The following is a 111,920-nucleotide window of genomic DNA, read 5'->3' on the forward strand; positions in this document are numbered from 1 at the left end:
GCTGCACGCCGACCACCGCGCCGATCTGGTTGCGGTTGACGTAGCAGTTGCCGACGCGCGCGTGGCGGGCGATGTAGTCGACGGTGTCGTCGATGCGACTGTGGATGCCGAGGGTGAGGCCGTAGCCGGTGGCGTTGATCTGCTCGACCACCTTGGCCAGCTCGCTGCCCTTCCAGCGGACGATGTGCAGCACCGGGCCGAACACTTCGCGGGTCAGCGTGGCCAGCGAGGGGATTTCGTAGGCGCGCGGGGCGAAGAACGTGCCGTGCGCGGTGGTCGCCAGGTCGAGCACGACCTCGCCGATTTTTTTGGTAGCGCCATTCTTCGCTTCGGTGTCCATCCGCGCGGCGTGGTCGACCAGGATCTTCAGCGCGTCCGCGTCGATCACCGGACCCACGTCGGTGGACAGCTGGCCCGGGTCGCCGACTTTCAGCTCGGCCATCGCGCCAGTGAGCATCGCGCAGACCTTGTCGGCAATGTCTTCCTGCACGAACAGCACGCGCGCGGCCGAGCAGCGCTGACCGGCGGACTGGAACGCCGAGGCGATCACGTCCTTCACGATCTGCTCGGGCAGGGCGGAGGAGTCGGCGATCATCGCGTTCTGCCCGCCGGTCTCGGCGATCAGTGCGGCGATCGGCGCGTTGCGCGCGGCGAGCGCGCGGTTGATCGCCCAGGCGGTGTCGGTGGAGCCGGTGAAGGCGACGCCGGCCACGCGCGGGTCCCGGGTCAGCGCGGCGCCCACGGTGGCACCGTCGCCGGGCAGGTACTGCAGCACGTCGAGCGGGATGCCGGCGTCGTGCAGCAGCTTCACCGCGGCATGGCCGATCAGCGAGGTCTGCTCGGCCGGCTTGGCGATCACGCTGTTGCCGGCAGCCAGTGCGGCGCTGACCTGGCCCAGGAAGATCGCCAGCGGGAAGTTCCACGGGCTGATGCAGACGAACACGCCGCGGCCGTTGAGGAACAGCTGGTTGCTTTCGCCGGTCGGGCCGGGCAACTGTTCGGGCTGGCCGAACAGGCGGCGCGACATGGCGGCGTAGTAGCGCAGGAAGTCGGCCGCTTCGCGGATCTCGGCGATCGCGTCGGGCAGGCTCTTGCCGGCTTCGCGCACACACAGCGCGATGAATTCGCCGCGGCGCGTTTCCAGCTGTTCGGCGGCATGTTCGAGGATCGCGGCGCGGCTGGCCGCGGGCAGACGGTCCCAGCCGGGCTGTGCGGCGACCGCGTTGCCCAGTGCCTTGTCGACGGTGGCGCTGTCGGCGCTGACGTAGCTGCCGACGACCTGGCGGCGGTCGGCCGGGTTGGTCACCTGCACGGTCGGGCCGCTGGCGGTCGCGCCCGGCACCAGCGGCGCGGCGGTCCATGGGCCGGCGTTGGCACCGACGGCGGCGGCCATCGCCTTCAGTTCGTTGTCGTTGGAGAAGTTGACGCCCATGGAGTTCTTCCTGGATACAAAATTCGAATGCTGCGCAAGCGCAGCATTCTCACCGTACAGATTCACCGGCAGCGGAATGCGCGGGTGCGGGATGGAAGCGAAACCGCGCACGGTTTCGCACGGGTCGGCAACCAGTTCGCGCACCGGCAGGGTTTCGTCCACCACGCGGTTGACGAAGCTGGTGTTGGCACCGTTCTCGAGCAGGCGACGCACCAGGTACGGCAGCAGGTCCTCGTGCGTGCCGACCGGCGCGTACACGCGGCACGGCACGTTGAGGTTCTGCGCGCCGATCACTTCGCTGTACAGGTCGGTGCCCATGCCGTGCAGGCGCTGGTATTCGAACGGACGGCCGCGCGCGATGTGGTGCACGGCGGCGATGGAGTGCGCGTTGTGGGTGGCGAACTGCGGATAGACCAGCTCGACGCCGGCGTCGAACAGTTTGCGCGCGCAGGCCAGGTAGGATACGTCGGTGTTCGGCTTGCGCGTGTACACCGGGTAGCCGGCCAGTCCATTCTCCTGCGCGCGCTTGATCTCGGCGTCCCAGTAGGCACCCTTCACCAGGCGCACGTACCAGCGACGATTTGCCGCACGCGCGGTCTCGATCAGCCAGTCGATCACGAACGGGGTGCGCTTGGAATATGCCTGCACCACGATGCCGAGGCCGTTCCAGCCTGCGAGCGAGGGGTGCGCGAAGACGTCGCCGATGATGTCCAGCGACAGTTCGAGGCGATCGGCTTCCTCCGCGTCGACCGACAGCGCGATGCCGTACTTCATCGCCAGCTGCGACAGTTCCAGCAGCTTGTCGCCGAGCTGGCGGCGCGCCAGTTCGCGCTTGGCCACTTCGTAGCGCGGGTGCAGCGCGGACAGTTTCACCGAGATCGACGGCGCGTCGGTGTGGTTGGCGAACGGGCCGCGTGCGCCGATCGCGGCGATCGCGTCGCGGTAGTCCTGCTGGTAGCGCTCGGCAGTCTCGCTGGTCAGCGCCGACTCGCCGAGCATGTCGTAGGAGTAGCGGTACACCGCGTATTCCTTCTTTGCGCAACGGTCCAGCGCCTCGTCGATGCTGCGGCCCATCACGAACTGATGGCCCATGATGCGCATCGCCTGGCGCACGGCCAGGCGAATCGCGGGCTCGCCAGCGCGGCCGATCAGCCGTTTCAGCGCACCGGTGACGTCATGGCGGGTGTCCTCGGCCAGGTTCACCAGGTGGCCGGTGAGCATCAGGCCCCAGGTCGAGGCGTTGACAAACAGCGATTCGCTCTGGCCCAGGTGCTTCTTCCAGTCCGCCTCGCCGAGCTTGTCGCGGATCAGCTTGTCGGCGGTGGCCTTGTCCGGGATGCGCAGCAGCGCCTCGGCCACGCACATCAGCAGCACGCCTTCCTCGGAAGACAGGTCGTACTGGCGCATGAAGGATTCGACCGCGCTCTGGTCCTTGGCGCGCGCACGCACGCGCGAAACCAGGCCCGCGGCGAGGTCGATCACCTGCTCGCGCTCGGTCGCGGGCAGCGTGGCCTGGGCGAGCAGGTCGTTGACGGCCTCGGTCTCGTCGCGCAGCCAGGCGGCGGTGATGCGCGCGCGCGCGGGCGTGCTGTCGATGGGGAGTTCGGGGCTGAGAATGGGCTGGGTCACGGGTCTATCGCAGAGATCCGCGGATGCGGAGGTAAACGCGGAATTGTACGCGTGCCGTGCGATTCGCGGGAGTCAGGGGCGCCGTTGGACGACGCCCCGGCGGCCTAGCCCGAACGCTTGATCCAGGTCAAGTCGGTGCGACATTGTTGCCCGCTGCGCCGCCGCGGCCTATCATTCCGGCGTTCCAGGCACGCCGGATCCCCATGATCGTGCTTCGACCAGCTACCGCCGGCTTGCCGCGCGTGACGATATGGCTCAAGCCGAATCGCACGCTCAGCCGACGCGGTTTGCGTCGACTGATCGTGGTTCTGGTAGCGCTGGTGCTGATGACGGCTGGACTGGGTGTGTGGCAGGGGAACGTGTTCGCTCCGCTGTTTGCCCTGGTGGAATCCGCCGCCGTGGCCATCGCCTTGAGCGTGGCCTGGCGGGCCGGCGACCGCAGTGAGCGCATCACCCTCGACGTTGTGTCGCTGGAGGTGCAATCGCTGCCTGGTCCGCGCCGCATGCGTTTCCAGTCGTACTGGGTACGCGTGCTGCTGGAGCCGGGCAACGGGCGCCAGCGGCTGCTGCTGTCGTCGCACGGACGCGAGCTGGAAATCGGTGCGTTCCTGGCGGACCAGGAGCGCATCGCGCTGTCGAAGAAACTCATGGTGTTGCTGGCCGACTTCAACCAGCTACGCAAGTAGGTTCAACAAAGGTGCAAGACATGACATCTGGCGGCATCAGGCGATCATTCACGGCAGCGGCGGCTCTCGCCCTTGCATCGTTCGGCAGCGTGGCCCTGGCCGCCCCCGGTCCGTGGCAGCTGAACATGGAACGCGGCGCGAGCACTTGGTCGCACGTGCCGTACCACCTCAACAACACCGCGCTGGCCGTATGCACGGTGATCGGCATGCTGGTGTTCGGCGCGATGTTCATCGCCATGTTCCGCTTCCGCAAGTCGCGCGGTGCGGTCGCCGAGAAGTGGTCGCACAACACCACGGTGGAAGTCGTCTGGACGACCATCCCGGTGCTGATCCTGATCACCCTGGCTTACATGGCCACTGGCGGACTCGCCAGCTGGGCCGACACCACCGGCTCGCAGATGACCGTCAAGGTCACCGGCTACCAGTGGAAATGGCGCTACGACTATGTCGACTACATGGGCAAGTCGATCGACAAGGTCGGCTTCATGTCCAAGCTGGACTCGCAGAGCGACCAGACCCGCCAGCTGGGTTCGGGCCTGGACCCGTTCGCGGTCAAGGTGGGCGCCGAGAATACCTATCTGCTGAATGTCGACAAGCCGTTGGTGGTGCCGGTCGACACCAAGATCCGCTTCGTGATCACCAGCGGCGACGTGATCCATTCTTGGTGGGTGCCGGCGACCGGCTGGAAGATCGACGCGATCCCCGGAATCATCAACGCGGCGTGGGCCAACTTCACCACGCCGGGCACCTATCGCGGCCAGTGCGCCGAATTGTGCGGCCAGGACCACGCCTTCATGCCGATCGTGGTGGTGGTGAAGTCCAAGGCCGATTTCGCCAAGTGGCTGGCCGAGCAGGAGACGCCATCCGCGGCACCTGCTCCGGCGCCGCAAACCGCACAGGTCGCCGCTCCGGTTGCCGGCAAGCAGGGCTGAGGCCGCTAGCCGCCGTTTCCGGCACACGTTTTTTTGCAGTCGCATTCCATATTCCAGGTTAGAGGTGCAAGGCCATGTCCTACGCAGCCACCCATGATCAGCACGACGATCACCACGGCGCGCCGAAAGGTTTCTTCCAGCGCTGGTGCATGTCCACCAACCACAAGGACATCGGCACGCTGTATCTGATTTTCTCGCTGACGATGCTGTTCATCGGCGGCAGCTTCGCCATGCTGATCCGTGCCGAGTTGTTCAAGCCGGGCATGCAGCTGATGCAGCCGTATTTCTTCAACGAAATGACGGCCATGCATGCGCTGGTGATGATCTTCGGCGCGATCATGCCGGCCTTCGTGGGCCTGGGTAACTGGATGATCCCGTTGATGGTCGGCGCGCCGGACATGGCGTTACCGCGCATGAACAACCTGTCGTTCTGGATCCTGCCGTTCGCGTTCGCGCTGCTGCTGTCCACGCTGTTCCTGCCCGGCGGCGCCCCGGCCGGCGGCTGGACGATGTACCCGCCGCTGTCGCTGCAGAGCAGCTCGCTGGCCTACGCGGTGTTCGCGATCCATCTGATGGGCATCAGCTCGATCATGGGCGCGATCAACATCATCGCCACCATTCTCAACATGCGCGCGCCCGGCATGGACCTGATGAAGATGCCGGTGTTCGTGTGGAGCTGGCTGATCACCGCGTTCCTGCTGATCGCGGTGATGCCGGCGCTGGCCGGTGCGGTGACCATGCTGCTCACCGACAAGTACTTCGGCACCAACTTCTTCAACCCGGGCGGCGGCGGCGACCCGGTGCTGTACCAGCACATCTTCTGGTTCTTCGGCCATCCCGAGGTCTACATCATGATCCTGCCGGCGTTCGGGATCATCTCGGAAATCGTGCCGACCTTCGCGCGCAAGCCGATCTTCGGCTACAAGGCGATGGTGTTCGCGATCGCCTGCATCGCGTTCCTGTCGTTCATCGTGTGGGCGCACCACATGTTCGCGGTGGGCCTGCCGCTGGGTGCGGAAATCTTCTTCATGTACGCCACCATGCTGATCTCGGTGCCGACCGGCGTGAAGGTGTTCAACTGGGTCGCCACCATGTGGGGCGGCTCGATGACGTTCGAGACGCCGATGCTGTTCGCGGTGGCGTTCATCATCCTGTTCACCATCGGCGGCTTCTCCGGCCTGATGATGGCGTTGGTGCCGGCCGACTTCCAGTATCACGACACCTACTTCATCGTGGCGCATTTCCACTACGTGCTGGTGACCGGTGCATTGTTCGCGATCATCGGCGCCGCGTATTACTGGATGCCGAAGTGGACCGGCAACATGTACAGCGAGTTCTGGGGCAAGGTGCATTTCTGGAACAGCGTGATCTGGGTCAACGTGCTGTTCTTCCCGCAGCACTTCCTGGGCCTGGCCGGCATGCCGCGCCGCATCCCCGACTACAACGTGGCATTCGCCAACTTCAACATGGTCAGTTCGATCGGCGGCTTCCTGTTCGGCGCCACCCAGCTGATCTTCGTGGGCGTAGTGATCCATTGCGCGTTCTTCTCGAAGCGGAAGGCCACCGATCGCGTGTGGGAAGGGGCCAAGGGCCTGGAGTGGACCATTCCGTCGCCGGCGCCGCACCATACATTCGAAGTGCCGCCGGTGATCAACGACGATGAACTGGCCCACGGCCACGTGAACGACTGATTGTCCATCCGTCACGCCGGTCGCGCGGCCGGCATGACCTCGGGAGCAAAGTGACATGGCGCAGCAGACGATTCATGCGGCAACGGTCCAGCCAGACGGGAAGTCCCGTCGGGGCGTGCGGCGCACGGTCACGATACTTGCCGTGGTCGCGCTGGCGGTCTACCTGTCGACGTTCCTGCAAATTCTGCTGATGAAATAGCGTTCCACGCGTTACACGTTTTCTTCAACCGGCCGGGTTCGACGACCGGCGTGCAGTTCCCCGGTCGCTGTGACGGGGCAAAAGTCATCAAGAGAAATCCACGGGGTTACACCATGGGTCAGCAACACGACGCTTACTTCGTTCCGGCCAAGAGCTACTGGCCGTTTGTGGCCGCAGTGGTCATGTTCACCACCGTGTTCGGTGCTGCGCACTGGTTGAACGCGGAGCCCGGCGAGACCGGCTTCGGCAAGTCCGTGCTGATCATCGGCGTGATCGGCGTGCTGGGCATGTTCTTTGGCTGGTTCCGCTCGGTGATCAACGAGTCGCTGGCCGGCAACTACAACAGCCAGGTGGACACCTCGTTCCGCATGGGCATGATGTGGTTCATCTTTTCCGAGGTGATGTTCTTCGGCGCCTTCTTCGGCGCGCTGTTCTACATCCGCATGTTCTCGGTGCCATGGCTCGGCGGTCACGGCCACGGCGTGCTGACCCACCAATTCCTGTGGAGCGACTACATTGCTGCCTGGGGTGCCAACGGCGGCAACGGCCCGGAACAGGCCGGCGGCGCGTTCCGCACCGTGCCGGCGTGGGGTCTGCCGTTGCTCAACACGGTGATCCTGCTCACCTCCAGCGTCACCGTGACGATCGCCCACCACGCGCTGCGTGCCGGGCATCGCGGCAAGATCCTGTTGTTCCTGGGGCTGACCGTGCTGCTGGGCGCGACCTTCCTGTACTTCCAGGCGCACGAATACATCGAGGCCTACAAGGAACTGAACCTGACCCTGCACAGCGGCGTCTACGGTTCGACCTTCTTCATGCTCACCGGCTTCCACGGCATGCACGTGACCCTGGGCACGATCATGCTGGCGGTGATCTGGCTGCGTGTACTGAAGGGGCATTTCGACAAGGATCACCACTTCGGCTTCGAGGCAGTGGCGTGGTACTGGCACTTCGTCGACGTGGTCTGGCTCGGCCTGTTCATGTTCGTCTACATCCTCTGACGCGAGACCCCTCTCGTCACGGCCGGATTCGTCACGAGCGCCGCGACATGCCCGCAACAAAAAGCCCGCCAATGGCGGGCTTTTTGTTGAAGAGGCTGGGGGCTCGTTAGCCACCCGGCTCGGGCGGTTCGCCACAGGCGGGACGCCGCGGCGGCACAACCGGTACAATCACTGGCCGACGTCGTGCGGGTGCAACCAGCCCATCCAGATACCGAACGCGACCATGGCAATGAACAGCAGCGACAGGCCGATGCGACGGGTCAGCGCCCAGACCGTGCGTTTGTCGTTGTCCTTGTCGGTCATCATGAAGTACAGCGCCTGGCCGAGGCTGAAGATCACCACCAGCAGCACCACGACCAGCGCAATTTTATAGATGGTTTCCACGTGATTGATCCGATCCAGTTCGACATGGCCAGTATAACGGCCGCTGGCAGGTGCCCGGCGTGACCGGATTTCGCCGTCCTTCGTGGTGGGCGTTGCTGCTGACCGTGGCTGGAGCGTTGCTGTTCATACGTCTGGGCGTCTGGCAGCTGCATCGCGCCGACTTCAAGGAAGCGCTTCTGCGACGGTATGCCGCGGCGGCCGCCGCGCCGCTGCAGGACTTTGCCAGGGTGGCCGACACGCCGCCGGCCGACGGCTTCCCGCGGGTAAAGGTCGACGGCCACTACCTGGCCGACCGCGTGTATCTGCTGGACAACCCGAAGCATGACCGGCGTGGCGGCATCCAGGTGTTTGCGCCGCTGGCGCTGGATGGCGACTCGTCGTTGCTGCTGGTCGATCTGGGCTTTCTGCCCGGCAACGGCAGCGACAAGGCGCCCCAGGTGCCGCCGTTGCCCACCGGCAAGGTGAGCTTGCAGGGGCTGTATGTGCCGCCGCCGCCGGTCGGGTTCGAGATGGGTGGCAATGCGCTGGCGCGGCAGGTCCAGTGGCCGAAGAGCGCGATCTTCCTGGACACGGCGCAGGTCGCTGCTGACCTTGGGCGTCCGTTGTATCCGCGAGTGCTTGCGCTGGATCCCGATCCGGCGGCGATCTACGAGCGCGAGCGCAGCCTCGATGTTTCCTCGATGCCGCCGGCGCGGCATCGCGCCTATGCGTTCCAGTGGTTCACGTTTGCGCTTGCCGCGGTGGTGATCCTGCTGGTCGTGCATCGCAAGCGCAAACCACGCAAATCCTGATTCCACGAAGGTTGATGACGTCCCATGAAAGCTGCTGATCCCGCCGCCGTGCGCAAGAGCCGAATCTTCCTGCTGCTGATCGTGCTGGCGTTTGTCGCGCCGATGATCGTCGCCGGTCTGCTCAGCTGGAGCGGCTGGCAACCCGGCACCAGAGGCAACGGCGAGCCGATCCTGCCGCAGCGCAATTTCGTCGACGAACAGTTGCGCGTGCAGCTGGCGAATGGCCAGCCCTACGCCTGGCGCGACAGCGAGCCGCGGCTGACCCTGGTGGCGCTGGCCGGTCCCGACTGCGCCACGCAATGCCTGGCCACGCTGACCAGCATGGCCGCCGCGCGGGTCACGCTGAACCGCAACCAGTCGCGCCTGCGCCTGCTCTACCTGGGCACGCCGCCGGCGGACGACGCGCGCGATGGCATGCGCAACTACTGGCAGCTCGGCGAGGATGTCGACGGCAAGCTGGCCAGCTTCCGGCCGAGTGCACCGGACAGCGTGAGTGCACTGCTGGTGGAATCCAACGGCACCGCGTTGTCGCTGTACCGGGCCGGGTTCGATCCGTCCGGGCTGCGCAAGGACCTGCAGAAGGTGATCAAGTGATGTCGTCGCGCTCCCTGCGGGCGCTGCGCTGGCTGGCGGTGTTCGCGGCGGTGTTCGCGTTCGGGCTGGTGATGTTCGGCGCCTTCGTGCGGCTGTCCAATGCCGGCCTGTCCTGCCCGGACTGGCCGACCTGCTATGGCCAGGTCACCTGGCCGCAGCATGCGCAGGCGGTGGCGCACGCCGACGCGACGTTCCCGGATCGCCCGTACGAGGCGCACAAGGCCTGGCGCGAGCAGGTGCATCGGTTTCTCGCCGGCACGCTCGGCGTGCTGGTGCTGCTGCTCGCGCTGATCGCCAGCTGGCGCCGGCGCGGCACGTTGCTGGCGGTGCTCGTCGGCGCGGTGTTCGCGGCACTCGGGGTGGGCCTGTACATGCGCGGCGAACACCTGTGGTCGTCCGCGCTGGCGGCCTGCGCGATTGCGCTGCCGCTGTTCGCCGCGATCCGGCTGCAGCGTCCCGGCGCGTGGAAGATCTGCGTGCTGGCGCTGGCGGTGATCATCTTCCAGGCGATGCTCGGCATGTGGACGGTGACGCTCCTGCTCAAGCCCGTGGTGGTGATGGGCCACCTGCTCGGCGGCATGGCCACGTTCGCGTTGCTGGCGTACGCCGCGCTGCGCTTCGCCGGCGTGGCGGCGGCGGACGAACGCCACGCCGACCTGCGCCGGCTGGTGACGATCGGCATCGTGCTGCTGCTGTGCCAGATCGCGCTGGGCGGCTGGACCTCGGCGAACTACGCGGCGCTGGCCTGCGGCTACGGCCCCGGCTCGTTCCCGCAGTGCCTGGGCCAGTGGGCGCCGCCGACGGACTTCCATGAAGGCTTCGTGCTGTGGCGCGGCATCGGCGTGAACTACGAAGGCGGCGTGCTCGACATGGCCGCGCGCAGCGCGATCCAGGTCGCGCACCGGCTCGGCGCGCTGGTGGTGTTCTGCTACCTCGGCTGGCTGTCGATCAAGGCGGCCCGGCGTGGCCTGCGCGTGTGCGGCCTGGCGATCGCGCTGGCGCTGGCGGGCCAGGTGCTGCTGGGCATCAGCAATGTGTACTTCGGCCTGCCGCTGGCCGTGGCGACCGCGCACAATGGCGTGGCGGCCCTGCTGCTGTTCACCTTGCTGGCCACGCTGGCGCGCACGCAGCGGCGGCATGACGAATCGATGTTCCTGTCGTTGGGGCGACACTGAAGATGAGCGTTTTTCACGAGTACCTGCTACTGACCAAGCCGCGCATCGTTGCGCTGCTGGTGTTTTGCGCGGTGATCGGCATGTTTCTCGCCGTGCCCGGGATGCCGCCGTGGCGCGCGCTGGTGTTCGGCACGCTGGGCATTTGGCTGGCGTCGTCGTCGGCCGCCGCGTTCAACCAGCTGATCGACCAGCGTATCGACAAGGTGATGGTGCGCACGGCACACCGGCCGCTGGCCACCGGGCATCTCAATGCGCGCCAGGCCTTCGTGTTCGCGCTGCTGCTGGGCATCGCCTCGATGCTGGTGTTGGTGCTGCTGGTCAACACGTTGACCGCGGTGCTGACGTTTGCCGGGCTGATCGGCTACGCGGTGATCTACACCGCGTTCCTCAAGCGCGCCTCGCCGCAGAACATCGTGATCGGCGGTCTCGCCGGGGCGATTCCGCCGGTGCTGGGCTGGACCGCGGTCACCGGTGCGTTGCACCCGTACGCGCTGCAGCTGTGCCTGATCATCTTCGTGTGGACGCCACCGCACTTCTGGGCGCTGGCGATCTTCCGCCGCGACGACTATTCGCGCGCGCAGGTGCCGATGCTGCCGGTGACCCACGGCGTGGTGTTCACCCGCTGGCACATCCTGTTCTACACCGTGCTGCTGGTGCTGGTGACATTGCTGCCGGCGCTGACCGGGATGAGTGGCCTGGTCTACCTGGGCGGCGCCGCGGTGCTGGGCGGGGCGTTCCTGTATTACGCGGTGCGCCTGCTGAATCCGCCGGACGAGCTGTACGCGATGAAGGTGTTCAGCTACTCCATCGTCTACCTGATGGCGCTGTTCGCCTTCCTGCTCGTCGACCACTGGCTGGTCGAGCCGATCGTGCAGCAGGGACTGGCGTTGCAGCCGGTCGTCTGACCGGTTCTGCCAACGCTACGTCGGTGCGGAAAAATTCAGCTTGAACGTTGACACTCCCGCGGCGCAGCACGACAATGCGCGCGCCCTCCGGCGCGCTGTGCCGGCCGGCTTCCTGTCCTGACTAACCAAGGCATATGGACGTTTACCCTAGTCGCAACGTCGACATCCGCTCGCTTCGGGTGCCGGCGCCGCATAACAAGTTGAACGCCTGCGGCGACCGCCTGCGGTCGGCTGGTGCTTTCCGCTAGGGAAAGTCCGGCCCACTCCTGAGGACGCCGACGGCGTCGTCATGAGGAGATGGGCTGATGAAGCTCCTTCACTATTTTCTCCGCCCGCGCCTTGCGGGCCTGCGCACCGCGTTCGTCCGCGGTGCCGCGGTGTCGCCCGAATTCAGCGTGACCGTACCTGCGCCGCTGGCCGAGCCGGCGGGTGGCGGCATCGAGCGCGTTACTGCCGCACCCGCGCGGCGTGAGCCGGCGTCGTTCCTGAAGGCACCGCGCCATCGGCGGCTGGGCTCCGGCCGCTGATGGGCGCCGTGATCCCGCGCAAGGGCTGGCCTCCGCCAGCGCTCTCCGGCACGGGCCGCGCCCGCGGCCGCACGGGCTAGCGTGATGGTGGCCTGACGCCGCCAGCGCTTCGCAGCATCGGCATTCCGCCTCACGGAAGCGAAGCATGAGCAAAATTTTTCAGGCACCCGCCGCCAGGCTGGTGGGCAAGGCTGCGCCGCGGCCGGTGATCGTGGCCGGGCAGGCGTTTTGCGCCGCCGAGGCACTGCTGGCCGGGCTGGATACGTCGGTGAACGGTCTCGACGCAGCGCAGATCAGCGCGCGGCTGCATCGCGACGGTGCCAACGAGGTGTCGCACGAGAAGCCGCCGCGCTGGTCGCTGCAGTTGCTGCGCGCATTCAGGAACCCGTTCATCGTGGTGCTGCTGGTGCTGGCCGGCGTGCAGCTATTCACCGATGGCAATGATCTGACCGGGCCGATCATCATCGCGGTGATGGTCGGCATCAGCGTGCTGCTGAGTTTCACCCAGGAATACCGCTCCACCCGCGCCGCCGAAAAGCTCAAGGCCATGGTGCGCAACACCGCCACGGTGACCCGCCGTGCGTCCGACGGCCACAGCGAGCGGATCGAGGTACCGGTGGCGGAGCTGGTCGCCGGCGACATCGTGCACCTGGGCGCCGGCGACATGGTGCCGGCCGATCTGCGCCTGCTCGGCGCGAAGGATCTGTTCATCAGCCAGGCGATCCTCACCGGCGAATCGTTGCCGGTGGAGAAATCCGCGCCCACGCGTGGATTCGACGATGACAGCCACGCCAGTCCGCTGGAGCTGTCCACCGTCTGCTACATGGGCACCAACGTGGTCAGCGGTACCGCCAGTGCCGTGGTGGTGGCGACCGGCGCGCGCAGCTACCTCGGTTCGCTGGCGCACAGCATGAGCGGCCAGCGCGTGCAGACCAGTTTCGATCGGGGCGTGAGCAGCGTGAGCTGGCTGCTGCTGCGCTTCATGGCGGTGATGGTGCCGGTGGTGTTCCTGATCAACGGGCTGGACAAGCACGACTGGACCGAGGCGTTCCTGTTCGCACTGTCGATCGCGGTCGGGCTGACCCCGGAGATGCTGCCGCTGATCGTCACTGCGAACCTGGCCAAGGGCGCGCTGGCGATGTCCCGGCGCAAGGTGGTGGTGAAGCGGCTCAATGCGATCCAGAACTTCGGCGCGATGGACGTGTTGTGCACCGACAAGACCGGCACGCTGACGCTGGACAGGATCGTGCTGGAACGTCACCTCGACCTCGACGGCGAGGAGTCGGACGAGGCGCTGGAATACGGCTATCTCAACAGCCGTTTCCAGACCGGCCTGAAGAATCTGATGGACAAGGCGGTGCTGGAACATCGCGATCTGGAAGCGGCGGCGCTGCGCTACCGGGTGGTGGACGAGATTCCGTTCGACTTCCAGCGTCGGCGCATGTCGGTGGTGGTGACCAGCGGCAACGGCGAACACCTGCTGATCTGCAAGGGCGCGGTCGAGGAGATGCTGTCGATCTGCGCGTTCGCGAAGACCGGCGACGCGATCGGGCCGATGACCGAGGCGCGTCGCCACGAGATCAAGGCGATGACGCACCGGCTCAACGAGGACGGCCTGCGCGTGCTGGTGGTGGCGGTGCGGCGCGAGGCCACACACGAGCATGCCTACGGCGTGGCCGACGAGAGCGAACTGGTCGCGGTCGGCTGCCTGGCCTTCCTCGACCCGCCGAAGGACTCGGCCGCCACCGCGATCCGCGCGCTGCACCAACATGGCGTCGAAGTGAAGGTGATCACCGGCGACAACGAGGCGGTGACCCGCAAGATCTGCCGCGAGGTCGGGCTGGACGTCAGCCATTCGGTGCAGGGCCGCGAGATCGAGGAACTGGATGACCCGGCACTGGATGCGCTGGTGGCGCGGGTCACCGTGTTCGCCAAGATGTCGCCGCTGCAGAAGGCGCGCGTGGTGCGCTCGCTGCAGCGGCTGGGCCACACGGTGGGCTTCCTCGGCGACGGCATCAACGATGCGCCGGCGCTGCACGACGCCGACGTCGGCATCTCGGTGGATACCGCCACCGACATCGCCAAGGAGTCGGCCGACATCATCCTGCTGGAGAAGAACCTGATGGTGCTGGAGGAGGGCGTGCTGGAAGGTCGCGTCACCTTCGGCAACATCATGAAGTACATCAAGATGACCGCCAGTTCCAATTTCGGCAACGTGTTCAGCGTGCTGGTGGCCAGCGCATTCCTGCCGTTCCTGCCGATGCTGCCGCTGCAGATCCTGGTGCAGAACCTGCTGTACGACATCTCGCAGCTGTCGATACCGTTCGACCGCATGGACGAGGAATACCTGAGCAAACCGCGTCGTTGGGACGCCGGCGACATCGGCCGTTTCATGGTGTGGGTGGGCCCGGTCAGCTCGATCTTCGACATCACCACGTTCTGGCTGATGTGGCACGTGTTCGGCGCGAACACGCCGGCGCGGCAGTCGCTGTTCCACTCCGGCTGGTTCATCGAAGGCCTGCTGTCGCAGACCCTGATCGTGCACATGATCCGCACCCGGCGCATCCCGTTCCTGCAGAGTGTGGCGTCCGCCCCGGTGCTGGGGCTGACCCTGGCGATCATCGTGATCGGCATGCTGATCCCGTTCAGCGCGCTGGGCGCGAAGATCGGCATGGTGCCGCTGCCGCCGCTGTACTTCGCCTGGCTGGCGCTGACCCTGGCGAGCTATTGCGTGCTGACCCAGCTGATGAAGATCATCTACATCCGCCGCTACGGCCGCTGGCTGTAGTCGGACCGACCTGTCTCAGTCGGCTTCGCGGTTGTCCTCGGCGACGGCGTGGTCGCCACGCAGCGCGTATCGGCGCGCCACCACCGCGCACACCATCAGCTGCAACTGGTGGAAGATCATCAGCGGCAGTACCAGCGCGCCGAGCCCGCCGAGCTGGCCGGCGAACAGGATCTTCGCCATCGGGATGCCGCTGGCCATGCTCTTCTTGGAACCGCAGAAGACAATCGTGATCTCGTCCTCGCGTGAAAAGCCGAGCCGGCGTGCGGCCCAGGTCAGCGTCGGCATCACCAGCGCGAGCAGCAGCGCACACATCGCCAGGGTGGACAGCAGAGCGGAGATCGGCGTGTCGCGCCACAAGCCGTCGACCACCGCGGCACTGAACGCGGTGTACACCACCAGCAGGATCGTGCCCTGGTCGGTGTAGCCGAGCAGCGGCTTGTGGTGGTCGACGAAGCCGCCGATCCAGCGCCGCGCCACGTGGCCCAGCGCGAATGGCAGCAGCAGCTGCAGCATGATGTCCAGCACGCCCTGCCACGAGGCACCACCGCCATGGCTGGCCAGCAGCAGGCCGACCAGCAGCGGGGTCAGCACGATGCCGATGAGGTTCGACGTCGAGGCGCTGACCACGGCGGCCGACACGTTGCCGCCGGCGATCGACGTGAACGCGATCGACGATTGCACGGTGGACGGCAGCGTGCACACGAACAGCACGCCGAGGTAGAGTTCGGGCGTCAGCAGCGCATGCCCGACCGGTTGCAACGCCAGCCCCAGCAGCGGAAACAGCACGAAGGTGCCGGCGAACACGGTCAGGTGCAGCCGCCAGTGGGTCAGGCCCTGCACGATCGCCGTGCGCGGCAGCTTGGCGCCGTGCAGGAAGAACAGCAGCGCGATCGCCGCGTCGGTGACGCCGTCGAATACCCGCGCGGTCTCGCCGCGACATGGCAGCAGCGAGGCCAGCAGCACGGTGGCGAGCAGGGCGAGGGTGAAGTTGTCGGGGCGAACGCGACGCAACGACATGCGGTCAGCTCAATCCAGTCCGCAACGCGTGCGGCGCCGGTGTCTCCACCACAGCACCAGCACGGTCAGCAGCAGGATCCCCACCAGCACCCACAGGCTGCTCTGGCCGCGATGCAGCCATTTCACCAGCCATTCGTGGTTGTCGGCGCCGAAGAAGCCCAGGTAGACCCAGAACGGCACGCTGATCAGCGCCGCCAGCGTGTCGATCAGCAGGAAACGCAGGAACGAGACCCGATGGGTGGTGCCGGCGGTGAGGTAGACGGTGGTGCGCATGCCGGGCAGGAAACGCGCGAAGAACAGCATGCGGTTGCCGTACTGGTCGAATTTTTCCTGCACCTTGAGGTAGCGCTCCGGGGTCAGCACGCGCGCCACGAAACGCCATTGCAGGATGCGCGCGCCGTAGTGGTGGCCAAGCAGGAAGATGGCCGAGTCGCCCAGCAGCACGCCGAACATCGCCAGCGCGACCATCGCATGCACGTTGGCGTAGCCGAGCCCGGCGATCACGCCGCCGGCGACCAGGGTGATGTCTTCCGGCAAGGGCAGGCCGGCGCCGCAGATCATCAGCGCGATGAACACGGCGGCGTAGCCGTTTTCGGCGAAGATCGTGATCAGTTGCTGCAGCAGGTCCATCTATGCCGATGCCTCTTTCGCGCAATTCCCTGTGCCGGTCGCAACGTGCAACGACCACTGGCTCGCCGTGGCGATGCAGGTCATGACTTGGTGCTCATCTGTTCGCGAAGCGGCAGCAACGTGCGCAATTCCGCCTTCTCGTCGTCACTGAGTTCGCCGCGTCGAGCGCTGAGGAAGTCGCGGCGCTGCATCAGTGACTGGTGTTCCATGCGTTCCAGTGCCGAGATGAATTCCATGCGCTGGCTTTCCGGCTCGCCCACCGACAGCGTCGCCATCAGTTTCTGCAGCGACGGATATTCCGGTCGCTCGGCAAAATGTTCGACCAGCATGGCGGAGTTGATACCCGGCCGCGCGCGCGCGATATCGAGCAATTCAGCGAGCAGTCCCACGCCAGGCTTGTCCAGGCGCAGGAAACGATAGGGCTTCTCGACCTGATCGGCCAGGCCCGGCTGCGCCAGCAGCAGCGAGATCGCGCTGCGCACCAGGCTGCGCTGCACGGCGGTGGGGCGCTGCACGGCACGATGCGCGGCCGGGTCGGCCTGCAGCAGCGCGCGGGCGCCGCTGCGTTTCTCCAGTTCCTGCGCCATCAGGTCGCGGAACGCGCCGTCGGGCAGTTTCGCGATCAGCGGGCGCGCGCGCTCGGCCAGCCGGGCACGGCCGTCGAGGCTGGTCATGTCGACGTCGTGCGACAGCTCGTTGAAGAAATAGTCGGACAGCGGCATCGCTTCCTTGATGCGCTTCTCGAAGCCCTCGCGACCTTCCTTGCGCACCAGCGAATCCGGATCCTCGCCGTCGGGCAGGAACAGGAAGTACGCCTGGCGGCCGTCGCGCAGGCGTGGCAGCGCCGACTCCAGCGCCTTCCACGCCGCGGCGCGGCCGGCGCGGTCGCCGTCGAAGCAGAACACAACGTCCGGCGCGGCGCGGAACAACACCTCGGTGTGCTCCGGCGTGGTCGCCGTGCCCAGCGTGGCCACCGCGATCGGCAGCCCAGCCTGGTGCAGTGCGATCACATCCATGTAACCCTCGACCACCACGATCCGCGCCAGGTTCGCGTTGGCCTGCTTCACCTGCCACAGCGCGAACAGCTCGCGGCCCTTGTGGAACAGCGGGGTTTCCGGCGAGTTGAGGTACTTGGGGGACTGCTCGGCGCTGAGCACTCTTCCGCCGAACGCGATCACCCGGCCGCGGCGGTCGAGGATCGGGAACATCAGCCGTTCGCGGAAGCGGTCGTACTTGCTGCCGCGCTCGTTGCTGGCGACCATGCCGGCCTCGTTCAGCAGCTCCATCCGCCGCGGCGTGTTGCCCAGCGCCTTGATCACCCCGTCGTAGCCGGCCGGCGCCCAGCCGAGGCGGAAGCGCTTGATCGTCTCCGCGTCCAGGCCGCGCTTCCTGCAATACGCCTGGGCATCGGTGTTGCGCGGCAGCTCGCCTTCGTACCAGAGCGCGGCGGCATCGAGCAGCGCGTACAGGTCGGTCTTGTCCTCGCGCGGCGCCGCGTCGCGGCCGCCTTCGCGCGGCACGGTGAGGCCGACCGTCTGCGCCAGCTCCTCCACCGCGTCCGGAAACTCCAGCCGCTCGTAGTCCATCAGGAACTTCACCGCGCTGCCGTGTGCGCCGCAGCCGAAGCAGTGGAAGAACTGCTTGGCCGGGCTGACGTAGAACGACGGCGTGCGCTCGTTGTGGAACGGGCAGCAGGCGGTCCATTCGCGCCCGGCCTTCTTCAGCGGCACGCGCCGCTCGATCACGTCGACGATGTCGACGCGGGCAAGCAGTTCATCGATGAAGCTGTCGGGAATCAGGCCACGCATAGACCCCGTAGTCTAGTCGGTCGCCGCCGGGGAGGCTCGGGCGGATTGTGCTGGTCTGAGACGAAATGCCACAGGGGAGGGGCGGTGAACCGCGCTGGAATGCGCTTTCGCGCCGCGGCGGCGGACGCGACGACCGCCGTGCAGCTGATCCACAGCTCCGGCCCGACCGCGTTCAGGCGGGCCGGTGATCCTCGATGTAGCGGCGATCAATCCGGATGCGCAGCGGCTATATCAGCGACCGGCTTCGCGGCGATCGGGGAGCGCCCTTCGAACTGGTCGGGACGCAGGGGCGGGCACCCGATCACCGGCGCATGCCATGGCAGGCGCCGGCCCGAGTCGTTGCTAGAACAGGTTGATCACGCCGATCACCGCCAGCACGGCCAGCAGGAACAGGATCACGAAGCATACGAACAGCACCTTGGCGATGGTGGCGGTGACTCCGGCAACTCCGCCGAAGCCGAGCCAGCCGGTGACCAGCGAGATGATGGCGAAGATGATGGCCCATTTCAGCATGTGCTTCTCCCGCAGCGATGATCGCCCGTACGGTGAATCTCGGGCGGGTCACGGCGTTTGTATCGGGGCGGGCGTGAACGCGATGCATCGTGCCGCTTGCCAGCGGCGGCGCGGGGCCTGCGCCGGCGCATCGCGCCGGGGATCGTTAGCGGGCCCGTTGGTACTGCTGTGAGGGTTCGCCCCTCATCCGGCCAGGCGCGCCTTGATCCGACCCGAAACCACGCCCATGTCGGCGCGGCCGGCGGCCTTTTCCTTCACCGCGGCCACCACCTTGCCCATGTCGCGCGGCGAGCTGGCGCCGGTGTCGGCGATCGCGGCGGTGATCAGGGCGTCGATCTCGTCGTCGCCGAGCTTGGCCGGCAGGTAGGTCTCGATCACCACCATCTCGGCGCGCTCGACGTCGGCCAGATCCTCGCGATGCGCGGCGGCGTACTGGCTTACCGAGTCCTTGCGCTGCTTCAGCATCTTCTCCAACACGCTCAGCACCTGCACGTCGTCCAGTTCGATCCGCTCGTCCACTTCGCGCTGCTTGATCGCCGCCAGCATCAGCCGGATCACGCCCAGCCGCTGCTTGTCGCCGCCGCGCATCGCGGTCTTCATGTCTTCGGTGAGCTGCTGCTTGAGAGTCATGGACGGAGCCTCTGGGGTGGGATGTCGATTCTACGGAAACGACAAGGCCGGCGTTGTCCTTGGGACAACACCGGCCAATGTCGAATCCGAGAGCTTGCGGTGGCTGCGAGAACCCGCGCCGACCGTGTTTCCTGCATGCGCAGCGTGAAGACGCTGGCGGGCCTGCCGACGAGCGGCGAGCGGAAACTCAGTACAGACGGACCTTGCGCGAGACGTCACGCGACAGACGGCGCAGGTGACGCTTCACCGCGGCGGCGCGCTTGCGCTTGCGTTCCTGGGTCGGCTTTTCGTAGAACTCACGCTTGCGCGTTTCGGCGAGGACGCCGGCCTTTTCGCAGGTACGCTTGAAACGACGCAGTGCGATCTCGAACGGCTCGTTCTCGCGAACTTTTACGTTGGGCATGGAAACTCCGAGTGGTAATCTGCCCGCTGGTACGGGACTGTCAAATAGGGCGAGCCGCGAATTATACCGTGGATATCACAGAATTTTCAAAGTCGGCGAACAAGCCGGTCACCGGCCCGGTACTGGGCATCGAATCCTCCTGCGACGAAACCGGCGTGGCCCTGCTGCGCTGGGAGCCGGAGGCGCCGGGCCGCGGCCTGCTGGCGCACACCTTGTACAGCCAGATCAAGCTGCACGCCGATTACGGCGGCGTGGTGCCGGAACTGGCCAGCCGCGACCATGTGCGCAAGCTGCTGCCGCTGATCCGCGAGGCGCTGGCCCAGGCCGGGCTGACCGTGCAGGACTTGGGCGGGGTGGCTTATACCGCCGGCCCCGGCCTGGTCGGTGCGCTGCTGGTCGGTGCCTCGGTCGGGCGTGCGCTGGCCTGGGCGCTGGGCGTGCCGGCGATCGGGGTGCATCACATGGAAGGCCACCTGCTGGCCCCGTTGCTGGAGGAAAACCCGCCGGAGCCGCCGTTCGTGGCGCTGCTGGTCTCCGGCGGGCATTCCATGCTGGTCGAGGTGAAGGCGATCGGCCAGTACACGATCCTGGGCGACACGCTGGACGATGCCGCCGGCGAGGCGTTCGACAAGACCGCCAAGATGATGGGCCTGCCGTACCCCGGCGGCCCGGCGCTGGCAAAACTGGCCGAGCAGGGCCGCGCTGGCGTGTTCCGCTTCTCCCGCCCGATGACCGACCGGCCGGGGCTGGATTTCAGTTTCTCCGGCCTGAAGACCCAGGTGCTGCTGGCCTGGCAGCATTCGGACCAGAGCGAGCAGACCCGCGCCGACGTCGCGCGCGCGTTCGAGGACGCGATCGTCGACACCTTGATCATCAAGTGCCGGCGTGCACTCGAGGCCAGCGGCGCCCAGCGGCTGGTGATCGCCGGCGGCGTCGGTGCGAACCGAAGATTGCGCAGTGAGCTGGCCAAGGCCGGCGAGAAAGACGGCTTCCAGGTGTATTTCCCGCGGCTGGACTTCTGCACCGACAACGGCGCGATGATCGCGCTGGCCGGTGCGATCCGTCTGGCCAGCGGCCAGCACCAGGACGGAACCGTGCAGGTGCGCCCGCGCTGGGATCTGCAGAGCTTGCCCGCCGCCTAACGCGCGCTCACCACTGCGTGCGTCCGGGCAGCAGCCCCTTCAATTCCGCTTCGGTGAGATTGCGCCACTGGCCGACCTTCAGGTGCGCCAGCTTCACGTTGTCGATGCGCACGCGGCGCAGCTGAGTCACGCGATAGCCGAACGCGGCGGCCATCAGGCGGATCTGCCGGTTCAGGCCCTGGGTCAGCACGATCGAGAAGCCAAACTTCGCGATGCGGCGGGTGCGGCAGAGTTTCGTCATCTGCCCGTGGATGCGCACGCCCTTGGCCATGCCGGCGAGGAATTCGTCGGTGACCGCCTTGTTCACGCCGACCAGGTATTCCTTCTCGTGGTTATTCTCGGCGCGCAGGATCTCGTTGACGATGTCGCCGTTGCTGGTCAGCAGGATCAGCCCTTCGGAATCCTTGTCCAGCCGGCCGATCGGGAAGATCCGCTGCGGGTGGTCGATGAAGTCCACGATGTTGCCGTCGACGCCATGGTCGGTGGTGCAGGTGACGCCGACCGGCTTGTTCAACGCGATGTAGATGGCCTTCTTCGCCGCGGGCGTGGCGGCCAGGATGCGCGCGCGCACGATCTCGCCATCCACGCGCACCTCGTCGCCGTCCAACGCCTTGGCGCCGGTGGTGACGACTTCGCCGTTGATGCTGACGCGCCCGGCGAGCAGCAGCTCGTCCGCCTCGCGGCGCGAGCACAGGCCGGCTTCGCTGATGTACTTGTTGACGCGCATGGCTTACGAGCGCAGGCCGACGCCGCGCTTGAGCAGCTGCAGCGCCACGATCGACAGCGCGATCACGAAGCCGATCATCACCACGAACGCCCAGCCCACGTGCACGTCGCTGATGCCGAGCACGCCGAAGCGGAATGCGTTGACCATGTACAGGATCGGGTTGGCGCGCGAGATCGCCTGCCACGGTTCGCCCAGCATGTTGATCGAATAGAACACGCCGCCGAGGTAGGTCAGCGGGGTCAGGATGAAGGTGGGCACCAGCGCGATGTCGTCGAATTTCTTCGCGTAGACCGCGTTGATGAAGCCAGCCAGCGAGAAGATCGTGGCGCCCAGCAGCACCGAGGTGAACGTGATCAGCGGGTGCATCACGTGCAGGTCGGTGAAGAACAGTGCGATCAGCAGCACCAGCACGCCCACGACGAGTCCGCGCACCACCGCCCCGGCAACATAGCCGAGCAGGATCACCCAGTTCGGCATCGGCGACACCAGCATCTCCTCCACCGCGCGGCTGAACTTGGCGCCGAAGAACGAGCTGGTGATGTTGCCGTAGCTGTTGGTGATGATGCTCATCATCACCAGGCCCGGCACGATGTATTGCATGTAGCTGAAGCCGCCCTCTATGCTGCCGATGCGGCTGCCGATCAACTTGCCGAAGATCACGAAGTACAGCGTCATGGTGATCGCCGGCGGAATCAGCGTCTGCGTCCAGATCCGCATGATGCGCACGATCTCGCGGCGGATGAGGGTGTTCAGTGCGACGAGGTTGGCGGCGGTGTTGCTCATGCGACCTGCTCCTTGTCGACGTGGGTCGCGCCGTTGCGACCCGGCTCTTGCCGACCGTTCTCGACCAGCCGCACGAACAGCTCCTCCAGCCGATTGGTCTTGTTGCGCATCGAGGTCACCATGATGCCGTTCGCGGACAGCTGCGCGAACAGCGAATTGAGGTCGTGCGAGCGGGCCAGTTCAGCCTCGAGCGTGCGTTCGTCGCGGCGGCGCAGCGTGACGTGGGGCAGGCTCGGCAGCTCATCCGGCATGCCGGCCACGTCCAGCACGAAGGTTTCCACGTCCAGCGTCGCCAGCAGGCGCTTCATGCTGGTGTTCTCGATGATCGTGCCGTGGTCGATGATCGCGATGTTGCGGCACAGCGATTCGGCTTCCTCCAGGTAATGCGTGGTCAGGATCACCGTGGTGCCGGCCGCGTTGATCCCGCTGACGAACTGCCACATCGAACGGCGGATCTCGATGTCGACGCCGGCGGTCGGCTCGTCCAGGATCAGCAGCCTCGGCTCGTTCATCATCGCGCGGGCGATCATCAGCCGCCGCTTCATGCCACCGGACAGCGTGCGCGCCTGCATCTGCGCCTTGTCCCACAGGCGCAGCTCGTTGAGGTATTTCTCTGCGCGTTCGGCGGCGATCTTCCGCGGGATGCCGTAGAAGCCCGCTTCGTTCACGCAGATGTCGAACGGTTTCTCGAACTGGTTGAAGTTGATTTCCTGCGGCACCAGGCCGATCAGCCGCATTGCTGCGCTGCGCTGCCGGTTTACCGACACGCCGAACACTCGCGCGTCGCCGCTGGTGGAGTTCACCAGCGAGGACAGGATGCCGATCAGGGTGGACTTGCCGGCGCCGTTCGGGCCGAGCAGGGCGAAGAAGTCGCCGGGCTGCACGGTGAGGCTGATGCCCTTCAGCGCTTCGACGCCGTTGCCGTAGGTTTTGCGCAGATTGTCGACGACAAGCGCGGGGGCTGTATCTGGATACTGCGAAGACATGGGCTGCACCGAGGGGGTTAGCCCTTATTATAACGGGCTACGCCCAGCCGTTCGGCCCTGCCCGACGGCACACACTGTTTCCGGAAACCTTTCATGGCCGACCACTTCCAGCTCCGTCTCGTCGACAGCCGCATGCTTGCGCCCGCGGTGCGCCACCTGGTGTTCGAGCGCGCCGACGGCCAGCCGCTGGCGTTCCAGCCCGGCCAGTTCCTGCAGGTGCACTTTCATTACGACGATGGCACGGCGACCAAGCGCAGCTACTCGGTGGCGACCATCGGCGACGGCAGCTCGCCGGTGCAACGCATCGAGATCGCGGTGAGCTACGTCGAAGGCGGTGCCGCCACCAAGCTGCTCGGCGAACTGCCCGTGGGCGGCGTCATCGACGCCAGCGGCCCGTACGGCCGCTTCTGCCTGCAGGACGCCGACAGCCATCCGCGTTACCTGCTGCTCGCCACCGGCACCGGCGTCACCCCGTACCGCGCAATGCTGCCGCAGATCGAAAAGCTGCTCGCCAGGGGCGATCGCGAAGTGGTGCTGTTGTACGGCGCCCGCAGCGAAGCCGAGCTGCTCTACGGCGAGGAGTTCGAGGCGTTCGCGCAAACCCACCCCGGCTTCATCTTCCACGGCTGCCTCAGCCGCGAAGCCCGCGCCACCCCGCGCCCCACCGACCGCAGCGGCCACGTGCAGCACGTGCTGGCCGAACTCGGCCCACGCGCCGACCGCGACATCGCCTACCTGTGCGGCAACCCGAACATGGTCGATGCCGCCTTCACCGCGTTGAAGGAATTCGGCCTGCCGGTGCCGCAGATCCGGCGCGAGAAGTACATTTCGTCGCGCTGATATCAAGGTTGCCGTTTTCACGCCGATAGGACACTTGGCTCGGCACCACGCCATTGGGACGAGCCAGGGCGGTTTTGTGCTTTCGCACGTGTCATCTCACGCGCGGCTCACGGCGGGAGGGGGTAAATCAATGGCTTGGACGGGTGGCTGCGGCGCAGTCCGGCCCCAATGCATCGCTTAGTGTGATGAACGTCACGTTTTGTGACATTGGTCGGCTCAAACCGGTAAAGCTCAGACGGAGCAAGCCGAAAGCCACTTAAGGAACCCCGTAATGGCCGGGGTCACCTAAAGAGGTGAGCGTATGAAACGGTCAATCAGCGTGTCGGCGGAACGTCCCCATTGCTGGGAAGCCATCCGTCGCGGATATGGTCACGGCGGACAGCGTGACAAGTCGGGAGCGCAAATCCTGATGAGGCGCCTATCCTCATTCATCGCATTTACTCTGGCCCTTATGCCCGCACTGGCCATCGCCAACGAAGCCACCGGCACCTTACGGATATCCTTGACCGTAGTGACCTCATGCAGCGTGCGAACCCAGCCGCTGACCTTCGCCACCCACACGGCCGGCGGCTCGACCACGGGTACCGCCACGCCGGGCGCCATTGACGTGAGTTGCACCCGAGGCATCCCGGTAGCCGTCTATCTCGACGGCGACCGCACGCTGGCTGGGCCGGCAGGCGCACGGGTGGCGTATACCGTGCAAGCAAACGGGCAGGCGTGGCCGGCCGGTGCATCGATTGCGGTACTCGGCCAAGGGGCGCAGCCGATTCGTCTACGGCTCTCCGGCAACGTGCCCGCAGGGCAGAACGTGATGCCCGGCGATTATGCTGACGCGGCCGTGGTGCGGGTCGTCTACTGAGCGTTGTTCAGTAGTTCACGTTGATCTGAATGGTGTCCGTGTACCTGTCCGGCGTGACATCGGTGCTGCTGGTGGTTTGGGCATAGACGGTCAGCAGCTGCGCGTTGCCGTTGCCGGTGCCATGCTTGCCATTGCCGGCGAAGGTGCGCGTGGCGGTGTTGCCCCAAACCGTGCTCAAGGCCGGATCTTGGTAGAGCTGGTACTGCACCGTGTCCGTACCGCTGCCGGTTCCCTGCATGATGCCGGCGCCACCGGTATCGCCGTCGGAAGGCAGCAGGCCCACGTTGTAGGGAGTCTTGTTCGGGCAAGTCACGGCGATGGTGTCGCTGCCGCTGACGGTTGGCGTGCCGGCCGCCACGCCGCCCGCGCTGCCGAAGATTAGACTAGATCCCGCGCTGACCACACAGGCATTGCCCAGTTTGGCCTTGACGCTGAGGGTGAAGCTGGGAAATCGATAACCCGGTTCTGCGCCGCAGCTGGAACCGACAAGATAACCGAGCGTGGTCTGGCTGAAGGTCGACAGGTAAGTACCCGCTGACGCGCTGGTCTGATTGCCGGGAATGCGACCGTAGTAGGAAATGGTGCCGGTCCGCGTGCCACCGGGCGCTAGCGATAGCGGTACCGACAACGGGTGACTGGCGTCCCAGACGTTTGCGGACAGTGGGTCCGCATAGAGATTGAAATCCAGCCTGTTGGCTCCGGTGCCCTTCAACAGGGGCTGGCTCGGCGTGCCCCAGTCAGGAGTGCCGATCGCCACGCAAAGCTTGAAGGTAACTGTGGTGGTACCGGAATTCTGGCAGTTGTAGTTGATGGAACCGTTGTCAGACGCGCCGGAGCTGGTATTGACCTTGACGGTGCCGAAGTTGAGCGTGGGGTGGGTGGCCGTACAACTCACCTGTGCATGCGCCGCTCCGGGCATGAGCAAGGCGCCAGCGAGTAGCAGCAACAACAGGATTGGCAGTCGGGAAAGGCTCACGCTGGCGGCTCAGTAGTTCACATTGATTTGGACAGTGTCCGTGTAGGTGTCGGGCGTGACGTCGGTACTGCTGGTGGTCTTGGCATAGACGCTCAGGTTTTGCGCTGAACCGGTGCCGCTTCCGGCCACGCCGTTGCCCGTGCTGCCCATCGTGGCGGTATTGCCCCAGACCTGGCTCAGGGTGGAATTCGAGTAGAGCTGGTACTGCACCGTATTCGTGTTGCCGCCGGTTCCTCCTTTCATCGTGCCTGCTCCGCTGGTACTGGCGACGTTCAGCGGTTGCAGGCCGACGGTGTAGGGCGTGTTGACCGTGCAGGCGATGCTCATCGTGGTGTTGCCAGGTGCGGTAGCCGCGCCGGCGGCGACGGCATTGAAGGTGAGGTTGTTGGCCGAGACCGTGCAGTTCTTCTGCACGGTGGCAGAGACCAGGAACGGGAAATACTCGTTGATCTGGCTGCCTCCACAGCTGCCCGGGGCAGTGCCGCTTTGCCTGTCGTTGATGGTGATCGCGGTGTCGCCGTTCTGGTAGTTGTCGGTGTAGCTGCCCGCCACCGCCGTGGTCTGTCCGTTGAGTATCTGGGCGTATAGCGTGGCGGACGCGCCGTTCGTGGATGCGCCCTTGGCAAGCGTGAGGTTCACCATCAGCGGGGTACGGAAGGTACCGAACATCTCGCTGCCCCATACTTGGGTATACCCGGGATCTTGGTAAAGTTGAAAATTCAGCTTGTTGCCGCCGCTGCTCATCTGGCGTGGGCTGGTCTGCGCGCCGCCTGGCTCGCCGATGCTGAAGCAGATCGTGGCCGAATGGGTCTTGTTGTCGGTGTTGCTGCACGAGTAGGTCAGGGTGGCCGTGGTCGTGGCCAGACTCGACAGCGGGCTCACCGTGCCGAAGCTCACCGCGGTCATGCTGGCCGAGGTGCAGGTGATGCCGGCGGCACGCGCAGGCGCAACGTGGAGCAGGCCACCGACTGCGAGCAACAAGACGGCGAGAAGGCGCAGCAGCGACTTGTTCATGGCATCACCTTGCGGCAGGTCAGCGGCCCGATCTGCGGGATGCCGCTGCCTTGCTTGCGGTAGTCGAAATTCGCATGGCAGACGCCGGTCGGCGTCGTCACGTCCAACACGTTGCGGGCATCCAGAGTGTCCAAATAAACCGCGCCGTCGAAACCGACCAGGGCGGGTTCGCCGGCGTGCCCGTGCAGCCGCACCGCGCTGCCCACCGGCAGCGGCTTGCCGGCCTCCTCCGTCAGGATGACAGAGGCGGCACGAACGGGCACGATGCCGAACTTCACCAGCGTCCCGGCGCGATCGGTGGGCGTAGCATCCGCGTTCACGCGATCGATGCGCATGTCGGCCGGCAGGCTCATCGGATCGATGCTGAGCTTGTTGTTCTGATAGGCGTTGAGCGGGGTCACCAGCAGCATGCCCTTGCGGTCGGTGACACCTATTGGGTTGTTCTGCAGACTCACCGGCACACCGGCCACACCTTCGGCGGAAACCACGGCGAAGCCCGTATTGATCTGCCGCGCCGCGAACACGTCACCGCCCATTAGCACCAGTGAGCCGGTGGCACCGCCATAGCCGTAACGGGTGCCGCCAATATCGTAGCCGCCCGCCTGCACTTGACCGTAGCGCCCCAGATAGTCCAGTTCGCCCTGGCCGCCGTTCTGACCGTCGCCCTGACTCAGCGATGCACGCCAGCCCAAGCCGCCTTGGCTGGGCAGCGATTGCGTGGCATTCAGCGCCAAGCCGGTGCGGCCGTTCTCGCGTTGCAGGCTACCGCTGACCGAGATGTTGTGATCCAGCGCCAGCGTGATGATGGCGAAAGCAGTGCGGTTGCGCGAGTTGTCCAAGTCCTGATTGACGCTGAAGTTCAACATGGCCCAGCGGCCCAGTGATTTGTACCAGTAGGCGCTGGCGTAGCGCTGCGCGGCCTGCTGCGGGACAGCCAGCTTGATGTAGCTGAAGCCGAGATTGCCGATGCGGTTGAAGTTGTAGCTGAGATAGCCCTGCGTGCTGACGCGTGGCATGACCGAGCCATACAACGTGCCCAGGTCGCGGTAATCGCCATGGGTGCGGGTGCTGTTGAAGCCGGCATTGAAGCGCTCGTTGCTCCAGTTGTAGCCCAGGCTGTACTGCTCGCCACTTTGGCCGTGGTATTCGCTGTGCGCCAGCGAGGTGGACAGCACGCCGCCGCGCTCGCCGAGCAGCCAGATGCCACCCACGCCGGCGTCACCCAGGCCGGAGGTGAGTTCGGCGTGCGCCTCGGCGGTGAAATGGTCGCTGATGCCATAGCGCCAAGTGCCGCTGCCCACCGCGTCGTTGCCGTAGTCGAACGAATCCACGCCGTAGTTCTCGCGCACCTTGCCGACTTCAACGGACCAGTCGGACAGGCCTTTGCGCAGTAGCTGGTTCTCGCCATACAGCGAGAAGTTGAGCGTGGTGGTCTGGCCCAGCGCGTTGGTCAGCACAACCTGGGCGTTGCCAGCGCCGTTGATGTTGGGAATGGTACTTAGCTGGAAGGGGCCGGTAGGCACCTGGCCGCTGTACTGGCGCAGGCCGTTTACGTAAAGATCGATGGACGATGGCATCGTCGCCGAGCCGATGAAGGCAGGCAGCGGCGCGGTGACCAGATAGGGTTGCAGGCCGAAGTTGGTGCCGAACTGCAAGCCACCGATGCGTGTGGAGCGCGACCAGCTCAGGCCGTCGGTAATGGTGTCGCCGAAACGCAAGGTCAGCAGGTGCTCGGGAAACGACATGCTCCAGCTGCTATCGAGGCGCACCGAACGGCTTTGTGAGTTGCCATCGTCGGCGTGATTGTCCTGCATGAGCGAAGTGGTGCTGAATACGCCGGCGGCATTGAACGCGCGCAGTTCGGCGAAGGCGTTGAGGCTGCGGGTGCCGTGCGTGCCGTAGGTGCCGTAGAGGTTGTAGTTCAGCAGCGCGCCGGGGGAGACGGTGGGTGCCGACCGCTGATTGGCAGTGGTGGAAAGGATCGTGGTGCCCAGCTTCAGCAACTGCAGCGGTGCTGCAAGGTTCAGGGTCTGCTGGCTGGCGTCGTAGCTCACCTTCAGGCCTTGCAGGCTGTCCAGTCGCACGGGGTCGGCGCTGCCTGCAGGCAGGGCGAAGCCCAGCTCATGTAGGGTCGCCTGACTGGCCCACAGCTGGCCGTCGCGATAACCGAAATGAGCGAGACCGACATGGGTGCCGTTGAGGGTCACGTCTAGATAGAGGTCACTGGCGCCCGGGATAGTCGCTTGGCTGTTGCCGTCGGCTAGTAGGGCGGCCGGGAGTGCGGCATCCGGGTTCATCGCGGCGTGACCGGCAGGGATGAGCAGACTCTGCAGCAGCAGTCCCTTAAGGAGATCCGACGGCCAGCGACAGGTCTTGCGTTGTCTTCTGACCATTGATCAGGACCTCGAGAGTGCCGCCTTGGGTGAACACGGCGGCGGACGGTTTCAATGCCCAGTGCATGGTTGATCCGGGCAGCACATAACCGAGCAGGCCGGAGTCGATCGTGGTACGACGACCGGCGGCATCGACGAAGGACAAGTCGGCCACCTGCGCATGGCCGTTGCCGTGGTTGCTCACTACCAGCACGGCATGCTGGCCCGTGCGCTGTAGCGTCCATTGCAGTTGCGGCGCCACGCTGGTTGCGCCGACCGGTTCGACGAACACCGGCACCGAGTAATGCACCACGAAGTGCAGTCCGGGGCTGTTGGGCGCATCGACCGGCAACTCGTCGATGGCAAGCCGATAGGCATCCTCGACCGCTCCGCTTCCGCTGGGCGGTGCCCCAACCCGAATCACCCGGATCAATTGCTGGCCGCCGGCCGGAATCTCCAGCATCGGCGGACTGATGACCAGGCCCTGCGACGGCGTGCGTTGGTCGCCGGATGCATCCTGCGTCCAGTGGTACACGCGCACCTGCGCATGCACCACGCCGTCACCGGTGTTGCTTAGCCACAGTCCGTCGGCGTTCTGGGTCGCCTTCAGGCCGAGGCTGGTGGGCGACACCTGAAGACCGGTGGCGGCCGCCCAACTGCTCGCCGCCACAAGGCAGGCGAGCAGGGCGATTCGCCAGCTATGTCGCAACAGTGCTTGGGTCATCGGAGCTTCAGAAGTTCACATTGATCGTGACGGTATCGGTGTACGTGTCCGGCTGCACATCGGTGGTGCCAGTGGCATTGGCATACGTCGTGAAGGACACGGCTTTGGCCGCCGCCATGCCACCACCCATGCCCGACTCGCCGTTGCCCACGGCGCTCGCGGTGGCGGTGTTACCCCAGGGCGTAGTGCCGCTGGCATCCTGGTAGAGCGCGTAGGCGATGGTGGCCAGGTTGCCACCGGTACCGGCAAGGTTGCCTGCGCCGGCGGTGTTGTTGTTGCTTGGAGCCAGACCGACATTGAACGGGGTCTTGTTCGAGCAGCTGACCGTGAAAGTGCCCGGCAAGGTGGCGGTCGTGGCACCCGCATTCACGGCAGCCAGGGTGATGTTGGAGGCGCCGGTGGTGTTCACCGCACAGGTCTTGTTGACCGTCAGTGAAACGTTGAAGGTGCCGGTGGTGACGTTGGCTGAGGCGGCGCTCATGGCGACACCGCCCAAAGCGAACACAGCGGCGGCAAGCAGAGTTTTCTTGGGCATCATGATGGTTCTCTCCGGGTAGGGTTTAAGGTCTTTCGCTGGGTCATAGGCAATCGGCGTGCCAACTCATGCACCTGGGCAATAACTCTAGGCGCCGGGCCATTCGCGGGCGGGCGAGATTTGAAGCGGGACGGGGATTCGCTTGATCCTTGTCGGCGATCCCTGACAAATTTCGACACCATTAAATGCGAACTGCGTCACTTAAATTAACAGGTATTTCACTTCTATTCGACATAAGTGCGACGCAGATCACAAAATTTGCCGGAAATGTAAAGCTTGCTTGACATGAATACGGACGCTCTCTATGCTGCCGAATGTCAAGTCTGCTTGACATATCTAAACAGGAGAGCGCCATGGACAAGTCGTCCTTCCGAAAGACCTTCCGCTTGCTGGGCTTGGCCCTCGCGCTGTTTGCCGGCGCGACCGCCTTGGCCCATGAAGCAGCCACCAGTACGGTTGGCACCCTCCATGTCGAGCGCCATGGCGACCACGGCCGGGCGGTGATCCTGATCCCCGGGCTGCAGGGCGGGCCGTGGGTGTGGCGGCAGACAATCGCGCAGCTGCAAAGGGACCACGTGGTGTATGCGTTGACGCTGGCCGGCTTCGACGGCATGCCGGCGCCGGCCGATGGCGGCAACCTGTTCGATCGCGCCAACGCGTCGCTGCTGCAATTGATCGAGCAGCAGCGGATCGACAAGCCGGTGCTGGTCGGGCATAGCCTCGGCGGCACGCTGGCGTTGCGCTTTGCCGGCGAGCATGCGCCGTTGATCTCGGGCGTGGTGGCGGTGGACGGGTTGCCGATCTTTCCCGGCATGGAGCGGATGGGCGCGGAGCAACGCGAGGCGATGGCGGCGCGGATGCAGCAGCAGCTGGCGGCGGCGACGCCGGCACAGTTCCAGGCGCAGGCGCTGGGTTACATGCAGAGTATCGGCGTGATTGATCCGCAGCTCGCCGCGCATTACGCGCCGATGAATGCACGCAGCGACATCAAGGCAAGTGCCCAGTACATGGCGGAGGATCTGGCGTTCGACGGACGCCCGGGGCTGAAGCATGCGAATGTGCCGATCCTGGAGATCTCGCCGTACCACGCGCCCGACTTCAGTCAGCCGCCGATGATCATGAGCGAGGCGCAGAAGACGGCGTACTACCAGAGCCTGCTGGCCGGTGCGCCGAACGCGAAGGTGGTATCGATCTCGCCGTCGCGGCACTTCGTGATGCTCGACCAGCCCGCGAAGTTCCAGCAGGTGATCGACAGCTTTTTGAAATCCCTCTGAGGTTCAGATCATGGCTCGTCTTGGGAACAAGCGATATCAGCGCAACCTGATGATCGCGATGGTGGTGTATGTGGGCCTGATGCTGCTGGTTTGGCCGATGGTGCGCACCGCGCAGTCGCTGCCGCTGAAATGGTTGATTTCGATGGCACCGGTAGTGCCGATGCTTTATGTGATCGGACTGATGGCGCGGCTTGTTCGCGACAGCGACGAGTTGGAACAACGCACCCATCTGCTGGCGCTGGGCGTGGCCACAGCCGTGGTGGGTGTGTTGAGCCTGGTCGGCGGCTTTCTGGCGGCGGGCAAGGTGCTGCCGATCGAGGGCGACATCCTGATCTGGGTGTTCCCGGTATTGATGTTCAGCTACAGCATCGCGCGAGGCTGGGTGGGACGGCGCTATGGCATGTCGCTCGCGTGCGAGGACGAGAAGGGCATGCCGATCTACCAGCGGTGCTTGTGGGTGGCGGTGTTGCTCGTTGTGGTGGCGGCTCTCCGCTGGTCGTCATTGGACGACATCCGCCGTGGTTTTCTTTGGGGAGCGACAGGCGCCATGGTGATCGCCAGCATTGGCCTGGGTGTCGCACGTCGATTGGCCCGCCCTGACGGGGAGGGTCGGAATTCATGACACTGCGCGCCGTGCACAAGCGCTACCTGCGCGAATTCATTCCCGCGATGTTCGCCTATGTCGCGCTGATCATTCTTTACGGCGCGTTCGTCCCCAGGACAGAAAGCGTGTTCCTGAAGGTCGTGCTGGCGTTGCTGCCGCTGATGCCCATCGCGCTGGTAATCCGCGCCATCGTGCGGGTCATCCGGGATCAGGATGAGCTGGAGCGTCGTATCGATCTGGAAGCCATCGCGATCGCTTCGACGACGACCGGATTTGGCTTCTTCAGTTTCGGTCTGCTGACGAGTGCAGTCGACTGGAAGATCGGGTCCGATGCTGTCGCGATCTGGGTGCTGCCCTGCCTGTTCGCTTCCTTTGGCCTGGCGAAGTGCTTCGTGGCATGGCGATACCGCGCTCATGAATAACCAAGTGCGCAAGCTGCGCGGCGAACACGGCTGGTCGCAGGCCGACTTGGCCGAGCGGTTGGACGTCTCGCGGCAGACTGTCAACGCGATCGAGACCGGCAAGTACGATCCCAGCCTGCCGCTGGCGTTCAAGGTCGCGAAACTGTTTGGCCATCCGATTGAATCGATTTTTATACCCGGTGAGGAGTAGGGCATGGCATTGAGTGGACGAACCGCGATCCGCATCGGTGCGGTGGTCGCAGGCTTGGGGTTTCTGGCGTGGAACCAGTTTCACGGCAAGCAACAGGCACCGGCCGCCGCGGCAACGGCAACGGCAACGGCTGCGCCGCAGCCGCCCGCGAAGCCGGCACGCTGGAAGCTGGGCACGCTCACGCTGACCGCGTGCGAATTGACCCAGCCGAACAGCGGGCTCAGCACGGCGGCATGGTGCGCCGACTTCCCGGTGCCGGAAAACCGCGCCGACTCGCACAGCCGCACGATCAAGCTGAAGCTGGCGGTGCTGCGTTCGCGTGCGCAGGTGGCGAATCCCGACATGCTGGCGTTCCTCGCCGGCGGCCCCAGCCAGGCGGCGACCGATTCCGCGGGCCTGGTGGCGTCGGTGCTGAAGCCGCTGCTGGCGCATCGTCATGTCGTGCTGCTGGACCAGCGCGGCACCGGCGGTTCGAATGCGCTCAGCTGCAAGGAGTCCGATGAGACGGTCACGCCGGCGGACGACAGCACGTTCGACGCCGACAAGTTGCGCGCCGCTGCCGCCGACTGCCTGCGGCAACTGGCCGGCCGCGCTGACCCGCGCTACTACACCACCACGATCGCGGCGCAGGACCTGGATGACGTGCGCAAGGCGCTCGGCTCGCCGCCGTTCGACCTGGTCGGCGTGTCGTACGGCACGCGGATGGCGCAGCAGTACCTGCGGCGTTTCCCGGATGCCGTGCGCAGCGTGGTGCTGGACAGCACGGTGCCGAATTCGCTGGCGCTGGGCGAGGATTTCGCGCGCAATCTGGACGACGCGTTGAAGGCGCAGTTCGCCCGCTGCACCGCCGAGCCGGCCTGCAAGAAGCAATTCGGCGATCCGGACCAGACCCTGTACCAGCTGCGCGACGCGCTGCGTGCGAACCCGCACGAGGTCAGCTTCCGCGACCCGCAGAGCTACCAGACGGTGAAGCGGATGCTGGACGAGGATGCGCTGGCCAGCGTGGTGCGCATGTTCGCCTACACGCCGGCCACCGCCGCGCTGCTGCCGCTGTCGATCGACGCGGCCGCGCATGGCGACGTCGGCCCGTTGCTTGGCCAGGCCAAATTGCTGTCCGGCGAGTTGTCCGAGCTGATGGGCAGTGGCATGCAGTACTCGGTGATTTGCAGCGAGGACGCCGACCTGCTTGCGGCGCGCCCGCAGGATGCACACACCATCCTCGGCACGCGCATGGTCGATGCGCTGAAGGCGGTTTGCTCGGTGTGGCCGAAAGGCACGCGTCCGGCCGATTTCCATGCGCCGCTGAAGACCGACAAGCCAATCCTGCTGCTGGCCGGCCAGTACGACCCGGTGACTCCGCCGCGCTACGCCGAGGAGGTGGCCAGGGGCTTGCCGAACGCGCGCGTACTCACCCTCAAGGGCCAGGCGCACAGCGTCATGGCAGCCGGCTGCACGCCGCAGCTGATCCAGCATTTCATCGAGAAACCCGATCCGAAGATGCTGGACGCCGGCTGTCTCGACCGCCTGCAGCCCACGCCGATCTTCATCGACTTCAACGGAGCTACGCCATGATCGAGGTAAGGGATTTGCACAAGGCGTTCGGCGCAGTGAAAGCCGTCGACGGTGCCAGCTTCATCGCCCGCGACGGCGAGATCACCGGCCTGCTCGGCCCCAACGGCGCCGGCAAGACCACCACGCTGCGCATGCTGTACACGCTGATGGCGCCGGACCGCGGCCAGGTGCTGGTCGACGGCATCGACGCGGCGGTCGACCCGCTCGGCGTGCGCCGCCAGCTCGGCGTGTTGCCGGACGCGCGCGGCCTGTACAAGCGGCTCAGCGCACGCGAGAACATCGACTACTTCGGTCGCCTGCACGGCTTGCCGGAGGACCTGCTGGCCAGTCGGCGCGAGGCGCTGGTGAAGGCGCTGGAGATGGACGACATCGCCGACCGGCGCACCGAGGGCTTCTCGCAGGGCCAGCGGGTGAAGACCGCGATCGCCCGCGCCCTGGTGCACGACCCGCGCAACGTGATCCTCGACGAGCCGACCAACGGCCTCGACGTGATGGCCACGCGCGCCTTGCGTCAGTTCATGTTGCGCCTGAAGGGCGAGGGCCGCTGCGTGCTGTTTTCCAGCCACATCATGCAGGAGGTCGCCGCGCTGTGTGATCGCATCGTGGTGATCGCAAATGGGCGCGTGGTCGCCGACGAGTCGCCCGACGCGCTGCGCGCGCAGACCGGCACGACCAACCTGGAGGATGCGTTCGTGAAGATCATCGGCAGCGAAGAGGGCCTGGCCGCATGAATACGGAAACATCGAAAATCCATCGCGGCCGCGCCATCCTCACCGTGTTCCTGAAGGAGGTGAAGGAGAACCTGCGCGACCGCCGCACCCTGATGAGTGCGTTCCTCACCGGCCCGTTGCTGGGGCCGTTGCTGTTCGTGATGCTGATCAATCTCACCCTCAGCCGCGAACTGGACAAGGCGGAGAAACCGTTGTCAGTGCCGGTGATCGGCGCCGAGTTCGCGCCGAACCTGCTCGACGCGCTGAAAGCCGGCGGTGTGGTACCGGGCGCGGCGGTGGCCGATCCCGCGCAGACCGTGCGCAAGAAGGACGCCGACGTGGTGCTGCGCATCGCCTCCGACTACGGCAAGGCCTGGCGCCAGGGCGAGCCGGTGCAGGTGGAGCTGTTCTACGACTCCTCGTTGCGCGAAGCCGGCAGCTCGGTGGAACGGGTGACCCGGCTGGTCGAAGGCTACGCCCGCCAGCAGGGTGCGATGCGACTGGTTGCGCGCGGCATGTCGCCGAGCACGGCGTGGCCGCTGCAGGTGGCCCAGCGTGACCAGGCCACGCCGCAGTCGCGCGGCGTGCTGATGTTCGCGATGCTGCCGTATTTCTTCGTGATCACCATCTTCATGGGTGGCATGTACCTGGCGATCGACCTCACCGCCGGCGAGCGTGAGCGGCAATCGCTGGAGCCGCTGTTCGCCAACCCTGTGCCGCGCTGGAAGATCCTGTGCGGCAAACTGGCGGCGATCTGCACGTTCTCCACCGCCAGCCTGCTGATCACCCTGCTGGCATTCGCCGTGGTGGGACAGTTCATTCCTGCCGAGAAGATCGGCATGGAACTGGACCTCGGCGTGCACTTCGCCACGCACGTGCTGCTGCTGATGCTGCCGCTGGTGCTGCTGCTGTCCGCGCTGCAGTCGATGGTGGCGGCGTTCGCCAAGAGCTACCGCGAGGCGCAGACCTACATCTCGCTGCTGATGCTGGTGCCGATCATCCCCAGCGCGGTGCTGTCGTTCATGCCGATCAAGGCGCAGGCGTGGATGTACGCGGTGCCGCTGCTGGGCCAGAACCTCGGCATCATGCAGCTGCTGCGCGGCGACGGCGTCACCGGCGAGCAACTCGGTCTGTGCCTGGCCGGCAGCCTCGCCGCGGCACTGCTCGCGGTGCTGGCGACGATCCAGCTGTACCGCTCCGAGAAGCTGGCGATTTCCACCTGAGACCCTGACCGTGTGCAGGCGCGCACAGGATGCGCCCCTGCACGTCTTCGGGGGTGTCAGCATGGCGGGGCGGTCAGTTCGCGTGCGTTGAGGTAGCCGTCGCGGTTGCGATCCAGCTTGTGGAATTGCCGGCGCAGGTTGGCCTGGTATTCCTGAAGCGTGATCGGCTGGCCACGACCGCCGGGCAGTTCGCTGACCTCGATGATGCCGTCGCCGTTGCTGTCCATGCTCCGGAAGCCGCGGCCCATGTACGCAAGGTACTCGGCTTCACCGACGCGGCCATCGCCGTTGCCGTCGAACCGTTGCAGGTACTGCGCCCGGGTGTCCTGCGCCGGCGTCGCCGGCGAGGCCAGCAGCAGCGCCAGCGCGATTCCGGCCAGTCGCGTGTTCAGCGGTTGCTGCCGTGGATGCCGATGAATTGCAGGAACTCGGCGCGGGTGCGTGCGTCGTCGCGGAAGGTGCCGAGCATCTGGCTGGTCACCATCGACACGCCGCGCTTGTGCACGCCACGGGTGGTCATGCATTCGTGGCTGGCGTCGACCACCACCGCCACGCCGGCCGGCTGCAGGGTTTCCTGGATGCACTGGGCGATCTGCGCGGTGAGCTTCTCCTGCACCTGGAAGCGGCGTGCGAAGCCTTCCACCACGCGAGCCAGCTTGCTGATGCCGACCACCCGGTTGGTCGGCAGGTAGCCGACGTGGGCGCGGCCGATGATCGGCGCCATGTGGTGCTCGCAATGGCTTTCGAATTCGATGTCGCGCAGCACCACCATCTCGTCATAGCCGTTCACCTCCTTGAAGGTGCGGCGCAGGTAGTCGGCCGGGTCGGATTCGTAGCCGGAGAACCAGTCGCGGTACGCCTTGACCACCCGCTTGGGCGTGTCCAGCAGGCCTTCGCGCGCCGGATCTTCGCCGGCCCAGCGCAGCAAGGTGCGCACGGCCTCTTCGGCCTGTTCGCGAGTGACGTCGTTCGGATGGGGCTGGTCGCTCATGCGGATGCCTTTGGGGTTGCGGGGCGGATCAGTTTAACGGCAGCGTCAAGCTCGCGCAGGCGCGGGCTTGGGGGATGCTCAGATCTCCGGGTCGTCGCTGTCGTCCAGCGCCGGCGCGTCGCCCAGCAGCTGCTGGGTGACTTCGCCCGGCGCGATTTCCACGCCGCGCAGTTTGCGTTCGATCGCGCGGGTGCGCTGGCCGGTCGCGTCGATTTGATTGCTGGCCTGGTCGAGATTCTTCTTGACCTTGTCCAGTACCACGCCGAACTTGCCGAACTCGGTCTTGACCGCGCCCAGCAGCTGCCATACCTCGCTGCTGCGTTTCTCGATCGCCAACGTGCGGAAGCCGGCCTTGAGGCTGGTCAGGATTGCTGCCAGTGTGGTCGGTCCAGCGACCGTGATGTGGTGGTCGCGCTGCAGTGATTCGAACAGGCCCGGCCGCCGCAGCACCTCGGCGAACAAACCCTCGGTGGGTAGGAACAGGATGGCGAAATCCACCGTGTGCGGAGGTGCCACGTACTTGCTGCGGATGCGCTTGGCCTCGTCGCGTACGCGCCGCTCCAGCGCATTGGCGGCGTCCGCTGCGGCGGTGGCGTTGGCGTTCTCCTGGGCCTCCTGCAGGCGCTGGTAGTCCTCGAGCGGAAACTTGGCGTCGATCGGCAACCACAACGCGGCACCATCGACGCCGTTAGGCATGTGAATGGCGTATTCAACCCGTGCGTCGGAGTTGGGCACCACGGCCACGTTGACTGCGTACTGGTCAGGCGTCAGGAGCTGTTCGAGCAGCGCTCCGAGCTGGGTTTCACCCAGTACACCGCGCGTCTTCACGTTGGTCAGCACGCGCTTCAGATCACCCACGCCGATCGCCAGGTTCTGCATCTCGCCAAGGCCGCGCTGCACCGCTTCCAGCCGGTCGGAAACGAGCTTGAACGATTCGCCCAGGCGGGTTTCGAGGGTGGCGTGCAACTTTTCATCGACGGTGGCACGCATCTGTTCGAGCTTGGCTGCGTTGTCCTGCTGGATCGCGCCGAGCTTGGCCTCCAGCGTGGCGCGCACTTCGCCCATGCGTTTCTCGTGCTCGGCGCTGAGCGCGGCGAAACGCTGTTGCTGCTGCTCGCCGAAATGGTTGAGGGCGAGCGTGGTTTCCGCGCGGCTCTTGCGCGCGTCCTCGGTGAGTTGCTGTGCCAGCGTCTGCAGGCCCTGGTTGGTGCCGTCGGTGAGCGCGGCAAGGCGCTGGCCGAAGCCATCGATGCGCTCGGCCTGCTGCTGCGACATGCCGTTGAGTTGTTCGCCGAGGTGGCCGCGGAAGCGGTCGAAGCCCTGTTGCAGTTCCTCGCGGCCGGCGCGCTGCTCCTCGCGCAAGGTGCGCTCGACGCGCGCACTGTCGTCCTTCAATGCGTCCAGCTTCGCGCCGAGGCCGGGGTCGCCGCGGCCGCGCAGCAGCGCCGCTATCTGCAACAGCAGCACCAGCGCGGCGAGGATGACGAGGGCGATCAGCAGGATTTCATTGAGTGGCATGGAACGTTTTCCCGGGTCGATGCATCCAGTGTACGTCGGGCGGTCTCATCGGCTGCGCCTGGATTTCACGTTGCCGCTGCCAGGGCGGTGCATCATGGGCCGATACGTCGGCCTGGGAGAGCGTCATGGAACATGTTCACGATTACCTGATCATCGGTGCCGGCATGGCTGCCGATGCGGCTGCCAAGGCGATTCGCGAGGTCGATGCCGCCGCGAACGTTGGTATGGTCGGCGCTGAGACACCGCCGCCGTATCAACGGCCGCCGCTGTCGAAGGCGCTGTGGAAGGGCGACAAGTCGGTGGCCGACATCGACCTGGCCACCGCGCAAAGCGGCGCGACCTTGCACCTGGGCCGCCGCATCGAATCGCTGCACCGGGTGGCGCGCACCGCGCGCGATGACCACGGCGATACCTATCGCTACCGCCGCCTGCTGCTGGCCACCGGCGCCACGCCGCGGCGGCTGCCGTTCGAAGGCGACGAGCGCATCATCCATTTCCGCACGCTGGACGATTACCAGGCCTTGCGGCGTTATGCGCAGCCCGGCGCCTTCATCGCGGTGATCGGCGGCGGCTTCATCGGCTGCGAGCTGGCGGCGTCGCTGTGCAGCCTCGGCTGCAAGGTGACCTTGCTGTTTCCTGGCGAGACGATCGGCGCGGGGCGCTACCCCGATGGCCTGGCGCACTATCTCGACGACTACTACCGCAGCCGCGGCGTGGACGTGCGCAGCGGTGTGCGCGTGCAGGGCAGCAACCCCACCGACGGCGGTGTGGAGTTGGTGCTGTCCGACGGCAGCCTGCTGCGCGTGGAGGCGGCGGTGGCCGGCCTCGGCGTGACGCCCGACACCGCCCTGGCCGAGCAGGCCGGGCTCACGGTCGACGACGGCATCGTGGTCGACGCCCACCTGCGCAGCAGCGATGCGGACATCTGGGCCGCCGGCGACGTGGCGAATTTCCGCAGCGCGGCGCTGGATCGACGCCTTCGCGTCGAGCATGAAGATGCGGCGGTCAGCATGGGCCGGCTCGCTGGCCGTGCGATGGCCGGGGTCGAGGAGGCTTACACCACGCTGCCGTTCTTCTATTCCGACTTGTTCGATCTCGGCTATGAAGCGGTCGGCCTGCTGGATACGCGACTGGAGGTGGTCGAGGACTGGCGCGAGCCGAACCGCGAAGGCGTGGTGTATTACCTCGAGGCCGGTCGCGTGCGCGGCGTGCTGTTGTGGAACACGTGGGATCAGGTGGATGCCGCGCGCGAGCTGATCGCGCAACCCGGCCCATTCGACGCCGCCTCACTGCGCGGGCGGCTGCCGCGCGGTGGCTGATCAATCCACCCGGCAGAACACCGCCTTCAGGTAACGCCCTTCCGGCACGTCGGTGCGGAACGGGTGGTCGGCGCCGGCGCCGCGCACTTCCAGCACCTGGATTTCGCGGCCGGCGTTGAGCGCCACCCGGCGCAGCATCTCCAGGAACTCGCCTTCGCCGACCAGGCCGGTGCACGAGCAGGTCAGCAACAGGCCGCCGGGCGGGATGATGTCCAGCGCCATGCGATTCATCGCGAAGTACTTCTTCAGCGCGTCCATCACCTTGCTGCGGTCGCGGGTGAGCTTGGCCGGGTCGAGGATCACTGCGTCGTAGCGTTCGCCACGTGCGACGGCAGCGCGTACCCAGTCGAAGATGTCGGATTGTTCGAACGTGACAGCGACGTTGTTGGCGGCGGCGTTGGCACGGGCGACTTCCAGGATGCCCGCATCCAGATCCACGCCAACCGCCTCGCGCGCGCCGGCTGCCATCGCGTGCACGGCGAAGCCGCCGGCGTTGCAGCACAGGTCGAGCACGCGGCGGCCCTTCGCCAGTTCGGCGAAACGTTTGCGGTTGTCGCGCTGGTCGGCGAAGAAGCCGGTCTTGTGGCCGGAGCCCGGCGCGGCGTGGAAGCGCAGGCCGTGTTCGTGCACCTCGAATGCTTCCGGCACATCGGGGCTGCGGCAGTCGAACGATTCCTGCTTCTGCACGTGCGACTCGGCGAACCAGTACAGCTGCGCGCCGGGGAAGTGCGTCAGCAGGGCGGCATGGATCGCCTCGCGGAAACGCCACATGCCGGCGGCGAAGTATTCGATGACGAGGATGTCGGCGTAGCGGTCGACGATCAGGCCCGAGAGGCCATCGCCCTCGCTGTGCACCACGCGCCAAGCGTCGCTGACGGCATCGAGCTGCAGCCAATCACGACGCAATTGCACGGCACGGGCGATGCGCGCGGCGATCCACTCGGCGTCGATGCTGGCGTCCGGATGCGTGTCGAGCAGGCGCAGCGCGATGCGCGCGTGGCCGTTCCAGAATGCGCGGCCGACGAAGCGGCCCTTCGCATCCTGCACCTCGACCACGCTGCCCGGCGGCAGCTTCGACTCCGGTTTATAGATCTGCGCCGACCACACCCATGGATGGCCGGGGTTGCGATCGGACTTCAGGCGGATGACGGGTAACGCAGCGGGACTATTCATCCACGCATGATAGCTGGTGCTTCGCTTATCCCCGGCAGGCAGTGCAAGGGCGAAGCGTTTTCAGCGCAGGCGCAGCACCAGCCACGACAGCAGCGCCAGCAGATTGATGCCCAGCCGCGACACGGCCGGGCCGGCGACGGCGAGCACGAAACCCTGGGTGCCGAAGTGCCAGTCGATGCCCAGCCGCGGCGCGGCCTGCAAGGTGGCGAACACGTTGACGAACGCGCCGCTGTGCAGCGCATAACTGAATACCGGCGTGGCGATCAGCGGCAGTTGCAGCAGCTGCGCCCAGCGCGATAGCCGCACGCCGCTCTCGCTGCCTTCCAGCAACAGTACGCCGGCAACCAGCACGAAGCCGAACAGGAGCAGGCCGATCAGCGCGACGATGCTGTCGTGGGTCGAGCCCAGCGGCAGCAGGCGGCGCAGCATCACGGTCACGCCATACAGGCCGCCGGCAACCTCGAAAATGCCGATCAAGCGGAACAGAAAGTTGCGCACGCGTGGTCCTTCGTTCGGAGAAGACGCAAGCTTAGCCGAGCCGTCAGGCCATCAGCACGCCGCGCGCTTCCTCGACGATCGCATGCGGCACGAAGCGGGCGCTGTCCTGGGTGACCAGCGAGCTGTCTTCGCGTATGCCGATGCCGCAGGCGCGGTCGCCGACCACCCAGCTGCCGATCAGCGGGTAGTGGCCGTCGAAAGCGGGCAGCGGGTGGCAGGCCTGGCGGATGCACGGGCCATCGCGGTACGGGCCGTCGGTGCGCAGTTCGCGACCGTCGTCCAAATGCATCGCGATGTTGGCGCCTTCGCGCGAATGCAGCGGCTTGCGCACCCAGCCGCGCGGCAACGCACCGCCGTTGTCGAACGCCGCCGGCAGGAGGTTCGGATGGCCGCGATGGGCGTCCCACAGCAGCGGCAGGATGCCCTTGTTGCTCAGCAGCGCCTTCCACGGCGGCTCGATCAGTTGCAGGCCGGAATGGGGCAGGTACGCGCCGAACGATTCGCGGAACATGTCCTCCAGCGGGTACAGCTTGAACAGGCAGCCGATCACCTGGTCGTCGAGATCGGTGAAGCGGCCATCTTCGGAAATGCCGATGTCCTCGATCGCCAGCGCGCCGCAGTCGATGCCCGCCTGCAGCGCGCAATCGCGCAGGTAGGCCACCGTGCCCTGGTCTTCCACCGAGTCGCGCACCGCGGCAAAATGAAACGGCCGCGCGATGCCGCGCGCGATCGTGCCGAACGCTTCCACCAGGGATTCGTAGATCGAATTGAACTGGTCGCTGCCGACCGGCAGCTGGCCGCGGGCGAGCTGGTCCTCCAGCCATTGCCACTGGAAGAACGCAGCCTCGAACAGCGAGGTCGGCGTGTCGTAGTTCAATTCGTAGAGCTTGGCCGGGCCGGTGCCGTCGTAGGCGAAATCCATGCGGCCGTACAGGTGCGGCTGGCGCGCGCGCCAGCTCTGCGCGATCCAGTCGCGGTACGGCTCCGGGATCGCCAGCTGCTGCATGTGCTGCTCGCTGCCGACGATGCGCTCGACCATGTCCAGCGCCATCGCGTGCAGTTCCTCGCTGGGCGCCTCGATGTCGTTCTCGATCTCGCGCAGGCTGAACGCGTAGTACGCCGACTCGTCCCAGTACGGCGCATCGTCGATGGTGTGGAAACCGAAGCCGCACGCGGCGGCCTTGGCGCGCCAGTCGGGGCGCTCGGCCGTGCTGACCCGGCGCATCAGCCGCCGATGCCGCGGCTGCTGCCGGACGTGCCGAAGCCGGAACGGCTGCTGGTGACCGCGCGGTTTGGCGTGGCGTTGACCGGCACCATCGCGGTACCGGCGCCGCCGCGATAGACGCCGCCGGCACCGGTGGCCGGGCGCTGCCAGCCGCCGTTGCTGTCGCGGAACGCCGGCGCGCTGTTGAAGCCGTTGGCGGCCACGCCGTTGCGCGACATCATCTGCGACAGGAAGAAGCCGGTCATCAGCGGGCCGAAGAACGAATGGCTGGCGCCGTCGTTGCGCTCGGCGCACTTTTCCTTGCCGTAGCTGGCTTCGCATTCCTCGCGGTTGGCGAAGCGCGGCGCGGTGGCCACCGCGTCCTGCTGCGCCTTGGCGAACGCCTGCTGGCAGGTGTTGCTGTCGTTGGTCTGCGCCACGCAGGCCTCGACCGAGGTGTACAGGCCTTCGCGCGACGCGCTTTCGCTGCGGTCGCAGGCGGTCAGCAACAACGGGGCCGTGCTCATCAGCAGCAGGGCGGCGGTGCGGGATCGTTTCATGGACACACTCGGCAAGATATCCGGCCAAGCATGCCTGCTTGCGCGCGAGGAGGGAAGTTCTTGCGATCGAATGCCGCAGCGCTCCCTCATTCCAGCTCGTCGGCCAGTTCGTGCAGGTCGGCGATGTGCTGTTCCCACCAGCGCGATTCGGCGGCGAACGGGAACGCGGCGGGAAACGCCGGGTCGTGCCAGCGCGCGGCGATCCAGCCGGCGTAGTGCAGCTGGCGCATCGCGCGCAATGCGGGAGTCAGCGCCAGCTCGGCGTGATCGAAATCGCGGAACTGCTGGTAGCCCTCGAGCACGGCTTCCATCGCGCGCGCGTCGTTCGCCAGCATCCACAGATCCTGCACCGCCGGGCCGGTGCGCGCGTCGTCGAAGTCGACGAAGTGCGGGCCGGCGTCGGTCCACAGCACGTTGCCCGGGTGGCAGTCGCCGTGCAGGCGCAGCTGGCGCACTGGGCCGATAGCCTCCAGGCGTGCGGCGATCGCCGCATCCAGCCGCGTCGCGGCGGCGCGGTAGTTGGTCTGCAGCGAGGCCGGCAGCAGCGACGAGCCGAGTACCGCCTGCATCGGCTGCAGCACCATCGTGTCGCGGTCGAGCTTGCCGCGATGGGCAAACGGCGCACGGGCACCGATCAGGTGCATGCGTGCGATCAGCCGGCCCAGCCATTGCAGTTGGTCGATCGCTTCCAGCTCCGGCGCGCGGCCGCCGCGGCGTGGCGTCAACGCGTAGCGGAAGCCGCTGTGATGCAGCAGGGTGCGGCCGCCAAAGACGAGCGGCGCCACCACCGGCAGTTCGGCATCGGCCAGCTCTTGGATGAACGCATGTTCCTCAATGATCGCCGAATCGCTCCAGCGGCCGGGCCGGTAGAACTTCGCGATTACCGGCGTAGCGTCTTCCAGGCCGACCTGCCAGACCCGGTTCTCGTAGCTGTTCAGCGCCAGCAGCCGGCCGTCCGGCCACAGGCCGCAGGCGCTCACCGCGTCGAGCACCAGGTCGGGGGTGAGGCTGGCGTACGGGGTGTCGTTCAACGCGTGCCCATGCCGCGCGCCGGGATCACCGCCATGGTGATGCGCGAGATGCACACCAGCGCGCCTTCCTCGTTCTCGATGCGGATCTCCCACACCTGGGTGGTGCGGCCGAGGTGCAGCGCCTTCGCGGTGCCGGTCACCGTGCCGCTGCGCACGCCGCGGACGTGGTTCGCGTTGATGTCCAGGCCTACCGCCAGTTCCTTCTCTGGGTCCAGCGTGAGCATCGCCGCGGTGCTGCCCAAGGTCTCGGCCAGCGCCACCGAAGCGCCGCCGTGCAGCAGGCCGTACGGCTGGTGGGTGCGTGAGTCGACCGGCATGCTGCCGGCGAGCCAGTCGTCGCCGACCGCGGTGATGCGGATGCCCAGCGCCTCCATCATGGTGTTGGCGCTCCAGCCGTTGAGGCGGGCGAGGTCGGTGGGTTGTTTCCAGAGGCTCATCGTTGATTCCCGTGATGCGAGCCCGCATTGTTGTCCGCTGCGATCGCCGCGACAATGCACCTGGTGTTTACCGTCACTCTCAAATCTACCGGCCGCCAGTTTCCGGTGGCGGCCGGCGAAACCGTGCTGGAAGCGGCGCAACGCGCGGGCGTGGCGTTGCCGTATTCCTGTCGCGCCGGCGTCTGCGGCAGCTGCAAGGCGACCCTGCTGGACGGGCGCTGCGAGTATCCGCGCAACCCGCCGCTGGCACTGAACGCCAGCGCGCTGGCCCAGCACGCGGTGCTGCTGTGCCAGGCGGTGGCGGCCAGCGACCTGCTGCTGGAGGCGCGTGAAGTCGCCTCGGTGGAAGACATCGCGCGGCGCCAGCTCGGCGTGGTGGTGGTCGACAAGTGGCGGCTGACGCCGGACGTGATCGGCCTGCGCCTGCGCCCGGATCGCGGCGAGCGCCGGCTGCGGCGGCTGCCGGGCCAGTACCTGGACGTGCTGCTGGAGAACGGCAGGCGCCGGCCGTTCTCGATTGCCAATCGCCCGCAGCCGGACGGCACGATCGAGCTGCACGTGCGTCATGTCGCCGGCGGCGGCTTCACCTCATGGGTCGACGACGTGCTCAAGGTCGGCGACCGCCTGCGCATCGAGGGGCCGCTGGGTACCTTCGTGCCGCGCGAGGATTCCGAGCGGCCGATGATCTTCATGGCTGGCGGCACCGGCTTCGCCCCGGTCAAGGCGATCGTCGAGCACTTCATCGCGCTGGGCACGCGCCGGCGGATGGAGTTGTACTGGGGCGCACGCAGCGCGGCGGACCTGTACCTGCGCGCGCTGGCCGAACATTGGGCACGCGACGTGCCGAACCTCGCGTTTCACGCCGTGGTGTCCGACCCGGAGCGCGCCGACGGCCTGCGCACGGGGCTGGTGCACGAAGCGGTGCTGGAAGACCAGCCCGACCTGTCCGGCCACGACCTGTACATGAGCGGCCCGCCGGCGATGATCGACGCCGGGCATCAGCTGTTCCTCGACGCCGGGCTGCCGGAAGAGCGGCTGTACTACGACTCGTTCGAATACGCGCCGGACGTGCTGGCGGCGATCATCGCCGGGCGTGCCGGCATCCACGATTTTTTGTAGGGCGAGGCTTTTGCCAGCGGTGGAGAAAGAGCATCGCGCACCGCGCCTGCCCCGGATTGATCCGGGGGTGTGCGCCTACCGGCCCTTGGCCACCGGCAACTGCGCCGCGTGCCACGCCAGCACGCCGCCACCCAGCGTATAGACCTTGCCGAAGCCGGCCTTGACCAGCCGCTGCGCGGCCTTCACCGAATTGCCGCGGCCGTCCTTGTCCATCACCACCACCGGCAGCTCCCTCGCCTTGGCCAGTTCCTTGTGTTCCGGGTCGAACTGGCTCATCGCCACGTGTTTCGCGCCGGGCACGTGCATCTTCTCGAACTCGGCGATCGCCGACAGGTCGATCAGCAGCGGGCTTTCGCGGTTGATCAGCTGGGTCAGGCCGGTCGGGCTGAGTTCCTTGATCTTGCTGAACAGGGTGCTGAGCTGCATGACGATCAACGCCACCAGCAGGACCGCGAACAGGGCCGACAAGGCCACATGGTTGCCGATAAATTCGGGCAGCTTGTGCAGGAAATCGTTCATCGTCAGTCCACTGTGCCCTGATGGCATCCGCTCGGGTGAACCGGCGATTATACGGGTATGCCGTGATCGGCGCGGGGCACCCGCCGATCCGGGGCCGGCGCTCAGTCCTGGGTGATGTCCGGCAAGCCGCTGGTCAGCCACCAGTGCTTGGTCTTCTCGTCGTAGTGCCAGGTCTGGTGGTCGACGACGCTGCGCTCGGACTGGGTGTGGATGTTGACCAGGCTGATCGTCGCGGTCTGCTGCACGTCGAAGTCGCCGGTCGGCACCGGGCCGGCGCCGTCGTCGTACTCGCTCACCCGTACCTGCTGGTAGCGCGCCAGCTCCAGCGGGCTCAGCGGGTGGGCGGCGCGCACCGTCGGGTCGATGAACTGCGCGGCGCTCTGGAAATCGCCCCAGCGCAGTGCACTGCCGTAGGCCTTGAGCGTGGTGGTCAGCGCGTCGCTGCGGGTCTTGGTGGCGCAGCCGGCGAGCAACAACACGGACAGCACGACAAGGATGCTCAGGATGCGGCGCATGGTGGTTCCTCCCCCGATGGATACCCGCCCATTCTGCCTCAAGCGGAAGCGGGCGACTCAGCCGCGGCGTTTGGCGACGAAACGCGCGCTCAGGGTGCAGGCGGGCTTGCCGTGCTCGCCGGGCACCACGCAGTCGACGCCGATGCGCGCCTTGCCGCGTGCGCCGAGCGTGTTGAAGAACGTGTCCCAGCCCGCGTCCACGGCCAGCCGCGCCTCGCTGCGGAAGTCCTGCCACAGCGGCGCCAGGTAGCGCACGCTGGATTCGGCCACGAACACGTCGCAGTCGTGGCCGCGCCGGCGCAGCGCCAGTTCCACCAGCGCCCAGCCGCTCAGGGTCATCAGGCTGACCAGGCTGCCGCCGAACGCGCAGCCCTTGTCGTTGACGTTCGGCGCCAGCGGTGCGCGCAGGCTCAGGCTGGCGTCGTCGCAGTCGGCCAGTTGCAGGTCCATCGCGTGGGCCAGCGGGATTTCGTCACGGATGAACTGGATCAGCTGCTGCGCGTGCGGTGTAGCGTCGTCGGTCGTGCTCACGTGGTCGGGGGTCCGCGGGGAAGGGGAGACCTCCCAGTGTAGGGCCACCGCTACACTGGGGCCATGACAGTGACCGGACGCGGTGCGCGGATGCAGCGACAATCCCCTCGGGACAAGCACGGCCTGCACGGCCGGACCGTGGTGATCACCCGTCCGGCCGGCACCGCGTCGGCGTTGGTGCGCCGGGTGCGCGCGCTCGGTGGTGTTCCGCTGCTGCTGCCGGGCCTGGCCTTGCGTGGCGTGGCCGATGCGGCGGCCACACGCGCCGGCCTGCGCTCAGCGCTGGCGGCCGAATTTATCCTGTTCACCAGCCCCGCCGCGGTGCGTTATGCCGCGGCCCTGTTGCCGCTGCAGACGGTGGCGACCGTGCTGGCGGTGGGCCAGGGCACGGCGCTGGCGTTGCGCCGGCATGGCATCGCCGCGCCGCTGGCGCCGCAGCAGCAGGACAGTGAAGGTCTGCTCGAACATCCCGCGCTGCACGCGCTGCGTGGTCGCCGGGTGGCGCTGATCGGCGCGCCTGGCGGCCGTGGCGTGCTGCGCGAACAGCTCGCCGCACGTGGCGCGCAACTGCACGAGTTGCATGTCTACCGGCGGGTGCCGCCGCGGCTGGACCGGCGCCATGTCGATGCGCTGCTGCAATTGCCAGCCTCGGCGCAGGTGCTGCTGTCCAGCGCCGAGGCGCTGCACAATCTGCAGCAGTTGCTGCCGCCGGCGGCGTGGACCCGACTGTGCGCGGCAACCGCGGTGGTCAGTAGCGAGCGGCTGGCCGCGGCGGCGCGTGCGGCGGGTTTCCGGCGCATCGCCCCGGCCGCCTCGGCGTTGTCGGCGGACTTGCTGGCCGCGGCCATGTCGGCGCACTGAGCGTCCTTCACATCCGCCTGCTACGAACGCGGCCGTATGGGCTGCTAGCATGCGTGCATGAGCAACGTAGACAAGCCGAACGCGTCCACCGCGCCCGAGGGCGCCCGTCCCGATCCCGCTGCGCCCGATGCGGTGCTGATCGAACCGTCGGTGCGCGCGACCCGCACCGCCGCCGCGCGGCCCGCGCCGCGTCCGCGCGGCGGCGGCAGCCTGGCGCTGGCGGTGCTGCTGGCGCTGATCGCGGTGGGTGCTTCCGGTTACATCGGCTGGCGCCAGTGGCAGCAGGAGCAGGGCAGCGCCGCCGACAACCGGAGTGTCGCCAGCCTGCAGCAGCGCGTGGCCACGCTGGAAACCACGCTGATCACCCTGGGCGACCAGCGCAGCAGCCTGAACCAGCGGCTGGACGATGCGGCCCAGGTCAACCGTTCGCTGCGCGAGGAACTGCTCGGCCAGGCCGAGCGCACGCGCCATCTTGAGGACGCGGTGGCCAAGCTCGCCGAGAAGAGCCGGAGCGGCCGCGACGGCATGTTGCTGGACGAGACCGAATCGCTGCTGCGCATGGCCGGCGAACGCTACACATTGTTCCATGATGCGCAGGGCGCGGCTGCCGCATATGCGCTGGCCGACCAGACCCTGGCCGCGGTCAACGACGGCGCCTTCAGCGGCCTGCGTCAAAGCGTCAACGCCGAGCGCGAAGCGCTGGTCAAGAGCCAGCCGGCCAGCCAGGCCGATGCGTTGCAGCAGCTGGTGGCGTTGCGCGGCGATCTGGCCGGCCTGCCGTTGAAGCCGCTCGACAGCCATACCGCCGCGGCCACCGATGCGTGGTCGCGCATTCGCCGCGCGCTGGCCGGCGTGGTCAGCGTGCAGCGCGACAACGGCGCGCCGCTGGCGGTCGCCGATGCACGTTTCGCACGCGAGCTGGCCGCGCTCGACCTGGCCCAGGCGCAGGCTGCGTTGCTGGCCTATGACAGCAAGGGCTATGCGGCCGCGCTGCAGCGAGTGGATGCAGCGCTGGCCAGCCAGTTCGATGGCAGTGCGCCGGCAGTGCAGCAGGTGCGCGCGGCCTTGAAGCAACTCGCCCGCCAGTTGCCGGCGAACGCGCCGGTGCAGCTGGGTGCCGCGCTGACCGAACTGCGCAACTTGCGCGCGGTGCATGCGTTTAGTCCCGCGCCGGCCGGTTCCGCGGTGACGGGCGAGGCCCGGCCATGAGGCTCTGGTACGGGATCGGGTTGCTGGTGGTCGCCGCCGCGCTGGCCGCGTTCGGCTGGCACTGGGTGGCTGAAGATCCCGGTTACGTGTTGCTGCGCCTGCGCGGCTGGCGGGTGGAAACCACGGTGGTCGCGGCGCTGGTCATCCTGCTGCTGGCGTGGGCGCTACTCGCCGTGTTGTGGCGGCTGGCGCGCTGGCCGTTCGGCGCGTTCTCGCGGCGGCACCGGCGGCTCAGTCAGCAGCGTCTTGGTGACGGCCTGATCGCCCTGATGGAAGGCCGCCACGGCGACGCCGAGCGCGACCTCAACCGCGCCTCGCGGCTGGACAGTCTGCGCGGCCCGGCCCTGCTGGCCGCGGCCGAGGCGGCTTCGCGCCGCGGCGAACATGGCCGTGCGCTGGAGGCGCTGGACCAGGCCGCGCAATCCGCACCGCAGGCGGCCCGCGTGCTGCGCGCCCGCGTGCTGCGCCGCGAAGGCAAGTCGGCCGAAGCGCTGGCGCTGCTGGTGCCGGAAGCCGACAAGGGCACGCTGACACCGGGCGGTTGGCGCGAACTGGTGCAGGCGGCCATGGCGAATGGCGATATCCGGCGCGCGCGCGAAGCCCTGGCGCCGTTGCAGAAAAGCGGCGCGCTGGGCAACCGCGCCTATGCCGCGCTGGAAGCACAAGTGCTGGCCGCCACCATTCATGCCGCCGCGGACGGCGCCAGCCTCAACGCGCTGTGGTCGCAGCTGCCGAAGACGCAACGTCGCGTGCCCGCAGTGATCGACGCCTACGCCCGCCGCGCAGCCGCGTTCGGACTGACCCTGCCGGCGATGGACGAAGTGGAATCCGCGCTGCGCCGCGAGTGGTCGCCATTGCTGATTGAAACCTACGGCACCCTGGCCGGCGACGACGTCGAGGCGCGCCTGCGCCGCGCCGAAGGCTGGCTCGATGCGCACCCGAACGACGCGAACCTGCTGCTCACGCTCGGGCGCATGTGCGTGCGGCTGAAACTGTGGGGCAAGGCGCGGCAGTATCTGCAGCGCTCGCTGGCGCTGGCGCCGGGCAGCGCCGCCTGGGAAGCCCTGGGCGATGCGTTCGCCGGCCAGGGCGATGCGGAACAGGCGCAGCGCTGCTATCGCAACGCGCTGGCATCCGCTCGCGGCGACGCGGTCACCCCGCTGGCGCAGACGGCCAGCCCCCTGCAACCCGACACGCAGCCGATCGCGATCGAGGAACGTGACGTGCACGGCGTGCCGCGCCTGCGCGAATAGGTTGCCTGCTACAGCGGGGTCAGGTTCGCGTACGCCGCGACCAGCCACTTGCTGCCGGCAGCTTCGAAGTTCACCTGCAGGCGGGTGTGCGCGCCGCTGCCTTCGGCGCTGATCACCACGCCTTCGCCGAAGCTGGGATGGCTGACACGCTGGCCGAGTTTCACCGGCAGCGATTCCTCCAGCGACGGCGAGATCTCGCGCGGCCGACCGGCGTACAGCGGACGGGTGACGTGGACGCGCGGACGCACTTCGTCGATCAGTTCGGCCGGCATCTCGCCGAGGAAGCGCGACGGCCGGGCCAGCATCTCGGCGCCGTGCATGCGGCGCGATTCGGCATGCGTGACGACGAGTTTCTCGCGGGCGCGTGTGATGCCGACGTAGGCGAGCCGGCGTTCCTCTTCCAGCCGGCCCTCGTCGTCGACCGAGCGCTGGCTGGGGAACAGGCCTTCCTCCATGCCGACCAGGAACACCACCGGAAACTCCAGCCCCTTGGCCGAGTGCAAGGTCATCAGCTGCACGCAGTCGTCCCACGCCTCGCCCTGGTTCTCGCCGGCTTCCAGGGTGGCGTGCGACAGGAACGCGGACAACTCATTGAGGCCAGCGTCGATGTCTTCGGCGGTACGCTCGAAGCGGCTGGCCACGTTGACCAGTTCGTCCAGGTTCTCCACCCGCGACTCGGCGTTGCCGCGCGAGTCTTTTTCGTAGAAGTCGCGCAGGCCGGTGTGGGTGATCGCGTGGTCGATCTGTTCGGCGAGGGTGAGCGCGCCCTTTTCGCCATCGGGTGTGGACGGCTGGAAGGTGTGGGCCATCGTGTCGATCATGCCGAGAAACGCCTTCACTGCATTCTTCGCGCGCCCGGCCAGCTCGCTGCCGCCGCTCAGTTCGGCGAGCACCGCTTCCCACATCGAGATGTTCTCGCCGCGCGCACGGCGGCGCAGCGCGTCCAGCGTGCGGTCGCCAATGCCGCGCGGCGGGGTGTTCACCGCGCGCTCGAACGCGGCGTCGTCGTGGCGGTTCGCGGTGAGCCGCAGGTAGGCCAGCGCGTCCTTGACTTCGGCGCGTTCGAAGAAGCGCTGGCCACCGTAGACGCGGTACTTGATGTTGCGCTGGGCCAGCTGTTCCTCGAAGTTGCGCGACTGCGCGTTCGAGCGATACAGGATCGCGCAATCCTTCGCCTGACCGTGCTCGTCGATGTATTCGCGGATGCGCTCGATCACGAAGCGCGCCTCGTCCTGCTCGTTGTAGGCGGCGTACAGCGCGATGCGTTCGCCGTCGTCGCCGGCCGTCCACAACTCTTTGCCGAGACGGCTGCCGTTGCGCTGGATCACGCTGTTGGCGGCTTTCAGGATGGTCGAGGTGGAGCGGTAGTTCTGTTCCAGCTTGATCGTGCGCGCGCCGGGGAAGTCGCGCAGGAACTGCGCCATGTTCTCCACCTTGGCGCCGCGCCAGCCGTAGATCGACTGGTCGTCATCGCCGACGGCGAAGACTTTCCCGGTGGCGCCGGCGAGCACGCGGATCCACGCGTACTGCAGCGTGTTGGTGTCCTGGAATTCGTCGATCAGCAGGTGCCGCCAGCGCTGCTGGTAGTGCTCCAGCACGGCCGGGTTCTTCAGCCACAGCTCGTGCGCGCGCAGCAGCAACTCACCGAAGTCGACCAGGCCGGCGCGGCGGCAGGCGTCTTCGTAGGCCTTGTAGATGTTCACGAAGGTGTGCGTGACCGGATGGTCGCGATGCTCGATGCCATCCGGCCGCTTGCCCTCGTCCTTCCAGCTGTTGATCTGCCAGCAGGCCTGGCGCGGCGGATACTTCGCGTCGTCCAGACCCAGCCCGGCGACCACACGCTTGACCAGCCGCAGCTGGTCGTCGGAGTCGAGGATCTGGAAGGTTTCCGGCAGCCCCGCTTCGCGCCAGTGCCGGCGCAGCAGGCGATGCGCGATGCCGTGGAAAGTACCGACGGTGAGGCCCTGGGTGCCGCCGGGAATCAGCGCCTCCAGCCGCGCGCGCATCTCGCCGGCGGCCTTGTTGGTGAAGGTGACGGCGAGGATCGCCCACGGCGGCACGCGCTCGGCCTGGGTCAGCCAGCCGATGCGGTGGGTCAGTACACGGGTTTTGCCCGAGCCGGCGCCGGCCAGCACCAGGTAGTGGCCGGGGGGAGCGCAAACGGCTTCGCGCTGGGCTTCGTTGAGCGGGTCGATCAGGTACGAGACATCCATCGCGCCCATTGTAGTGGGCGCAGACGAAAACCGCCGCGGAAGCGGCGGTTTTCGGAGCGGCGGATGCTGCTCAGCGTTTCTTGCTGGCGATGCCGCCGACGATCAGCAGGCCGCCGACCACGATGCCGGCGATGCCGATCCACTGGGGCACGGCCTTGGTGTGGGTGGCTTCGATCTTGGCCGAACCCAGCTGGGCCAGGGTCTCGGTCTGCTTGTAGCTGCCATTGCCTGCAATGACCCAGATGCCGGCGACCAGCAGGATGATGCCGGCGATGAAAAGTCCTGCGCGCATGGATGTTCCCCTCGGTGAATGTGGATCGAGTATGCCGGGTGCCGTCGTGCATGGAATGTACAGGCCGCGCGGATAGCGGGCAAAAAAAGCCCCGGAGGCTAGGGGGAGCCTCCGGGGCGGGGACAGACGCGAAGACCCAGGGGAGAGGTTCGCGCCTGTGGCGGCTCAGGGAGGTGAGCTCGCCGCGGATGCCGTTGCGTGCATCCGTACTGTTAGTGCGTGATTGGCGGAGAAAGTTGCACGATTTCCAAAGAAATTTAAAGACGATTCATTCTCATGAAAAGTTAACCAACAAGTCGTTGTTGCGCAGAGGGTATTCCCCCGACTTGCGTTCAATGCGCCTCGTCCCAGTTCGCGCCCACACCCACATCGACCAGCAGCGGCACCGCCAGTTCCGCGGCGCCGGACATCCGTTCGACCACCGCGGCGCGCACCGCGTCGACCGCGTCGGCGCGCACCTCGAACACCAGTTCGTCGTGCACCTGCATCAGCATGTGGGCGTCGTCGCGATCCTTCAGCCATGCCGCCACCGCGATCATCGCGCGCTTGATGATGTCGGCGGCGCTGCCTTGCATCGGCGCGTTCACCGCGGCGCGCTCGGCGCCCTGGCGCAGGCCCTGGTTGCGCGAGGTGAGGTTCTCGAGGTACAGCCGGCGACCGAAGATGGTCTCGACGTAGCCGTCGCGGTGGGCGCGTTCGCGGGTCGCTTCCATGAACGCATGCACGCCGGGATAGCGGGCGAAGTAGCGCGCCATGTAGTCGCTGGCTTCGCCGCGGTCGACGCCGAGCTGGCGCGCCAGGCCGAACGCGCTCATGCCGTACATCAGGCCGAAGTTGATCGCCTTGGCGGCGCGGCGCTGGTTGGCGCTGACCTCCTCGGGCTTCAGCCCGAATACCTCGGCGGCGGTGGCGCGGTGCACGTCGCCGCCTTCGTGGAATGCCTTGAGCAGGCCTTCGTCGCCGGACAGGTGCGCCATGATGCGCAACTCGATCTGCGAATAGTCCGCCGCCAGCACCTGCCAGCCCGGCGGCGCGATAAACGCCTGGCGGATGCGCCGGCCTTCCTCGGTGCGTACCGGGATGTTCTGCAGGTTCGGATCGGACGAGGAGATCCGCCCGGTGGCCACCGAGCCCTGGTGATAGCTGGTGTGCACGCGACCGGTGCGCGGGTTGACGATGCCGGACAGCTTGTCGGTGTAGGTGGAACGCAACTTGGCCAGGCCGCGGTAGTCGAGGATCAGCCGCGGTAGTTCGTGGCTGTCGGCGATCGCTTCCAGTGCCTCCTCGTTGGTCGATGGCTGGCCGGTCGGCGTCTTCAGTCTTGCCTGCAGGCCAAGCTCGTCGAACAGCACTGCCTGCAGCTGCTTGGGCGAATCGAGGTTGAACTCGCGCCCGGCCAGCGCATACGACTGCTGCTGCAGTTCCAGCATGCGCTTGCCCAGTTGCTGGCTTTGCCGGCGCAGCTCATCGCCGTCGATCAGCACGCCGCGCTGCTCCATCGCGGCCAGCACCGGCACCAGCGGAATCTCGATGTCCTCGTAGACCTTGCGTAGGGCCGGCACGCTCGCGAGCTTGGGCCACAGCGCCCGGTGCAGGCGCAGGGTGATGTCCGAATCCTCGGCGGCGTAGCGGCAGGCGGTGTCCAGATCCACCTGCGAAAAGGAAATCTGCTTCGCGCCCTTGCCGGCGACCTGCTCGTACCTGACCGTCTCGTAGCCGAGGTATTTCTTCGCCAGCGAGTCCATGTCGTGGCGCGTGGCGGTGGCGTTCCACACGTAGGATTCCAGCATCGAGTCGTGCTTCAGGCCCTGCACTACGATGCCGTAGTTGGACAGGATGTTGATGTCGTATTTCGCGTGCTGGCCGAGCTTGGGCCGGGTTGGATCCTCGAGGATGGGCTTCAGCGCGGCGAGCACGGCGTCACGGTCGAGCTGCTTCGGTGCGCCGGGATAATCATGGCCGAGCGGGATGTAGCAGGCCTTGCCCGCCTCCACCGCGAAGCTGATGCCGACGATGTCCGCGCGCATCGCGTCGATGCTGGTGGTCTCGGTGTCGAACGCGATCAGTTCGGCGCTGCGCAGTTTTTCCAGCCACGCGTCGAGCTGCGACTGGGTGGTGATCAGCTCGTATTCGCCGGGAGTCGACAGCGCCGCCGCAGGCGCATCGGCGGTAGCGACGCGCGCGGACGAAACAGCCGTGGCGGGCGGTGTTGCGGATCCCGCATCCCGGTTTCCCACAGCCGCAAGGCCGCTCATCCCGCATCCCGGCTCGGCGGCATCGAGGTCCTTCAGCGCGGCCTTGAACTCATAACGCGTATACAACTCGCGCAGCAGCGTGGTGTCGGCATCGCGCCGGGTCAGCTCGGTGGGGCGGAACTCCAGCGGGACGTCGGTCTTGATCGTCGCCAGCTGGCGCGACAGCGGCAGTTGCGCCAGCGTGGCGCGCAGGCTCTCGCCGATCTTGCCGCCGATCTTGTCGGCGTTCGCGATCACGCCGTCCAGCGTGGCGTATTCGGCCAGCCACTTGGCGGCGGTCTTCGGGCCGCACTTGGGTACGCCGGGAATGTTGTCGATGGCGTCGCCGGTGAGGGCGAGGAAGTCGATGATCTGCTGCGGCATCACGCCGAATTTTTCCTTCACGCCGTCCCGGTCCATCACCGTGCTGGTCATGGTGTTGACCAGGGTGACGTGCGAACCGACCAGCTGGGCCATGTCCTTGTCGCTGGTGGAAACCTCCACCTCGATGCCGAGCGCCTGCGCCTGCAGGGCGAGCGTGCCGATCACGTCGTCGGCCTCGACGCCGGGCACGCGCAGGATCGGGAAGCCCAAGGCGCCGACGATCGCCAGCATCGGTTCGACTTGGGAACGCAGGTCGTCCGGCATCGGCGGCCGGTTCGCCTTGTACTGGGCGTACAACGCGTCGCGGAAGGTAGGGCCGGGGGCGTCGCTGACGAAGGCCAGGTAATCCGGCCGGGCCTTCAGCGTGGCGCGCAGCATGTTGACCACGCCGAACAGCGCGCCGGTGGGTTCACCGCGGGCGTTGCTCAGCGGCGGCAGCGCGTGGAACGCGCGGTACAGGTAGGAGGAGCCGTCGATCAGGATGAGTTTGGCCATTCCTCATTCTCGCATGCACGGCGAAACGTCGCGCTTCACGAAAGCCCGGCAAAGGCGCTGTTATGCTGCCCTCCCCGAACGAGGTTGCTGCCATGAAAACCGCTGCCTTGCTGGTTGTCGCCAGCGTCCTGTTTACGTCGAGTGTGTTGGCGCAGTCCGTTCCGTCGACGAGCGTACCGCCGCCGCCCGGGATCAACGACCCGGGCGTGCAAGCGGTGGAACCGCCGGCCAAGCCGGCCACCAGGCCGGCGGCCACACATCGGTCGGCCCACGCCGCGCCGTCTTCATCCAGTCAACCGCTGAACCTGAAGCCGCAGACACTGCCGGCGATGCATGATGAAGGCAGCGTGCAGAGCGGTCGCAACCAGCCGCCACCGGAAGTGCGGATTCGCCAGGAGGGTGACAACAGCATCCAGGAATACAGCCGCAGCGGTCGCGTCTACATGGTGGTGATCACCCCGAAGAGCGGCATCGCGCAGACCTACATGGTCGATCCGCAGGGCCGGCTGGTCGACGAGCACGGCATGAAGCCGGTGGGACCGGTGATGTACAAGGTGCTGGAGTGGGGCAAGAGCCGGCCGCCGGCCGCGGGATCGAACGAGACGACTCCGGCGGCCGACGGCGGCCACTGAGTCGGGCACTGAACCGCGTTGCCGGCGCCGGCTGCGCTGACGACGCCAAGCCGGTATCCACGCGGAGGGCGGCGCGATGCAACTGCGTGAAAGCTGGCTGCTGTTTGCGTTGGGTTCGGCGCTGTTCGCGGCGCTGACCGCGTTGTTCGGCAAGCTCGGCGTGGTCGGCATCAATTCCAACCTCGCCACCTTCATCCGCACCGTCGTGATCCTGGTCGTCACCGCCGGCATCCTCAGCCTGCGCAACGAGTGGGCCAAGCCCACCGGGTTGCCGCTGCACAGCTGGCTGTTCCTGGTGTTGTCCGGCATCGCCACCGGGCTGTCGTGGCTGTGCTACTACCGCGCGCTGCAGCTGGGGCCGGTGAGCAAGGTGGCGCCGATCGACAAGCTCAGCGTGGCGCTGGCGATCGTGCTGGGTCTGCTGTTCCTGGGCGAACAGCCGAGCTGGCCGCTGCTGGTCGGCGGCGCGCTGATCGTGGCCGGCGCGATGGTGATCGCGCTGTTCTAGGCCGGGTCGTCCAGTTCCGGATAGTGGCGGAAGATGCCGCTCTCGTTGAACGGCAGGCGCCGCGGCGACGCGAGGTAGGCGGCGACGCGCGGTCGTTGCGCCACCCGTTGTTTCAGCGCATGCAGCAGTGGCAGCTTGTGCCCGAGGCGCTGCATGGCATGCGGAAACGCGTACTCCAGCCCACTCATCAGCTGGAACAGCGAAAGGTCGACGTAGGAGTGTCCGTGCAGGGCATGCTGGCCGCCGCCGCGCTCCAGCACCTGCTCGAAATAGTCCAGGTACTTCGGCAGCCGCGTCTCGCGCAGGTCGGCTGCACGACGCCGCGCCTCGACGCGTTGGTCCTCGTAGTACAGGCTGGCGGCGATCGGGTGGTGCGAGTCATGTACCTCGGCGACGAGATCGCCGAGGGTCAGCTGCAGCTGGTGCGCATACAAGCGCCGGCTCTCGCTCTCCGGCACCAGGCCGAGCGGCGGGCCGAGGTACTGCAGGATGTTCGCGGTTTGTGCGATCAGCAGCCGGCCGGCCTTGAGGAACGGTGGCGCGAACGGCAACGCGCCTTCGTGGACGCCATCGAGGTAACGCACGATGGCGTCGTCGCCCTGTATGCGCGCCACGTCGTCGTAGTCGGCGCCGGCATCTTCCAGCGCCAGCCGCACGAATTCGCCGCGGCCCTGGATGCCGGTCCAGTAATACAGCTCGTAATGCATGGCCGTTTCCCCGGACTCGACTTGATGCTGGCACGTGCGACTTCTACGGGACGTGTAGGAGCGCACCCAGTGCGCGACCGCTTTCCATCATGGGACGAAGAGCACTGCGCTACGTGGCGGGGCTCAATGCCGGAAGTGGCGCATCCCGGTGAACACCATCGCCATGTCGTGCTCGTCGGCGGCGGCGATCACTTCGGCGTCGCGCATCGAGCCGCCGGGCTGGATCACCGCGCTGATGCCTGCTTCGGCGGCCGCATCGATGCCGTCGCGGAACGGGAAGAACGCATCGCTGGCCATCACCGAGCCGCGCACCTCGAGCTTCTCGTCGGCCGCCTTGATGCCGGCGATCTTCGCGCTGTACACGCGGCTCATCTGGCCCGCGCCGATGCCGATGGTCTGGCGGTTGTGGGCGTAGACGATGGCGTTGGACTTGACGAACTTGGCCACCTTCCAGGCGAAGATCAGGTCGTGGATCTGCGCCTCGGTGGGCGCGCGGCGGGTGACCACCTTGAGGTCGTCGGCCGTGATCATGCCGGTATCGGCGCTCTGGATCAGCAGGCCCGAACCCACGCGCTTGGAACTGTTGCCGGGGTGCGCGGCCAGCAGGTTGCCGTCGGTCGGCAGCGGGATGACCAGCACGCGCACGTTGCCCTTCTTGTGGAACGCCTTCAGCGCGTCGTCCGCATAGCCCGGCGCCAGCACCACCTCGACGAACTGGCGCTCGACGATCGCGCGCGCGGTGGCGCCATCGACCTCGCGGTTGAACGCGATGATGCCGCCGAACGCGGAGGTGGGATCGGTCTGGAAGGCCAGGTCGTACGCCATGCCGATGCCGTCCAGGCTCACCGCCACGCCGCACGGGTTGGCGTGCTTGACGATCACGCAAGCCGGCTTCTTGAAGCTGCGCACGCACTCCCATGCCGCGTCGGCGTCGGCGATGTTGTTGAACGACAGCTCCTTGCCCTGCAACTGGCGGAAGGTGGCCAGCGTGCCCGGCGCCGGGTACAGGTCGCGGTAGAACGCCGCCTGCTGGTGCGGGTTCTCGCCGTAGCGCAGGTCCATCAGCTTCACGAAGCGGCCGTTGACCTGGCCCGGGAAGGTGGCGTGGCCGGCGATCGCATCCTGTGCATCGTTGAGTTGCAGCCCCGACAGGTAGTCGCTGATCGCGCCGTCGTAACTGGATACGTTGTTGAACGCGGCCACGGCGAGCTTGAAGCGCGTCGCACGGGTGAGGCCGCCGTGCTGTTCGATCTCGGCCAGCGCATCGGCGTATTGATCCGGCGAGGTGAGTACGCCGACGTCGCTCCAGTTCTTCGCCGCCGAGCGCAGCATCGCCGGGCCGCCGATGTCGATGTTCTCGATCGCCTGCTCCAGCGTGCAACCGGGTTTCGCCACGGTGGCTTCGAACGGATACAGATTCAGCACCAGCAGGTCGATCGGCGCGATGCCGAGTTCGGCCATCACCTTGTCGTCGATGCCGCGGCGGCCGAGCAGGCCGCCGTGCACTTTCGGATGCAGCGTCTTCACGCGGCCGTCCATGATCTCGGGAAAACCGGTGAGGTCGCTGACCTCGGTGACCGCGATGCCGGCCTCGCGCAGTGCCTTCGCGCTGCCGCCGGTGGAGAGCAGCTCGATGCCCCTGGCGGCGAGGCGCCGGCCCAGATCGATCAAGCCGGCCTTGTCGGAGACGCTGAGCAGGGCACGACGGACCGGGACGAGCTGGGGAGCGGACATGAGCGGGTTTCCAGAAGGGGAAAGCCGCTCATTATAGCCGCCCGGATGGTGAGCGGCTTTCGTACGGATGCGCGGGGGTGGGTTACAGCAGGCCGTGCGCAGCCAGCTTCTTGCGCAAGGTGGCGCGGTTAATGCCCAGCGCGCTGGCAGCGCGGCTCTGGTTGCCGTCATGGAACGCCAGCACCTCGCGCAGCAACGGCACTTCGACTTCGCGCAGCACCAGTGCATGCAGACCCTCGGCGCATTCGGTGTCGCCGATGTCGGCAAGGTAGCGGCGCACCGTGCGGGTGACGCATTCGCCCAGCGCGCTCTGGCCTTGGGAGCCGGCGCCAGGCGAACCCGCGCTCTGCGACGAGGTCTGTTTTGCGGCCTCGGCAGCAGGCAGTCTTACGGCATTCACGGACATTTTCCCTCACGTACGAAGCGACGACTGCATGGGCCGCTGCTCATGGTTATGACTGATCTTGCAGGTCGCGGCGTGTATCGCATGCCGTCCGGCATGTCAGCGCGAGGGGTCGAGTCTACCCGCGTGGACGGATAATTTTAAGTACCGGGGGCGTCGTTATTCGAAACCGATCTCGAACGCCACCGCCTTGTCGCCCGGGTCCTCCACTTCCAGCAGCAGCACGGCGCTGCCGCCAGGCGCCAGGCCATGGCGCAGGATCGCATCGTCGTCCAGGTACTCGGTCGGCTGCAGTCGGCGCATCGCGATGCGCTGGCCCTGTGCGTTCGACAAGGTGATCGTCAGCACCGGCCAGGGCTGCGCGAACGTGGCGTCGTTGCGCACGCTGGCGCTGATCATCAGCGCGCCGGCGACGCTGGGATGCGCCTGCACGTTGCTGGCCAGCAGGCGCAGTTGCTGCGGCGCGGCGACGCGCGGCAGCTCGCAGCCGAGCACGGCACAGCTGCCGCGCAGCCAGCCGCCCACGGCGGGATGGCGGATCAGGTCGTCGCGCTTGGCCCAGGCCAGCTGGACGACGAGCAGCAGCGCGAGCAGCAGGCACGCCACGACCCACGGCCAGCGCTGTTCGCCGGATGATTGCAGGTGCCGCCGCCGCTCGCGTCGGGTCGATCGTTTGTGCTGGCGTGTCTGTGGCTCGCGGGCAAAACGCGGCGCGAAGACCAGCTGCGAGAAGTCCTCGATGGCGGGCCTGGGAGTGGCCGCCGTCACCATCTCGTGGGCGACAACCACCGCCGGCGGATCGGGCCGCGGCCGATAGACCACCAGGTCGAGCAGTGGCGGTTCGAACGCGGGCTCGTTGATCGGCAGTTCGGCGAACGGTTCCGGCGGCAGCTGTTCGGCCAGCGTGGCGAGGCTGTCGAAGCTGGCCTCGCAATGTCCGCACACGACATGGCCGTGCGCTTTCGCTAGCGTCTGCGCATCCAGCGAAAACACGGACAGGCATTCGGGGCATTGTGTGTACATGCAGGCCGCTTTGAATCGGTGTCCGGCAAGCTTAGCAGGGTGATCGCGCCGGCAAACCGGCGGGCCGGTGGCCTCAGAGCTTGTGAATAAATCCACATCCTGTGGATTTATTCAGTCGCGAGTCCGGCGCATGTCCGTACTCGCTCCCGCGAAACAGACACTTGCGTGTCTGCTTCGCGCTCCGGCCATCCCTGGCCGGGCTGAGAGGCTGTTATGTCACAGCCTCTCAGCTGCGGCGACGCCCGCTGATGCGCACCCAGTCCTCGCGGCTGTCCACGCGCAACTCGTCGAACCATTCGGCGTAGCGCTGCAGCAGTTCGTCCTGCTGGCCGGCGAGGATGCCGGAGATCGCGAACGGCGCCCCGGGGTTCGCCGCCGCGGCGAAAGTGGGCGCCAGCTCGCCGAGCGGGCCAGCGAGGATGTTGGCGATGAATACGTCGGCTGCCGGGGCGTCGACGTCCTCCGGCAGGAACAGCGCGAGCCGGTCGGCCACGCCGTTGCGTTCGGCGTTGTCCGCCGACGCGGTCAGTGCCTGCGGGTCGTTGTCGACGCCGACCGCACTGGCGGCGCCAAGCTTCAGCGCGGCGATCGCCAGGATGCCCGAGCCGCAGCCGTAATCGGTGATGGTCTTGCCGGCAAGCTCGAGGCCGTCCAGCCATTCCAGGCACAGCGCGGTCGTGGGATGGGTGCCGCTGCCGAAGGCGAGACCGGGATCGAGGCGCACCACCACGAGGTCATCGTCGACGGGAGGCTCGATGTTCCACGGATAGATCCACAGCCGACGGCCGAACGGCATCGGCTTGAACTGGTCCATCCACGCGCGCTCCCAGTCCTGGTCGGCGATCTCGGCGAAGCTCAGCTGGTCGGGTTCCAGCCATGGCAACAGCTCGCCCAGCGCGGCGCTGAGGCCGCGCCGGTCGGCGTGCTCGTCGAACAGCGCGTGCAGCGTGATCGTCGGCCACAACGGCAGCTCGCCCACGCCCGGTTCGAAGATCGCCTGCTCGTCCGGCGTCTGTGCATTGGCGTCCTGCAAGGTGATCGACAGCGCGCCGAGATCGTCCAGCGCTTCCTCCGCCCCGGGCTGCTGCTCGGTGCGGACGATCAGGGAGAGTTCGAGAAAAGGCATGGGCGAGAAGTGAGTGATGAGGAGTGAGAAATACGGTGTGGGTGACGCGCTTGCTCGTTTCTCACTGCTCCCCACTCGTTGCCGCACTTTTTTCTTTCTGTTCGGCCATCCGCTTCTCGAGGTAGTGGATGTTCTGGCCGCCATGGTGGAAACCGGCATCGGCCATGATCCGCTGCTGCAGCGGGATGTTGCACTTGACGCCTTCGATCACCGTCTCGGCCAGCGCCAGGCGCATGCGCGCGATCGCGGTTTCGCGGTCGGGGCCGTGCACGATCAGCTTGCCGATCATCGAATCGTAGTTCGGCGGGATGCGGTAGCCATCGTACAGGTGCGTGTCCACGCGCACGCCGGGGCCGCCGGGCGCCTCGAAGCGCTTCACCGTACCGGGGCTGGGCATGAAGGTGTCCGGGTCCTCGGCGTTGATGCGGCACTCGATCGCGTGACCGTGGATGACGATGTCTTCCTGCCTGAGCGTGAGCTTCTCGCCGCCGGCGATCAGCAACTGCTCGCGCACCAGGTCGACGCCGGTGATCCACTCGGTCACCGGGTGCTCGACCTGGATGCGGGTGTTCATCTCGATGAAGTAGAAGCGGCCGTTCTCGTACAGGAACTCGAACGTGCCGGCGCCGCGGTAGTTGATGCGCAGGCAGGCGTCGACGCAGACCTTGCCGATTGCCGCGCGCTGCTCGGGTGTGATGCCCGGCGCCGGCGCTTCCTCGACCACTTTCTGGTGGCGGCGCTGCATCGAGCAGTCGCGTTCGCCGAGATGGATCGCGTTGCCCTGGCCGTCGGCGAGCACCTGGATTTCCACGTGGCGCGGATTCTCCAGGAACTTCTCCATGTACACCTGTTCGTTGCCGAACGCGGCCTTGGCCTCGGCCTTGGTCATGGTGATGGCATTGCCCAGGTGCGCTTCGGTGCGCACCACGCGCATGCCGCGGCCGCCGCCGCCGCCGGCGGCCTTGATGATCACCGGGTAGCCGATCTCGCGGGCGATCTTGATATTGGTGTCGACGTCCTCGCCCAGCGGGCCGCCGGAACCGGGCACGCACGGCACCCCCGCCGCCTTCATCGCGCGGATCGCCTCGACCTTGTCGCCCATCAGGCGGATCACATCGGCAGTGGGGCCGATGAAGACGAAGCCGGACTGCTCCACCTGCTCGGCGAAGTCGGCGCGCTCGGACAGGAAGCCGTAGCCGGGGTGGATCGCCTGGGCGTCGGTGATCTCGGCCGCCGCGATGATCCGCGGAATGTTGAGGTAGCTGTCGGTCGACGGCCCGGGGCCGATGCAGATCGACTCGTCGGCGAGGCCGACGTGCTTCAGGTTGCGATCCACGGTGGAGTGCACCGCCACGGTCTTGATGCCCAGACTGTGGCAGGCGCGCAAGACACGCAGCGCGATTTCGCCGCGGTTGGCGATAACGACTTTTTCTAGCATGGGAGCTCCAAGGAGCGGGGAACGGGGAACGGGGAACGGGGAGCGGAAAGATCAAAAGCGCGATACCGCAGCTCCTGGCTTTTTCGTTCCCCGTTCCCCGTTCCCCGTTCCCGCTCAATCATCAGGCAATCACGAACATGGGTTCGTCGAATTCCACCGGCTGGCCGTTCTCGACCAGGATGGCCTGCACGGTGCCGGCCACGTCGGCCTCGATCTGGTTGAACATCTTCATCGCCTCGATGATGCCCAGCGTCTCGCCAGCCTTGACCTGCTGGCCGACCTTGACGAAGGCCGGCGTGCCAGGGGTGGCCGAGGCGTAGAAGGTGCCGACCATCGGCGCCTTCACCACGTGGCCTGCCGGCAGCGCATTCGCGACGGGCGCCTCGACGACGGCCGCGGGCGCAGCAGCGACCGGGGCGGCGGCCACGGCGATCGGGGCCGCCGGTGCAGCGGCGACCGGCGCGGTGCTCTTCGGTACGCGCGACAGGCGGACGACTTCCTCGCCCTCCTTGATTTCCAGTTCGGCGAGGTTGGATTCCTCGAGCAAGTCGATCAGCTTCTTGATTTTGCGCAAATCCATCGGATCAGCCTTTGGTCAGTCGTGCCACCGCTTGGGTGGCCGGGGGTGAATGGGGTGGCCGCGCGGCCGGAGGCGTCAGGGCGCGGTGCTTGCCTGCAACCGTTGCAGCGCCGCGTCCAGCGCCAGCCGGTAACTGTCGCCGCCGAAGCCGCAGATCACGCCGAGCGCGATGTCGGACAGGTACGAGTGATGGCGGAACGGCTCGCGGGCGAACACGTTCGACAGGTGCACTTCGATAAACGGGATCGCCGTCGCGGCGAACGCGTCGCGCAGCGCGATGCTGGTGTGGGTGAACGCGCCGGCATTGCACAGGATCATCGCGGTGCGGTCGTCGCGGCCCTGATGGATGCGTCCGACCAGCTCGTGCTCGGCATTGGACTGGAACCAGACCAACTCGTGCCCCGCCGCCTGCGCCCGCTCGGCCAGCTGCTGGTTGATGTCGGCCAGCGTCTCGCGGCCGTAGATCTGCGGCTCGCGTGCACCCAGCAGGTTGAGGTTGGGTCCATGCAGGACCAGGATCTTCGCCACGAAACCGTCCAGCCAACGTCCGGAGGTCCCGGAACCCGGCGCAGTGTGCGCGCAGTCGGGAATCTTGTCCAGTTCGCCGCAGATCGGCGATGTTTGACGGAGAAGTGCCGGGTTTCCGTGCGTAAGCGTATGTCGACGCTGAGTTAGCGCTGCTCGTGCCCCGGCGCCAGCCACTGTTTCAGCTGCGCCGCAGACAGTGGACCGGCATGTGTCGCCAAAATGCGCCCATCGGCACCGATCAGCACGCTATAGGGGAGAACCTGATGGATATTGCCCAACTGCAACGACGTGCTTGGCGGGCTCATCTGGCCGATCAAGATCGGGTAATTCACTGGATGTGCGGCTAAAAATGCCCGAACGTGAGCGGGCTCGTCCATCGCAATACCGACCACGATCGGCGCATGTTCGCCGAACTTTTCCTGTGCCAAGGTCAGCGCCGGCATCTCGGCCAGGCAGGGTACGCACCAGCTGGCCCAGAAATTCATCAGCACCCGGCGGCCACGATAGTCGCTCAACAGGTGTGGCTTGCCGTCGAGGTCTGGCAGGCTGATTGCCGGCAGCGGCTGGCCGATCAGGGCCGGTTCCGCAGGTGCCGGTGACCGACCGTGATGTTGCGCATAGCCGCCGAGCGCAGCGGCCAGCACCGCCAGGCCGAGAATCAGCCAGTTGCTGCGGCTCAGCATCAGCGCGCCGCTTCCGTCAGCGCCTGCTCGACGATCGAGCGGGTCAGCACGGTGGACAATTGTTTGCCGGGGCCGCCGTTCCTCGGGAACACCACGTACAACGGCACGCCGGGCGAATGGTATTGCTGCAGGAACGCGCTGATGGCCGGGTTGACGTCGGTCCAGTCACCCTTCATGTAGACCGCGCCGGTGCGCTGCAGCAGGTCGCGGAACGCCTGCGTGTCCAGCACCGCGTGCTCGTTCGCCTTGCAGGTGACGCACCAGTCGGCGGTCATGTCGACAAAAACCGGCGTGCCAGCCGCGCGCAGTTCGGCGAGTTTTTCCGGGCTGTAGGCAACCACGCCTTCCTCGGCCACGGCCGTACTCGACGGCGGCGGCACGTGGGCGAGCAGGTACATCGGCACCAGGGTGGCGAGCGCCAGCACCATCACGGCAATCTTGCTGGACGTGCCGCGCGAGCGGCTGCGCTCGAACCACCACAGCGTCATCGCCAGCAGCACCATCGCCACCAGCACCAGGCCGACCGCGTCGGCGCCGCGCTGGTTCGCCAGCACCCACACCAGCCACGCCGCGGTGAGATACATCGGGAACGCCAGCACCTGCTTCAGCGTTTCCATCCAGCGCCCCGGTTTCGGCAGCAGGCGCGCCAGCGCCGGTACGAAGCCGATCAGCAGAAACGGCAGCGCCAGTCCGACGCCCAGCGCCAGGAACACCAGCAGCGCGGACAGCATCGGCGCGGCGAACGCATACGCCAGCGCGCTGCCCATGAACGGCGCCGTGCACGGGCTGGCCACCACCACCGCCAGCACGCCGGTGAAGAAGTCGCCGGCCGGACCGGAGCGTGCGGCGAGGCCGGCGCCGGTATTGCCCAGCGAGGCGCCAAACTGCACCACGCCGGACATCGACAGGCCGACCGCCAGCATCACGCAGGCCAGCGCGCCGACCAGCAACGGCTGCTGCAGCTGCGAACCCCAGCCCAGCGCATGCCCGGCCGCGCGCAGGGCGAGGATGCCCAGCCCCAGCGCGGTGAAGCTGCACAGCACGCCGGCGGTATAGAACAAGGCATGCCGACGCGCCGTGGCGCGGCTCTCGCCGCTCTCCAGCACGCTGACCGCCTTGATCGACAGCACCGGCAGCACGCATGGCATCAGGTTCAGCACCAGGCCACCGCCCAGCGCGAGCAGCAACGCGGCGATCAGGCTGACCCGCAGCGGACCGCCGGCGAGATCGGCCGGCGGCAGTTCCGGCGCCGCGGCGCCGGACGTCACGGCATCGCTGCCCAGGTCGATATCCACCGCGCGCGTCATCAGCGGATAGCACAGGCCGCCGTCCTGGCAACCCTGGAAGCTTGCCTGCAGGGTGAGCTGTCTGCGGCCGGCCAGATCGCCTTCCAGCGTCACCGGCAGCTCGACCTGGTCGAAGTACACGGTGACGTCGCCGTAGTGTTCGTCGTGATGCGCGGTGCCGGCCGGCCACGCGGGTTTCAGCGTGAGGCCGGCGGCATCCTTGAGCGTCAGCGTGGTCTGGTCGCGATACAGGTAGTAACCCTTCGGCATCGTCCAGCGCAGCAGCAACTGCTGCGGACCCTGCGCCAGCGCCTCGAAGCGGAATGCCTGCTCGGCCGGCAGCGGTGCGCCGATCGTGGCGGTGACCGTGTTGCTGCCGAGCCGGTTCAGCGCCGCGCCCAGTGCGTTGCCGGCCGCCGGCGTCACTGTGGCACCGGCGTTGGCCGGCAACGGCAGGTCCAGCTTCTCGGTATGTGGCGGGTAGCAGATCTTCGGGTCGACCTCGTGGCAACCCTGGTACTGCACGCTCAATTGCAGCCGCGTGGTGCCGGTGGCGACGGTGTACGGGATGCTGGCGTCGACGCCGTGGTGGTAGGTCTCCACGTCGCCGAGGTATTCGTCGTGGTGCTTCTCGCCGTCGGGCAGTTGCGCCTCGCCCAAGGTGACGCCGTCGCCGCCCTTGAACTTCATGCGGCCGCGGTAGAGGTAGTAGTCCGGCGCGATCGTCCAGTGCAGCTTCAGCACGCCCGGCGCGGAAGTGTCGGCACTCAGCTTGTACGCCTCGGTCACCGGCAGCAGGTCGGCGGTGTCCTGGGCGAACACCGGCAGCGCACCAAGCAGCAGGCTCAGCCAGACAAGCAGGCGAACGGCCATCCGGCCGGTAGACAACGGTCGCATCACGACTCCAGCGGCGAAAACCCGGGGGACAGGGAAGTTGGCATTATGGCCCAGTCTCGGCATCGGGGCCGCGGCCTTGCTTCATTACGCCGCGCCGGCGCCGCGGCGTTGCCGTCAGACGTGCGCGTTGGCGCGGACCCAGTCCAGGTAGGCTTCGTGGCCGCGTTCCACCGGTACCGCGATCAGCTCCGGCAGGTCGTAGGGGTGCAGTTCCAGCACTCGGGCCCTCAGCGTGTCGAAGCATGCGGCGGTGGTCTTGATCAGCAGCAGTTCCTCGCTGTCGGTGGTCACCGCGCCTTGCCAGCGATAGGTCGAGCTGATTCCCGCTACGCGATTGACGCAGGCGGCCATGTGCTCGCTCACCAGCGTTTCGGCGATGCGCCGGGCGCTGGCGGTGTCGGGGCAGCTGCAATAGCAGAGCAGAATGGTGTCGGGCATGCCGGCAAGCCTAACGCGCACGAGGCCCGCTTTTGCACGGCGGGCGCTTCCCGCTGCCGGGATCACCAGCCCTGTGTCGACCGAGCGGGCGGAAGCTGCAGTGTCCGCGGCCCTTGAAACAGGCGCTCGGCCACCCAATAAGCTGTTCGTTCCCGGTCCAAAGTTGTTGCAGCGGGGTTCTGTACCGCTAAAATTGGCACTCGTTTACCTTGAGTGCTAACAAGACGACCGATCGGGGTCTTGAAAGCCTTGTCCCACCTCAATAGTCAGCTGGAGTCATCCATGAGCACACTGCGTCCGTTGCACGATCGCGTCATCGTCAAGCGTCTCGAAGAAGAGCGCGTCTCCGCCGGCGGCATCGTCATCCCCGACAGCGCCACCGAAAAGCCGACCCGCGGCAAGGTCGTCGCCGCCGGCACCGGCCTGATCATGGCCGACGGCAAGGTGCGCCCGATGTCGTTGAAGGCCGGTGACACCGTGCTGTTCGGCAAGTACGCCGGCCAGGAAATCAAGATCGACGGCGAAGATCTGGTGTTTCTTAAGGAAGACGACATCGTTGCCGTGATTGAGGGCTGATGGGCTGGGGCTTGGGCAAACGAGCGCGAAAAGTAGAAACCGCGCACGCCAGTCGCCTTCGGCTCCCTCCCGCAGCACTTTCGCAACAACAAACCCCATTCTTGATTCAAAATTTTTGAGGCAAAAATTTTATGGCAGCTAAAGAAGTCCGATTCGGCGAAGACGCCCGCGCCCGCATGCTCAAGGGCGTGAACACCCTGGCCAATGCGGTCAAGGTCACTCTCGGCCCGAAGGGCCGCAACGTCGTGCTCGAGAAGAGCTTCGGCGCGCCGACGATCACCAAGGACGGCGTGTCCGTCGCAAAAGAGATCGAACTGGCCGACCGTTACGAGAACCTCGGCGCGCAGATCGTCAAGGAAGCCGCTTCCAAGACCTCCGACGTCGCCGGTGACGGCACCACCACTGCCACCGTGCTGGCGCAGGCCTTCATCCAGGAAGGCCTCAAGGCCGTGGCTGCCGGCATCAACCCGATGGACCTGAAGCGCGGCATCGACAAGGCCGTCGCGGCCGCCGTCGGTGAGCTGAAGAAGATGTCCAACCCGACCGCGAATGACAAGGAAATCGCGCAGGTCGGCACGATCTCGGCCAACGCCGACGCCAACATCGGCGACATCATCGCCACCGCGATGAAGAAAGTCGGCAAGGAAGGCGTGATCACGGTCGAGGAAGGTTCGGGTCTGGAGAACGAGCTGGACGTGGTCGAGGGCATGCAGTTCGATCGCGGCTACCTGTCGCCGTACTTCATCAACAACCAGCAGAGCCAGCAGGTCGAGCTGGATGACCCGTACATCCTGATCCACGACAAGAAAGTGTCGAACGTGCGCGAGCTGCTGCCGGTGCTGGAAGCCGTCGCCAAGGCGGGCAAGCCGCTGCTGATCGTCGCCGAGGAAGTCGAGGGCGAGGCGCTGGCCACCCTGGTGGTCAACACCATCCGCGGCATCGTCAAGGTCGCCGCCGTCAAGGCGCCGGGCTTCGGCGACCGTCGCAAGGCGATCCTGGAAGACATCGCGATCCTCACCAACGGTCAGGTCGTGTCCGAGGAAGTCGGCCTGTCGCTGGAGAAGACCACGATCGCCGATCTGGGTCGCGCCAAGCGCATCGTCATCACCAAGGAAAACACCACGATCATCGACGGTGCCGGTGAGGCGGAGAAGATCCAGTCGCGCATCGCGCAGGTCAAGGCGCAGATTGAGGAGACCTCGTCGGACTACGACAAGGAGAAGCTGCAGGAGCGCGTGGCCAAGCTGGCCGGCGGTGTTGCGGTGATCAAGGTCGGTGCCGGCACCGAGATCGAGATGAAGGAAAAGAAGGCCCGCGTCGAAGACGCCCTGCACGCCACGCGCGCAGCCGTCGAAGAGGGCGTGGTCCCGGGCGGCGGCGTCGCGCTGATCCGCGCGCTGAAGGCGGTCGAAGGCCTGAAGGGCGACAACACCGACCAGGACCTGGGCATCGCGATCACCCGCCGCGCGCTGGAAGCGCCGCTGCGCGCGATCGTCTCCAACGCCGGCGAAGAGCCGTCCGTGATCCTCAACAAGGTCAAGGAAGGCAAGGGCAACTTCGGCTACAACGCCGCCACCGGCGAGTTCGGTGACATGGTGGCGATGGGCATCCTGGATCCGACCAAGGTGACCCGCACCGCGTTGCAGCACGCCTCGTCGGTCGCCGGTCTGGCGATCACCACCGAAGCGATCATTGCCGAACTGCCGAAGAAGGACGAAGGCCACAGCCATGGCGGCGGTGGCATGGGCGGCGGCATGGGTGGCATGGGCGGCATGGATTTCTGATCCAGCCCAAGCCGTTCGCCCCCGGATCAAGTCCGGGGCAGGTTCTGAGCGTAGCCGCGTAGCGGCGAAGTCGAAGGGCCCGCGACACAAAAAACCCCGCCTTGGCGGGGTTTTTTGTTGCGGGCAACAAATACTGACTAAGGTAGCGTCGCTATGTAAGCCTTGAGCGATTTTCTGAGCAACTTGCGGTTCTTCCCCAGATGGAGTTCGCGATGGCAGTGAGGGCACATGGCCGCGGCGTTTGCCAATGTATCGTCGCCATTTTCCGCCAAGGGCACGATGTGGTGGACTTCCAAGTACGGAGCGCCGTTGTCACGGAAGAACAGGCTTCGACCACAGTCTGGCATCTCACACTTTCCGCCAGAGCGGTGCAGTGCAGCGACGACAACATAGGGATTCCGGACGAAATCATTCCGGGTGACCGATTTCCTGGCTGGTTTGCCTTTCGCTCGCTTCGCACGGTCAAGCACTGTCTGGGTGCTTGCTCTGCTCGCTACCTCGACAGTGATGTCGTCACCTGCAGCCGGTGCTGATGGGAGCTTGAATGCAAAAAGCTGACTGCCCACGTTACCGATGAGGATTTGATCGCCTTGGCTCAACCAGTCGCTGATGATGCCATGTCCCATTCTTGGTTCAGGGGCGCGCTTCTTGGCCTTGGCTGACCTTTTCGAGTGGTAGTAAGACGCCTTGATCACCCTGACGTCTGGGTCAAACAGGATAACAACGTCGAACTCAGGGGCTGGTCGTGTTGCCCCGGGAATGATGCCGGCGGCTTTGATGGCTGCTCGCTGACCCTTGTTCGGGAGGTATGCGCTCTTGCTCTTGTCCGTTTTTGTTACCCGCTTTGTGCCGAACACGTCAAAGATGTCTTTCCACGCGATAGTCATGGGCGTAAGCACCTCCCTGTTTGGTTGTTTCTGAACCACGGCAATGAGGATTGGGTGAAATCAATTCTGGTCGTCCGATCGGCGCGCAAATGGACAATCAGCTGGTCTCAGATCGTTGCTGCAGGTTGCAGCGTACAGTGCCGCTGAATTTGTGGGACGGAAAATTGCTGTTTGGTTAATGTCTGGGTGTCGGGTGTGACTCGCATCAAATCAAACTATTTCGGAGTTGAGGCCGCTTATCGGCAATTTCTTCATCGAAGAATTCACGAAAAGTAATGACGTTCGCCAGCTTGGCATAGCAGGTTTCCTTCGATGCCTTCAGCGACTCAGGCACCAACAGGTGAATGCCGTTGTCTGCCATGTCAGAAATGGCATCGGCGGTCACCCGGTCATCCACAGTGGCCAGAAACACCGCACCATTGATTCGCTCCAGCGACAGTTGCTTCCAGCGTTCTCGCAATGTCGTCTTCAATGAAACAATCATTGCGTCATCGAAAGGTCGCGTTTGAGATCTCAGTGTCATTACGTCTGGAAGCACGAAGTCCGGTCGGCGACTGCCGAGGATAACCTGCTCCTCGTAACGAACGTTGCCGTCCATGAACACCCGTGCCACATGGTGCTCAAAGGAGCGCCCGGCGCGACTCTTGCGCGTTTGGGCGGCGCTCAGAAATGTTGCGTCAAGTTCCGGAAAGCCTCGAACGACGGCGCTCGCCAAGTCTGTTCCCGCAGAGATGGTTCGCAGCACTTGCGCGGCGCGGAATCGCACCTCGGCACGTTTGAACAAGGTGTACTCGATGTCGCGACTGATGCGCATGATCACGTCGCCAGGGTTGGGTATGAGCCATGGGTCAATGGCTTCCTTGTGGTTCTCCACAAGCCACGATTCCTGAGCCTGCAGGGCGAAGTCCTCGGTAGCGGGCATCGCAGATGTGCGCCTGATGAACTGATCCAGCGTCCCTTCCCGGAGCGCGCGAGTGAGTTCTTCAATGAGTTGCTCGGTTTCGTCGAGCGGCTCGCCGGGCAGGGCGTCAGGGTCGAAGAGTGCGAAGTGAAAGTCCGAGTCCAGAGAAAACATGGACTCAAGCAGCTCAGCCTCCTCAGACTCGGAATCAATCACCATGAACCAGTGATGCGCTCCGCCGACGGGATGATCCAACGTGCCACCGAGAAGCCAGGACGCCGGTGTGAGTCCAGCGAATTCATCACGCGGTACGCGAGTGAACTGCATCTCCGTTCCCTTGTTCGTGTAGTGCTTCAACGACGACAATTTTGTTTCGCCTGTTGACGGCCAGAAGGTTTCAAAAAGCGTGTCGAGGATGTGCGGCTTGTCGGGATTTGTGTTTCGGACTTCCGGGAAAAATCCATCCTCCCTGATCTCGCGAGGGACGTATACGCCATTCTGATGACCGTTCTTGGCGTTGTCCGCCCATCCGCAGTCGTTGCGTGCCAGTTTCTTGATCAGGATGCGAGAGCTTTTCGCAACCCAACTCCGAATGTCAGTCCATGATGGCCGATTCGCCATTTGCATCACTCGCTAGATGTGCAGTTTGTGTATACGACTCCGACGGCTCGAAGAGATGCTGAATCGGCCGGGATGCTGTTGAGTTCGGATCAAACTGCCGCGGATTTGTCAGTGCCCTGGGCATGCTTCAGGCAGCGCCCCATGAATTGGTCGATACGGTCTTCACTCAAAACCTCGAATGCAACGCCTGCACCAAGGAGATTGAGTTGCTTCATGAACTGACGGAACAGGTGCTCACCGCTGAGCAGGTCGGCATTGTTTTCCATGATCAGAACAATACCCTTGGCCAGGGATGGACGTGCGGCCAGACCCGGCCGCTCCAGAAAATTCAGACGAATATCTGCCCTTGCGAGAATCATTTTCAAAGCTCGTGCCGGGTTGTCCGGCATGATCAGCTTGGCGATGTGATGGTTCCACCACAGGCGGGCAATTGCGTGATCATCACGGCAACCAGTCAAGGTTGGAGCGAAGAAGTGTTTGGTGACGGCTTTTGTCAGCGCATCATCATTCATCGCGGGTTGTAGCCAGCGTTTGCGCGCATATTCAAGGCACTCGACGTGGCTCAGGCGCACCCATATACGATTCTCACGCGCCAGTGTGGGCGTCAGTTTGTCGAGGGCATGGCCGACAATCAGAGAGTTCTGGATTTCGGCCGTGGCACCATCGATGAGTTCCAGTCGCACAAGGCTGGCAAGATCGGCATCGACGGACAGCGGAATGCGCCAGTCTCCCTTGTTCTCGATGTCACCGAAGTTGCCCTCGCGATAGCGATCGAGGTTATCCGTGATCTTGTTCTTCAGGTCGTCGGCGACCTGTTGTCCGACGTAAAGGAGTTTGCTCATCGATCCAGCCTCTCGATGATGCCCTGCAGTGAGTTCAGTGGTGCATCCAGCAGCTTCTGTGCGGACTCCGCAAGGTCTTGATTCTCGATGTCGATTCCTTCCGCCTTGCAGCGAGCTGTCATTACGCCATGCCAGCGTTTGTCCTGGAAATCGGACTCGCCCCGCATGATGTCGAGGACCGACATGACGGCGGGAAGAAATACAGACGAGAGCATGACGTCACACATGTCGGCACGTCCGCGCAAGAGGCCGAGAAAGGCGTGCAGATCAGGATGGACCATGATCTGGATGGCCTCTTCGTCGGGGTTGATTCTGAAGCTTCCTTTCGGGACGTCCTCGTGTTTCACGAGCGTGAAGATGGATTCCAGGGGCGCCAGCTTTTCCAAGCCAGCCTCGAAGCGCAGTTCGTCGCTTAGGGCCAGGAAATCGCCAGTGTTGACGATCCTCGCGCCGTCGGGAAACTCCTTGTCGATATGCTCGGAGTCCAGTTTGAGATCGTCCTGCGCAGCGATAACGACGGCTCGGACGTGCACGGTGCCGCGCACGATGCCGTTGCCAAGCAGGATGGATATGTCGCCGGGCGGGCGTTCCTCAAAGCGATCCAGGTAGGTTTCGCGGCACGTGACCATGAGGCCAGATTTGGCCTTGCCGGAATCCAGCAGTTCATGAATAGAGCATTCATCGAGCATCAAGTTGCCGCGAAGTGTGGCGTCGTTGCAATTTGCGCTTTCCTGGACGCTGAGAACAAGATCGAAGCTCCCATTGCTGTAGTCCTGTGTTTCCGCAGAAAGGATTGGGTGTGGAAAACTGATGCCTTGATCAATGCGCATCTGCCGCTCCTTCGCTTGGCGTGAGGACCACACGAATCGGACCCACGTAGGGGGCGTCGAATTCGATCCTGAAATTTGTGCGCACGCCCTGCTCAAGAGTAACTCTGGGAGCCTTTGCGCATGGTGTTCCGTCGATGGAGCGAATGCTCAGGGTCTCGTTGCTTGACACGCCTGTGGCCACGATCTCGAGAGTTGCCATGGCGGACTCATCGGGAGTGAGCGAGACCACTCGAATGGTGTCGGGGCCTGATCCGGAATTGCGAAGCGCGGAGTAGGAAACGCTTTTGCCACCTCGGCCGCCGGCCGCGCCCCGACCGCTCCCCGGGCGTTCCCCGGAAGTCTGGCCGCTCTTTGTCTTGCTCTGTATGACGCCACCGGATGAACCGGATTCGCCTGCGTCACCACCGCCTGTGCGAGGTTTGGGTGAGGTTGGCTTCAGGGTGATTTTCGGGTGTTCTGGATCATCGTTGATGTTGGTCGGGTCGGGCATGACCTTGCCCGCACTCGGGTTCGAGAAAAAGCGGTTCATCTCATCGAGCAGGATCACTGCTTCGGCCGGTTTGGTGGTACTTGCCTTGATGGTTTCCCTGACCCACGCCCCGACCGCCTTCATGGCTGACTTGTGCTGCCTGCGCTTGTGCAGGTCATCAATGCGTTCTGGCGAAATTTCGTCGTGTCTGGGGCTCTCCATGTCCCGAATCTGGCTGCTGGTGTCGCGATCGGCTGGTTCGAGCAGCGCGATAAAGTCCTTGGACATCGGGAAGCGAGCCATGCGATGACCGAAGTGCTTCAGGTTGTCCGCGATGTACATGCCGTTGCGAAGAATGCCCAAGCGTCGGGGGAATCCGTCCCTTTGCAGGAGTGTCATCCGGAATGTGCCAACGGGAGGAAAAGTTTGCTCGCTCCGTTCCGATTCCGAACTCATGAGTGCTTCCAGCATCGCTGCGCTGAAGTCCAGGTCGTCGGTCGTACCTGAGCTTTCCGCAGCTGCACGCACTTCCAGTTTATCGAAGAGCACCGTGACGGTGTCCTTGCTTATCTCGATGGGGCTGGCATCGGGTCGTTGGACGGTGAAACGGATCGAGCCTTCATGGATGGCCGAGAAGAAGTTTCGGATCAAGGATTCGGTCATCAGCCACTCCCAATCGGCTTCATTCGAGAAGCCGATGCTGGCGACCGTCGTGCCAACTTTGGCGCGGTGAAGCCATGCGGGAAGCGAGCTAGCATCATCAACCGGCATGTATCCCCCGTGGCCCCAGTATCCTGTGGAACGCTTCGGGCTGCCGCCGTCATTGTGGGATATGAGGATGCTCTTGCCTTGGGCAAGGAACGCGGGCCCGTGATCGCCAAGGTAGCGGGTGGAATAGAACACCGTGCGAAGGCTGGAGATGGTAAACGCGGCATTCTTGCCGATGCCGAACGAGCCACCTGCGTCGGTGTCTGATTTCTGGCTGATTCCCGAGGATTTGACCAGTGCATGGAAGGCTGTTCCTTCCACGGCAGGGCCGACAAGTCCAGTCGTGCCGTAGTCCTCCATCAATAGCACAGGGATGCTGGAGCTGTCGGCGATTCTGGCTGCGCGCTCGAAGAACTCCTTGTCCTTCTTCAGGTTACGCATCTTGGCCTGTTTCAGGCACGCGGCAAAGGTGCCTTTGAGCTCCTGCAATCCCGGCACTTCGGAAGCGGGAATTGAGAGCAACCGGAATACGAGATGTACTGGTTCGGATGTCCCGTCTGATCGGCGTGCCGCCGCGTCGAGGCTGTTCTGTGAACACTCGCGGGCGATGCCGGGATACGGCGAACCTTTGAACGTTTCGATACCGGCGTGGCCGAGACCTTCCTCTTCCTTGCCCGGGTTGGGCAGGAACTCCCAGTGCGCCATGTGATTCCCCTGATTCCACGCCGATACAAACGCCACGTTAAACCAGTACGGGAGGCGTGAGCAAATCGCGCCTGAGCCAGGAGGTGCTCAGGGTTGGTGTATCGAGCGAATCTCGCTGACAAGCCACTGAAGTCTTTCCGTGCTGACTTCGCACTCCCACACAATAAGAACCTTCCACCCGTGCTTCGCAAGTTGACTTCGAACCCGGATATCACGTGCCAGATTCTGTTTGAACTTGATTTGCCAGAAGTCTCTGTTGCTCGCGGGCGTGGCGGCGTACCTGCAACCGGGATGCCTGTGCCAGAAGCACCCATGCACAAAGACGACGGTGTGATATTTCGGCAGCACGATGTCCGGCTTGCCGGGAAGGTCCTTCGGCGCGATGCGATAGCGCAAACCCTGTGCGTGCAGATATTTCCGCACGATGATTTCCGGCTTCGTGTCGCGTCCGCGAATGCCGGACATCATCCGGCTTCGTGTGGCGCGATCGACGATATCGGTCATCAGGCAGCGAGGCGGATGCCTGCGGCTTTCATGAAGATCGGGTAGGCGGCTTCGCAAACGCCGTCGCCGAACAATTCGAACATCTCCGCCATGATGCCGTCGAGTTCGATGCACTCGTCAGGTGTGAAAGCGCGCTCGTTCGTCGCAATCGTGAAGATGCTGCTCGGCGTTTCTTCCGGGTGGAACAACATTCCGCGCAATGACATTTCAGCGAACCAGATCGACATGCCTTCGCGGCTCTTGTTGGCGAATTTGGGGATGCGCGATGTGTTCATGAGACTCTCCTTGCTCAAGCGTAGGCCACAAGCAGTGGCTGTTGATGGACACCTTCCTCTTCCTGCCGGATCAAATCGATCACGCGTGGCACCATGATGCGAGCCACTTCGCGCATGACCGGCATGACAACGCTGTTTCCGAATTGCTTGTACGCCTGCGTGTCGCTAACCGGGATCACGAATGAGTTTGGCAAACCCATCAGTCGCGCGCATTCGCGCGGCGTCAGTCGCCGCGGTCGCTTGCGCGGTCCCTGCGACACTAGGATTTCCGAGCCGTCTTTGTAGTAACGCGCGGACAAGGTGCGCGTCACGCTGTCGCCATCGACCAGTCCGAAGCCGAAGCCGTTGCCGGCGGCGCGATGCTTGGCGGCATAGTTCTGGAGGTAGGCCCACAAATTGGGTGTGAGGGTGTAACGCGGATCGATTTTTGCCTTTGCACCCGTCGTGTAGTGCGATTCGGGCGCTTCGCTGCCGTCTTGCGGATGCAGGATGGATTGCAACCTTGGACCGTCCTTGGGCATCTGAAGGTCTTCCCACGAAAAATCGGTGGCTTCGCGAAAGCCCACGATCAGGATGCGTTCGCGGTGCTGCGGCACGAAGTGCTGACCGTCGATGACCTTGCAGTGGATGTGGTAGCCGAGGTCTTGCTCCAGCACCTTCTTGATGACGCGGAAGGTGTTGCCCTTGTCGTGGCTGACGAGGTTCTTCACGTTTTCCAGCAGGAACGCCTTCGGCTGCTTTTCGTTGATGATGCGGGCCACATCGAAAAACAGCGTGCCTTGCGCTTCGTCGGCGAAGCCATGCTTGCGACCGAGTGAATTCTTCTTGGAGACGCCGGCGATGCTGAAAGGTTGGCAGGGGAAGCCTGCCAGCAACACGTCATGATCAGGGATGTCGCGTTCGTTCACGCTGGTGATGTCGCCGACAAAGGTGTGAACCGATTCCGGAAAATTGGCGAGGTAGGTTTTTTGCGCCCACGGGTTCCATTCGCTGGTGAACACGCAGCGCCCGCCTTGTGCCTCGAAGCCCATGCGGATACCGCCGATGCCGGCGAACAGGTCGATGAAGGTGAAGTCGGCAGGTCGCCCCTCATCGCTTCCGGCCAGCGGCAACAGGTATTGCCGGATGGCGCCGGCCAAGTATGGCGGTGGGTCGGTTTCCCCGGTTTCCCAGCGGCGCACGGTGCGTACATTGACCTCCAGAGCCTCGGCCAGTTCTCGCTGGTTGTAGCGCCCACGCAGGCTCGCCAGCAGATGACGGATGTTTTCCATGGCAATCAGATCCGGTAACGGTTTGGGACAGTATGTCCGCATTATGTCCCGCCGGCAATCGATTCCGGATTTGCGACCTGGACGGGTCATGCGTGGCGTGCGAGCCATGAATGCTCGCAGTTGGTTGTCTCAGATCGCGATACGTCGACATTCCTGTGCGCCACGCGTTACGGGTGCAGACGACGCAGACTTCAGCTCAGCGAATCGCCCCCGTCGGCTGCGCCTGCCCGGTGCCGTCGTGGGCGATGCCGATGACCGGCGGCGCAGGCTGGGGCAGCAGCTTGTCGAGTTTGCCGCTCATGCGCAGCTGGTCGATGCTTGCCATGGCCTTGTCGAGTTGCTGCTGGTCGTCGCCCTCGGCCAGCGGCGGGGCGCCGGGGGCCTCGGTGAGCGCAGCCAGCTGCGGGCCGACCAGTTCGGTCAGCGCGAAGTACGGATCGTCGCGGATGCCGATGTGTGCCAGCAGTTTGCCGGGCAGCAGCCAGGAGGCGGTGTCGGCCGTGCTGCGTTTGCCCGGATGCTTCGGGTCGAGCAGCAGCCATACGCCGGCCTGGCTCAGCATGTCGCCGCCGTCGACGAAGCCGGCGATCTGGTAGCTGTTGCTCAGCGCGGGCAGGTGGTCGCCGTAGAAGAGCACCACGCTGGGCCGCTTGCGCTGGGCCAGCAGCTTCACCAGCCGGCCGAGTTCGGCGTCGGCATGCTTGAGGTGGTAGAGGTAGGTCTGCAGCTCCAGCTTGTCGCGACCGCTGATGCCCTCGGGTACCGGGATCGCGTCGCGCTCGGCGACGCGGGCGGGCTCGACGTCATACGGGCCGTGCGCCTCGATGCTGATCGCGAAGATGAACTGCGGCGGGCCGTCGTTCTTCAGCTGCGCCATGATCTCGTCGGTCATCGCGCTGTCGGCCATGTACTTGCCGTCGTTCGCCGCCGTGGGCGGGAACGCCGACTGCGAGACGAAGCGGTCGAAGCCGATTGCCTTGAACGCAGTGGTGCGGTTCCAGAACGCCGGGTCGTTGCCGTGCAGCGCCAGCGTCGTGTAGCCGTGCCGGTTGAGCGTGCGCACCAGCCCCGGCAGCGCCTTGTGGCTCATCTGCAGATAAGGAAACTGCAGGTTGTCGAAGTAGCGCAGCGAGAGCCCGGTAAGCACCTCGAATTCGGTGCGGATGGTGCCGCCGCCGAAGGTGGGCACGTGCAGCTTGCCGCTGGTGCCGTGGGCGGCGAGCCGACGCAGGTTCGGCGCGAAGTTGCTGTGCTCGTAGCCGCGCATGATGGTGGGATCGAAGAACGATTCGCTCTGCACCACCACGATGTCGGGCAATGCGCCGCCGGCCGCCGGTGCCTGCATGGATTGCAGCAGGGCCGGCGTGGTCTGCTCGATCAGCTTCGCGGCCGCCGCGCGATCCGGCTTGCGCTCGCCCTGGCCGTAGTGCAGATGGAACAGCATCAGCGAACTGACCAGTCCGGAATGGGTGGTGGTGGAGATCGCCGACCACGGTTCCAGCCACAGTGTCTTCCCGTTGTAGACCTTCGCCCAGGCGGGCAGGCCGGCCAGCATGCTGGCCAGCGCCAGCGCCAGCACGCCGCCGCCAAACAGGCGCGCGCCGCGCGTGCGGCGCGGGAACAGCGGCGGCTCCAGCCGCCAAGCCGCGACGATCAGCGCCACCGCGGCGAGCAGGCCCAGGTACGGCCACGGACTGTGCGGCAGGTAACCGGACAGCAAGTGCATGCCGCCCTTGTGCAACTGGCCGACGATGCGGAAATCGTCCGGCAGCAGCGGCGTGCCGAGGTTCGCCACCTTCAGCAGGTTGACCACGTACAACAATCCCTGCAGCAAAAAAGCCAGCGCGAACGACAGCAGCGCGCGCCGACTGATCATCAGCAGCACGAGCGCCAGCAGCAGGCCCGGCCAGGCATTCGCCAGCGGATAGCGCGCCTGGTCGAACAGGCGCAGCGGAGTCACCCCGATGCCGCCGTCCACCAGGCCGGTGAGCAGCACGAAGGCCAGCGCCAGCAACAGCAGCAGCGCGACGCGCGGGACAATCGCGTGCCAGCGTGCGGGCGGATGGGCGGGATTCGGGGGCATGGCAGTCCTGCGGTTGCTGTCATGGTCAGGACGCACCAATGTAATGGCGTCCAGATGAACAGCGGGTAGGCGTAATCGGCGAGTTTCGGGCTTGTCCACGGCTTGTTCAAGTTGCCGTCACGGTCTGTCCGCCGGGTGCCGGCAACCGCCCGGCATGCGGCACAATGGCCGGATGACCCATCCGGAATCCGCCGCGCTGCGAGCGCTGATCGACGACCGCTACGGCGACCTGGCCGCCCGTTGCCGCGCCGCCGGGGTGCCGCTGCACGACGACGCCGGCGTGGCCGAGCGGATCCGCCGTACCTTGCTGGCCAGCGACTTCGCGTTCGATGTGTGGTGCCGCCAACCGCAGCTGCTCGCGCCGGCCGGACTGGAGCGATTACGTTCGGGCAGCGACGCCAGTGCGCGCATCGAGGCGCTGAAACTGCCCCACGACGAGGCCGCCTGCATGGTCGCGCTGCGCCGCTTCCGCCACGCCGAGGCGCTGCGGCTGGTGTTTCGCGACGTCAACGGGCTGGACGAGCTGCCGGAAACCCTGTCCGCCACCAGCGTGCTGTACGAGGTGCTGCTTGAGGTGGTGCTGGGCTGGTCCGAGCGTGCGCTGGCCGCGCGCTACGGCTACAGCCGCAATCACGACGGCGCCTTGCAGCGACTGCTGGTGATCGGCTTCGGCAAGCTCGGCGGCAGCGAGTTGAATTTCTCCTCCGACATCGACCTGGTGTTCGCCTATCCGCAAGCCGGCCAGACCGACGGCCCGCGTCCGCTCGACAACAGCGAATATTTCATCCGCCTCGGCCGCCAGCTGGTGCGCCTGCTGAACGAGCCGACCATGGACGGCATCTGTGCACGGGTCGACCTGCGCCTGCGCCCGTTCGGCAACGCCGGTCGGCTGGCGCTGTCGTTCGCCGCGATGGAGCAGTACTACCAGAGCGAGGGCCGCGACTGGGAGCGCTACGCCTGGATCAAGGCGCGCCCGGTCGCTGGCGACCGCGCCGCCGGCAAGCAGCTGCAGGAGTTGCTGCGTCCGTTCGTCTATCGCAAATACCTCGACTACACCGCGTTCGCCGGGCTGCGCGAGATGAAGGCGCTGATCGACGCGGAAGTGGCGCGCAAGGATCTCGCCGACAACCTCAAGCTCGGCCCCGGCGGCATCCGCGAGATCGAGTTCATCGTGCAGCTGACCCAGCTGATCCGCGGCGGCCGCGAACCGTCCCTGCGCGTGCGCGGCCTGTTGAGCGCGCTGACCGCGTGCGAGGCGCGCGGCCATATCAACACGGCGCGGGCGCGCATGTTGCGTGAGGCGTATGTGCTGTTGCGCCGGGTCGAGAACCGCGTGCAGATGCTGCGCGACGCGCAGACCCACGATATCCCCGCCGACGCGCTGAGCCGCGAACGCATCGCGTTGAGCCTGGACTATCCCGACTGGGACAGCCTGCATGCGGCGCTGGTGAAACAGCGCGCCGTCGTCAGCGAGGAATTCGCCGCCGTGCTGATGCCGCAGGGCGGCCGCGCCGCCCGCGTGCCGGCCGCCGACCTGGTGCTGTGGCAGCGCGCCTGCGATGAATCGCTGGACGCCGCCACGCTGGAAGCCTCCGGCTTCGCGCCCGGCGACGAGCTGGCGGATGCCCTGCTGAAACTGCCGCAGGCCGCGGCGGTGCGCGCGATGTCGGCGCGCTCGCGCGAGCGCCTCGATCACCTGATGCCGCAGCTGTTCGACGCCGCGCGCGTCACCGCCGTGCCGGTAGCCAGCCTGCTGCGGCTGTGCCGGTTGATGCAGGCGGTGGCGCGGCGTTCGTCCTACCTGGCCCTGCTGGAAGAACAGCCGGCGGCGCGCCGCCGGCTGGTGCGGCTGTTTGCCGACAGTGCGTTCCTGGCCGAACGCGTGATCGCGCAGCCGCTGCTGCTGGACGACGTGCTCGATCCGCGCATCGATCAATTGCCGTTCAAGCGCGCCGACATCACCGCCGAGATCGCGCGCGTGCTGGGCACGCTGGAAGAGCGCGAGGCTGAGGCGGAGCTCGATCGGATCAACGAGTTCAAGGCGTCCACCGCGTTCCGGCTCGGCCTGGCGTTGAACGACGGCCGCGCCGATGCGGTCGCCACCGCGCGCCGGCTCGCCGCGCTGGCCGAGTCGGTGATCGGCGCGGTGCTGGCGCTGGCCGAGCGCGAGCTGGTCGCCCAGCACGGCCGCCTGCCGGGAACCGACATGCAGCCGGGTTCGGGTTTTTCCGTGCTGGGCTATGGCAGTCTCGGCGGCGAGGAGCTCGGCTTCGCCTCCGATCTCGACCTTGTCTTCGTCTACGACAGCCGCCGCGCGCAGGCGATGAGCAACGGTGCGCGACCGATCGAAGGCTCGCGCTGGTACCAGCGGCTGGCCCAGCGGGTGATGAACTGGCTTACCGTGCTGACCCGCGGCGGCCGCCTGTACGAAGTCGACACGCGCCTGCGCCCGGACGGCTCCAAGGGCCTGCTGGTCAGCAGCCTCGACGCGTTCGTGGCGTACCAGCAGAGCCGCGCATGGACGTGGGAACACCAGGCGCTGCTGCGCGCACGGCCGGTGGCAGGCGACACGGTACTCAACGCCGAGTTGGCCGGGGTGCGCCGCGACATCCTGGCGGTGCCGCGCGAGCGCGCCACGGTGCTGGCCGAGGTCAGCAGCATGCGTGCGCGCTGGCGCGTCGAGCGCGACCGCTCCGACGAGCGCCAGTTCGACCTGAAGCAAGGCCACGGCGGCCTGCTCGATATCGAATTCGCATTGCAGGGATTGGTGCTGGCGCACGCCGCCGAGCAGCCGGGCCTGCTCGGCGTCACCGCCAACGCCGGCCTGATCGAAGCATGCCGCGCCGCCGGTCTGCTCGACAGCAACCAGTCCGCGATCCTCGGCGTGGCCCATGCCGACCTGCTGCAACGCGCACTGGCCTGCACGCTCGACCTGCGCCCGCGCATCGCGCCGCGCGATGCGGAGCTGGAGCAGCTGTGCGGCAGCGTGCGCGAGGTTACCGACGCGCTGGGCTTTGCGTTCGACTGAGCAGCCGCTCAGTCCAGCGCTTGCTGTGCCTGCCGCCGCTGGATTCGTGCGTGCAGTTCGGCGGCGATGCTGGCGGTCTCGCGCAGCGGAGTGGTCGGCGCTGGCGCCTGGCTGTCCAGATCATGCAGCCGCCCGGCCGCGCGCAGCGCCTGATGGAAGCGCGCGATCCTTGCCGGCAGCGGCGTGCTGACGAAGGTCTCGACCGGGCAGCCGACGGCGCAGGCTTCCGAGAGCATGTTCACCGAGTCGGGGGTAACCACCAGACGATCGGCCCAGCCGAGCACGCCGGGGTAGGGATTGCGGCCATCGTCGGGGCCGGCCCAGACCAGACCTGGCACGTCGTGCAGCGTCTTGCGGAAGAGCTCGATCAGCGCCGGTGAGGTGCGTCGTGAACCCAGCACCAGCAGGCTGCCGCCTTCATGGCGCTGGCGTTCGAGCAGGCGTGCGGCCAGCTGGCGGGCGTAGTCCGCATTTAGCGCGATGCCTTGCCGTGGCCCGCCGAGCAGCACGCCCACGCGCGGTTGCGGCAACTCGGCGAAGCTGGGACAGGATTCGCGGCCATCGGCCAGCCACTCGTCGTCCACCGAGTTCAGCGAGCCCAGCGGGCGCAGCACGTTCAGGCCGTCGAGCTGGTCGTGGCAGGGCGCGATCACCGTGTCCCAGTGTGCGGGGTCGATGCGCGGGTTCAGGATCTGCACGGTGTAGCACTGCCCGTCGGACAGCCGGCGCAGCAGGCGGGTGAACAGCGCGGCGGCGCGACCGCAGCCGATCGCCACGGCTGGCCACGGCGGCGTGAACAAGCGGCGCTGATGGATGGGCAGGGCGAGCCGGCCGCCCAGTTCCAGCCGTGGCGCCAGCCACGACCACGGCGCCCGCGGCCGCAACACCAGATGACGCAGCGGCAGTTGCAGGTGTTCGGCCAGCGCCAGCGCCTGGCGCTGGTTGCCGGCAGCGCTGTCGGTGATCACCCAGCATTCGCCGTGCAGTTTCAACATGCGTGCGGGCGTCGCGGCATTGTTTCCAGAATGAGCACTGTACGTTCTCCCCATGGGTGGACTGTTCGCCTGCGACCACCTATACACTTGCAAGATAGCGTCACTGTCGGCGCGTTTTTCCCCAGAGGATACCGATGAGCGAGTTGCTTTCCGAGGCCAGTCTTGAGCAGTTGTTCCGCAGCGCCCGCACGTTCAACGCGTGGCTGCCGAAGGAAGTGAGCGACGAGCAGTTGCACCAGCTCTACGATCTGGCCAAGTTCGGGCCGACCAGCGCGAACTCCTCGCCGATGCGGGTGGTGTTCGTGAAGTCGAAGGCGGCGAAGGCGAAACTGGAGCCGTTCCTGTCCGATGGCAACCGCGCCAAGACCATGGAGGCGCCGGTCACCGCGATCGTCGCCACCGACCACGAGTTCTACGAGCAGCTGCCGCGGCTGTTTCCGCACACTGACGCGCGCAGCTGGTTCGTCGGCAACCAGCCGCTGATCGACACCACCGCGTTCCGCAACGCCACCCTGCAGGGCGCCTACCTGCTGCTGGCGGCGCGGGCGGTCGGGCTGGACTGCGGCCCGATGTCCGGCTTCGACAATGCCGGCGTGGACGCGGCGTTCTTCGCCGGCACCGCGATCAAATCGAACTTCCTGATCAGCATCGGCTACGGCGACGCCAGCCGCAACCTGTTCGCGCGCAGCCCCCGCCTCGCGTTTGGCGAAGCCTGCACGATCGCCTGAAGTCCACGTCCCATCCCACTTTCCCATTCCCACTTCCAAGGAGTTTCTCCATGCGTGCATTGAAGTATCTCGCTCTCGCCGGCCTGCTCGGCGCCGCCGTGTCGGTCCAGGCCGCCCCGGTCACCTACAAGCTCGACCCGGACCACACGATGGTGTTGTTCAGCTGGAACCACTTTGGCTACTCCAACCCCACCGCCGACTTCGGCCTGGGCGAAGGCACCCTGGTATTCGACGAACAGCACCCGGCCAATTCCAGCGTGGAAGTGACCCTGCCGCTGGCCCGCCTCGACACGCATGTGCCGGCGCTGGACGAGCATCTGAAGAAGGCGGACTTCCTCGGCGCCGACCAGTACCCCACGGCGACGTTCAAGAGCACGGCGGTGCAGCCGTTGGGTGGCAACAAGTTCAAGGTCACCGGCAACCTCACCGTGCGCGGCGTGACCAAGCCGGTGGTGCTGGATGCGACGCTGAACAAGATCGGCCCGCATCCGATGAGCAAGGCGCCGTCGATCGGCTTCGACGCTACCGCCAGCATCAAGCGTTCGGATTTCGGCGTCGGCGCCTACGTGCCGAACGTCAGCGACGAGCTCAGCATCCGCATCACCACCGAAGGCTCGGTGCCGAAGAAGGCTACGGCCAAGTAAGTTTCCATGGTCCACAAAAAAAACGCGCCATCATCGGCGCGTTTTTTTTGTGGGCGGGTGGACCGGGTCAGTGCGGTTTCACGCCGACGTCCTTCAGCGATTCCAGCTTGGCCAGGTCGATGCTGGCAACCGCCTGCTTCAGCTGGTCGATGCTGTCCACGTTGCCGTTCGCCTTCACCGTGAAGCGCTTGCCGACCACCACGCTGTATTCGCCGTACTTCGACTGGGTGTCCCACTCCTCGTGGACCAGGTTGCCGTCGGCGCTGTAGGTTTTCTCGTAGCCGTGGTCGGTCTGCTTTTCTTCCTCCGGCGCCATCGCGGCGGCCAGCGACATGAAGCCCTTGGCGCCGCCGGTATCGGAGACTTCCAGCGTGACGTGCTGGCCGTTGTCGGCGGCGTAGCTGGCGCTGGCCTGGGAGATCTGCATGCCCATCGCACTGTTGCGTTCGGCCGACAGGCTGCTGCGCTTGAGGCTGCCCAGGCTGTCGGGCAGGAACGCCTTGATCTGGTCCGGCGCCAGCGCCTCGACGTTGCCATTGGCGCCGGCCACCGCGCCCACCATCTTGCCCATCGCGGCGGACTGCGCCTGGCTGTCGCCGGACTTCTGCGCAGCTTCCAGTTCCTTGCTGGCCTGTTCGGCACGCTGGCCCATCGCGGCCAGCTTGCCTAGCGCACTGTTGCTGTCGATGGTGACGCTGTCGCCGTTGCTGCCGGTGACGTGCATGCCACCCATTGCCGCACCCGTCATTGCGGCGGTGCCGACCACGCCGACGACGATCACGCCGACGATCCAGCTCAGCACGATCGCGATGATCACGCTGACCGCGGTGTAGCCGCCGGCTTTCTCTGGCGGGCACTTCATGGTGTGCGGCAAGCCCAGGTACAGCAGGTAGATGGCGTAGACCGCACCGGCGATCGCGATCAGCCAGCCCAGCCACGGCACGATCACCGCGATGCCGGCGATCCAGCTGGCGGTCCACGAGTAGGCGACGGTCTTCAGCGCCTGCACCATGTCCTTCTGGCCGCCGAAGCTGGGCGCCAGCGCGTTGATGATCAGCGCCACCACATAGACGATCGCCAGCGCCAGCACGTAGTGCAGCACCATGCCCACGATGCCCATGCCGATCGGTGCGCGCACGGTGACGCCGAACATGCTGGTGCCGATCAGGCTGCCCTTGATGAAGCCGGCGATGATCGGCAGGGCGGCGACGATGGCGATGTAGCCGGTGTACAGGCCTTGCACGGTGGCCGGCTCGGCGGCGGCCGCGGGCCATTCGGTCCTGGGTGTGGTCAGGATGGCCTTGATGCGTTCAACGATCTTTCCGAAGTCCATGGTCAGCTCCTAAGCCCGTTGCAGTTGGCCCGGCGCAGAGCGCCGGGTCGAGGATGGTGTGCTCACTTCATGACAGCCGCCGCGACGGTCCGACGGCTGGACGCCGCGGCGGTGGTTTTCCCTGGGTTTCCCTGCGCTGTCCCCCGACAGAAGGCTGCAGCCTGCTACCATTTGCGGCCTGATGTCCAGTCTGGAGTCCACTGATGTCATCCCCCCATTCCGCGACGGCGTCATCGATGCCGGCAAATGCCGAAAATCGTTACGAAGTGACGCGCGCCGACCTGCCACTGTCCTGCCCGATGCCCGGCATGGCGCTGTGGAATTCGCACCCGAAGGTGTACCTGCCGATCGTCGACGATGGTGGCGAATCAACCTGTGCCTACTGTGGCGCGCATTACGTCTTGCGCGACTGATCGTCCGGGTCCACCCGAACCGCTGGCGGCACTACTTTTGCATGTCTCCAGAGAATGAAAGCCTCCAGCCCCGAGCTCATGCCCAGCATTGCCGTGCCCGCCAAGCTGCTGACCGTGGTCCAACTGATCCCCGCGCTGCATTCCGGCGGCGCGGAGCGTTCGGCGCTGGAGATCGCACGGGCGCTGGTGCAGGCCGGCCACCGCTCGGTGGTGATTTCGGCCGGCGGGCGGCTGGCCGAACAGTTGCAGGCCGAGGGCAGCGAACACATCACGCTGGACCTTGGCCGCAAGTCGCTGGGCACGCTGACCCGGCTTGGCGCGTTGCGCCGGGCGCTGCGTGAGCTGAAGCCCGATATCGTGCATGCCCGTTCGCGGTTGCCGGCCTGGATGGGCTGGTGGGCGCTGAAGGGGATGACGCCGCGGCCGCATTTCGTCACCACCGTGCACGGACTCAATTCGCCGGGCCGCTACAGCGCGATCCTGTTGCGCGGCGAGCGCGTGGTGGCGGTTTCGCAGACCCTGCGCGACTACGTGCTGAGCCACTACCGCTGGCTGGAGCCGGGCAAGGTGCGGGTGATCCCGCGTGGCATCGACCCGGTGGCATTCCCCTACGGGCATCGGCCGGACGATGCCTGGCAGAGGGCATTCTTCGCCGAGTTTCCGGCGCTGACCGGCGCGCCGCTGCTGACCCTGCCCGGGCGCGGCACGCGGCTGAAGGGGCACCACGATGCGATCGAGCTGCTGGCCGACCTGAAGCGCCGCGGCATCGAGGCACGGTTGCTGCTGCTGGGCGTGATCGAACCCGGCCGCGAGGCCTACGCGGCCGAGTTGCGGGAGCTGATCCGCGTGCGCGGGGTGACCTCGCAGGTGGTGCTGACGCCACCGCGCCACGACGTGCGCGACATCTACGCGATTTCCGCGCTGGTGCTGCAGCTGTCGAACAGGCCCGAATCGTTCGGACGCACGGTGATCGAGGCGCTGTCGTTGTGCCGGCCGGTGCTGGGCTACGCGCACGGCGGCGTCGGTGAATTGCTGGCCGAACTGTATCCGGCCGGCCGCGTGCCGCCGGGCGATCGCGAGCGGCTGGTCGAACGGGCTGCCGAGCTGCTGCGGGTGGCGCCGCCGATCTCGCCGCTGCAGAGCTACCGTCTGGTCGACATGCAGCAGGCCACGCTGGCGCTGTACGACGAAGTGACCGCCGACTGAGACGGCCCGCCGCTTGGCGGGTATGCGCACTCGCCTACAATGCGTGATCTCCTCGTTCCGGTCCGCGCATGAATTCCTTCACCACCTCACTCAAGGCCGCGCTGCGTTCCCCGCTGCTGCCGTTCTGGCTGGTGGTCGCGTTGCTGCCGTTCGGGCGCAGTTCCGAGCTGGGCACCGCGCTGTGCCTGCTCGGCGTGATCATGCTGTTCGCGCGCGACCCGCAGGCGCTGCGCCAGCATGCCGGCGCGCGACTGCTGTTGTGGTTGCTGGCGGCCTACGCGGGGGCGGCGTTGCTCTCCGCCGTCGACGCGATCATGCCGGGCAAGAGCTGGGGCACCGTGGCCGCGCTGCTGCGTTATGCGCCGCTGGGCCTGTACGCCTGTTTTGCGATCCGCCGCGAGCACAAGTTGCAGGCGCTGTATGTGGCTGTGGCCTGGGTGCTGGCGCTGTGGTGCGCCGATGCCTGGCTGCAGGCGCTGACCGGCTGGAGTCTGGGCGGGCATGCCGAGGCCGAACGCGTTTCCGGCATCTTCGGCGCCGACAATCTCAAGCTGGGGCCGAGCCTGGCGGTGCTGTCGCCGTTCGCGCTGTGGGCGGCGCGGCGGCATTGGGGCCTGCCGGGCCTGCTGCTGGCGTTCGTGCTGGTGCTGGGACCGGTGTTGCTGGCCGGTTCGCGCGCGGCGTGGCTGTGCTACACGCTGGTGGCGCTGGGCTTTGCCTGGCGCGAGGCGCGTTCGCCGCTGCGCTTTGCCGGTTTCTGCGCGGTCGCGGCGGTGCTGCTGACGCTGGCCGGCGGTATCGCGTGGAAGACTTCCGCGCGCTTCCACGATCGCATCGAGCGCACACTGTTTGCGTTGCACGGCACCGACCAGTCCATCGACACGGCGCTCAGCGGTCGGCTCGAGATCTGGCACACCGGCGTCAACATGTTCATGGCGCATCCGGTCAACGGCGTCGGCGTGCGCGGCTTCCGCTATGCGTATCCGCAGTACGCCGCGGCGAACGATCACTTCGTGGTGACCACGGAAGCCTGCGGTGTGGGCGAGGGCGCGTGTCATGCACACCAGCTGGTGCTGGAGGTGCTCGCCGAGACCGGCACGCTCGGCCTGCTGCTGTGGCTCGCCGGCGTGGCGCTGGCGTGGCGCGCGTGGCGACGGGTCGGCGCCGCGGCGCGGGCGCGGGCGTTCCCGGTCACCCTCGCGCTGGGCGTGATGCTGTTCCCGCTGAACACCCACCTGGCGTTCTATTCGGCGTGGTGGGGGTTGCTGTTCGCCTGGCTGCTCGGGCTGTGGTGCGCCGCGTTATTTGTTGCCGGCATCCCTGCCGGCACAGCTGAACCCGGCATCCGTGCCGGACTCCTCACAGAAGCACGCCCCCTGGAGACGCGCGATGGGGCGTGAGTTGCTGTCGGTGGTGGTGACCACGTTCAACAATGCCGACACGCTCGACGCCTGCCTGCGCGGAGCGGGCTGGGCCGACGAGATCGTGGTGCTGGACTCGGGCTCGACCGACGCCACCGCCGCGATCGCCGCGCACTACGGCGCGCGCATCCACACCCAGCCGTTCGCCGGCTACAGCGCGCAGAAGCAGGCGGCGATCGATCTGGCCAGCCATCGCTGGGTACTGCTGCTGGATTCCGACGAGTCGCTGGACGCGGACGCCGCCACGCGCCTGCAGCAGGCACTGTTGGCACCGGCCTGCGCGGGCTACCAGTTATGGCGGCGCGAGTGGCAGTTCTGGCGCTGGCAGTCGCGGCGCGGGCGACTGAATCATTACGTGCGCCTGTTCGACCGGCAACGCGCGCGCATGAGCGGTCACGAGGTGCACGAGGAAGTGCACGTGGATGGCCCGGTGGGTGTGCTCGACGTGGTCATCGATCATTACGGCGAACCCGACATCGCCGGACGCGTGGCCAAGGCGAATCGCTACTCCAGCCTGCAACTGGCCGACCTGGCCAGACGCAAGGTCGGCTGGCTGCGGCTGCGCATGGTGGCGTATCCGACGGTGGCGTTCCTGCGCTACTACGTGCTGCGCGGACACTGGCGCTCCGGCTGGGCCGGCTTCATCGCGGCGCGCATCCACGCGTTCTACGCGTTCCTGAAATACGCCAAGCTGTACGAGCGGCGGCGGCCGCGGGATTGAACGGGCTCCACGGCTCAGTTGCCGGCGAGTATCTGCAGGAACTGGGCGGCGATCACCTGCATGCTGAAATGCTGTTGTACGTAGTCATGTGCGGCTGCGCCCATCGACGCCAGCAGGGCTGGATCGCATAGCTTCAGGATCGCGTCGCGCCACGCCGCCGCGTCGCCCGGCGGCAGCAGCAGGCCGGTCACGCCCGCCTCGAGTGTCTCGGGAATCCCGCCGATGTCGCTGCCCAGCACGGGGATGCCGGCGGCCTGCGCCTCGACCGAGACCCGACCAAACGTTTCCGTGGCGATCGACGGAAAGGCCAGCATGGAGAGTGCGCTGTAATAGGGGTGAACGTCGGAGATCCAGCCCAGGAAGTGATGCCGGCTTGCGGTCGGGTCCGCCGCGGCGCGCGCGCGCAGCGCCTGTGCATCGGGGCCGTCGCCCAGCCACAGGCAATGCAGCCGCGGCTGTTCCGCCATGGCCGCGCTGACGGCCTCGAACAGCGGGAAGATACCCTTGCCGCCGTGCATGCGGCCGCTGTAGCCGAGCACGATCGCTTCTTCGTCCAGACCAAGCGAGCGCCGGATCTCGCTGCGCCGGTACGGATCGGGCCGGCACAGTTCCATGTTGACGGGATTGTAGAGCACCCGCACCAGAGGACCCGGGACGCCTCGATCCAGATAGGCCTGGCGGGCATGCTCCGAGACGGCGAGGAAGCGTTGCGCGAGGCGCGGGATCAAATAGGCGGAAAGGCGTTTCATCGGCGGCGTGCGATGGCGGAACAGTGCGACCGGCACGTGCAGCAGGCGTCCGATCAGGATCAGCGGCCAGTATTCCTTGCCGAAATTTCCCACCAGCCAGTCCGGCTTCAGTTGTCGCGCTGCCTTGATGACGGCGACATAGCCGCGCAGGTCAAACACGTTGCAGAATTTCGCCTTGTACCGACGCACATCGGAGCGGGCCAGCCCTTGCCAGATCGGGCCATCGGGATAGACCGCCGCACCCACCTGATGCCCGGCTGCGGCCATGGCTTGCGCCAATGCGACGAAGTGGCTGGCGGCGCCGGTGCTTTCGGGGTTGGTGCCGACAAAGAGCAGCTTCACGCGCGGCGATCCTCGTAGCGCGACAGCACCCGCATGGCGAATTGCGGCAGCAGGTGGTGGCGCGCCACCTGCACCCGCGGCAGTTGCCACAGGTCCATGCCGGCGAAGGTCCGGCCGCGTCGGGTCGTGGTTGCGGCGGCGAAGCCGGCTTCGCGCACCCTGCCGGCCACGCGCTCGTCGGCGTCGCCATACGGGTAGCAGAACTGCGTGACGGGCGCGCCGAGGCGATCCTCCAGCGCCGCCTTGCTGCCGTGGATCTCGTCGTGCAGTTGCGCGTCATCGCATTGCGTCAGCCGGGGGTGGCTGCGGCTGTGCGCACCGATTTCCATGCCGCCGCGGTGCCAGTCGCGCAGTTGCTCCGCGGACATCAGCGGCTTGCGTATACCCAGCCGCTCGGCATCCCACTGGTTGTATCGCCCGATGCTGCCGCTGACCACGTAGCAGGTGGCGCTGAAGCCGTAGCGCTGCAGGATGGGCAAGGCCTCGAGGTTGTCCACGTAGCCGTCGTCCAGCGTGATGACGGCGATGCGGCCGGTACGTTCGCCCTGCAGGTACGGCATCGCGGCCGACATGGACAACCCGGTGTAGCCGAATCGGCGCAGCAGCCACATCTGCCGCGCGAAGGCGGCCGGGCTCACGAACAGGCTGCGGTACACGCGCAGGTCGCGCGGTGCGCGCGCGATGTTGTGGTACATGAGGATGGGCAGGGCGGGTGTTCCCCGCGAAGCGGCGTCGCTCACTTTTCCAACTCCTTTGTCGGTGCGGTGCAAGGGAGTGGCGAACCATCGCGCGGGTCCTTTCCGGCCCGCTCGTGCCGCTGGCCTGGAAGACCCGGTGCTCTCCGGGGATCGGGATGGTTGCGCAAAGTCGCCACTCGGATGCGAGGCGGGTCGGCGAAGTCGACCCGGATCTCGAAAGTGGCGCAATTTTCGGCGGGCCAGGCTTTCACCCGGCTGTCGGACGAATCAGTAGATCGCCGGTGCGCCGGGCGGCCGCGTCTTGAAGCGCTTGTGCACCCACAGGTATTGCTCGGGCGCCTCGCGCACCATCTGCTCGATGCAGGCGTTGACGCGGGCGGTGTCGGTTTCCGCGTCAGTACCGGGGAAGCCATCCAGCGGTGCGCCCAGGCGCAGCGCGTAACCCTCGTTGCCGGGCAGGCGGCGATGGAAGAACGGGATCACCAGCGCACCGGACATCCGCGCCAGGTGATGGGTGGCGGTGATGGTGGCCGCCGGCACGCCGAAGAACGGCACGAACACGGTGTCCTTGCTGCGCATGTCCTGGTCCGGCGCGTACCACAGCGTGCCACCGCCGCGCAGGTACTTCACGGTGCCGCGGATGTCGTCCTTCTCGAACATCGCGTCGGCGTAGTCCAGTCGTGCACGCAGCACCACCCATTCGAACACGGCCGAGTCCATCCGGCGGTACATGCCGGCGATGCGGATACGCTGCGAGACCAGCCGCGCGCACAGCTCCAGGTGCGAGAAGTGCCCGCCGACCAGCAGCACGCCCTTGCCCTGCGCGCGCGCCGCCTCGAGGTGTTGCAGTCCTTCGATGCGGGTGGGGATGTTGGCCATGCGCCGGCCGCTGCCCATCCAGCCCAGTGCGAACTCCACCAGCATCAGGCCGATGTCGCGCAGGTTCGCATCGACCAGCGCGGCACGCGCGGCGGCATCGAGTTCGGGAAAGCACAGTGCGATGTTCGCCGCGGCGATGCGCCGTCGCGCGGAGGGAACGCGCAGCAGCAGCGCGCCGAGCCGTCGACCCAGCCACATCAGCGCGCGCTGCGGCAGCCGCGCGATCAGCCAGATCGTGCCCACGCCCAGCCACGCCGGCCAGTGGCGCGGCGCGAGCAGCGAACGGGTGAAGGTGGGACGGGGCATGCCGGGCATCGTGCGCATTGTAGTGGAGGCGGCGAAGCGGGAACGGCGGGCGGCAGCGTGTCGCATGCTTCAGCCTCGCGTGCCGTTCCCGCTCCATCCGCTCTCGTATACTGCCGCGTTGGACTGACGGGCATTGACGTTGCGCTATCTCTACACCCTCGCGATGTTCCTGGTGACGCCGCTGCTGGTGCTGCGGCTGCTGGCACGCGGGGTGCGTTCGCGGCCCTACCACCGGCGCTGGCCGGAGCGGTTCGGCTTCTTCGATCCGCCCGGCTTCAGCGGCAGCTTGTGGGTGCATGCAGTGTCGGTCGGCGAGGTGAATGCGGCGGAGCCGCTGATCAAGGCGCTGCGGCGGGATTATCCGAATGCCCCGCTGGTAGTCACCACGGTCACCCCGACCGGCACCGCGCGCGTGCAGCAGCTATTCGGCGACAGCGTGTTCCACGTCTACCTGCCGTATGACCTGCCGTACGCGGTGGGCCGCTTCCTGAAGAAAGTCCGGCCGCGGCTGGCGCTGATCGTGGAAACCGAGATCTGGCCGAACCTGTATCACAGCTGCCACAAGCGCGGCATCCCGCTGATGATCGTCAACGCTCGGTTGTCGGAACGCTCGCTGCGCGGCTACAAGCCGCTGCGCGGGTTGCTGCGCTCGGCGCTGCGCTGCGTGCGCCTGATCGCCGCGCAGTCGCGCACCGATGCGGCGCGCTATCGCCTGCTCGGGGCCGACCCGCAACAGGTGCTGGTCACCGGCAACATGAAGTTCGACATGCCGATACCGATCGGTGCGGTCGCCGACGGTGCGTCGATGCGCGAACACTGGGGGCCGCGGCGACCGGTATGGATGGCGGCCAGCACCCACGAGGGTGAGGAACTGGCGGCGCTGGAGGCGCACCTGCAGGTGTTGAAGCGATTGCCCGATGCGCTGCTGCTGCTCGCGCCGCGCCACCCGGAACGCTTCCGGCTGGTCGAGCACGCGGTGCGCAGCCTTGGCTTCACGGTCGCCACGCGCGGCCTCGAAGGCGTGCCGTCGGCGTCGCACCAGGTCTTCGTGATCGACGCGATGGGACAGTTGATGCCGTTCTTCGCGGCGTCGGACCTCGCCTTCGTCGGCGGCAGCCTGGTGCCGATCGGTGGCCACAACGTGCTGGAGCCGGCGGCCTTGTCGGTGCCGGTGCTGGTGGGCCCGCATACCTTCAACTTCGAGGAGATCACCCGCAGCCTGATCGAGCAGGGCGGCGCCGAACGCGTGGCGGACGCCGGGCGGCTGGGTCCGGCCGTGTTGAAGCTGTTGCTCGATGCCGCAGGACGCGGACGGATGGGGCAGGCGGCGCAGGAAGTCTTCGAGCGCGAACGCGGTGCGGTGCAGCGGGTCATGCAGCTGATCGATACGCTGCTGCAGGAATGACGGTGCACAAAACGAGACGGCCGGGTGCGAGCCCGGCCGTCTTCGCATGCCGCGCGCAGCGGTTTACTGCAGCAGCGCGTTGATCTCCTCGATGTCCTTGAGAGCGGCCGTTCCCGCGGTCTGCTTGAGCAGCAGCTTGTTCAGGATGAACTGGTGGCGGGCCTGCGAATAGCTGCTTTCCGAGGAGGTCAGGGTCTGGATCGCCAGCAGCACGTTGGTCATGGTCTGGGTGCCCACCTCGAAGCCGGCCCGGGTTGCCTCGAGCGCCTTGCGGCCGGAATCCACCGAGGCTTTGGCCGACTCCACCTGGGCGATGCCGGCGATCACCGAGCGGTAGAAGTTGAGCGTGTCGCGTACCACCTGACGCCGCTGCGCTTCCATCGCGTCGGCGGCGGCGTCGCGCTGGTAGATCGACTGGCGCACCCGTGACTGGGTGAGGCCGCCGGAGAAGATCGGCACGTTGAGGGTCAGCCCGATCGTGGTCGAGGCGGGGTCGCGGTAGCGGGCGGCGGCGTCGCTCTCGGACCAGCCGGCGCTCTTGCCGTAGCTGACGCCGGCGGTAATCGTCGGCAGGTGGCCGGCGCGCGCGGCGCTGATGTTGTGCTGCGCCGTCTCCACGTTGTTTTTCTGCGCGAGCAGGTTGGGGTTGGTTTCCAGCGCCTGCTTGACCCAGCTTTCCTGATCGGCCGGTGCCGGCGGCTGCATCGGCAGGTCGTCGCGCAGCTTCTTCAGGTCGCCGGCCGGCTTGCCGGTGATCTGGGTGAGCGCCTCGCGGGCATCGTTGAGCGCATTCTGCGCGGCGATGGTCTGCGACTTGGCCGCCTCGTAATAGGCCTTGGCCTGGTACACGTCGGTGATCGCCGAAAGGCCGACCTTGAAACGCTGGTCGGATTGCTCGTACTGCTGGCGGAAGGCGTCCTCGTTGGCCTTGGCGTAGGTCAACTCATCCTCGCTGGTGAGCACGCCGAAGTAAGCCGCGGCCACGCGCCCGTAAAGCTCCTGCGCCGCGGCCTGGTACAGCTCGTCCTGTGCATCCGACGCTGAATGGGCGGCCTTGAGGTTGGCGTACTTGCTGAAGTCGAGCACGGTCTGACTGAGCGTGCCGTTGATCGAACGCGAACGGCTATGGCCGATCTGGTTGCCGCCGTTGGTCTGGTTGAGGCTCATGCTGGCGCCGATCTGCGGCAGCAGCAGCGCGCGTGCCTGGTCCACCCCTTCGCCGGTGGCCAGCCGGGTGGCGTCGGCCTGCGACAGCACCGGGTCGTTGGCGCGCGCATCGCGATAGGCATCGAGCAGATCCTCACCATGGCTGGGCAGCGAGATGGCAGCCAGGGCCAGGGCAAGAGTAAGCAGCTTCAAACGCATGGAGTGCCTCGTGGGGATCGATTCGGGGGCGAAATCAGAATACGAACCGTTGCGGCGGTTCGGCATGGGTCAGGTAGGGCAGGTCGGTTTCGAACAGGACTTCTTCGCGATAGCGGCCGGCGCCTTCATGGGTGAGCAAGGTGGCCTGCTGCACCGGCGACTGGCCGCGGATGACCACCGCACGTGCGCCAGGCTTGAGCCAGCTCAGCCAGCGTGCCGGGGTCGCGTGCACCGCACCGGTCACCATCAGCGCATCGAACAGGCCATCGGGCTGCCACGCGTTGACCGCTTCGCCGGTGACCAGGCTGGTGTTGGCGATGCCGGCGGCCTGCAGGCGCCGGGCGGCGGCCGCGGTGAAGTCGGCGTGGATGTCGATGCTGGTTACCTGCGCGGACAAGGTGGCCAGGCAGGCGGTGAGGAAGCCCGAACCGGTGCCGATTTCCAGCACGCGGTCGGTGGGCAGCAGCTCCAGCGCCTGCAGCACGCGGCCTTCCACCACCGGCTTCATCATCACCTCGCCGTGGCCCAGCGGCAGGCACAGGTCGGCGAACGCCAGCTGGCGGTGCTCGGCGGCGACGAAGTCCTCGCGGCGCACGCGGCTGATCACGTCCAGCACGCGGCCGTCCAGTACTTCCCACGGGCGCACCTGGTTTTCCACCATGTTCAGTCGCGCCTGCTCGATATTCATCGCCATCTGCTCGTGTCCCATACGGATCGAAAAAGGTCAAAGAGGATAAGCGCTTGCGCCCGCCCCTACAATGACGCGCTCACGACGGTGACAAGCCTGCCGGTTGCATGGCGGGTCACGAAGTGCCGGAAGTCATCGCAAGCGGTTGACGGGCGTCACCCGTTGTCGGGTGCATGCGCAAATGGCGCCGAAGCCGTGGTTCCGGCGCCATCTTGGAAAATAATTGAACCGCCGCGTATAATAAAGCCAGAATTCCCGTTTGTGAAGGTGGAGGCATGAATACCAGCGCGCCAGTCAAGTCCCAGGGTCCCGGCCGCCCGAAGGACATGGAGAAGCGTGCGGCCATCCTGGTGGCGGCGAAGGCCTTGTTCATCCGCAATGCGTTCGCCGGTACCAGCATGGACGCGATCGCGGCGGATGCCGGTGTGTCCAAGCTCACCGTGTACAGCCACTTTGGCGACAAGGACAACCTGTTCCGCGAAGTGATCCGCTCGCGCATCCAGGACCTGCTGCCGGAGGAGACCTACTTCTTCGATCCGCACGCCGACATCCACGACACCTTGCTGCGGGTGGCGCTGACCCATGCCCACCTCGATTGCAATGCCGAGACCGTGGGCACGTTCCGCGCCATCCTCAGCGACTGCCGCCAGGGCAACCCGCGCTACGGCAAGCTGATCTGGGAAGAGGGTGCATCGCGCACGCACGAACTGATGGAACGCCTGCTGCGGCGGGCGGTTGACGCCGGCCAGCTGGACATCGACGACGTGCCGCGCGCCAGCGTGCAGTTCCTCACCCTGATCAAGGGCAACCTGATGATGCGCCAGATGTTCGGCTGCACCGAATGCCCCGAGAGCTATGTCGAGGAAATCGAGGCCACGGCGCGGGCCGGTGTCGAGATGTTCCTGCGCGCCTATCGGCCGCGCTGAATCGACACGATGGAATCGGGCCAGGTGAAGTCCCCTTCACCTGGCTTTTTCATGTGCGTTCCTAGGCTGGCCGGACTTTCGACGGCACGGGCAGTGCCCGTCGCGATCCATCCCCGTCCGCAGGAGCAAGCCATGGCCAAGACCAAGCCGTTCGTCAGCGACATCGAGAACATCCGCAAGCGCGCGCGCCAGGACATCGACAAGGGCGCGATGACGGCCGGCTACCGTGCCGATCGCGGAACGGTGGTCAAGCTGCTCAACCACGCGCTGGCCACCGAGCTGGTCTGCGTGCTGCGCTACAAGTTTCACTACTACATGGCCTCGGGCATCCACTCGCAGGCGATCAAGGCCGAGTTCCTGCAGCATGCGAACGAAGAGCAGGGCCACGCCGACCTGATCGCCGAGCGCATCACCCAGCTCGACGGCAAGCCGAACCTGTCACCGGAAGGTCTGCTCAGCCGCAGCCATTCGGACTACGTCGAGGGCGAGGACATCGTCGACATGATCAAGGAGGACCTGGTCGCCGAACGCATCGCGATTGACAGTTACCGCGAGATCATCAACTACATCGGCACCGACGACTCGACCACCCGCCGCATGCTGGAGGGCATCCTGGCGATGGAGGAGGAACACGCCGAGGACATGAACACGCTGCTGGAACAGCTCGGCAAGAAGGGCGAGCCGGCCAAGCCGTCGCCGACCCGGAAAGCCGCGGGCAAGCGCGGCTGATCGTGCACGGCGGCGCGCACGCACGCCGCGCGACGTATCACCAGCCGGCCAGCACCAGCTTGCCGATCGTGCCGCCCGATTCCAGCCGACGATGCGCCTCGCGCAGGTTCGCCGCATTGATCGGCACCAGTGTTTCGGTGCGCGTGCCGCGCAACTCACCCGCATCGATCAAGCTGGCGACCCGGTCGAGAATGCGGCCCTGCTCGGCCATGTCGGGGCTATTGAAACGCGCGCGGGCGAACATGAATTCCCAGTGGATGCCGATGCATTTGGCCTTGTACGGGTCGCCGATCCTCAGCGCGCCGGCCGGCTCCACGATCAGGCCGACGTGGCCTTGCGGTGCGAGGAGCTGGCCGATCGCATCCCAATAGTGATCGGTATCGGCGAGGTTGAGCACCGCGTCGACCCGGCCGAAGCCCAGCGCTTCCAGTTGCGGTGCCAGCGCGTGGCGATGGTTGACCACGTGCAGCGCGCCCATCGTGCGGCACCACTCCGTAGTCTCGTTGCGCGAAGCCGTGGCGATCACCGTGAAGCCCGCGCGTCGCGCCAGCTGGATCGCGATCGAGCCGACCCCGCCGGCGCCGCCGATCACCAGCAGCGACTTGTCTTCGCCGCCGTGCTCGCTGTCGAACGGCATGCGCTGGAACAGCAACTCCCACGCGGTGATCGCGGTCAGCGGCAACGCCGCCGCCTCGGCCAGATCCAGCGACCGCGGCGCATGGCCGACCAGGCGTGCGTCGACCAGCTGGAACTGCGCGTTGCTGCCGGGGCGGGTGACGTCGCCGGCGTAGTACACGCGCTCGCCCGGCTGGAAGCCGTCGACCGATTCGCCGACGGCCTCGACAACGCCGGCGGCGTCGTAGCCAAGCACCTTCGGTTGCGCCTCGACCTGCGGCTTGGGCGAACGGAGCTTGGTGTCGACCGGATTCACCGACACCGCCTCGACGCGTATGAGCAGGTCGTGCGCGCCGGGCGCAGGCGTGGGCAGTTCGACGTCGAGCAGCGACTGCGGGTCGTCGGCCGGCAAGTAGCGGGTGAGGGCGACGGCTTTCATGGGCATCTCCGGCAACAGGGGGGCGGGCTTGCACCGACGGCAATCGGCGTTCGGCGAAGGGCTCGTTCCAGGACTCGTTCCAACAAGGGCGACAAGGATACGGCGGTGAGGCGTCGTCAGTGTGTCGAACCGGATGGCTGTTCGTTACGGCAGTCCATCCGTGGCTTCGTGAGGTGCCGGCGCGCCATCAATTCACGGTGGATGACTGGCAGCGTTGTAAGCTTGCTCACCCCGTTCGTTGCCCACGCAGGAGTCGCCCGATGCAGACCCAGGACACTTCGAACCCGCCACGCCACGGCATCCGCCGCGCCATCCTGGCCTTGCTCGCGTTGCTGGTGCTGTGCGTGGCCGCGCTGATGTGGTGGTGGGACAGCGAGCCGGCACTGTTCGATCCGGTGGCGGTGACCCGGACGCAGATGCAGGAATTGAAGCGGCCGGTCAGCATCGGCGCGACCACCACGGTCACCCTGATCAGCTCGGTGCGCACCCTGCTCGACAAGCGCGGCGGCTACCTCAGCAACGACAAGCTGCCGCCCGGCGTGTTCATGGACAACGTTCCCAATTGGGAATTCGGTTCGCTGACCGCCTCGCGCGACCTGGTGCGCGCGCTGCGCAACGACTTCAGCCGTTCGCAGACGCAGTCGACCGAGGACAAGGACCTGGCCGAGGCCGATCCGTTGCTCAACAGCCCGAACGACCGTTGGCTGCTGCCCAGCTCGGAGAGCCAGTACCGCAAGGCGATCAGGCATCTGGACGGCTATCTGGGCCGGCTCGGCGACAGCGACGACAGCAACGCACACTTCTACGCGCGCGCGGACAACCTGGCCGATTACCTGCAGGTGGCTTCGGCACGGCTGGGCTCGCTGTCGCAGCGGCTGTCGGCCAGCGTGGGCCAGATCCGCCTCGGCGACGTCCCCTCGGTCGACGCGCCGGCGGAGGCCAGCACGGCACGCGCGCCCGCTGGCGGCCGGATGGTGAAAACCTCATGGACCAGGATCGACGACAATTTCTACGAAGCGCGCGGCTACACCTGGACCCTGCTGGAACAGCTCAAGGCATTCCAGCAGGATTTCGGCCCGATCCTGCGCAGCAAGCACGCCGACGTCAGTCTGGAGCAGGTGATTCGCGAGCTGGAGGAAGCGCAGCGTCCGCTGCACAGCCCGATGGTGCTGAACGGTTCGCCGTTTGGTTTCTTCGCCAACCACTCGCTGGTGATGGCGAACTACGTATCGCGCGCGAACGCGGCGCTGATCGATCTGCGCGAACTGCTCAGGCGCGGCTGATCCGGACGAACAAACCCCGCCGGGGCGGGGTTTGTTCACGCGTGGACAACTTGCTGGCGACGGGTTCAGCCGCTGATGGCGTCCTGGTAACGCTGGAAGCCGGCGAGGATCTCGGCCTTCGCTTCGTCGGCGCCGACCCAGCCTTCGACCTTCACCCACTTGCCCTTCTCCAGATCCTTGTAGTGCTCGAAGAAGTGGCCGATGCGCTCCAGCCAGTGCGGCGAGACGCCCTTCATGTCGTTGATGTGCGCGTAGCCCGGGAACACCTTGGGCGACGGGATCACCACCAGCTTCTCGTCGCTGCCGGCCTCGTCGGTCATCTTCAGCATGCCGACCGGATGGCAGCGGATCACCGAGCCGACGGCCAGCGGCAGCGGCAGGATCACCACCGCGTCCAGCGGGTCGCCGTCGCCGCCCAGCGTGCGCGGCACGTAGCCGTAGTTGCACGGGTAGCGCATTGGGGTGGACAGGATGCGGTCGACGAAGATCGCGCCGCTTTCCTTCTCCACCTCGTACTTGACCGGCTCGGCATCCTTCGGAATTTCGATGATGACGTTGATTTCGTCCGGCACGTTGCGACCGGCGGAGACGAGGTGCAGACCCATGGAATATCCTTGGCGATGAAGGGGGAAAGAAGGTTCGCAAGAATACGCCAAACGCTGCTGCGACGCAGCAACGATGGGCCCGCCACGGCGGTGGTCAGGCCTTCTTCGGCTTCTTGTAAGGCCGCTCGCGCAGCCATTTGGTGGCAATCCACTTCTCGCCATCAAGCACCGGCAGACCGGCATGCAGCGAACTCTGGTCGCCGCCTTCGTAGGCGAAATACACGGCCGCGCCACGCCGCGCGGTGACGGTGAGGCCAAGTTCCGGGAACGCCGTGCCGCCGCCTTGCGCGGGCGTGTTCAGGTACATCACCACGCTGGCGATGCGCTGCCCGCCCACCGCGGTGATCGCTTCGTAGCCGGGCTGCTCCGGATCGAACCAGTCGAAGTGCGGCTCGTACTCCTGGCCTGGCAGGTAGTGCAGGATCTGCAGGCCTTCGCCATGGTTCGCCGGCACGCCGAGCAGGGTAGCCAGGCGCTGCTCGATGCGGCCGACCAGCGGCATTTCGTTCAAGGTGAAGAACATGCCCTCGCTGGTGCGTCGCCGGTCCACCTGATGACGGCCCTCGCTGTCGACGGTGAGCGCGCGCTGCAGCCGCGGCCGCGCCAGCGCGATCAGTTCGTCGCACTCCGGCCCGCTGAGGATGTTCTCCAGCACCCGCAATGCCGGCACGTCGACGCTGAGCGAGACGCCGACGGCGTGCCCGTCGATGCAGACTTCCGGCGCCTCGGGGTGTTTCGTGCGCAGTCCCTGCGGCGATCCCTTGGCAGTGCTGGCGAGCAACGTCGCCAGCGGCAGCTTCAGCACCTCGGCGACGATGCTGCGGCTCTGCCGCGGGTCGTAGCCGCTCTCCTTCAGCAGCCGCAGCACCTCCGGCACGCCATGCCCGGCCCGGGTCGTGGCCAGAATCCATTCGCGCAGTTCGGGGCTGATGGTGGTGCGTGGGTGCATGGCGATGGGGAAGGGTGACGGATCACGAAAGCTTACTTCAGGCCACCCCGCCATACGACGCGAGCCGGCAGATGCCGGCTCGCGGATGCTGCGTGGCGGCGACGGATCGCCCTACTTCAGCTGGTCCCACAAAAAGTCGTAGGCCACCGCGTGCATGTGCGCGGACTGCTGGTTGTCCGCGCCGGCGCCGTGGCCGCCTTCGAGGTTTTCGTAGAACCATACGTCCGGGTGGCCCTGCGCCTGCATCTTCGCGGCCATCTTGCGCGCCTGCACCGGGCCGACGCGGTCGTCGCTGGTGGCGGTGTAGAACAGCACCGGCGGGTAGTGGCTGTCCTTCTTCACGTTCTGGTACGGCGAGAAGGTCTTGATGAAGTTCCAGTCCGGCGTGTCCGGATTGCCGTATTCGGCCATCCACGAGGCGCCGGCGGACAGGTGGATGTAGCGCTTCATGTCCAGCAACGGCACTTCGCAGGCGATCGCGCCGAACAGCTGCGGATACATCGTGAGCATGTTGCCCATCAGCAGGCCGCCGTTGCTGCCGCCTTCGGCGCCGAGGTGCTTCGCCGAGGTGACGCCGCGCCGGACCAGGTCCTCGGCCACCGCGGCGAAGTCCTCGTACGCGCGCGGACGGTTCGCCTTCAGCGCAGCCTGATGCCACTGCGGGCCGTACTCGCCGCCGCCGCGGATGTTGGCGATCACGTAGACGCCGCCACGCTCGAGCCAGGCACGGCCGACGCTGCCGCTGTATTGCGGCTGCAGCGAGACCTCGAAGCCGCCGTAGCCGTACAGCAGGGTGCGGTTGGAGCCGTCCAGCTTGAGGTCGTTCGGAGCGATCTCGAAGTACGGCACGCGGGTGCCGTCGGCGGACTTCACGAAGTGCTGGCTGACTGTGAACTTCGCGGCGTCGAAGAATGCCGGCGCCTGCTTGATCGTCTCGGCCGCCGCGCTGCCCAGCACGCCGCGCTGGAGCGACGACGGCGCCAGGAAGCCGGTGACGTCGAGCCAGTACTCGTCGCTGTGGTCGGGGTCGGTGTCGACCACGTTGATCGTGCTCATCGCCGGCGCGCCCGGCATCGCCTCGCGCTTCCAGTCGTCGCCGGGCGTTGCCGTCTGCGGCGGAGTCAGCACCTCCAGCCGGCTCTTGACGTCGTCCATCAGGTTGAGGATCAGGTGATTCCTGGTCCACGCGTACGAGTCCAGCGAGGTATGCGTGTCCGGCTCGAACAGCACGGTGAAATGGCGCTTGCCGGCCATGAAGCTGTCGAGCTGCGTTGCCAGCAGCGCGCCGGCGGGATAGGTGGTGCCGTCGACGGTCCACGGCGAGCGGGTCCGCACCAACAGCCACTCGCGATGGGCGTCGGCCTCCGCATCGGCCGGCACTTCGACGCGGGCCAGCTTGCCCTCGATGCGCTGATACAGGTCGCTGTGATAGAAATCCCTGGCGATGGAAACGAAATCGCGCTCGTAGCCCGGCGTGCGGTCGTGGTAGGCGTTGACCGCGAGGTCGCTCGGCTTGCCCTCGTACACGATGGCGGCCGCCGCCAACGGCGTGCCGCGCTTCCATGCCTTGACGATGCGCGGGTAGCTTGATTCGGTCATCGAGCCGGGACCGAAGTCGGTGCCGACGTAGAGGGTGTTTTCGTCGATCCAGCCGACCTGGCTTTTCGCCACCGGCAACTCGAAGCCACCCTTCACGAACGCCTTGTGCGGAATGCTGAATTCGCGCACCACGGTGGCGTCGCCGCCGTCCGGCGACAGCGAAACCAGGCAGCGTTCGTACGCCGGCTTCAGGCATTCCACGTCCTTGAACACCCAGCGCTTGCCCTCGGCCTTGTTCAGCGCATCGATGTCCAGCAGCACCTCCCACGCCGGCTCGGCCTTGCGGTATTCGGCCAGCGTGGTACGCCGCCAGACGCCGCGCGGATGCGCCTTGTCGCGCCAGAAGTTGTACAGATGGCTGCCCATGCGGTTGACGTAGGGAATGCGCGCCTCCGAGTCGAGTACCTCGAGGATGCTGTCGCGGGTGCGCGTGAATTCGGCGTTGTCGACGAACTGTTTCGCGGTCGCCGTGTTCTGCTGCTTCACCCAGTCCAGCGCACGGGCGCCGTGGATGTCTTCCAGCCACAGGAACGGATCGTCGCTGGTCGGCGTGGCTGCGGGAGCGGGTGTCGTGTCGCGGGCGTGGAGGTCGTTCATGCCCGTTAGTGTGACGCCGAGTGCCAGCATCAGCCAAACCGATTTCATCGTGTACTCCCAGGTGCGCGAGTGAATGCAATGGACATGACGGGCGCGGCCCGTGGTCGATCGAGCGTAACCGCCCGAGCATACGGGCGCGCGTGACTAAAGTCAGGTGGCGGGCCGGAGACAGAAATCCCGCCACGCGGGCGGGATTTCTGTCATTGCGGACGTGTGGCTTACAGCAGCGGAATCAGCAGCAGTGCCACGATGTTGATGATCTTGATCAGCGGGTTCACCGCCGGGCCGGCGGTGTCCTTGTACGGGTCGCCCACGGTGTCGCCGGTGACCGCGGCCTTGTGCGCCTCGGAACCCTTGCCGCCGTGGTGGCCATCTTCGATGTACTTCTTCGCGTTGTCCCAAGCCCCGCCGCCGGTGGTCATCGAGATCGCCACGAACAGGCCGGTGACGATGGTGCCGATCAGCACGCCGCCCAGCGCCTTCGGCCCCAGCAGCAGGCCGACCACGATCGGCACGGCGACCGGCAGCAGCGACGGCACGATCATCTCGCGGATCGCCGACTTGGTCAGCATGTCCACTGCGCGCGAGTATTCCGGCTTGGCGGTGCCGGCCATGATGCCGGGGATGTCGCGGAACTGCCGGCGCACCTCGACCACCACCGCGCCCGCTGCACGACCGACCGCTTCCATCGCCATGGCGCCGAACAGGTACGGGACCAGGCCGCCGATCAGCAGGCCGATGATCACCATGTGATCGGACAGGTCGAAGGTAAGCGTCGTGTACGGCATCCCGGCGGCCAGTGCCTTGGCCGCGCCCATCGCGTCGAGGTTGTGCGTGTAGTCGGCGAACAGCACCAGCGCGGCGAGTGCGGCCGAACCGATCGCGTAACCCTTGGTCACCGCCTTGGTGGTGTTGCCGACCGCATCCAGCGGGTCGGTGACACCGCGCACTTCCGGCGGCAGGTCGGCCATCTCGGCGATGCCGCCGGCGTTGTCGGTGATCGGTCCGTAGGCGTCCAGCGCCACGATCATGCCGGCCATCGACAGCATTGCGGTGGCGGCGATCGCGATGCCGTACAGCTGCCCGAAATGGTAGGCGCCCCAGATCGCGGCACACACCGCGATCACCGGCAGCGCGGTCGATTTCATCGACACGCCAAGACCGGCGATGATGTTGGTGCCGTGCCCGGTGGTGGATGCCTCGGCGATGTGCCGCACCGGCTTGAACTGGGTGCCGGTGTAGTACTCGGTGACCCACACGATCACGCCGGTCAGGACCAGTCCGATCAGTGAGCAGCAGAACAGCTGGCTGGCCGAAATCAGCTGGCCGTCGGCCGTGGTCAGGCCCTGCGGCAGCAGCGCGCCGGTGACAAACCAGAACGCGATCGCCGAGAGCACGGCCGAGGCGATCACGCCCTTGTACAACGCACCCATGATCGAGCCGCCGTCCTTCACCTTGACGAACAGCGTGCCGATGATCGAGGCGATGATGGACACCCCGCCAAGCGCCAGCGGGTACAGCAATGCGTGCGGGTTGCCGGCGAACATCAGCCCGCCCAGCAGCATGGTGGCGATCACCGTCACCGCATAGGTTTCGAACAGGTCGGCCGCCATGCCCGCGCAGTCGCCGACGTTGTCGCCGACGTTGTCGGCGATCACCGCGGGGTTGCGCGGGTCATCCTCGGGGATGCCGGCTTCGACCTTGCCGACCAGATCCGCACCGACGTCCGCACCCTTGGTGAAGATGCCGCCGCCCAGGCGCGCGAAGATCGAGATCAGCGAGCTGCCGAACGCGAAGCCGACCAGCGCGTGCAGCGCCGGCTCGCCGGTGACGCCGAAGTGGCCGAGCACCAGCCAGTAGCCGGCGACGCCGAGCAGGGCCAGTCCGACCACCAGCATGCCGGTGATCGCGCCGCCGCGAAACGCCACGTCCATTGCCGCGCTCAGGCCGCGCCGCGCTGCTTCGGCCGTACGCACGTTGGCGCGCACCGAGACGTTCATGCCGATGTAACCGGCCGCCCCTGACAGCACGGCGCCGAGCAGGAAGCCGATTGCGGTTGGCCAGCTCAGGAAGAATCCGATCAGCAGCAGCAACACCACGCCGACCATGCCGATGGTGGTGTACTGGCGGTTGAGGTAGGCGCGTGCGCCTTCCTGGATGGCCGCCGCAATTTCCTGCATCCGTTCGTTGCCTGGCGATTGCGCCAGGATCCAGCGCGCGGAGAACGCGCCATACAAAACCGCCACCACCGCACACGCAACGACGATCCACCAGCCATACTGCTGCAGCATCGGAGCCTCCCCATGGGTTGTAAGTGGCCGTCCGGAACGGGCGGTCCCGGGGAGTATAGGCAGACGTTGCGGTGCAGGCTGTTGTGCGGCGCAGCGCCGTCCGGCAAACAAAAGGGCCATGCACGAATGCATGGCCCCGATTCGTTCACCTCGGCGCAGACTTATTGCAGCGCAATGTCCAGGATGATGCCGGTGGCGATCGCGACCAGCAGGTAATCATTGTTCGCGCGCACCCAGTGGTAGCCGCGCGGTGGCTGACGCAGGCGGTAATGGCCGTAGTCGCGCACGACATAGGTCGGGCCGTAGTAGTGGTGGCCGCGCTCCCAGCGCGGATGGTTGCCGTGGCGCCGGTAGCCGTCGCGGTACCCGTAGCGGCGGTCATCGTAACGGCGGGTGTCGTAGCGCCGGTAGTCATGACGCCGATCGTCGTGCCGGCGGTAGTCGCCGTGGCGGCCGTCATGGCGTTGATCGGCGTAGCCATGACCCTGGCCGCGGCGGTCGCGGTCGTGACTGTTCTGGCCGGCCAGCGCGAGGCTGCCGGTGGTGAGCAGGGCAAGTGCAATGAGCAGGCGACTGAAGAGTTTCATCTCAGGGCTCCTCCTGGGGTGTCGTGGCCGCAACGGCGCGGCGATCGACCCGGGCAGGATGGATCGTAGGAAGTTGCGGCTGAACGTAGTCCGATATCGGCGAAGCGGTTTCAGGTGGCGCTCAGCTTTGCGAAACCGGTCACGGAACCCGGCCGGTTCAGCGCCGGAACGCGGCCAGCTTTTTCGCCACCGCCACATTCTTCAGCCGCACGTAGCGCGGCAGGCCGTCCTTGCCGTACGGCAGCGGCGCCTCGCCGCGGATCAGTGGCGCCAGGTAACGCCGCGCCGCCGCGGTGATGCCGAAACCGTCGCGGCTGATGAAGTTTTTCGGCATCTTCTTTTCGCGGTTGGCGATTTTCGCCAGCGCTGCCGGCTCGATCTTCCAGCGGTACGGCGCGTCGGCCGTGCGCACGATCACCGGCATCACCGCGTTCATGCCGGCCAGCGCGTAGTCGACCGCGGCCTTGCCGACCGCGTAAGCCTGTTCGGCGTCGACCTGCGAGGCGGCGTGTCGCGCGGAGCGCTGCAGGTAGTCGGGCAGCGCCCAGTGGTACTTGTAGCCGAGATTTTCCTTCACCAGCGCCGCCAGCACCGGCGCCACGCCGCCGAGCTGGCTGTGGCCAAACGCATCGCGCGTACCCGCTTCGGCGAGGAACTGGCCGGCCGCGTTGCGCACGCCTTCGGAGGCGACCACGGTGCACCAGCCCACGCGCTCGACGGTGGCTTTCACTTTCGCCAGGAATGCGGCCTCGTCGAACGCGTTCTCCGGGAACAGGATGATGTGCGGCGGCGCGTCGGCGCCCTCGCTAGCGAGACCGGCGGCGGCGGCGATCCAGCCGGCGTGGCGGCCCATCACTTCGAGGATGAACACCTTGGTCGAGGTCTCGGCCATCGAGGCCACGTCGAGGCTGGCCTCCAGGGTGGAGATCGCGGTGTATTTCGCCACCGACCCGAAGCCGGGGCAGCAGTCGGTGACGGCGAGGTCGTTGTCCACCGTCTTCGGCACGCCGATGCAGCGGATGTCGTAGCCCATCGTCTTGCCCAGCTGCGAAATCTTCAGCGCGGTATCGGCCGAGTCGTTGCCGCCGTTGTAGAGGAACCAGCGGATGTCGTGCGCGCGGAACACCTCGATCAGCCGCTCGTATTCGCTGCGGTTGTCCTCCACCGATTTCAGCTTGTAGCGGCACGAGCCGAACGCGCCGCCGGGGGTGTGGCGCAGCGCGGCGATTGCGGTGGCCGATTCCTTCGAGGTGTCGATCAGTTCCTCGCGCAGCGCGCCGAGGATGCCGTTGCGGGCGGCGTACACCTTCACGCCCTTGCCACGGGCGGCCTCGATCACGCCGGCGGCGGTGGCATTGATCACGGCGGTGACGCCACCGGACTGGGCGTACAGCAGGTTGCCGGTGATGGCGGGCGAACGGCGACTCGGGCTCATGGGATCCTCGATCAGACGGTGCAAGGGTGGCGACGGTTGTCGGCAAATCTTTTTCTGCAACAAGCACTTGGCTTGATACGACGAATGTCTCTGTTTGACGGCACCCGGTGCAGCGGCTAATTTGACGGACAATTCTGTGTGTCGGGCGGGCTGTTGCAGTGTGCGGCGGCCCGCCGAACTTGTGGAGCATTATGCGACTCGTCCTACTTGGTGCGCCCGGCTCGGGCAAAGGTACGCAAGCGGCCCGGCTGAAGGCTGCGCTGGAGGTTCCGCATATCTCGACCGGCGACATGCTGCGCGCCGCCGTCGCCGCCGGCACCGCGATGGGGCTCAAGGCCAAGGCGGTGATGGACGCCGGCCAACTGGTTTCCGACGACATCCTGCTCGGCATGCTGGAAGAGCGTCTCGCCCAGGCCGACGCGAAGGCCGGCTTCATCCTCGACGGTTATCCACGCAACCTGGTCCAGGCCGATGCGCTCGACCATCTGCTGGCCAAGCTTGGCCAGCCGCTGGATGCGGTGGTGAAGCTGGACGTGCCGAACGAGGCGATCATCGGGCGCTGCGAGATCCGCTTCAAGGCCGAAGGCCGCGCTGACGACAACCCGGATACCGTGCGCAAGCGCCTGGCAATCTATGCCGAGCAGACTGCGCCGGTGGCGGACTTCTACGCCAGCCGCGGCAAGCTGCAGGTGGTGGACGGCGTCGGCGAGCTGGCCGAGGTTACCGCGCGGATCGAGCGCGCGCTGCAGAACGAAGCCGCCGCGGCGAACGGCTGAGCACACTACCCGCTCCGCGCAGAGCGGGCTTCAAGGAGCCGCTCACCATGCGTCTGCACATCCTCGGCATCTGCGGCACCTTCATGGGCGGGGTCGCCGCGCTCGCGCGCGAACTGGGCCACACGGTCGAAGGTTCCGACGCGAACGTCTATCCGCCGATGAGCACCCAGCTGGAGGCGTTGGGCATCGGTCTGATGAGCGGCTACACCGCCAAGCACCTGCAGCCGGGGCCTGATCACGCCCAGCCCGACCTGGTGGTGGTCGGCAACGCGATGACCCGCGGCAACCCGGCCGTCGAGTACATGCTCGATGCGCGCCTGCGCTACATCTCCGGTCCGCAGTGGCTGGGCGAGACCGTGCTGGCCGAGCGCGACGTGCTGGCGGTGGCCGGCACCCATGGCAAGACCACTACCACCAGCCTGCTGGCGCATCTGCTCGAGCATGCTTCAAGAGAGCAGGCGGACCTCGCGCCGGGTTTTCTGGTCGGCGGCGTGCCGGGCAATTTCGGTGTGTCGGCGCGGCTCGGGCAGGGCAAGCCGTTTGTCATTGAAGCGGACGAGTACGACACCGCGTTCTTCGACAAGCGCTCGAAGTTCGTGCATTACCACCCGCGCATCGCGATCCTCAACAATCTCGAATACGACCACGCGGACATCTTCCCCGACGTGGCCGCGATCCAGCGCCA

General features: G+C 66.3%; 108 protein-coding genes (1 of these 108 only partly in view). 43 read left to right on the forward strand and 65 right to left on the reverse strand.

The window, feature by feature from the left end:
* On the reverse strand, positions 1–3,061 hold a 3,061-nt coding region (gene putA, locus ABD024_RS15660), incomplete at its 3' end, for a bifunctional proline dehydrogenase/L-glutamate gamma-semialdehyde dehydrogenase PutA (protein ID WP_343855213.1).
* Between the two features lie 248 nt (positions 3,062–3,309).
* Here putA and ABD024_RS15665 point away from each other — a divergent pair.
* From ABD024_RS15665 to ABD024_RS15685, 5 genes are all read left to right on the forward strand, one after another.
* Positions 3,310–3,747 (forward strand): DUF2244 domain-containing protein, encoded by a 438-nt coding sequence (locus ABD024_RS15665; protein ID WP_343855431.1) that lies wholly within the window; start codon positions 3,310–3,312, stop codon positions 3,745–3,747.
* 20 nt (positions 3,748–3,767) lie between these two features.
* Positions 3,768–4,679: a cytochrome c oxidase subunit II gene (gene coxB, locus ABD024_RS15670; protein WP_343855217.1), complete on the forward strand. Its 912-nt coding sequence runs from the start codon at positions 3,768–3,770 to the stop codon at positions 4,677–4,679.
* A gap of 74 nt (positions 4,680–4,753) precedes the next feature.
* Entirely contained in the window at positions 4,754–6,370 is a 1,617-nt protein-coding gene (gene ctaD / locus ABD024_RS15675) for a cytochrome c oxidase subunit I (protein ID WP_343855222.1), read from the forward strand.
* Positions 6,371–6,425: 55 nt separating this feature from the next.
* The gene (locus ABD024_RS15680; RefSeq protein WP_200935715.1) at positions 6,426–6,569 is read left to right on the forward strand and encodes a hypothetical protein; all 144 of its coding nucleotides are present in this window, start codon (positions 6,426–6,428) and stop codon (positions 6,567–6,569) included.
* A 113-nt stretch (positions 6,570–6,682) separates the two neighbouring features.
* A complete protein-coding gene (locus tag ABD024_RS15685; RefSeq protein WP_343855230.1) occupies positions 6,683–7,570 on the forward strand; it encodes a cytochrome c oxidase subunit 3 in 888 nt (295 codons plus the stop codon).
* A 168-nt stretch (positions 7,571–7,738) separates the two neighbouring features.
* On the opposite strand, the gene ABD024_RS15690 is transcribed toward ABD024_RS15685, so the two are convergent.
* The gene (locus ABD024_RS15690) at positions 7,739–7,954 is read right to left on the reverse strand and encodes a twin transmembrane helix small protein (protein WP_343855235.1); all 216 of its coding nucleotides are present in this window, start codon (positions 7,952–7,954) and stop codon (positions 7,739–7,741) included.
* Positions 7,955–8,013: 59 nt separating this feature from the next.
* Here ABD024_RS15690 and ABD024_RS15695 point away from each other — a divergent pair, with 59 nt between their 5' ends.
* The 6 genes from ABD024_RS15695 to mgtA all read left to right on the forward strand — a co-directional run bounded on the left by ABD024_RS15695 (position 8,014) and on the right by mgtA (position 14,734).
* Positions 8,014–8,745, forward strand: a complete 732-nt coding sequence (locus ABD024_RS15695) for an SURF1 family protein (protein WP_343855243.1) — start codon at positions 8,014–8,016, stop codon at positions 8,743–8,745.
* Positions 8,746–8,769: 24 nt separating this feature from the next.
* Complete coding sequence (locus ABD024_RS15700) at positions 8,770–9,339, forward strand: hypothetical protein (protein WP_343855249.1); 570 nt, start codon at positions 8,770–8,772, stop codon at positions 9,337–9,339.
* Positions 9,339–10,514 carry a COX15/CtaA family protein gene (locus ABD024_RS15705; RefSeq protein WP_343855253.1) on the forward strand — a complete coding sequence of 392 codons (1,176 nt, stop codon included), beginning with the start codon at positions 9,339–9,341 and terminating at the stop codon, positions 10,512–10,514. Before ABD024_RS15700 ends, ABD024_RS15705 begins: the two co-directional genes overlap by 1 nt.
* 2 nt (positions 10,515–10,516) lie before the next feature.
* The gene (gene cyoE, locus ABD024_RS15710) at positions 10,517–11,419 is read left to right on the forward strand and encodes a heme o synthase (protein ID WP_343855257.1); all 903 of its coding nucleotides are present in this window, start codon (positions 10,517–10,519) and stop codon (positions 11,417–11,419) included.
* A 305-nt stretch (positions 11,420–11,724) separates the two neighbouring features.
* Positions 11,725–11,946: a hypothetical protein gene (locus ABD024_RS15715; protein ID WP_343855262.1), complete on the forward strand. Its 222-nt coding sequence runs from the start codon at positions 11,725–11,727 to the stop codon at positions 11,944–11,946.
* Positions 11,947–12,091: 145 nt separating this feature from the next.
* Positions 12,092–14,734, forward strand: coding sequence for a magnesium-translocating P-type ATPase (mgtA, locus tag ABD024_RS15720; RefSeq protein ID WP_343855267.1), 2,643 nt, complete (start codon positions 12,092–12,094; stop codon positions 14,732–14,734).
* 15 nt (positions 14,735–14,749) lie between these two features.
* Here the strand turns inward: mgtA and ABD024_RS15725 are convergent, their stop codons facing one another.
* The 6 genes from ABD024_RS15725 to rpsU all read right to left on the reverse strand — a co-directional run bounded on the left by ABD024_RS15725 (position 14,750) and on the right by rpsU (position 19,735).
* A complete protein-coding gene (locus ABD024_RS15725) occupies positions 14,750–15,751 on the reverse strand; it encodes a bile acid:sodium symporter family protein (RefSeq protein WP_343855272.1) in 1,002 nt (333 codons plus the stop codon).
* 9 nt (positions 15,752–15,760) lie between these two features.
* Positions 15,761–16,381: a DedA family protein gene (locus tag ABD024_RS15730; RefSeq protein WP_343855278.1), complete on the reverse strand. Its 621-nt coding sequence runs from the start codon at positions 16,379–16,381 to the stop codon at positions 15,761–15,763.
* An 80-nt stretch (positions 16,382–16,461) separates the two neighbouring features.
* The gene (gene dnaG, locus ABD024_RS15735; RefSeq protein ID WP_343855283.1) at positions 16,462–18,189 is read right to left on the reverse strand and encodes a DNA primase; all 1,728 of its coding nucleotides are present in this window, start codon (positions 18,187–18,189) and stop codon (positions 16,462–16,464) included.
* Positions 18,190–18,531: 342 nt separating this feature from the next.
* Positions 18,532–18,702: a DUF1328 family protein gene (locus ABD024_RS15740; RefSeq protein ID WP_343855287.1), complete on the reverse strand. Its 171-nt coding sequence runs from the start codon at positions 18,700–18,702 to the stop codon at positions 18,532–18,534.
* A 183-nt stretch (positions 18,703–18,885) separates the two neighbouring features.
* Complete coding sequence (locus tag ABD024_RS15745) at positions 18,886–19,332, reverse strand: GatB/YqeY domain-containing protein (RefSeq protein ID WP_343855290.1); 447 nt, start codon at positions 19,330–19,332, stop codon at positions 18,886–18,888.
* Between the two features lie 187 nt (positions 19,333–19,519).
* Positions 19,520–19,735, reverse strand: coding sequence for a 30S ribosomal protein S21 (gene rpsU / locus ABD024_RS15750; protein WP_007081639.1), 216 nt, complete (start codon positions 19,733–19,735; stop codon positions 19,520–19,522).
* A 68-nt stretch (positions 19,736–19,803) separates the two neighbouring features.
* On the opposite strand from rpsU, the gene tsaD reads away from it, so the two are divergent.
* On the forward strand, positions 19,804–20,877 hold the full coding sequence (gene tsaD / locus ABD024_RS15755) for a tRNA (adenosine(37)-N6)-threonylcarbamoyltransferase complex transferase subunit TsaD (protein WP_343855291.1): 1,074 nt from the start codon (positions 19,804–19,806) through the stop codon (positions 20,875–20,877).
* Between the two features lie 7 nt (positions 20,878–20,884).
* On the opposite strand, the gene ABD024_RS15760 is transcribed toward tsaD, so the two are convergent.
* From ABD024_RS15760 to ABD024_RS15770, 3 genes are read right to left on the reverse strand one after another with little or no spacing between them, the layout of a single operon-like run.
* Positions 20,885–21,604, reverse strand: a complete 720-nt coding sequence (locus ABD024_RS15760) for a pseudouridine synthase (protein WP_343855292.1) — start codon at positions 21,602–21,604, stop codon at positions 20,885–20,887.
* Between the two features lie 3 nt (positions 21,605–21,607).
* On the reverse strand, positions 21,608–22,387 hold the full coding sequence (locus ABD024_RS15765) for an ABC transporter permease (RefSeq protein WP_343855293.1): 780 nt from the start codon (positions 22,385–22,387) through the stop codon (positions 21,608–21,610).
* The gene (locus ABD024_RS15770) at positions 22,384–23,373 is read right to left on the reverse strand and encodes an ABC transporter ATP-binding protein (protein ID WP_343855294.1); all 990 of its coding nucleotides are present in this window, start codon (positions 23,371–23,373) and stop codon (positions 22,384–22,386) included. Before ABD024_RS15770 ends, ABD024_RS15765 begins: the two co-directional genes overlap by 4 nt.
* A gap of 93 nt (positions 23,374–23,466) precedes the next feature.
* Between ABD024_RS15770 and ABD024_RS15775 the strand changes: the two genes are divergently transcribed.
* Positions 23,467–24,213, forward strand: a complete 747-nt coding sequence (locus tag ABD024_RS15775) for a ferredoxin--NADP reductase (protein ID WP_343855296.1) — start codon at positions 23,467–23,469, stop codon at positions 24,211–24,213.
* Positions 24,214–24,514: 301 nt separating this feature from the next.
* Positions 24,515–25,072 carry a spore coat protein U domain-containing protein gene (locus ABD024_RS15780; RefSeq protein ID WP_343855297.1) on the forward strand — a complete coding sequence of 186 codons (558 nt, stop codon included), beginning with the start codon at positions 24,515–24,517 and terminating at the stop codon, positions 25,070–25,072.
* Between the two features lie 7 nt (positions 25,073–25,079).
* On the opposite strand, the gene ABD024_RS15785 is transcribed toward ABD024_RS15780, so the two are convergent.
* Genes ABD024_RS15785 through ABD024_RS15805 form a run of 5 tightly spaced genes read right to left on the reverse strand, consistent with a single transcriptional unit; the run spans position 25,080 to position 30,696 of the window.
* The gene (locus ABD024_RS15785) at positions 25,080–26,048 is read right to left on the reverse strand and encodes a Csu type fimbrial protein (RefSeq protein ID WP_343855298.1); all 969 of its coding nucleotides are present in this window, start codon (positions 26,046–26,048) and stop codon (positions 25,080–25,082) included.
* Positions 26,049–26,057: 9 nt separating this feature from the next.
* Positions 26,058–27,062: a Csu type fimbrial protein gene (locus tag ABD024_RS15790; RefSeq protein ID WP_343855299.1), complete on the reverse strand. Its 1,005-nt coding sequence runs from the start codon at positions 27,060–27,062 to the stop codon at positions 26,058–26,060.
* Positions 27,059–29,455 (reverse strand): fimbria/pilus outer membrane usher protein, encoded by a 2,397-nt coding sequence (locus ABD024_RS15795; RefSeq protein ID WP_343855301.1) that lies wholly within the window; start codon positions 29,453–29,455, stop codon positions 27,059–27,061. The genes ABD024_RS15790 and ABD024_RS15795 overlap by 4 nt, the downstream gene beginning before the upstream one ends.
* Positions 29,406–30,158, reverse strand: coding sequence for a fimbrial biogenesis chaperone (locus ABD024_RS15800; protein ID WP_343855302.1), 753 nt, complete (start codon positions 30,156–30,158; stop codon positions 29,406–29,408). The genes ABD024_RS15795 and ABD024_RS15800 overlap by 50 nt, the downstream gene beginning before the upstream one ends.
* Positions 30,159–30,165: 7 nt before the next feature.
* Positions 30,166–30,696 carry a spore coat protein U domain-containing protein gene (locus ABD024_RS15805; RefSeq protein WP_343855303.1) on the reverse strand — a complete coding sequence of 177 codons (531 nt, stop codon included), beginning with the start codon at positions 30,694–30,696 and terminating at the stop codon, positions 30,166–30,168.
* 350 nt (positions 30,697–31,046) lie between these two features.
* On the opposite strand from ABD024_RS15805, the gene ABD024_RS15810 reads away from it, so the two are divergent.
* The 7 genes from ABD024_RS15810 to ABD024_RS15840 are packed head-to-tail and all read left to right on the forward strand — an operon-like array spanning position 31,047 to position 36,688.
* Entirely contained in the window at positions 31,047–31,967 is a 921-nt protein-coding gene (locus ABD024_RS15810; protein WP_343855304.1) for an alpha/beta fold hydrolase, read from the forward strand.
* A gap of 10 nt (positions 31,968–31,977) precedes the next feature.
* Entirely contained in the window at positions 31,978–32,589 is a 612-nt protein-coding gene (locus ABD024_RS15815) for a hypothetical protein (RefSeq protein WP_343855305.1), read from the forward strand.
* Positions 32,586–32,993 (forward strand): hypothetical protein, encoded by a 408-nt coding sequence (locus ABD024_RS15820; protein ID WP_343855306.1) that lies wholly within the window; start codon positions 32,586–32,588, stop codon positions 32,991–32,993. The genes ABD024_RS15815 and ABD024_RS15820 overlap by 4 nt, the downstream gene beginning before the upstream one ends.
* Entirely contained in the window at positions 32,986–33,183 is a 198-nt protein-coding gene (locus ABD024_RS15825; RefSeq protein WP_343855307.1) for a helix-turn-helix transcriptional regulator, read from the forward strand. Before ABD024_RS15820 ends, ABD024_RS15825 begins: the two co-directional genes overlap by 8 nt.
* Positions 33,184–33,186: 3 nt before the next feature.
* Complete coding sequence (locus tag ABD024_RS15830; RefSeq protein WP_343855308.1) at positions 33,187–34,755, forward strand: alpha/beta hydrolase; 1,569 nt, start codon at positions 33,187–33,189, stop codon at positions 34,753–34,755.
* Positions 34,752–35,486: an ABC transporter ATP-binding protein gene (locus tag ABD024_RS15835; RefSeq protein WP_343855310.1), complete on the forward strand. Its 735-nt coding sequence runs from the start codon at positions 34,752–34,754 to the stop codon at positions 35,484–35,486. The genes ABD024_RS15830 and ABD024_RS15835 overlap by 4 nt, the downstream gene beginning before the upstream one ends.
* A complete protein-coding gene (locus ABD024_RS15840; RefSeq protein WP_343855313.1) occupies positions 35,483–36,688 on the forward strand; it encodes an ABC transporter permease in 1,206 nt (401 codons plus the stop codon). Before ABD024_RS15835 ends, ABD024_RS15840 begins: the two co-directional genes overlap by 4 nt.
* A 56-nt stretch (positions 36,689–36,744) precedes the next feature.
* Here the strand turns inward: ABD024_RS15840 and ABD024_RS15845 are convergent, their stop codons facing one another.
* From ABD024_RS15845 to ABD024_RS15855, 3 genes are all read right to left on the reverse strand, one after another.
* Complete coding sequence (locus ABD024_RS15845; RefSeq protein WP_343855315.1) at positions 36,745–36,936, reverse strand: EF-hand domain-containing protein; 192 nt, start codon at positions 36,934–36,936, stop codon at positions 36,745–36,747.
* A gap of 140 nt (positions 36,937–37,076) precedes the next feature.
* A complete protein-coding gene (folE, locus tag ABD024_RS15850; protein ID WP_343855316.1) occupies positions 37,077–37,679 on the reverse strand; it encodes a GTP cyclohydrolase I FolE in 603 nt (200 codons plus the stop codon).
* 78 nt (positions 37,680–37,757) lie between these two features.
* On the reverse strand, positions 37,758–39,197 hold the full coding sequence (locus tag ABD024_RS15855; RefSeq protein WP_343855317.1) for a DNA recombination protein RmuC: 1,440 nt from the start codon (positions 39,195–39,197) through the stop codon (positions 37,758–37,760).
* 125 nt (positions 39,198–39,322) lie between these two features.
* Here ABD024_RS15855 and ABD024_RS15860 point away from each other — a divergent pair, with 125 nt between their 5' ends.
* Complete coding sequence (locus ABD024_RS15860) at positions 39,323–40,516, forward strand: NAD(P)/FAD-dependent oxidoreductase (RefSeq protein ID WP_343855318.1); 1,194 nt, start codon at positions 39,323–39,325, stop codon at positions 40,514–40,516.
* Here ABD024_RS15860 and ABD024_RS15865 read toward each other — a convergent pair whose 3' ends face one another.
* The 6 genes from ABD024_RS15865 to ABD024_RS15890 form a co-directional block, all read right to left on the reverse strand.
* Complete coding sequence (locus tag ABD024_RS15865; RefSeq protein WP_343855319.1) at positions 40,517–41,689, reverse strand: class I SAM-dependent rRNA methyltransferase; 1,173 nt, start codon at positions 41,687–41,689, stop codon at positions 40,517–40,519. It abuts the gene before it with no gap.
* 60 nt (positions 41,690–41,749) lie between these two features.
* On the reverse strand, positions 41,750–42,187 hold the full coding sequence (locus ABD024_RS15870) for a hypothetical protein (protein WP_056391163.1): 438 nt from the start codon (positions 42,185–42,187) through the stop codon (positions 41,750–41,752).
* Between the two features lie 43 nt (positions 42,188–42,230).
* Positions 42,231–43,412: a glutathionylspermidine synthase family protein gene (locus tag ABD024_RS15875; RefSeq protein WP_343855320.1), complete on the reverse strand. Its 1,182-nt coding sequence runs from the start codon at positions 43,410–43,412 to the stop codon at positions 42,231–42,233.
* On the reverse strand, positions 43,412–43,951 hold the full coding sequence (locus tag ABD024_RS15880; RefSeq protein WP_343855321.1) for a DUF1190 domain-containing protein: 540 nt from the start codon (positions 43,949–43,951) through the stop codon (positions 43,412–43,414). Before ABD024_RS15880 ends, ABD024_RS15875 begins: the two co-directional genes overlap by 1 nt.
* Before the next feature lie 86 nt (positions 43,952–44,037).
* On the reverse strand, positions 44,038–44,982 hold the full coding sequence (locus ABD024_RS15885; protein WP_343855322.1) for a serine/threonine protein kinase: 945 nt from the start codon (positions 44,980–44,982) through the stop codon (positions 44,038–44,040).
* Positions 44,979–45,419 carry a hotdog fold thioesterase gene (locus ABD024_RS15890; RefSeq protein ID WP_343855323.1) on the reverse strand — a complete coding sequence of 147 codons (441 nt, stop codon included), beginning with the start codon at positions 45,417–45,419 and terminating at the stop codon, positions 44,979–44,981. The genes ABD024_RS15885 and ABD024_RS15890 overlap by 4 nt, the downstream gene beginning before the upstream one ends.
* Positions 45,420–45,473: 54 nt before the next feature.
* Here ABD024_RS15890 and ABD024_RS15895 point away from each other — a divergent pair, with 54 nt between their 5' ends.
* Complete coding sequence (locus ABD024_RS15895; RefSeq protein WP_343855432.1) at positions 45,474–46,538, forward strand: 2Fe-2S iron-sulfur cluster-binding protein; 1,065 nt, start codon at positions 45,474–45,476, stop codon at positions 46,536–46,538.
* 75 nt (positions 46,539–46,613) lie between these two features.
* Here the strand turns inward: ABD024_RS15895 and ABD024_RS15900 are convergent, their stop codons facing one another.
* From ABD024_RS15900 to ABD024_RS15910, 3 genes are all read right to left on the reverse strand, one after another.
* Positions 46,614–47,057 carry a rhodanese-like domain-containing protein gene (locus tag ABD024_RS15900; protein ID WP_343855325.1) on the reverse strand — a complete coding sequence of 148 codons (444 nt, stop codon included), beginning with the start codon at positions 47,055–47,057 and terminating at the stop codon, positions 46,614–46,616.
* 101 nt (positions 47,058–47,158) lie between these two features.
* A complete protein-coding gene (locus tag ABD024_RS15905; RefSeq protein ID WP_343855326.1) occupies positions 47,159–47,572 on the reverse strand; it encodes a hypothetical protein in 414 nt (137 codons plus the stop codon).
* A gap of 57 nt (positions 47,573–47,629) precedes the next feature.
* Positions 47,630–48,103 carry a YiiD C-terminal domain-containing protein gene (locus ABD024_RS15910; RefSeq protein WP_343855327.1) on the reverse strand — a complete coding sequence of 158 codons (474 nt, stop codon included), beginning with the start codon at positions 48,101–48,103 and terminating at the stop codon, positions 47,630–47,632.
* Between the two features lie 90 nt (positions 48,104–48,193).
* Here ABD024_RS15910 and ABD024_RS15915 point away from each other — a divergent pair, with 90 nt between their 5' ends.
* The 3 genes from ABD024_RS15915 to ABD024_RS15925 are packed head-to-tail and all read left to right on the forward strand — an operon-like array spanning position 48,194 to position 51,426.
* Complete coding sequence (locus ABD024_RS15915; RefSeq protein ID WP_343855328.1) at positions 48,194–48,964, forward strand: uroporphyrinogen-III synthase; 771 nt, start codon at positions 48,194–48,196, stop codon at positions 48,962–48,964.
* Between the two features lie 57 nt (positions 48,965–49,021).
* On the forward strand, positions 49,022–50,173 hold the full coding sequence (locus tag ABD024_RS15920; RefSeq protein ID WP_343855330.1) for a uroporphyrinogen-III C-methyltransferase: 1,152 nt from the start codon (positions 49,022–49,024) through the stop codon (positions 50,171–50,173).
* Positions 50,170–51,426, forward strand: coding sequence for a heme biosynthesis protein HemY (locus ABD024_RS15925; RefSeq protein ID WP_343855332.1), 1,257 nt, complete (start codon positions 50,170–50,172; stop codon positions 51,424–51,426). The genes ABD024_RS15920 and ABD024_RS15925 overlap by 4 nt, the downstream gene beginning before the upstream one ends.
* A gap of 8 nt (positions 51,427–51,434) precedes the next feature.
* Here ABD024_RS15925 and uvrD read toward each other — a convergent pair whose 3' ends face one another.
* The 3 genes from uvrD to polA all read right to left on the reverse strand — a co-directional run bounded on the left by uvrD (position 51,435) and on the right by polA (position 57,044).
* The gene (uvrD, locus tag ABD024_RS15930) at positions 51,435–53,639 is read right to left on the reverse strand and encodes a DNA helicase II (RefSeq protein ID WP_343855335.1); all 2,205 of its coding nucleotides are present in this window, start codon (positions 53,637–53,639) and stop codon (positions 51,435–51,437) included.
* A 70-nt stretch (positions 53,640–53,709) separates the two neighbouring features.
* Complete coding sequence (locus ABD024_RS15935; protein ID WP_343855336.1) at positions 53,710–53,931, reverse strand: hypothetical protein; 222 nt, start codon at positions 53,929–53,931, stop codon at positions 53,710–53,712.
* A 332-nt stretch (positions 53,932–54,263) separates the two neighbouring features.
* On the reverse strand, positions 54,264–57,044 hold the full coding sequence (polA, locus tag ABD024_RS15940; RefSeq protein ID WP_343855338.1) for a DNA polymerase I: 2,781 nt from the start codon (positions 57,042–57,044) through the stop codon (positions 54,264–54,266).
* 92 nt (positions 57,045–57,136) lie between these two features.
* On the opposite strand from polA, the gene ABD024_RS15945 reads away from it, so the two are divergent.
* Positions 57,137–57,676 (forward strand): DUF2782 domain-containing protein, encoded by a 540-nt coding sequence (locus ABD024_RS15945; protein ID WP_343855339.1) that lies wholly within the window; start codon positions 57,137–57,139, stop codon positions 57,674–57,676.
* 76 nt (positions 57,677–57,752) lie between these two features.
* Positions 57,753–58,184: an EamA family transporter gene (locus ABD024_RS15950; RefSeq protein WP_343855340.1), complete on the forward strand. Its 432-nt coding sequence runs from the start codon at positions 57,753–57,755 to the stop codon at positions 58,182–58,184.
* Here ABD024_RS15950 and ABD024_RS15955 read toward each other — a convergent pair.
* The 11 genes from ABD024_RS15955 to cutA form a co-directional block, all read right to left on the reverse strand.
* On the reverse strand, positions 58,181–58,891 hold the full coding sequence (locus ABD024_RS15955; protein ID WP_343855341.1) for a glutathione S-transferase: 711 nt from the start codon (positions 58,889–58,891) through the stop codon (positions 58,181–58,183). The genes ABD024_RS15950 and ABD024_RS15955 overlap by 4 nt on opposite strands.
* Before the next feature lie 123 nt (positions 58,892–59,014).
* Positions 59,015–60,625: a bifunctional phosphoribosylaminoimidazolecarboxamide formyltransferase/IMP cyclohydrolase gene (gene purH, locus ABD024_RS15960; RefSeq protein WP_343855342.1), complete on the reverse strand. Its 1,611-nt coding sequence runs from the start codon at positions 60,623–60,625 to the stop codon at positions 59,015–59,017.
* Between the two features lie 82 nt (positions 60,626–60,707).
* Complete coding sequence (locus ABD024_RS15965) at positions 60,708–61,031, reverse strand: helix-turn-helix domain-containing protein (protein WP_343855343.1); 324 nt, start codon at positions 61,029–61,031, stop codon at positions 60,708–60,710.
* A gap of 156 nt (positions 61,032–61,187) precedes the next feature.
* The gene (locus tag ABD024_RS15970) at positions 61,188–62,051 is read right to left on the reverse strand and encodes a zinc-ribbon and DUF3426 domain-containing protein (protein WP_343855344.1); all 864 of its coding nucleotides are present in this window, start codon (positions 62,049–62,051) and stop codon (positions 61,188–61,190) included.
* Between the two features lie 226 nt (positions 62,052–62,277).
* Positions 62,278–63,177 carry a 50S ribosomal protein L11 methyltransferase gene (gene prmA / locus ABD024_RS15975; RefSeq protein WP_343855345.1) on the reverse strand — a complete coding sequence of 300 codons (900 nt, stop codon included), beginning with the start codon at positions 63,175–63,177 and terminating at the stop codon, positions 62,278–62,280.
* 61 nt (positions 63,178–63,238) lie between these two features.
* The gene (gene accC, locus ABD024_RS15980; RefSeq protein ID WP_343855346.1) at positions 63,239–64,615 is read right to left on the reverse strand and encodes an acetyl-CoA carboxylase biotin carboxylase subunit; all 1,377 of its coding nucleotides are present in this window, start codon (positions 64,613–64,615) and stop codon (positions 63,239–63,241) included.
* A gap of 121 nt (positions 64,616–64,736) precedes the next feature.
* Positions 64,737–65,195, reverse strand: coding sequence for an acetyl-CoA carboxylase biotin carboxyl carrier protein (gene accB / locus ABD024_RS15985; RefSeq protein WP_343855348.1), 459 nt, complete (start codon positions 65,193–65,195; stop codon positions 64,737–64,739).
* A 75-nt stretch (positions 65,196–65,270) separates the two neighbouring features.
* Complete coding sequence (gene aroQ, locus ABD024_RS15990) at positions 65,271–65,723, reverse strand: type II 3-dehydroquinate dehydratase (protein ID WP_343855349.1); 453 nt, start codon at positions 65,721–65,723, stop codon at positions 65,271–65,273.
* A gap of 143 nt (positions 65,724–65,866) precedes the next feature.
* Entirely contained in the window at positions 65,867–66,406 is a 540-nt protein-coding gene (locus ABD024_RS15995) for a TlpA family protein disulfide reductase (protein WP_343855350.1), read from the reverse strand.
* The gene (locus ABD024_RS16000) at positions 66,406–68,589 is read right to left on the reverse strand and encodes a protein-disulfide reductase DsbD family protein (RefSeq protein ID WP_343855351.1); all 2,184 of its coding nucleotides are present in this window, start codon (positions 68,587–68,589) and stop codon (positions 66,406–66,408) included. The genes ABD024_RS15995 and ABD024_RS16000 overlap by 1 nt, the downstream gene beginning before the upstream one ends.
* A 114-nt stretch (positions 68,590–68,703) precedes the next feature.
* Positions 68,704–69,027, reverse strand: coding sequence for a divalent-cation tolerance protein CutA (gene cutA / locus ABD024_RS16005; protein WP_343855352.1), 324 nt, complete (start codon positions 69,025–69,027; stop codon positions 68,704–68,706).
* Between the two features lie 282 nt (positions 69,028–69,309).
* Here cutA and ABD024_RS16010 point away from each other — a divergent pair, with 282 nt between their 5' ends.
* Positions 69,310–69,603, forward strand: a complete 294-nt coding sequence (locus tag ABD024_RS16010) for a co-chaperone GroES (RefSeq protein WP_007081521.1) — start codon at positions 69,310–69,312, stop codon at positions 69,601–69,603.
* Between the two features lie 131 nt (positions 69,604–69,734).
* Positions 69,735–71,387 (forward strand): chaperonin GroEL, encoded by a 1,653-nt coding sequence (gene groL, locus ABD024_RS16015; RefSeq protein WP_343855353.1) that lies wholly within the window; start codon positions 69,735–69,737, stop codon positions 71,385–71,387.
* 137 nt (positions 71,388–71,524) lie between these two features.
* Here the strand turns inward: groL and ABD024_RS16020 are convergent, their stop codons facing one another.
* The 9 genes from ABD024_RS16020 to ABD024_RS16060 form a co-directional block, all read right to left on the reverse strand.
* Positions 71,525–72,274 carry an HNH endonuclease gene (locus tag ABD024_RS16020; RefSeq protein WP_343855357.1) on the reverse strand — a complete coding sequence of 250 codons (750 nt, stop codon included), beginning with the start codon at positions 72,272–72,274 and terminating at the stop codon, positions 71,525–71,527.
* Between the two features lie 205 nt (positions 72,275–72,479).
* The gene (locus tag ABD024_RS16025) at positions 72,480–73,796 is read right to left on the reverse strand and encodes a type II restriction endonuclease (protein ID WP_343855358.1); all 1,317 of its coding nucleotides are present in this window, start codon (positions 73,794–73,796) and stop codon (positions 72,480–72,482) included.
* An 89-nt stretch (positions 73,797–73,885) separates the two neighbouring features.
* Complete coding sequence (locus ABD024_RS16030; protein WP_343855359.1) at positions 73,886–74,638, reverse strand: DUF6339 family protein; 753 nt, start codon at positions 74,636–74,638, stop codon at positions 73,886–73,888.
* Entirely contained in the window at positions 74,635–75,468 is an 834-nt protein-coding gene (locus tag ABD024_RS16035; protein WP_343855361.1) for a hypothetical protein, read from the reverse strand. Before ABD024_RS16035 ends, ABD024_RS16030 begins: the two co-directional genes overlap by 4 nt.
* Positions 75,458–77,350, reverse strand: coding sequence for a hypothetical protein (locus tag ABD024_RS16040; protein ID WP_343855364.1), 1,893 nt, complete (start codon positions 77,348–77,350; stop codon positions 75,458–75,460). The genes ABD024_RS16035 and ABD024_RS16040 overlap by 11 nt, the downstream gene beginning before the upstream one ends.
* Before the next feature lie 87 nt (positions 77,351–77,437).
* Complete coding sequence (locus ABD024_RS16045; protein WP_343855366.1) at positions 77,438–77,854, reverse strand: very short patch repair endonuclease; 417 nt, start codon at positions 77,852–77,854, stop codon at positions 77,438–77,440.
* Positions 77,854–78,129: a hypothetical protein gene (locus ABD024_RS16050; RefSeq protein ID WP_343855368.1), complete on the reverse strand. Its 276-nt coding sequence runs from the start codon at positions 78,127–78,129 to the stop codon at positions 77,854–77,856. The genes ABD024_RS16045 and ABD024_RS16050 overlap by 1 nt, the downstream gene beginning before the upstream one ends.
* 14 nt (positions 78,130–78,143) lie before the next feature.
* Positions 78,144–79,400, reverse strand: a complete 1,257-nt coding sequence (gene dcm, locus ABD024_RS16055; RefSeq protein ID WP_343855370.1) for a DNA (cytosine-5-)-methyltransferase — start codon at positions 79,398–79,400, stop codon at positions 78,144–78,146.
* A 196-nt stretch (positions 79,401–79,596) separates the two neighbouring features.
* Entirely contained in the window at positions 79,597–81,483 is a 1,887-nt protein-coding gene (locus tag ABD024_RS16060) for an LTA synthase family protein (protein WP_343855373.1), read from the reverse strand.
* A gap of 172 nt (positions 81,484–81,655) precedes the next feature.
* Between ABD024_RS16060 and glnE the strand changes: the two genes are divergently transcribed.
* Positions 81,656–84,511, forward strand: a complete 2,856-nt coding sequence (glnE, locus tag ABD024_RS16065; RefSeq protein WP_343855375.1) for a bifunctional [glutamate--ammonia ligase]-adenylyl-L-tyrosine phosphorylase/[glutamate--ammonia-ligase] adenylyltransferase — start codon at positions 81,656–81,658, stop codon at positions 84,509–84,511.
* Between the two features lie 8 nt (positions 84,512–84,519).
* Here the strand turns inward: glnE and ABD024_RS16070 are convergent, their stop codons facing one another.
* On the reverse strand, positions 84,520–85,506 hold the full coding sequence (locus ABD024_RS16070) for a mitochondrial fission ELM1 family protein (RefSeq protein ID WP_343855376.1): 987 nt from the start codon (positions 85,504–85,506) through the stop codon (positions 84,520–84,522).
* Positions 85,507–85,640: 134 nt separating this feature from the next.
* Here ABD024_RS16070 and ABD024_RS16075 point away from each other — a divergent pair, with 134 nt between their 5' ends.
* Both ABD024_RS16075 and ABD024_RS16080 read left to right on the forward strand, forming a co-directional pair.
* Positions 85,641–86,234, forward strand: a complete 594-nt coding sequence (locus tag ABD024_RS16075) for a malonic semialdehyde reductase (protein WP_343855378.1) — start codon at positions 85,641–85,643, stop codon at positions 86,232–86,234.
* 50 nt (positions 86,235–86,284) lie between these two features.
* Entirely contained in the window at positions 86,285–86,878 is a 594-nt protein-coding gene (locus ABD024_RS16080) for a YceI family protein (protein WP_343855379.1), read from the forward strand.
* Between the two features lie 67 nt (positions 86,879–86,945).
* Here ABD024_RS16080 and ABD024_RS16085 read toward each other — a convergent pair whose 3' ends face one another.
* The gene (locus ABD024_RS16085; RefSeq protein WP_343855380.1) at positions 86,946–88,211 is read right to left on the reverse strand and encodes a Yip1 family protein; all 1,266 of its coding nucleotides are present in this window, start codon (positions 88,209–88,211) and stop codon (positions 86,946–86,948) included.
* 203 nt (positions 88,212–88,414) lie between these two features.
* On the opposite strand from ABD024_RS16085, the gene ABD024_RS16090 reads away from it, so the two are divergent.
* The 4 genes from ABD024_RS16090 to ABD024_RS16105 all read left to right on the forward strand — a co-directional run bounded on the left by ABD024_RS16090 (position 88,415) and on the right by ABD024_RS16105 (position 91,972).
* Positions 88,415–88,624 carry a zinc-finger domain-containing protein gene (locus tag ABD024_RS16090; RefSeq protein WP_343855381.1) on the forward strand — a complete coding sequence of 70 codons (210 nt, stop codon included), beginning with the start codon at positions 88,415–88,417 and terminating at the stop codon, positions 88,622–88,624.
* A gap of 78 nt (positions 88,625–88,702) precedes the next feature.
* Entirely contained in the window at positions 88,703–89,830 is a 1,128-nt protein-coding gene (locus tag ABD024_RS16095) for a glycosyltransferase (protein WP_343855382.1), read from the forward strand.
* Between the two features lie 68 nt (positions 89,831–89,898).
* On the forward strand, positions 89,899–91,230 hold the full coding sequence (locus tag ABD024_RS16100) for an O-antigen ligase family protein (protein ID WP_343855383.1): 1,332 nt from the start codon (positions 89,899–89,901) through the stop codon (positions 91,228–91,230).
* On the forward strand, positions 91,220–91,972 hold the full coding sequence (locus ABD024_RS16105; protein WP_343855384.1) for a glycosyltransferase family 2 protein: 753 nt from the start codon (positions 91,220–91,222) through the stop codon (positions 91,970–91,972). The genes ABD024_RS16100 and ABD024_RS16105 overlap by 11 nt, the downstream gene beginning before the upstream one ends.
* Positions 91,973–91,986: 14 nt before the next feature.
* Here ABD024_RS16105 and ABD024_RS16110 read toward each other — a convergent pair whose 3' ends face one another.
* From ABD024_RS16110 to lpxL, 3 genes are all read right to left on the reverse strand, one after another.
* Positions 91,987–93,063, reverse strand: a complete 1,077-nt coding sequence (locus tag ABD024_RS16110; RefSeq protein ID WP_343855385.1) for a glycosyltransferase family 4 protein — start codon at positions 93,061–93,063, stop codon at positions 91,987–91,989.
* Positions 93,060–93,758 carry a polysaccharide deacetylase family protein gene (locus ABD024_RS16115; RefSeq protein ID WP_343855433.1) on the reverse strand — a complete coding sequence of 233 codons (699 nt, stop codon included), beginning with the start codon at positions 93,756–93,758 and terminating at the stop codon, positions 93,060–93,062. Before ABD024_RS16115 ends, ABD024_RS16110 begins: the two co-directional genes overlap by 4 nt.
* Positions 93,759–94,028: 270 nt before the next feature.
* The gene (gene lpxL, locus ABD024_RS16120) at positions 94,029–94,946 is read right to left on the reverse strand and encodes an LpxL/LpxP family Kdo(2)-lipid IV(A) lauroyl/palmitoleoyl acyltransferase (RefSeq protein ID WP_343855386.1); all 918 of its coding nucleotides are present in this window, start codon (positions 94,944–94,946) and stop codon (positions 94,029–94,031) included.
* A gap of 139 nt (positions 94,947–95,085) precedes the next feature.
* Between lpxL and waaA the strand changes: the two genes are divergently transcribed.
* Entirely contained in the window at positions 95,086–96,351 is a 1,266-nt protein-coding gene (waaA, locus tag ABD024_RS16125) for a lipid IV(A) 3-deoxy-D-manno-octulosonic acid transferase (RefSeq protein WP_343855387.1), read from the forward strand.
* A gap of 63 nt (positions 96,352–96,414) precedes the next feature.
* On the opposite strand, the gene ABD024_RS16130 is transcribed toward waaA, so the two are convergent.
* Both ABD024_RS16130 and ABD024_RS16135 read right to left on the reverse strand, forming a co-directional pair.
* Entirely contained in the window at positions 96,415–97,716 is a 1,302-nt protein-coding gene (locus ABD024_RS16130) for a TolC family outer membrane protein (RefSeq protein WP_343855389.1), read from the reverse strand.
* 34 nt (positions 97,717–97,750) lie between these two features.
* Positions 97,751–98,410 carry a protein-L-isoaspartate O-methyltransferase family protein gene (locus tag ABD024_RS16135; protein ID WP_343855390.1) on the reverse strand — a complete coding sequence of 220 codons (660 nt, stop codon included), beginning with the start codon at positions 98,408–98,410 and terminating at the stop codon, positions 97,751–97,753.
* Between the two features lie 269 nt (positions 98,411–98,679).
* On the opposite strand from ABD024_RS16135, the gene ABD024_RS16140 reads away from it, so the two are divergent.
* Both ABD024_RS16140 and ABD024_RS16145 read left to right on the forward strand, forming a co-directional pair.
* Entirely contained in the window at positions 98,680–99,330 is a 651-nt protein-coding gene (locus ABD024_RS16140; protein WP_343855391.1) for a TetR/AcrR family transcriptional regulator, read from the forward strand.
* Positions 99,331–99,462: 132 nt separating this feature from the next.
* Complete coding sequence (locus ABD024_RS16145) at positions 99,463–100,059, forward strand: ferritin-like domain-containing protein (RefSeq protein ID WP_343855393.1); 597 nt, start codon at positions 99,463–99,465, stop codon at positions 100,057–100,059.
* Between the two features lie 37 nt (positions 100,060–100,096).
* Here ABD024_RS16145 and ABD024_RS16150 read toward each other — a convergent pair whose 3' ends face one another.
* On the reverse strand, positions 100,097–101,113 hold the full coding sequence (locus ABD024_RS16150; RefSeq protein ID WP_343855395.1) for a zinc-binding alcohol dehydrogenase family protein: 1,017 nt from the start codon (positions 101,111–101,113) through the stop codon (positions 100,097–100,099).
* 260 nt (positions 101,114–101,373) lie between these two features.
* Here ABD024_RS16150 and ABD024_RS16155 point away from each other — a divergent pair, with 260 nt between their 5' ends.
* Entirely contained in the window at positions 101,374–102,396 is a 1,023-nt protein-coding gene (locus ABD024_RS16155; protein WP_343855396.1) for a DUF2333 family protein, read from the forward strand.
* Between the two features lie 65 nt (positions 102,397–102,461).
* Here ABD024_RS16155 and ppa read toward each other — a convergent pair whose 3' ends face one another.
* The 6 genes from ppa to ABD024_RS16185 form a co-directional block, all read right to left on the reverse strand.
* Positions 102,462–103,001, reverse strand: coding sequence for an inorganic diphosphatase (ppa, locus tag ABD024_RS16160; RefSeq protein ID WP_343855397.1), 540 nt, complete (start codon positions 102,999–103,001; stop codon positions 102,462–102,464).
* A gap of 94 nt (positions 103,002–103,095) precedes the next feature.
* Positions 103,096–103,950, reverse strand: a complete 855-nt coding sequence (locus ABD024_RS16165) for a 2OG-Fe(II) oxygenase (RefSeq protein WP_343855398.1) — start codon at positions 103,948–103,950, stop codon at positions 103,096–103,098.
* 111 nt (positions 103,951–104,061) lie between these two features.
* A complete protein-coding gene (locus tag ABD024_RS16170; protein ID WP_343855434.1) occupies positions 104,062–106,146 on the reverse strand; it encodes a prolyl oligopeptidase family serine peptidase in 2,085 nt (694 codons plus the stop codon).
* Positions 106,147–106,364: 218 nt separating this feature from the next.
* A complete protein-coding gene (locus ABD024_RS16175; RefSeq protein WP_343855400.1) occupies positions 106,365–108,437 on the reverse strand; it encodes a sodium-translocating pyrophosphatase in 2,073 nt (690 codons plus the stop codon).
* Between the two features lie 161 nt (positions 108,438–108,598).
* On the reverse strand, positions 108,599–109,024 hold the full coding sequence (locus ABD024_RS16180) for an RcnB family protein (RefSeq protein ID WP_343855402.1): 426 nt from the start codon (positions 109,022–109,024) through the stop codon (positions 108,599–108,601).
* A gap of 157 nt (positions 109,025–109,181) precedes the next feature.
* Positions 109,182–110,459, reverse strand: coding sequence for a 6-phosphofructokinase (locus ABD024_RS16185; protein ID WP_343855403.1), 1,278 nt, complete (start codon positions 110,457–110,459; stop codon positions 109,182–109,184).
* Positions 110,460–110,650: 191 nt separating this feature from the next.
* On the opposite strand from ABD024_RS16185, the gene ABD024_RS16190 reads away from it, so the two are divergent.
* Both ABD024_RS16190 and mpl read left to right on the forward strand, forming a co-directional pair.
* Entirely contained in the window at positions 110,651–111,235 is a 585-nt protein-coding gene (locus ABD024_RS16190) for an adenylate kinase (protein WP_343855404.1), read from the forward strand.
* A gap of 47 nt (positions 111,236–111,282) precedes the next feature.
* Positions 111,283–111,920, forward strand: the 5' end (the start) of a protein-coding gene (gene mpl / locus ABD024_RS16195) for a UDP-N-acetylmuramate:L-alanyl-gamma-D-glutamyl-meso-diaminopimelate ligase (protein ID WP_343855405.1). The gene runs 751 nt beyond the window's last position; 638 of the gene's 1,389 nt are visible here — the first part of the coding sequence; the start codon lies at positions 111,283–111,285; its stop codon lies off the right edge, out of view.

The organism is Rhodanobacter soli (genome assembly GCF_039523495.1).
Taxonomy (GTDB): Bacteria; Pseudomonadota; Gammaproteobacteria; order Xanthomonadales; family Rhodanobacteraceae; genus Rhodanobacter; species Rhodanobacter soli.

Excerpts from the sequence above, each read along its gene's own strand:
- ABD024_RS16150 (WP_343855395.1), bottom strand. The coding sequence starts at position 101,113 with ATGAAAGCCGTCGCCCTCACCCGCTACTTGCCGGCCGACGACCCGCAG.
- dcm (WP_343855370.1), bottom strand. The coding sequence starts at position 79,400 with ATGGAAAACATCCGTCATCTGCTGGCGAGCCTGCGTGGGCGCTACAAC.
- ABD024_RS16185 (WP_343855403.1), bottom strand. The coding sequence starts at position 110,459 with ATGAGCCCGAGTCGCCGTTCGCCCGCCATCACCGGCAACCTGCTGTAC.
- ABD024_RS16105 (WP_343855384.1), top strand. The coding sequence starts at position 91,220 with ATGGGGCGTGAGTTGCTGTCGGTGGTGGTGACCACGTTCAACAATGCC.
- ABD024_RS15895 (WP_343855432.1), top strand. The coding sequence starts at position 45,474 with ATGCACCTGGTGTTTACCGTCACTCTCAAATCTACCGGCCGCCAGTTT.
- dnaG (WP_343855283.1), bottom strand. The coding sequence starts at position 18,189 with ATGCGTGGCCTGATTCCCGACAGCTTCATCGATGAACTGCTTGCCCGC.
- ABD024_RS15810 (WP_343855304.1), top strand. The coding sequence starts at position 31,047 with ATGGACAAGTCGTCCTTCCGAAAGACCTTCCGCTTGCTGGGCTTGGCC.
- ABD024_RS16140 (WP_343855391.1), top strand. The coding sequence starts at position 98,680 with ATGAATACCAGCGCGCCAGTCAAGTCCCAGGGTCCCGGCCGCCCGAAG.
- ABD024_RS15955 (WP_343855341.1), bottom strand. The coding sequence starts at position 58,891 with ATGCATTACGAGCTGTATTACTGGACCGGCATCCAGGGCCGCGGCGAA.
- ABD024_RS15740 (WP_343855287.1), bottom strand. The coding sequence starts at position 18,702 with ATGCTGAAATGGGCCATCATCTTCGCCATCATCTCGCTGGTCACCGGC.
- uvrD (WP_343855335.1), bottom strand. The coding sequence starts at position 53,639 with ATGGATGTCTCGTACCTGATCGACCCGCTCAACGAAGCCCAGCGCGAA.
- ABD024_RS15775 (WP_343855296.1), top strand. The coding sequence starts at position 23,467 with ATGGCCGACCACTTCCAGCTCCGTCTCGTCGACAGCCGCATGCTTGCG.
- prmA (WP_343855345.1), bottom strand. The coding sequence starts at position 63,177 with ATGCCTTTTCTCGAACTCTCCCTGATCGTCCGCACCGAGCAGCAGCCC.
- groL (WP_343855353.1), top strand. The coding sequence starts at position 69,735 with ATGGCAGCTAAAGAAGTCCGATTCGGCGAAGACGCCCGCGCCCGCATG.
- ABD024_RS15730 (WP_343855278.1), bottom strand. The coding sequence starts at position 16,381 with ATGGACCTGCTGCAGCAACTGATCACGATCTTCGCCGAAAACGGCTAC.
- ABD024_RS16030 (WP_343855359.1), bottom strand. The coding sequence starts at position 74,638 with ATGAGCAAACTCCTTTACGTCGGACAACAGGTCGCCGACGACCTGAAG.
- ABD024_RS16090 (WP_343855381.1), top strand. The coding sequence starts at position 88,415 with ATGTCATCCCCCCATTCCGCGACGGCGTCATCGATGCCGGCAAATGCC.
- ABD024_RS15765 (WP_343855293.1), bottom strand. The coding sequence starts at position 22,387 with ATGAGCAACACCGCCGCCAACCTCGTCGCACTGAACACCCTCATCCGC.
- ABD024_RS15760 (WP_343855292.1), bottom strand. The coding sequence starts at position 21,604 with ATGCGCGTCAACAAGTACATCAGCGAAGCCGGCCTGTGCTCGCGCCGC.
- ABD024_RS15865 (WP_343855319.1), bottom strand. The coding sequence starts at position 41,689 with ATGAATAGTCCCGCTGCGTTACCCGTCATCCGCCTGAAGTCCGATCGC.
- ABD024_RS16170 (WP_343855434.1), bottom strand. The coding sequence starts at position 106,146 with ATGAACGACCTCCACGCCCGCGACACGACACCCGCTCCCGCAGCCACG.
- ABD024_RS16130 (WP_343855389.1), bottom strand. The coding sequence starts at position 97,716 with ATGCGTTTGAAGCTGCTTACTCTTGCCCTGGCCCTGGCTGCCATCTCG.
- coxB (WP_343855217.1), top strand. The coding sequence starts at position 3,768 with ATGACATCTGGCGGCATCAGGCGATCATTCACGGCAGCGGCGGCTCTC.
- ABD024_RS16100 (WP_343855383.1), top strand. The coding sequence starts at position 89,899 with ATGAATTCCTTCACCACCTCACTCAAGGCCGCGCTGCGTTCCCCGCTG.
- cyoE (WP_343855257.1), top strand. The coding sequence starts at position 10,517 with ATGAGCGTTTTTCACGAGTACCTGCTACTGACCAAGCCGCGCATCGTT.
- ABD024_RS15900 (WP_343855325.1), bottom strand. The coding sequence starts at position 47,057 with ATGAACGATTTCCTGCACAAGCTGCCCGAATTTATCGGCAACCATGTG.
- glnE (WP_343855375.1), top strand. The coding sequence starts at position 81,656 with ATGACCCATCCGGAATCCGCCGCGCTGCGAGCGCTGATCGACGACCGC.
- ABD024_RS15715 (WP_343855262.1), top strand. The coding sequence starts at position 11,725 with ATGAAGCTCCTTCACTATTTTCTCCGCCCGCGCCTTGCGGGCCTGCGC.
- ABD024_RS16010 (WP_007081521.1), top strand. The coding sequence starts at position 69,310 with ATGAGCACACTGCGTCCGTTGCACGATCGCGTCATCGTCAAGCGTCTC.
- ABD024_RS15705 (WP_343855253.1), top strand. The coding sequence starts at position 9,339 with ATGTCGTCGCGCTCCCTGCGGGCGCTGCGCTGGCTGGCGGTGTTCGCG.
- ABD024_RS16085 (WP_343855380.1), bottom strand. The coding sequence starts at position 88,211 with ATGGACTTCGGAAAGATCGTTGAACGCATCAAGGCCATCCTGACCACA.
- ABD024_RS15965 (WP_343855343.1), bottom strand. The coding sequence starts at position 61,031 with ATGTCCGTGAATGCCGTAAGACTGCCTGCTGCCGAGGCCGCAAAACAG.
- ABD024_RS16190 (WP_343855404.1), top strand. The coding sequence starts at position 110,651 with ATGCGACTCGTCCTACTTGGTGCGCCCGGCTCGGGCAAAGGTACGCAA.
- ABD024_RS16145 (WP_343855393.1), top strand. The coding sequence starts at position 99,463 with ATGGCCAAGACCAAGCCGTTCGTCAGCGACATCGAGAACATCCGCAAG.
- ABD024_RS16025 (WP_343855358.1), bottom strand. The coding sequence starts at position 73,796 with ATGGCGAATCGGCCATCATGGACTGACATTCGGAGTTGGGTTGCGAAA.
- mgtA (WP_343855267.1), top strand. The coding sequence starts at position 12,092 with ATGAGCAAAATTTTTCAGGCACCCGCCGCCAGGCTGGTGGGCAAGGCT.
- ABD024_RS15725 (WP_343855272.1), bottom strand. The coding sequence starts at position 15,751 with ATGTCGTTGCGTCGCGTTCGCCCCGACAACTTCACCCTCGCCCTGCTC.
- ABD024_RS16095 (WP_343855382.1), top strand. The coding sequence starts at position 88,703 with ATGCCCAGCATTGCCGTGCCCGCCAAGCTGCTGACCGTGGTCCAACTG.
- ABD024_RS15835 (WP_343855310.1), top strand. The coding sequence starts at position 34,752 with ATGATCGAGGTAAGGGATTTGCACAAGGCGTTCGGCGCAGTGAAAGCC.
- ABD024_RS16060 (WP_343855373.1), bottom strand. The coding sequence starts at position 81,483 with ATGCCCCCGAATCCCGCCCATCCGCCCGCACGCTGGCACGCGATTGTC.
- ppa (WP_343855397.1), bottom strand. The coding sequence starts at position 103,001 with ATGGGTCTGCACCTCGTCTCCGCCGGTCGCAACGTGCCGGACGAAATC.
- lpxL (WP_343855386.1), bottom strand. The coding sequence starts at position 94,946 with ATGCCCCGTCCCACCTTCACCCGTTCGCTGCTCGCGCCGCGCCACTGG.
- cutA (WP_343855352.1), bottom strand. The coding sequence starts at position 69,027 with ATGCCCGACACCATTCTGCTCTGCTATTGCAGCTGCCCCGACACCGCC.
- ABD024_RS15800 (WP_343855302.1), bottom strand. The coding sequence starts at position 30,158 with ATGACCCAAGCACTGTTGCGACATAGCTGGCGAATCGCCCTGCTCGCC.
- ABD024_RS15875 (WP_343855320.1), bottom strand. The coding sequence starts at position 43,412 with ATGCGCCGGGTCAGCACGGCCGAGCGCCCCGACTGGCGCGCCAAGGCC.
- ABD024_RS16050 (WP_343855368.1), bottom strand. The coding sequence starts at position 78,129 with ATGAACACATCGCGCATCCCCAAATTCGCCAACAAGAGCCGCGAAGGC.
- ABD024_RS16070 (WP_343855376.1), bottom strand. The coding sequence starts at position 85,506 with ATGTTGAAACTGCACGGCGAATGCTGGGTGATCACCGACAGCGCTGCC.
- ABD024_RS15840 (WP_343855313.1), top strand. The coding sequence starts at position 35,483 with ATGAATACGGAAACATCGAAAATCCATCGCGGCCGCGCCATCCTCACC.
- ABD024_RS15830 (WP_343855308.1), top strand. The coding sequence starts at position 33,187 with ATGGCATTGAGTGGACGAACCGCGATCCGCATCGGTGCGGTGGTCGCA.
- ABD024_RS15805 (WP_343855303.1), bottom strand. The coding sequence starts at position 30,696 with ATGATGCCCAAGAAAACTCTGCTTGCCGCCGCTGTGTTCGCTTTGGGC.
- ABD024_RS16075 (WP_343855378.1), top strand. The coding sequence starts at position 85,641 with ATGAGCGAGTTGCTTTCCGAGGCCAGTCTTGAGCAGTTGTTCCGCAGC.
- ctaD (WP_343855222.1), top strand. The coding sequence starts at position 4,754 with ATGTCCTACGCAGCCACCCATGATCAGCACGACGATCACCACGGCGCG.
- ABD024_RS15780 (WP_343855297.1), top strand. The coding sequence starts at position 24,515 with ATGAAACGGTCAATCAGCGTGTCGGCGGAACGTCCCCATTGCTGGGAA.
- ABD024_RS15795 (WP_343855301.1), bottom strand. The coding sequence starts at position 29,455 with ATGGTCAGAAGACAACGCAAGACCTGTCGCTGGCCGTCGGATCTCCTT.
- ABD024_RS16155 (WP_343855396.1), top strand. The coding sequence starts at position 101,374 with ATGCAGACCCAGGACACTTCGAACCCGCCACGCCACGGCATCCGCCGC.
- ABD024_RS16175 (WP_343855400.1), bottom strand. The coding sequence starts at position 108,437 with ATGCTGCAGCAGTATGGCTGGTGGATCGTCGTTGCGTGTGCGGTGGTG.
- ABD024_RS15770 (WP_343855294.1), bottom strand. The coding sequence starts at position 23,373 with ATGTCTTCGCAGTATCCAGATACAGCCCCCGCGCTTGTCGTCGACAAT.
- ABD024_RS15880 (WP_343855321.1), bottom strand. The coding sequence starts at position 43,951 with ATGAAACGATCCCGCACCGCCGCCCTGCTGCTGATGAGCACGGCCCCG.
- polA (WP_343855338.1), bottom strand. The coding sequence starts at position 57,044 with ATGGCCAAACTCATCCTGATCGACGGCTCCTCCTACCTGTACCGCGCG.
- ABD024_RS15825 (WP_343855307.1), top strand. The coding sequence starts at position 32,986 with ATGAATAACCAAGTGCGCAAGCTGCGCGGCGAACACGGCTGGTCGCAG.
- ABD024_RS15935 (WP_343855336.1), bottom strand. The coding sequence starts at position 53,931 with ATGCGCGCAGGACTTTTCATCGCCGGCATCATCCTGCTGGTCGCCGGC.
- purH (WP_343855342.1), bottom strand. The coding sequence starts at position 60,625 with ATGTCCGCTCCCCAGCTCGTCCCGGTCCGTCGTGCCCTGCTCAGCGTC.
- ABD024_RS16180 (WP_343855402.1), bottom strand. The coding sequence starts at position 109,024 with ATGAAACTCTTCAGTCGCCTGCTCATTGCACTTGCCCTGCTCACCACC.
- ABD024_RS15950 (WP_343855340.1), top strand. The coding sequence starts at position 57,753 with ATGCAACTGCGTGAAAGCTGGCTGCTGTTTGCGTTGGGTTCGGCGCTG.
- ABD024_RS16020 (WP_343855357.1), bottom strand. The coding sequence starts at position 72,274 with ATGACTATCGCGTGGAAAGACATCTTTGACGTGTTCGGCACAAAGCGG.
- ABD024_RS16000 (WP_343855351.1), bottom strand. The coding sequence starts at position 68,589 with ATGCGACCGTTGTCTACCGGCCGGATGGCCGTTCGCCTGCTTGTCTGG.
- ABD024_RS15915 (WP_343855328.1), top strand. The coding sequence starts at position 48,194 with ATGCAGCGACAATCCCCTCGGGACAAGCACGGCCTGCACGGCCGGACC.
- rpsU (WP_007081639.1), bottom strand. The coding sequence starts at position 19,735 with ATGCCCAACGTAAAAGTTCGCGAGAACGAGCCGTTCGAGATCGCACTG.
- ABD024_RS16115 (WP_343855433.1), bottom strand. The coding sequence starts at position 93,758 with ATGTACCACAACATCGCGCGCGCACCGCGCGACCTGCGCGTGTACCGC.
- ABD024_RS15790 (WP_343855299.1), bottom strand. The coding sequence starts at position 27,062 with ATGAACAAGTCGCTGCTGCGCCTTCTCGCCGTCTTGTTGCTCGCAGTC.
- ABD024_RS15815 (WP_343855305.1), top strand. The coding sequence starts at position 31,978 with ATGGCTCGTCTTGGGAACAAGCGATATCAGCGCAACCTGATGATCGCG.
- ABD024_RS15905 (WP_343855326.1), bottom strand. The coding sequence starts at position 47,572 with ATGCGCCGCATCCTGAGCATCCTTGTCGTGCTGTCCGTGTTGTTGCTC.
- ABD024_RS16035 (WP_343855361.1), bottom strand. The coding sequence starts at position 75,468 with ATGCGCATTGATCAAGGCATCAGTTTTCCACACCCAATCCTTTCTGCG.
- accB (WP_343855348.1), bottom strand. The coding sequence starts at position 65,195 with ATGGATTTGCGCAAAATCAAGAAGCTGATCGACTTGCTCGAGGAATCC.
- ABD024_RS15860 (WP_343855318.1), top strand. The coding sequence starts at position 39,323 with ATGGAACATGTTCACGATTACCTGATCATCGGTGCCGGCATGGCTGCC.
- ABD024_RS16165 (WP_343855398.1), bottom strand. The coding sequence starts at position 103,950 with ATGCACCCACGCACCACCATCAGCCCCGAACTGCGCGAATGGATTCTG.
- ABD024_RS15925 (WP_343855332.1), top strand. The coding sequence starts at position 50,170 with ATGAGGCTCTGGTACGGGATCGGGTTGCTGGTGGTCGCCGCCGCGCTG.
- accC (WP_343855346.1), bottom strand. The coding sequence starts at position 64,615 with ATGCTAGAAAAAGTCGTTATCGCCAACCGCGGCGAAATCGCGCTGCGT.
- ABD024_RS16040 (WP_343855364.1), bottom strand. The coding sequence starts at position 77,350 with ATGGCGCACTGGGAGTTCCTGCCCAACCCGGGCAAGGAAGAGGAAGGT.
- folE (WP_343855316.1), bottom strand. The coding sequence starts at position 37,679 with ATGAGCGACCAGCCCCATCCGAACGACGTCACTCGCGAACAGGCCGAA.
- ABD024_RS15945 (WP_343855339.1), top strand. The coding sequence starts at position 57,137 with ATGAAAACCGCTGCCTTGCTGGTTGTCGCCAGCGTCCTGTTTACGTCG.
- ABD024_RS15845 (WP_343855315.1), bottom strand. The coding sequence starts at position 36,936 with ATGGGCCGCGGCTTCCGGAGCATGGACAGCAACGGCGACGGCATCATC.
- ABD024_RS15745 (WP_343855290.1), bottom strand. The coding sequence starts at position 19,332 with ATGACTCTCAAGCAGCAGCTCACCGAAGACATGAAGACCGCGATGCGC.
- ABD024_RS15995 (WP_343855350.1), bottom strand. The coding sequence starts at position 66,406 with ATGCTGAGCCGCAGCAACTGGCTGATTCTCGGCCTGGCGGTGCTGGCC.
- ABD024_RS15700 (WP_343855249.1), top strand. The coding sequence starts at position 8,770 with ATGAAAGCTGCTGATCCCGCCGCCGTGCGCAAGAGCCGAATCTTCCTG.
- ABD024_RS16135 (WP_343855390.1), bottom strand. The coding sequence starts at position 98,410 with ATGGCGATGAATATCGAGCAGGCGCGACTGAACATGGTGGAAAACCAG.
- ABD024_RS15855 (WP_343855317.1), bottom strand. The coding sequence starts at position 39,197 with ATGCCACTCAATGAAATCCTGCTGATCGCCCTCGTCATCCTCGCCGCG.
- ABD024_RS15920 (WP_343855330.1), top strand. The coding sequence starts at position 49,022 with ATGAGCAACGTAGACAAGCCGAACGCGTCCACCGCGCCCGAGGGCGCC.
- ABD024_RS16080 (WP_343855379.1), top strand. The coding sequence starts at position 86,285 with ATGCGTGCATTGAAGTATCTCGCTCTCGCCGGCCTGCTCGGCGCCGCC.
- ABD024_RS15820 (WP_343855306.1), top strand. The coding sequence starts at position 32,586 with ATGACACTGCGCGCCGTGCACAAGCGCTACCTGCGCGAATTCATTCCC.
- ABD024_RS15970 (WP_343855344.1), bottom strand. The coding sequence starts at position 62,051 with ATGTACACACAATGCCCCGAATGCCTGTCCGTGTTTTCGCTGGATGCG.
- ABD024_RS15685 (WP_343855230.1), top strand. The coding sequence starts at position 6,683 with ATGGGTCAGCAACACGACGCTTACTTCGTTCCGGCCAAGAGCTACTGG.
- ABD024_RS16045 (WP_343855366.1), bottom strand. The coding sequence starts at position 77,854 with ATGACCGATATCGTCGATCGCGCCACACGAAGCCGGATGATGTCCGGC.
- ABD024_RS15890 (WP_343855323.1), bottom strand. The coding sequence starts at position 45,419 with ATGAGCCTCTGGAAACAACCCACCGACCTCGCCCGCCTCAACGGCTGG.
- ABD024_RS15680 (WP_200935715.1), top strand. The coding sequence starts at position 6,426 with ATGGCGCAGCAGACGATTCATGCGGCAACGGTCCAGCCAGACGGGAAG.